Below are 115,343 nucleotides of genomic sequence, written 5' to 3'. Positions count from 1 at the left end.
CCATTAATACCACTTACAGTCGTATATTTTAGAACATACTTCTTACCAGGATTTAGTCTTTTATAAGCAGACTGACACATTAAGGTTGCTTCATGAAAACCGCAAAGAATCAACTTTAATTTCCCTTCATAGGTATTCACATCTCCAATGGCATAAATACCAGGAATATTTGTTTGATAATCTACAGTATCTACTTTTATCGCATTTTTTTCTATCTCAAGTCCCCAATCTCCAATAGGTCCTAATTTTGGCGATAAACCAAAAAGAGGAATAAAAGCATCTGCTTCTATGGTTTTGGTTTCACCATCTTTGGTGACTGATACTCCTTCTATTTTAGTCTCACCATGTAAGGCTGTAATTTCTGCAGGAGTTATGATGTTTATTTTATTAATCAATTTTAATTCTTGTACGCGTTCTACGGAATCTAATGCTCCTCTAAATTCATTACGTCTGTGTATTAAAGTAACTTCAGATGCGACATCTGCTAGGTAAATACTCCAATCTAAAGCAGAGTCTCCTCCTCCTGAAATGACTACTTTTTTATCGCGATAAACTTCTGGATCTTTGATAAAGTAAGCTAAACCATTATCTTCATACATATCGATATTTTCCAATTGTGGTTTTCTTGGTTCAAAACTTCCTAAACCACCAGCTATAGCTATTATAGGAGCATGATGTTGTGTGCCTTTATTTGTGGTCACAATAAAACTACCATCTTCTAATTTCTCAATTGTTTCAGCACGTTCCCCTAAGGTAAAACCAGGTTGAAATTGTTTGCCTTGCTCTAATAAATTTGAAGTTAAATCACCTGCTAAAATCTCAGGAAACCCAGGAATATCATAAATTGGTTTTTTAGGATATAATTCGGAGCATTGACCACCAGGTTGTGGCAATGCGTCAATTAAATGGCACTTTAATTTTAACAAACCGGCTTCAAATACTGTAAATAAACCCGTTGGTCCTGCTCCTATTATTAGTATATCTGTTTTAATCATAATCTATATTTTTTCGACTAAACCTTTAGTGAATTCGTTTAACTTTTCGACTTTCTGCTCAAAGTCTCCTTTTATTGTTTTTCTGTATATATTGAGATTCTTTACTAAATCATCTATATTTTCTGGTATGACATCTTCAAAAAACTGACGTAAGCGTTTTGCTGTTGTTGGCGATTTTCCGTTGGTAGAAATTGCCACTTTTACATTGCCTTTGGTGACGATGCCTCCCATATAAAAATCGCAATATGGTGGATTATCAGCGACGTTAACTAATTTGTCTTGTGCTCGGCAATCTTCGTATATTTTTACATTGATTTTAGGACAATCTGTTGTTGCAATAACAATATGATGTCCTTTTAAGTAATGGACGTTATAATTATCCGTAATTCTATTTACGTTTCCAGTATTCGCAATGTCTATAGTGCCTTCTCTATACATTGGAGCTACCATAGTCACGTTTGCATCTGGACTAGACTTTAATAGAAAGGTTAATTTTTCTTCTGCAACATGACCACCACCAACAATTAACACATTTAGATTTTTAGCTTTTAGAAAGATTGGGTATAGATTATTCCGTTCCATTATTAAGCTATTTTTTTCTGAATGTCATACTGAGCCAAATCTGCTTTGGTGTAAATATCTGTTAGATCTACACGCTGATTAACAACTTCACCAATGATTATAATTGCTGGATTTGAAAGTTGCTTTTCTTTAACAATCGATTCTATATTAGATATTTTACCAATACCTACATTTTCATTTGGTCTGGTTCCATTTTGAATGATGGCAATGGCTGTTTCAGACTTTCCTTCCTTAGAAAAAATTTGAACAATTTCTGAAAGTTTACTCATTCCCATTAATATTACTACAGTGGCTGTAGACTTTGCAGCTAATGCAATATCACCAGAAATTTGATGTGATTTTGTCGTTCCTGTAATCACCCAAAAACTTTCTGAAGCATTTCGTTTTGTCAATGGAATACCTTGGTATGCTGGCACTGCAGCCGATGACGAAATACCAGGTACAACAGCCACTTCAATGGCGTATTCCTTAGCATACTCTAATTCTTCTGCTCCACGACCAAAAATAAATGGATCACCACCTTTTAAACGCACCACATGACCAAATCTTAACGCACGTTCTACAATTAATTCATTAATTTGATTTTGTTGATACGCATAACACCCTTTTCGTTTACCAACAAAAATCAATTCTGTATTTGGAGCTGCGTATTCTAATAATTCTGCATTTACAAGAGCATCATACATTATGACATTTGCAGATTTTATGGCTTTAATTGCCTTTACAGTAATTAAATCTGCATCTCCTGGTCCTGCTCCTACTATGGTTAATCTTGGTGTCATACTATTCGTTTTATGCAACAATTTGCTCTTCTCTAAAAGCTCTAACGCTTTTTAGAAACTGTTGTGCTGCGTTTATATAATTATTTGCAAAATCTTCTGTTGGTGGGAATACTTTTATCTGATAAATAAGATCTGAAAAGGAGGTTCCTAATTCAATTTTCTTGCTTTCTACAAAAAGTTCATCAAATTGTGAAATGATGCCAGCTTGTGTGTTTGTGCTAATATTCTCTGAAAGTAAGATGGCTTTTGCAGAATTTACCATAGAACGATACGCTTCATAAATAGCACTTGAATACACTTTATTAGTGAAAGCCTGATTGGCTTCTTCAATTTTCTCATCGCTTTCTAAGAAAAGTGTAGCAATTAAATCGATAACAACTCCTGCACATTCTCCAATTCCGATGGCTTTTACATATTGCTCCTCCGTACCCCAATCAATGAAATCTTCTTGGGTTAAATTTTCAATGTCTGATAAATCAGTTAGTAAGTGATAGAAATATTTTTCACCTTGTTCTTTGTAATAATCTACAAACTGTTTGCCTTTTGCATTCGCTTCAAAATCGTTAAGAATTCTACGTAAAGCTTCTGGTCCTCTTCTACTAGGAATTTTAACTACTTTATCTGCGAAATACGCGTTACCATTTCCTAAGTTTCCACCACCTAAAAGCACTTGCAGTGCTGGCGCAACTAATTTATCTTTTGTCCGAATTGACATCCCTTGAAAACCAATATTTGCCATATTGTGTTGCCCACAAGCATTCATACAACCACTGATTTTAATAATTAAATCAGAATTTTCGAGATATTGAGGATACTCAGTTTTAATAACACGTTCTAATTCTTCGGCTATCCCAGTACTACTTGCAATCCCTAAGTTGCAAGTATCCGTACCAGGACATGCTGTGATATCTACAGCTTTATTATAACCTGCTTCAACGAAGCCTAACTTTTCTAATTCAACATAAAAAAATGGTAATAAATCTTCTTTTACAAAAGGGATTAATATGTTCTGACGTAAGCTTAATCTAACTTCACCTGCTGCATATTGCTCAACCAAATCGGCCAATAAACGGGCTTTATCTGTGTAGAAATCTCCTAATAAAACTTTAATACCTATAGCAACAAAACCGTCCTGCTTTTGAGGAATGACATTCGTAGATTTCCATAAGTTATACGCTTCTGTATTTTTAATCGCTACTGTTGGTGCTGTTATAGAAACTGGTTTTGAAACCGTATAATTAGCAGTGTCAATTGCAACTGTTTTGAATTCTATAGCGTTTTGTTCCTCCTCTACCAATTGCTTAAATGCCTCTAAACCGATATCTTTTATTAAGAATTTCAGTCGTGCTTTGGCTCTACTTTTACGTTCACCATAACGATCAAAAACTCTTAAAACACCTTCCATTAAAGGAATAATTTTGTCTGATGGTAAAAACTCGTAAAATAAATCGGCATGTCTAGGTTGCGATCCTAAACCACCACCAAGCATCACTTTAAAGCCTTTAATTCCATTTTCAATTTTGGAGATAAAACCTAAATCGTGCATGTACGATAAACCGGTATCTTCATCCGATGCCGAAAAAGACACTTTAAATTTTCGTCCCATTTCTTGACACACAGAATTCCTTAAAAAGAATTTGAATATACCATCGGCATACGGAGACACATCAAAGGGTTCGTTAATATCAATGCCTGCCGTTTCACTTGCTGTAACGTTTCTGACAGTGTTGCCACAAGCTTCTCTAATAGTCACATCATCACGTTCTAATTCTGCCCATAATTCTGGAGTTCTATTTATATCTACATAGTGAATTTGAATATCTTGACGTGTTGTGATATGCAATCGACTTCTAGAATATTCATCAGAAACTTCAGAAATACGACGTAATTGATGGCTCAACACTTTACCATAAGGCAACTTGATTCTAATCATTTGTACACCTTCTTGGCGCTGACCATATATACCTCTAGCTAAACGTAGACTTCTGAATTTTTCTTCGTCAATTTTTCCATTTTGAAAAAGTTCAATCTTATTGGCTAAATCTAGGATATCCTTTTGTACTACTGGATTTTCTAATTCTGTTCTAAAACTTTGCATAATACTAATTATATTAACCCTATAGATTTACTAGGATAATTAAACGCGTTTTTTAGGTATTAATAACCTTTATTTTTTACTGTAAGTGTATACCACACTCTCTATTGAGAAGTGCTTTTATAGGATCGAAGTAATCACTATTTTTTTCTAGTTGGTGCTCTTCTATATAGGCATCTAAATCAGTGTCGCTCCAATAGTAAAATGGACTCACCTTTAGAATACCGTCTTTACTAAAGCTTAGAATATCTTTCTTGTCTCTATATTCAGTTTGTCTTACTCTAATGTTGGTAAACCATATATCTGGATTCTGTTCATTTAAAGCACGTCTAAAAGGCTCTAGTTTTACAGCTTCCGAAAAAATCCCATGATTGTCGTCTTCTAAATTTGGTAAGCCAATGGTGGAATCAATTTCTTCTTTGGTATATAAACTCTGATATTTCAAAATATTAAGCTTGTACTTATCAATGAGACGAGAGGCATGCTCGTAGGTGCTTGGTTGGTTGTATAAAGTATCACACCAAACGACTCTAATGTCTTTATCTATTTTAGACATTGTGCTTAATAAAACCGAAGAATATATTCCAAAACTCGTTGTTACAATTCTATTCTCAGACAGTGCCAATGCCCATTCTGCAATTTCAATTGGAGTCTTATCTTTTAATCTTTTATTCCATAGATCTATATCAATATTTATCATCTTCCCCATTTTATGCTATTCATAATTTGCTATTAATCACCCAATCTTTAAACCCTATAGATTTACTAGAGTAATGCAAACATATAAATTTATTCCTAGTAATGCGGTAATTATTTCGAAAAAAATATTTAAAAAAAATGGAAATCTGCTAATTACACAAATCAGCTAATGTGGTATTTCGGAATATCTCTAATGTATTATCTCGGACTTTGAGCATTAATTTATTGACCGCACAAGCCTCTTCATCTATACAGTCCGCACATTTTTCGTAGAAATTTAAACTCACACACGGCACCATAGCAATGGGACCTTCTAATAATCGCATTACGGTTGTCATTTGAATTTCTTTAGGATCCTTTAATAAATAATAGCCTCCTCCTTTGCCTTTTTTTGAACCTAACAGACCATTTTTTCTTAAAGTCAATAATATACTTTCTAGAAACTTTTGAGAAATATTCTCGGATTTAGAAATCGTAGAAATTTGAACAGGAACTCTATCCTTCTCTCGTGCCAGGTACACCAAAGCTTTAATTCCGTATTTTGTTTTCTTTGAAAGCATTGTGCTATTATAAGTATTTAAAAAAGGATATACTAATTTGTAGTGTGTGATTTTTCTAAAGCATAAAAAGTTGCCTGTGCGTAATCATCATCATCTCCAGAATTATTCGCTTGATAAACGCCAGCTTTAAAATACATGTATTGTCCTCCAACATTAAAACCACTGTTTACCATATTTACGGTATGAACAACATCAGGTTTACCATCTCTAATTATCGTAACCGTTAAATCATCACCAACCACTTTTATCCTGTAACTAAATTTTTCGTTTAGCGCTATACCGTCTTCAGGATTAGATGCACTGTTACCTCTAGACCCTATCATTTCGTGCCATTGTTCCGCACCATTTCCATCTGTAGGTTCATGGGCAAAATAAATAGACCCTAAAGTGTTATTTGGTAATTTTCTGTAATATAAACGGATCGGTTCATCATCATTAGCATGTATTTGTCCGATAATAAATCTCCCTAAATGGCTATTATCACCAGTTGTTGTCACGTGGTTTACGGCAAGCGTTGCATTCATTTCTCCATCATAACCTGCCGCAGCATTTATGTCTGCAACGGGAGCAGTACCAAAAACCCAGTTATTTTCATTAACTCCTTGTGTACTTATACTCGTGTCTGTTCCTCTAAGCATTTCGCGTAACTCTACTCTTGTATAGCTTGTGTTTTCAGAAGTTCTAAAACCATCGACCGGACATTTAAAGACCATTCCGCCATCATCAGCTGTATAAAAATAATCGTTATTTTCATAACCATTGTTAATTTGACTCACAGTAATCGTTCTTGCAGTACCATTTCCTTGATTTTCAGGAATACTTAAATTCCAAGTAGATAAATCAAAATTTTCTGAAGGAGCCTTATTTGGGTCTAAATTTCCTGAGGTATCCTCTGATCCTACTTGCGTAACTATTAAAACTCTCGTAATATCACCAGCCTCAACAGTTACCAATCCAGAGCGATTATTAAATGTTGGATTGGCCTCTACAGAAATATCTATTACGGCATTATTAGTCCCAATTGATGGTGTTGTTGAAATCCAACTAGAATCATCAACTATACTCCAGTTTATATTGGATGTTACAGTAAATGATTGTGTTTCTTCGTTAGCAGAAAATACTGAAACCATAGATATTGCCAAACTATCTGCAACCACGTCGTCTTGCTCATCGGAATCGTTAGAACTGCAACTGAATAGAAATATGAAAATAATGAGCTTAAAAACAATGTGTAATACTTTCATAATTTGTTATTTTTTACAAAAATAACATCTAAACATCATAGAAACCTAAAAAACATCGATTTAGAAAGTGAAAATATAAAGAATTAAGTACCATTTAAACAAAAGCAAAAGGTTTTAAGATTTAAAAGGCGCTAACACTCTCATTTTTAGTGGTCACTTTTCAAGTTATACTTGACGTTCTAATGTAAAAAATACTTTCAAAATAATTCACGTACCATAATTAAATCATAAAAAAACTGAAATAAAATGACTTTCCATATAATTTTTCTACTTTTGCATCATCAAAATTGAGAGGAAAAATTTGATCTGATTGCAACCTCTGACGCCGAATTTAATTCAGCCGAAACAAAAAATGCTAAAGCAGTAAGTTTACAACTTCTCTAGCGACCAAGCAATCTGAAATTTTTCCGTAGATTTAATATAACCTAAACATAGGACTTATGCCATATTTATTTACTTCAGAGAGTGTATCTGAAGGACATCCAGACAAAGTAGCAGATCAAATTAGTGATGCTCTAATCGATAACTTTTTAGCTTTTGATCCAGAATCGAAAGTCGCATGCGAAACTTTAGTAACAACAGGACAAGTTATTCTAGCAGGTGAGGTAAACTCAAACACCTATTTAGACGTTCAAAAAATTGCAAGAGACACCATAAACAAAATAGGCTACACAAAAAGTGCGTATATGTTTGATGGTAATTCTTGTGGAGTTTTATCTGCCATACACGAGCAATCTGAAGAAATTAATCGTGGTGTAGATAGAGCTACTAAGGAAGAGCAAGGTGCAGGTGACCAAGGTATGATGTTTGGTTACGCTACCAACGAAACTGAAAATTATATGCCTTTAGCTTTAGATTTATCGCATAGAATTTTAAAAGAATTAGCAGAATTACGTCGTGAAAATAAGGATATAACGTATTTGAGACCAGATTCTAAAAGTCAGGTTACCATTGAGTATAGTGATGATAACACACCTCAACGTATCGATGCTATCGTAGTTTCCACTCAGCATGATGATTTCGTATTACCTAAATCGAATTCCAAAGCTGATGTTGCAGCTGCAGATGATGAAATGCTAGCTAAAATCAGAAAAGAGATTGTTGAAATTTTAATACCTAGAGTTATTGCTAAGTTGCCAGAACATATTCAGCAATTATTTAATGACGATATTACCTACCATATTAATCCAACCGGAAAATTTGTTATCGGTGGACCACATGGAGATACAGGTTTAACAGGTCGTAAGATTATTGTTGATACTTATGGAGGAAAAGGAGCACACGGAGGTGGAGCGTTTTCAGGAAAAGATCCAAGTAAAGTAGACCGTAGTGCGGCTTATGCAACAAGACATATTGCTAAGAATTTAGTGGCTGCAGGTTTATGTGACCAAATTTTAGTACAAGTTTCTTATGCTATTGGTGTTGCAAAACCAATGGGAATTTTTATTGATACTTATGGAACTTGTCATTTTAACTTAACTGATGGTGAAATTGCAAAAACAGTTGAAAAACTATTTGATATGCGACCAGCTTTTATTGAAGAACGCTTAAAACTGCGTCAACCAATGTATAGCGAAACAGCTGCATATGGACACATGGGAAGACAACACGAAACGGTTACCAAAACGTTCCAACAACCAAATGGAGACCCTATCACTTTAGATGTAGAGTTATTTACTTGGGAAAAGTTAGATTATGTTGATAAGGTAAAAGCTGCTTTTGAAATTTAGTAAGCGTCATCATAATAGATCATAAAAACACCCTAACTATATTTTAGTTAGGGTGTTTTATTTTGCATTAATTTTAGAAAAATGCAGTATATAAACGTTAAAATTTTCTACTTCTTAACATACGTAATAAAAGAAAACGAAAAGGCATGTTTCTCATCAGCATCATGAGTTGTTTTACTCACCTCTTGCCATTTCGTTTCATCTATTTCCGGAAAGAACGTATCAGCATTTTCGAAGTCAGCATGCACGCGAGTAATTTCAAGTTTATCTACAAAAGACATCGACTGCTTATAGATTTCACCACCACCAATAATAAAAGGTTGTTTATCTAACCTAGCAGCATCCAACGCATCATCTAGCGAGTTAACGACGATTACACCACTTGGAACTTTATAATCTTTTTGTCTCGTAATGACAATATGAGTTCTATTAGGTAAGGGTTTAGGAAAGCTCTCAAACGTTTTACGACCCATAATAATATGATGACCGTTTGTTAAAGATTTAAAACGTTTGAGGTCATCACTTAAATGCCAAATTAAATCATTGTCTTTACCAATAGCATTGTTTTCTCCTGCGGCAACAATAATTGTTAACTCAGAAGTCTTTTTTTTTTGTCCAATAATTGAAGTATCTTTTGCTTCAGAATAAACTTCTGTCTTCGCAATTTTAGTTTCCTCTTTTACAAAGTTCTGCTTTAACTTATCGATGCGTATTTCTTGTTGATTTACTAGTTTTTCAAGCTGCTGCTTTTCCCAGTCTTTACCCATAAATTTATTGGTAATAAAAACACTCACAAAGTGATAAATAAAAAGAAAAAACCATGCTAAAATCGCATATACAAACCAATCTACACCTGCAATTTTAAAATCCTTTCCAATTCCTAAAACGGTATTTGCTAAAATTAAAAATACTGCACCAATTAAAAAGATAACGAAATGAACATACAAACGCTTCTTTTGCCTAATGCGCTTTTGAGCATTTTCAATGAGCTCTAACTGGTCTTTATCTATAGTTGTAACTTGTTTTTTTTTGCTGAACATGATCGTAATTTAATAATATAAAGATACTTGTTTTTTTAGAAAATTGTTATTGTGATTTCAAGAGATTAACATATCGTAACAATCGAAAACGATATAGCTGATTATCAGCACCAAAGCAAATCGAAATTCTGTTATTAATCCTATAATATAAGGTGGTAAATATTACATTCTTAAATAAAAAATAATTCGTATTATACGAAATTGATAATTCTTTAGTTATAAGGCATTTAATCGATATTTTTTGTGCATTTCTTTTATATTTTTGTAAGCATAAATAAATTTATATTTTATATTATTATGGCAATCAAAAAACAGTATTTAAAAAGTAAGCCAGTTTGTAAGGTAACATTTTCTGTGCCTGCAGAAGAGGCAAAAAGTGTAGCAGTTGTTGGAAGCTTTAACGAGTGGAATACTGAAGCTACTGAACTAAAGAAATTAAAAAACGGAACCTTTAAAGGTACTGTTGATTTAGCAAGTGATAATTCTTACGAATTTAGATACCTTGTAGATGGTACTTACATCAATGATGATCAAGCAGATTCTTATGCATTCAACGAGTTTGCTGGTGAAGAAAATTGTGTAATCAATTTATAGACTACTTCTATAAAAACAAGACATTAAAAAGCATCTCAGTTTAGTTTGAGGTGCTTTTTCATTTACCCTAACAACCTAATCGTCATTAAAGCACTATAGCGTACCTCTATAGGTTCTCCATTACTTGTGCCTGGTGCTTTAAATTTTGGCATTCGTTTTATAAGCTGAATTACATCTACAGCAATCGCTTTATGATGCGCTTTAACATTAATTTGCTCTGTTCTACCTTTTTTATTGATGGTAAATTCTACATGAAATTGAGTGGTTAATTCCGTTGGAAAAACTTTATCTGCTAATTCATAATTAAAACTCACTTTGAGATAATCTATAATTTTATCTGAAGTACATTGCTTAGTGTCTTCAAAACTTAATTCTTGATTACACCCTCTATACACAGGATATGTTGCATCTTCCTTTTCTTGTGCACTCAAAAACAAGCCACAAAAAAATATAATAACGAAATTTCTCATCAAATAAATTTAAACGGCAACTTTACCTTTAATATGTGGATGTGGATTGTAGTCAACCAATGTAAAATCTTCAAATTTAAAGTCGAAAATATCTTTTACCTCAGGATTTAAAATCATTTTAGGTAAGGGTCTAATCTCTCTAGATAATTGCAACTCTAGTTGCTCCTTATGGTTGTTGTAAATATGAGCATCACCAAACGTATGGATAAAATCACCTGCTTCATAACCGCAAACTTGAGCCATCATCATTGTAAACAACGCATAAGATCCAATATTAAAAGGAACTCCTAAAAAAATGTCTGCACTACGTTGGTAGAGTTGGCAAGATAATTTTCCATCCGCAACATAAAACTGAAAAAACGCATGACAAGGAGGCAAAGCCGCTTTTCCATTCGCTACATTCTCAGAAAATGACTTTGAGGTGTCTGGTAAAACCGAAGGATTCCAAGCAGAAACCAACATTCTACGGCTGTTAGGATTATTTTTTAAGGTTTGAATGACTTCTTTGATCTGATCAATATCTTCGCTTGCCCAATTTCTCCATTGATGTCCATAAACGGGTCCAAGGTCTCCATTTTCATCAGCCCATTCGTTCCAAATTCTTACTCCATTCTCAGTAAGGTACTTGGTATTTGTATCACCTTTTAAAAACCAAAGTAATTCGTAAATAATAGATTTTAAATGTAACTTTTTAGTGGTTACCATAGGAAAACCTTCACTTAAATCGAAACGCATCTGATAGCCAAAAACACTTGTTGTGCCTGTACCTGTTCTATCTCCTTTGTCGTTTCCTTCTGCTAAAACATGCTTTACTAGGTCGTGATATTGTTTCATACTTATTTCCCACCAAAGTGGAAATGTCTTTAAATTAAACTGAAATCTTGAGGAATGAAATGCTAAAATAAGAATAGCAGAACTTATAGCGAAAATAAAAAAAAGCTTCAAATCATTAGACTTGAAGCTTTGTATAATATTAAAAGTTATTAACTAACTCTAACCAATTATCATTCCTGCAATAGTTGCAGAAACTAATGAAGCAAGTGTTCCTCCAATTAAAGCTTTGATACCAAATTTAGACAATTGTGTACGTTGGCCAGGTGCTAAAGATCCAATACCTCCAATTTGAATTCCTATAGACGCAAAGTTGGCAAAACCACATAACATATACGTGGCCATTATAATAGACTTTTCATAAGTTAAATGCGTTGCATTAGCTGCATTTTTTAAATCTGCTAATTGAATATAACCAATAAATTCACTTGCTGCTAATTTAATCCCAAGCAACTGCCCCATCAAAGCCATATCTTCTGCAGCAACACCAATTAACCACATTAACGGTGCAAAGAGATACCCTAAAAGAAATTCTAATGATAGACTGTCGTATGGAGTATTAGATGCTATGGTTTCATTAATTGACGTAAAATGCCAATCTATATTTAAGGCTGCAATAGTCATTCCATCAAATCCGGCAATACTCCCAAGTATTCCGTTAATCATTGCGATAAAAGCAACAAATACTAAAAGCATCGCACCAACATTTACAGCTAATTTCAAACCTTCTGTTGTTCCATTTGCTATGGCTTCTAAAATATTAGATCCAATTCTTTCTTGAGATACAGTAACATCTGTGTTTACTTTTTCTGTTTGCGGAAATAATATTTTAGAAATTACAATTGCTCCTGGTGCTGCCATGACAGAAGCGGCTAATAAATGTTTAGCATAAAACAATTGTAAAGCTTCATCTTCTCCACCTAAAAAGCCTATGTATGCTGCTAAAACTGCACCTGCAACGGTTGCCATTCCACCAATCATAACGAGGAGAATTTCAGACTTATTCATTTTTTCCAAATAAGCCTTTATCAATAAAGGTGCTTCAGTCTGACCTAAGAAAATATTCCCTGCAACGCTTAAACTTTCTGGTCCAGAAATCCCTAGTACTTTAGATAACAACCATCCCATTCCTTTTACAACTTTTTGAATCAATCCTAAATAAAACAGAACTGAAGTTAAGGCAGAGAAGAAGATAATGGTCGGTAATACTTGAAACGCAAATATGAAACCGAATGAGTTAATGTCTAACACTCCTCCAAATAGAAATTCGCTACCAGCTTGTGTAAAACCAAGAATTGCAATAAATCCTTGACCTATAAATTCGAAAAGGGTTTTAACAAAATCTACTTTTAAAACACCGATGGCAATTATCAACTGAAAAAGCAATCCGATTCCAACTGTTTTCCAGTTAATAGCTTTTCGGTTGCTACTAAACAAAAAGGCAATAAAAATTAATGTTACCATTCCTAAAACACCACGCCATAAACTGTTAAAAGTAAAACCTTCACTTCCAATTATAATATCATTAGTAGCTTCTTGTAGGAGGTAATCAGGATGCTCTTCTGATACATAAATTAGGACTTCATTATTTTTTCTTAATTTTAACGTAGTTCTATCTTGTACTAATACTTCATAATAAATATCTACAGTCGTTGGTACCTTTTGTTTAAAGACTAATAGGTTGTTATTCTGCAGCCAAATACCTTCATTAGAACTGCTATTAAGCACTGAAATATATTCACCATTTTTGTTAAGGGTCAAAAAATCTTTACCCTTAACAAATTCATTTTTGGCTAGAATACTATCCGGATAACTCTCGTATATGAGATATTCTGTTAATTGCCAATTATTAAGTTTTAAGTCTTCAATTTCAGATATTTGAATAGAAGCATCCTTAACATCTTCGACGTAAGTGGAATCAATTACAGGTTTTTGAAGTTCTTGTGCTGTAATTGTTGAAAGTCCAATGAAGATAGCAAGAAAAGCCTTGAAAAACTGATTCATAAAATAATAAGGATTGGTTAACGTTTAGAAATTTCGTCTCTTAATTTAGCAGCCGTTTCATAATCTTCATTATTCACGGCTTCATCTAAGAGTTTATTTAGTTCTTCAAGCGAAGTATTTTTATAACCTTCTTGTTCAGCAGATGCTGCTTCAATTTCTTCAACAATAAGGTCGTCTACAAGTATACTATCTTGTTCTTCTTCATCTTCCTTTTTAGGGTTGACTTTGAGATAGATCCCTGCTTTATCTAGAATATTTTTGTAAGTAAATATTGGTGCTTGAAAACGTAAAGCTAACGCAATAGCATCGCTAGTTCTGGCATCTATAATCTCTTCAATTTTATCGCGTTCGCAAATTAAACTTGAATAGAAAACACCATCAACTAACTTATGAATAATAACTTGTTTAACAACAATATCGAATCTATCGGAGAAATTTTTGAATAAATCGTGAGTTAGAGGACGTGGAGGGCGAATTTCCTTCTCCAAAGCAATAGCAATAGATTGGGCCTCGAAAGCACCAATAACTATTGGCAATTTTCGGTCACCATCAACTTCATTAAGTATTAAAGCGTAGGCACCATTTTGGGTTTGACTGTAAGAAATGCCTTTTATATTTAAACGAACTAAACTCATAATTTATAAAACACAAAGAACTGTTTAAATTTGGACTTTACCAACTGCATTGTGCAGATTTGGTTAATTTTCCTGATACTTTCGATAAAACGTAAGTGAACAGAGAGCTTTAAAATTTAATCAGGCTTTATTGATACCTCATCGATTGGATTGGAATTAGGATTTTAAAGGTAATAAAAAAAAACCTCTGAGCAAGCTTAGAGGTTTTTAAACTAAGATTCATTAGCTCTACTAATTTAAATACGTCACGCTATAACGGTTTAAATCAGCGATTCACTAAATTATGCGTTTGCAGCTTTAAACGCTTTTAACTTTTCAATTAATTTTGGTACAACTTCAAAAGCATCACCTACCACTCCATAATCTGCAGCCTTAAAGAAAGGTGCCTCTGGATCTGTGTTAATTACAACTTTTACTTTAGATGAATTGATACCTGCTAAATGCTGAATCGCTCCAGAAATACCAATGGCTATATATAAATTAGAGGCTACAGGTTTCCCTGTTTGTCCAACGTGTTCACCGTGTGGTCTCCATCCTAAATCAGAAACTGGCTTAGAGCAAGCTGTTGCTGCTCCTAAAACTTCTGCAAGTTCTTCTATCATTCCCCAGTTTTCAGGTCCTTTTAATCCTCTTCCCCCAGAAACAACGATCTCTGCATCAGCAATACTTACTTTATCGGTTGCTTTATCTACAGACTCAACAGTAACTCCAGACTCTGGAATTGAAGGAGAAAAGTCTTCAACTGAAGCACTACCTCCAGATTCTACCAACCCAAACGAATTATTAGATAAACCAACAATTTTTACATCCGTAGTTATTTCTGTATTAGCAAATGCTTTATTTGTAAATGCTGAATGTTTTACTGTAAATGGTGACACGTTTGATGGTGCAGCAACAACATTAGACACATATCCTGCATCTAAACCTACAGCTAATAAAGGCGCTAAATATTTACTATCTGCACTTGCGCTTACGACCACTACTTTTGAGCCTTCATTTTTTGCTGCATTTTCAACAATAGCTGCATATTTTTTAGCATTAAACGCTTTTAAAGACTCGTCTTTTACTAAAAGTACTTTTGACGCTCCGTAGTTTCCAAGTGTTTCTGCATTATCTGCATTAACAGCAACTGCAGTTACTGAAGTCCCCATTTGGTCTGCAACAGCCTTAGCGTAAGACACCACTTCTAAAGCTGCCTTTTTAAATTTTCCGTTTTCGGACTCTGTATATACTAGAATTGACATAATGTTTGTTTTTGTCATTCCTGCGAAAGCAGGAATCTATGTTGTTATAATTTATTTTATGGATCAGCATGCGCTGAATCTTCGATTTCCTGCCGACGCAGGAATGACAGATTAAATCACTTTAGCTTCATTATGAAGTAAGTTTACTAACTCATCTATATTATCGGCATCAACCAATTTAACAGCACCTTTAGGAGCTGGTTTTTCAAAGCTTACAGCATTCGTTTCTGTAGTAGCATCTATGGGTTCTACAACTGTTAAAGGTTTTTTACGAGCCATCATAATACCTCTCATATTTGGGATACGAAGATCACTTTCTTCAACCAATCCTTTTTGTCCCCCAATTACTAATGGTAAAGATGTACTCACAGTTTCTTTTCCTCCATCGATTTCTCTAACCGCTTTTGCGCTAGTACCATCCACTTCTAAACTTATACAATTAGTTACAAAATTAGCACCAATCATTGCTGCCAACATTCCTGGAACCATCGTTCCATTATAGTCAATAGACTCTCTACCAGCAATAACTAAATCGTAACCACCGTCATTAACAACTTTAGCTAATTGTTTAGCAACGGCATAACCATCTGTAGCAGGCGTATTTACTCTTATTGCAGAATCTGCACCAATGGCTAAGGCCTTTCTTAGAGTAGGTTCTGTTTCTGATCCACCAACATTAACCACATCAACACTTGCTCCTTGTTTTTCTTTAAACCACATGGCACGTGTTAGACCAAATTCATCATTAGGATTAATCACATATTGCACACCATTGGTGTCAAATTTTGTATCACCATCCGTAAAATTAATTTTTGAGGTTGTATCAGGAACATGACTAATACATACTAATATTTTCATATATAAATGATTTATTTTAAACGTCTTTTTTCTTGAGTACGAAGATAAAAATAATAATTTGAATTTTACTATGCGTGCATAATAAAATTTTCATAAAACTTAATTTAAAGCACTTTTAGTATTAATATTTCAAAAAATTAAAGATTTTCTGATGATAATACGACATTTTCACCTTCCTAAAACAAAAACGCAATTGTAGATAATCATAGAAATCATAAAAAAAATGAATCTTCGTGAATTTTTATTTTTTCACCCTACTTTTAATGTCATTATATAGTCAATAATTATTATTTTTGCTACTCGACAAAAAATAAGAACATGAAGACAATTCAATTTAGAGAAGCTATTTGTGAAGCCATGAGCGAAGAAATGCGCAGAGATGAGAGTGTTTATCTTATGGGTGAAGAAGTAGCAGAATACAATGGTGCATATAAAGCATCAAAAGGTATGTTGGACGAATTTGGCGCAAAACGCGTTATAGATACTCCTATTGCAGAACTTGGTTTTGCAGGTATTGCTATCGGGTCTACAATGACCGGAAATAGACCGATTGTAGAATATATGACGTTTAACTTCTCTTTAGTTGGTATTGACCAAATTATAAATAATGCGGCTAAAATTAGACAAATGTCTGGTGGCCAATTTAAATGTCCTATTGTATTTAGAGGCCCAACAGCTTCTGCAGGGCAATTAGGCGCAACTCACTCGCAAGCTTTTGAAAATTGGTTTGCTAACACTCCAGGTTTAAAAGTGGTTGTCCCTTCAAATCCTTATGATGCAAAAGGGTTGTTAAAAGCTGCCATTAGAGATGATGATCCGGTTATTTTTATGGAGAGTGAGCAAATGTATGGTGATAAAGGTGAAGTTCCAGAAGGAGAATATGTCTTACCAATTGGAGTTGCTGAAATTAAACGTGAAGGTACAGATGTTACTATCGTATCTTTTGGTAAAATCATAAAAGAAGCCTATAAAGCTGCAGACGAATTAGAAAAAGAAGGTATTTCTTGCGAGATCATAGATTTACGTACTGTTCGTCCTATGGATAGAGCTGCGATTTTAAAATCTGTTAAGAAAACAAACCGTTTGGTTGTTTTAGAAGAAGCATGGCCTTTTGGAAATGTGGCTACTGAAATCACATACTTGGTACAATCTGAAGCGTTTGACTACTTAGATGCTCCAATTATTAAAATAAACACAGCAGACACACCTGCTCCTTATTCACCTGTATTATTAGCAGAATGGTTGCCTAACAGCGATGATGTTGTTAAAGCAGTAAAAAAAGTAATGTACAAATAAATAAATTGCAGATATCTGCGTTTAATAAACTTCATTAGTAACCCTCTAACTTATGTTTAGCACGGTTGTTGATGAAGTTTGTTATTTAATATGAAACTAAAACTACTTATCCCATTTCTTATACTTGGCTTTTTTTCTGCCGTAGCGCAGACTAAAGTTAGTGGACACGTTATTGACGAAAATAACGTACCTATTCCATTTGTCAATGTCTTATTCAAAGGCTCTACCGAAGGTACTATTACCAATGAAGACGGTAAGTTTTACTTAGAATCTGAAGAGAATTGGAGCGATTTAATTATTTCATTTATAGGGTTTCAAACCTTAGACATACCATTAACAAAACGGGTAAACTACGAATTAAAATTCACGCTTAAAGAGGAAGCATCATCGCTAGATGAAGTGCTTATTGTTACAGGAAAACAATCTAAAAAAGCCTCAGAAAATCCAGCTATAAGAATTCTTAAAAAGATTTGGGAACGTAAACGCCATAATGGCTTAAGTCAGTTTAAGCAATACGAGTACGATCAGTACGAAAAAGTAGAATTTGACCTCAACACTATTGACAGTGCCTTAATAAAGAGTAAGCTTTTTAAAGGTATGGAATTCGTTTTTAACGAAGTTGACACCTCTAAAGTTACGGGGAAAACGTATTTACCAATTTTCTTAAATGAATCCGTAAAGAAAATCTCTGGAGATAACATCCTTAACAAGGAACACGAAGATTTAAAAGGAAATAAAAACTCAGGATTCAGCAATAACCAAACTATTATAGATTTTATTGACGACCTCTATTCTGAATATAATGTTTATGATAATTACTTAAAGTTCTTCGATAAAAGTTTTGTGAGTCCGTTGAGTAGAACGGGAGTTCAAACCTATAACTACGTTTTATCGGATAGCGCTTTTATAGATAACAAATGGTGTTACAATATTATTTATTACCCTAGGAGAAAAAACGAATTGACTTTTAAAGGTGATTTCTGGGTAAATGATTCAACTTACGCTATTAAAGAAATTAACCTTCAAGCATCAAAAAGTGCGAATATCAACTGGGTGAAGGAAATTTATATCGAACAAGAGTTTGAAGTATTGAATGATTCCGTATTTCTGATTAAACGCGATTATTTCCTTTCAGACTTTGCCATGAATAAAAAGGAAATGTCACGAGGTGTTTATGGTAAACGTACGACCATCTATGATAATTACGAATTTGATCAACCTAAAGATCCTAAGTCTTATGATAAGGTTGTTTATAATTATGATGAAGATGTCTATAACCGAGAGGATGATTTTTGGCAAACCAACAGACTTGAAGTCTTAAGTAAAGATGAAAAAGGCGTTTACAAAATGTTGGATACCCTTAAAACGGTTAAAAAATTTAAACGCATTTATAATTTAGCAAGCATTCTTGGATCGGGTTATATAGAATTTCCTAGTTTGAATCTCGATTACGGTCCTATTTTCTCAACCTTTGGCTATAATGAAGTTGAAGGTGTGAGACTACGAACAGGAGGAAGAACATACTTTGGTCCTAACGATTTATGGAGAATTGAAGGCTTCTTAGCTTATGGACTTAAAGACGATAAATTTAAATATGGTATTTCAGGGAAGTGGTTAGTAGATAAGCGAACTCGACTTACCCTTTTTGGTGGCAACAGACGCGATGTAGAACAAATTGGAGCTAGTTTAACAAGTTCTTCTGATGTCTTAGGTCGTAGCTTAGCCTCATCAGCTGTTATTGGTACAGGAACAAATGACAAACTTTCAAACATCAACTTAACAAATTTTGGAGCTTCAATTGAGCCGTCTCGGAATTTTGAAGTGCGTATTGATGGAAGTTTCCGCACCATAAGTTCGGCATCACCAACATTTAGCTTAGATTATAATGATCCAGAAGCACTATCTGGAGTGTCATCTGAAATTAAACAATTTGAATCGAGACTGTCATTAGGCTATTTCCCAAAACGTCAAATGACAGGTTTTGGAGTCGAACGAAAACATAAGAATGATAATTTTGCCAGACTTTTTGCACAAGTAAGCCGTGGAGATCGCGATTGGTTTGATAGTGATTTTGACTATACCAAAGTTCAGTTTTCATATATTCAACCATGGCAAGTTGGAGGTTTCGGTAGATTAGTTACTTCTGTAGAATTAGGTAAAACATTTGGAGAAGTACCGTTAGGATTGTTGAGTGTTGTTCCTGGTAACCAATCCTATTTCTCAATTTATAATACGTTTACGCAATTGGATTATTACGAGTTTGTTACTGACACCTATAGCTCTGTGCATTTAGAACACAATTTTAATGGTCGTATTTTTTCTCGCATTCCCTTCTTAAAAAAATATAACTTAAGAGCTATTTTAGGGTTAAGAGGTGTTTGGGGAGAACTCTCTGATGAAAACATGGCTTTAAACAGTACAGGTAATCCAATGGAAATTCCTTTAGTAGCGCCAGACACACGCATGTATTACGAATACAGTTTTGGTGTGGCTAACATTTTTAAAGTATTGCGCTTAGACTTTAACTTTAGAGGTAATTACTTAGACCGACCAAATGCAAGACCTTTTGGAGTTACTGGTAGTTTTGGATTCTATTTCTAACAAAAGGTAATTCTCTTATTTGAAGATTGATTTAATGAGTTAATAAGGCAGTTGATTTACTCAAATAAATCAGACGACAAATAGCGATCACCTCGATCGCAAATAATACAAACTACAATTCCACTTTCTAAGGTTTTAGCTAATTTTAAAGCTGCTGCTGTAGCACCTCCACTACTCATTCCTGCTAAGATGCCTTCTTCTTTTGCTAATCGTCGTGTCATTTCTATGGCTTCATCTTTACTGACTTCTATTGTTTGGTCCACTTTAGAAGCATCAAATATTTTAGGCAAATATTCTAAAGGCCATTTTCGTATACCAGGTATTTTAGAACCGTCTGTTGGTTGTACACCTACAATTTTTACCTCAGCATTTTGTTCTTTCAAAAACGTAGAGGTTCCCATTATAGTGCCTGTTGTTCCCATTGAAGACACAAAATGTGTAATAGCACCTTCGGTATCTCTCCAAATTTCAGGCCCAGTAGTTTTATAATGAGCTTTCCAATTATCCTCATTAGCAAATTGATTAAATGAAAAATAACCTTCATTTTCAACTTTGTTCGTGGCATAATCTCTAGCTCCTTCAATTCCTTCTGGATGTAAGGTAACTTTTGCCCCATAAGCACGCATGGTTTGCACACGTTCTTTGGTTGCTGTATCTGGCATTACAAGTTCAATATTTAGTTTAAAAACACTACAAATCATTGCTAAAGCAATTCCTGTATTTCCACTAGTCGCTTCAATCAATTTAGACGATGCATTAATGCGATTAGAATCTAAAGCACTTTTAATCATATTGTAAGCGGCTCTATCTTTTACACTACCACCTGGATTATTGCCTTCTAATTTAAAATACAAACTTACATTTGGATTCTTATTTAATGCTATTGACTTTACAAGAGGTGTATTGCCTATTTGCTCTATTAATGTATTGTTCATATTACTTTTTTAATTTTGCAAAAATTTCAACCTGATGATTGTGTGTCACGATAGAGTTTTCTGGAATAGACTCCGTTAACCATGTGTTACCACCAATCACAGAATTTTCACCAATAATCGTATTCCCTCCCAAAATTGTTGCGTTAGCATAAATGGTAACATTCGCTTCAATTGTAGGATGGCGCTTTGTATTTTGATGTTGTTTTTTAACCGTTAGCGCACCTAAAGTTACACCTTGATAAACTTTAACGTTATTATGTATCTCTGTAGTTTCACCAATCACAACACCTGTACCATGATCAATAAAGAATGAAGCACCAATTGTAGCACCAGGATGTATATCTATACCTGTAATACTATGAGCATATTCCGTCATTAATCTTGGTATTAACGGCAACTTCAATTTATAAAAAACTCTTGCCATCCTATAAATAGAAATTGCAAAAAAACCAGGATAGGCTATATATATTTCCTCTATAGATTGCGATGCAGGATCATTATTATAAATAGCATCAGCATCTTTTTTTAAACTAGAATACAAATCTGGAATATTAGCTTTAAAATCATCCCAACGCTTGCAAGGCATATCTTTGATTTGTGGACAAGCCCTATTTCTTATCGAAATAAAAAGTATTTCGAGTTCTTCTAAAGCGTGCTCAGCATTTGTATCACAATCATAAAAAGCTTTAAACAGAAGTTTTGTAAAGCGTTCTGAATCCTCCTTTAAAGTCATAGACACTTTAATGGTTTCCTTATGTTGATTTATAACTTTGATTACATTCGAATTCATACTTAAATAACTATTTTAAATGTCGCATCATTACAATAAACATTACAGATGAAACGAAATTAGTAAAACAATTTGAATAAGAAATTTAGTTTTTAGAAAAAAGACAAGTTATACGTATACATAAACTGAAAACATAATTAATTGCCTAACTCACACAATATACTATCTTTGCAGTACTTAACGGTTTTATAGAAATTATAATAACGGTTCTAATTAAAAAAAGAACACCCAAATACAATTTAAAATATGTCAGAATCAGAAGATTTAACTTTCGATGTACTCATTGAAATACCTAAAGGAAGTCGTAATAAATATGAATACGATTTTACATTACATAAAATACGTTTCGATCGTATGCTTTTTTCATCTATGATGTATCCTGGTGATTATGGCTTTATTCCAGAAACATTAGCTTTAGATAGTGACCCTTTAGACGTTTTAGTTTTAGGACATCAACCAACTTATCCAATGGTAGTAATGGAAGTAAGACCAATTGGTGTTTTCCATATGACAGATGAAAAAGGACCTGATGAAAAAATTATTTGTGTACCAGTTTCAGATCCAATTTGGAGTAACAATAAAGATATAAGCGATTTAAACCCACATAGATTAAAAGAAATCGAGCACTTTTTCCGTGTATATAAAGACTTAGAGAAAAAGAAAGTTGATGTTGGTGGATGGGGAGATGCAGCAGAAGCTGTAAAGATTTATCATGAATGTGTACAACGTTACGATGACAGCGAACATAAAAAGAAACGCACCTTTACGATTTAAGATTCTGATTTAGAAATCCTAAATTTTTCAACTCTAAACTAATAAAAAAGCAATATCAAGTAATTGATATTGCTTTTTTCGTAAAATATAATTCATTTTACTACTTTTGCCCAGCTAAAAACTAATCAAATAAAAAATATATAATATGGAGTCAATGATGATTTACATGCCAATAGCATTGGCACTTTTAGGCTTAATCTATATGCTTATTAAGAAGTCTTGGGTTATGAAACAAGATGCTGGAGATGGTAAGATGAAAGAAATTTCAGATCATATTTATGAAGGTGCATTAGCCTTCTTAAATGCTGAATATAAGTTACTAGCTATTTTCGTAGTCATAGTAAGTATATTATTGGCCGTTGTTTCATTCATAGTACCCACAACGCATTGGTTAATCGTAATTGCTTTTATTTTCGGAGCTGTATTTTCTGCATTCGCAGGAAACATTGGAATGAAAATAGCAACCAAAACAAACGTAAGAACAACACAAGCTGCACGTACAAGTTTACCAAATGCACTAAAAGTATCTTTTGGTGGTGGAACTGTAATGGGATTAGGTGTTGCTGGTCTTGCCGTTTTAGGATTAACAGCATTTTTCATATTCTTCTTTTGGTTCTTTATGGGAAGTGAATGGACCAACACAATGGATATGACCATCGTATTAGAAACACTTGCTGGTTTCTCTCTTGGTGCTGAATCTATCGCATTATTCGCAAGAGTTGGTGGAGGGATATACACTAAAGCTGCCGATGTAGGTGCCGATTTAGTTGGTAAGGTTGAAGCTGGTATTCCAGAAGATGACCCTCGTAATCCTGCTACTATCGCAGACAACGTTGGTGATAATGTAGGTGATGTTGCAGGTATGGGAGCCGATTTATTTGGTTCTTATGTAGCGACTGTATTAGCAGCCATGGTTCTCGGTAATTATGTCATTAAAGATATGGGAGGATCAATCTCCGATGCTTTTGGAGGTATTGGACCAATCTTATTACCAATGTCAATTGCTGGTGTAGGAATTATTATTTCTATCATCGGAACCATGTTAGTAAAAATAAAAAGTAATGACGCCAAAGAAGCTCAGGTTATGGGAGCTTTAAATATTGGTAACTGGACATCTATTATTTTAGTAGCTGTAGCATGTTTCGGATTAGTAACATGGATGTTACCTGAGACCATGCAAATGAATTTCTTTGGAGAAGGTTTACAAGAGATTTCTTCAATGCGTGTGTTCTATGCGACCTTAGTAGGTTTAGTCGTAGGAGCGGTTATTTCTTCAGTTACGGAATATTACACTGGTCTAGGTAAAAAACCAATTTTAAATATCGTACAACAGTCAAGTACTGGAGCAGGAACCAACATCATCGCAGGTTTAGCAACAGGTATGATTTCTACATTCCCATCCGTATTATTATTTGCTGGAGCTATTTGGGCATCTTATGCATTTGCTGGTTTCTACGGAGTAGCTTTAGCGGCTTCTGCAATGATGGCAACAACCGCTATGCAATTAGCGATTGATGCTTTTGGACCAATTTCTGACAATGCAGGTGGTATTGCTGAAATGAGTGAGCAAGAACCTATCGTTAGAGAACGTACAGACATATTAGATTCTGTTGGTAACACAACAGCTGCAACAGGAAAAGGTTTTGCTATCGCTTCTGCGGCATTAACATCATTAGCTTTATTTGCTGCGTACGTTACTTTTACAGGAATTGATGGTATTAACATCTTTAAGGCACCTGTTTTAGCGATGCTATTTGTTGGTGGTATGGTACCAGTAGTATTCTCGGCTTTGGCAATGAATGCTGTAGGAAAAGCCGCTATGGAAATGGTTGAGGAAGTACGTCGTCAGTTTAGAGACATTCCAGGTATTATGGAAGGTACAGGAAAACCAGAATACGATAAGTGTGTGGCAATTTCTACAGAAGCCTCTTTAAAAGAAATGATGTTACCGGGTTTATTAACTATTGGTTTCCCATTAGCAATTGCATTTATTCCAATGATTTTCGGCATGAACCCTTTAGCTATCGCAGAAATGTTAGGTGGCTATATGGCTGGTGTTACCGTTTCTGGTGTGCTATGGGCAATCTTCCAAAATAATGCTGGTGGAGCTTGGGATAATGCTAAAAAATCTTTTGAAGCTGGAGTTGAAATTAATGGTGAAATGACATTTAAAGGTTCTGAAGCTCACAAAGCTGCTGTAACTGGTGATACCGTTGGTGACCCGTTTAAAGATACATCTGGTCCTTCAATGAACATCTTAATTAAGTTAACCTGTTTAATTGGTTTAGTCATTGCTCCTATTTTAGGTGGACATGCTGATGAAACCGGTTTCGCAAATGATGACACAGAAGTATCTATTGAAATGACAGTGGACTCTCAAGATTTAGCTAAAGCCACCGTTAATTATTCCACTATAAAAGAAGGAAAGAAAACCTCTGAAGTTATTATTTTCGAAGGTACACAGGTTGAAGTTAAAAAAGAATTAAATGCTTTTGAAGCATCACTTAGAAACGAAGCTGATGACGTTATAAAAGTTATTGAAAAAGTAGATATTTCTAAAAGTTAAATCTTAGAAATACACTAATTTAAAAACCCTCAACATTTTGCATAATGTTGAGGGTTTTTCGTTTTATAAAATTGAAAAAAGTAGGAATTTAATCCATTGAATTGTTTTATAAGTGAGACGTTAAACAACAATCAAAATCAATTCAACATGAAACGTATTAGCAAATTCCCCAAATTTAGTGTTCTAATTCTATTTTCTATACTCACATTCTCATCTTGCCTAAAAGACAATGATGATAACTATTCTGGAGGCGGACAACAAGAAATCATTCCTGATGAGTTTTCAGAATATTTTGGTAATGAAATTTCAAGAGATTTTTTAGGAACCATTATAGATAAAAATCATCATCCAATTGAAGGAGTTTTAATTACGATTGGTGACGATACCGCACTAACCGATAGCAATGGAGTTTTCATTATCAAAGATGCTACCGTTAACGAACGCTTCGGTTATATAAAGGCTTCAAAAGCAGGCTACATTCATGGCTCTCGCAATGTGGTGCCTTCTGATGGCACCAATAAAGTTACCATCATGTTGCTCGATGCTACAGTTATAGGTACTGTAAATAGTGGTGCAGCAGGAAGTGTCTCTCTTGCAAACGGAAGTTCCGTAAACTTTGATGGCAACTTCATTAAAGAAGATGGTTCTGACTATTCTGGTGCTGTAAATGTAATTGTTCATCATTTAGATCCTGCTGACGACGATATGGCATTACAACGACCAGGCATGTTATATGCTCAAAATACCGATGGTGCCGAACGTATGTTGCAAACTTTAGGTATGCTCGCTGTAGAATTACGAGGAAGCTCTGGAGAAGAACTCAACTTAGCAGAAGGTTCTACATCTGAAATTAAAATGTACGTCGATCCAAGTTTAATGCCTATTGCGCCTGCTACTATTCCTCTTTGGTATTTTGATGAAACTAAAGGCTATTGGATTGAGGAAGGCGAAGCAACCTTACAAGGTAATATGTATGTTGGAACCGTAGCTCATTTCTCATTTTGGAATTGTGACATACCTGCCAACGCAATCACACTTTGCGTTACTGCTTTTGACGGTGATAACAACACCTTAAGCAATCTTTATGTAAGTATTACAAGTGCGACATTTGGAGCTCGTAATGGCTATATTAACGATAGTGGAGAAGTTTGTGGTTTTGTTCCTAGTGGTGAAACTTTAGAGTTAGCTATTTATAATTATGATTATTGTGGAAACGAATCCTTACACTCAGAAATTATTGGCCCTTTTACATCAGATTCTAATATCTCTGTCATAGTCCCTGATAATCCTGATATTATAGCTGAAACCGTTGTTGGAAACTTCAATACTTGCGATGATAATGCTGTAACAGATGGCTATGTACAACTGAAGTATGGTAGCCAAACGTTTACCGATATCGTTAATGACGGTACATTTGAAATCAACCTATTACGTTGTGAAGACGACAATACTTTTAAAATAAAAGCGAGTGACTATGTCAATCTTCAAACTACAGATAGTATTAGTTATACGTTTACCACTCCATTAACAAATATTGGAACTATAAGTGCTTGTAATACCGTTACTGAATTTATTCAATATAGCATTGATGATGGTGACTTAATCTATATTTTAGACAATATAAGTAGTCAATTTGATCCAAACTCGCCAAACTACAATGCACCAATTATAACGCTTAGCGGCTCTAGCAACGATGGAAATTGTTTTTACATGTTTGGAAAATTAAATGAGACCTCTTACGAAGGCACTTATAATAATTATGATTGGAACGACATTGACGATAGCGATACGGGCTTCAATATTCAAGAGTGTTTAGAGCTATCTAATACTAATAACAATGTTATTTACAATCTAACATCACTTGGAGCCGTAGGTGAATATATTGATATAAATTTCAGCGGAACTTATGAAGATTATGATGGCATTCCACATTCAGTAACAGGAGTTGTACACGTCCTGCGAGATAATTAATAACTTAAACTGTAAACAAAAAAAAGCCTCACATTCTTAATATTGAATGTGAGGCTTTTAAAATTCTAAATGCTTCTTAAAGCGTATATGTCAATCTAAAAGTAATAAACCTTGGTAAAATAAACGTTTCTGAACTATACACCGAAATATTACTAGACCCATTATTAACTTCAGAATCTATATTCAATAAGTTGGTTGCTTTTAGTTGGTATTCCCATTTAGCATCCTCATCTTTTCTGTACGACAAACTCCCATTCCATGTTTGATACGATTGTGTATCACTCACATTACTACTTTGACTTGTGTACGAATAGTCTGTTCTAAATGTTAAAGCCTTCCAAATATAAGCATCAAATTCTACTGAAGGAGCATTTGTGATAAACTGTGTGTCATTGTCTCCTTGCTTTGTATCCGAAACACTATATCTATATTTTAAAGTTACGTTTGGCGCCTCTCTAAAGTTAGTACTTAATTCTGGCGAATATGTTTGAGAAAACGTCTCATTGACCGATCTCACATCCTGAACAAATTGATTACTCTTACTGTAATTAAGACCAACGCGCATGCTCGCTCTTAACTTACCATAAGTACGTTGAATACGACCACTGGCAGAAACACTCTCGTCTGCAAAGTTTGAATTAAAATACGTATTAGTTCTAATAACATTATCAAAATTAGTAAATGATCTTACTTGATCAATATTCTTGTTATAATTAAGAAACGCAAAAATATTGGTATAATTAAACAGGTTGAAACTAAAATAACGCAAGCTTAAGTTGTGCGATAAAGCATTTTGTAATTGTGACTCACCGTATTGAATACTGTTGTAGTTATTTAAAACTAACCCTTCTGCTAAACTCGTAACATCTGTAAATGAGTTTTGCATATTATAACGGAACGTTAAACTTTCACTCTTTTTAAATTGGATTTGTGTTTCAAAATCTGGTAATACTCTAAAGAAATTATCTTCATAAGTGTCTCCAAATTGTGTGTTTTTGTTTCCGTAGGCATGTACTGAGAATCCAGGTGTTATTGTAAATTTCCCTGTCTTTAACCTGTAATGGAATCCTAAATAAACATCACTAAAGTTATATTCTGTATCGTTTTCATTTCGTAGTAGATTACCTTCTGTATCTGTTAAACTAGCCGTAGGATCATAAAAGGAACCATCATCTAAAAACTGAAAAATATTAGAATTGAATTTCTGGTTACTCAAAATAGTACCTAAAGTAAAATTGATGTTACTTTTTGAATTCAAAATATTATAGTAATCTAATTTAGCATCTAGCTGATTCGATTTTATACGACGTTCTTGATTTAAATCATAATTAATTTGATTGGTATCTAAACCTAAACTAATTGCTGTACTTTCAAAAGTATCCTCATCTTTTAAACCAATAACATTGTAAAAAGGATCTTCATCTTTAATTAAATGTTGTGCTTCGAAAGCAAAAATATTATTCTCGTTTAAGGTGTAGTAATAGTTAACGTTTTGATTAATACTAAACGGTTTTGCTTCATCAATCTGATTGGTTGCACCTATTACAGAAGAAAATTCATTTTGAACTTCTGAATCACTAGAAATACGCCCTAAAACATCATAGTTTAATTGATTATTCGCGTTTGGCTTATAACTTGCGCTCAACTTAGCTAAACCTTGATTTGTTGCTTCTCTACCAGTCTGTACGGTTTCTTCATCAGGAATTCCTAACTCTGGATTTGTATAACGCACAAAACTTTCTTGTCTCGTTTTTAAACGATTGGCATTATAAATTAAAAAACCACTAAGGTCTAAGGCTTCATTAGGAGAATAACTGAAGTTCATGGCACCTAATTTAGATTCTATAGTTTGGGCATCTCCAACATTTGTTAATCCACCCAATCCATTATCTCCAAGGTTAATACTTGTACCACTACTGGCACTTGGACTTCTAAATCCTCCGCCAAAATTTCGAATATCACGACCTGTTAATGCAACCTCACCGATATTGTTAATATCACCAATAACATTAATACTGTATTTAGGACTGTAATAAAACAGTTTGGGTTGTACTAAGTATAAATTATCATTTGGTGACGGAGCCACACCACCACCAGCAGTAACATCACCAAACCAAAAGTTCTCTTTTCCCTCTTTTAATTTGATGTTAATAGCAACATTGTCTTGGTTATTTTGAACACCACTTAATTGTCCAACCTCAGCATAATTACGTAAGACCTGAATTTTATCAACAGCATTTGAAGGAATATTTTTAGTCGCCAGTTTTGAATCACCATCAAAGAAATCTTTACCATTAACCATAAGTTTTGTGACTTCCTTACCTTCTACTTCAATCTTTCCTTCTGCCGTAATTTCTACACCTGGTAGTTTTTTCAAGACATCTTCTAGCTTTCGTTCTGTACCATTTTTAAAAGAATCTGCATTATAAATTAATGTATCTCCTTTTATCGTCACTGGCATGTCATAAGTCAACTCTACAGCATCTAACATATTATCAGAAAGCATATTAAAGTCTTTTGCTATATCAACCTCCTTAGTCTCAACAGTTTCATCAACTGATTTTAATCCTATATAACTTACCTGAATACTATAAGTTCCGTTTTTACCCAATGAAATCACATATTTTCCACTAGCGTCTGTAATGGCGTAAGATTCTAATGTATTAGACTCTTTATTAATTGCAATAATATTGGCTAATTCTAAAGGGGAGCCAATGCTATCCTTTACAATACCTGTCATTTTAATTTGAGCAAAAGAACTCATAACTACTAAAGTAAATAGCAGTGCTAAAATATTTTTCATATAAATAATTTCTTTGGTTGGTGATTGAGAGCGTGGTTTAAACTCTGCTCATCCTAGAGTTAGTGATAATTTTAATTTCTACCGCGTCCTCCACCTCGTCCGCCTCGTCCACCTCGCCCACCATACAATTCGCGCATCTCTTCCATCTTCTTGGTAGTGATTTCGGTGTATTCTGCTTGTGTTACCACTTGACCCTTTTTAGGTTTATCAATGGTTTCCTTATCTTTTGGATTTAATACAATCTGAGTACAAAGTATCGTTGTACGATCTGCATTAACTTCTAATATTAATCCTGGTAAACCCCAATAATCATCTGGCCCTTGGTTAACAGGAATTTGAGGAGTGTACCATGCCACCACCTCTATTGTTTTTGGTGCTTTAGCCTCATTAGAATCTGTAGTATCCTTTTCAGTTTCGTTTCGATCTCTTCCTCTTGGACCTCTAAAGCTGCTAATATCTAATCCACTAGGAACTATTGTTGCCGTAGCTTTAAAACAAGTATATTGACCAATTACTTTGGTTTCAGTACCCATTTTCCATTCTAAATCTTTTAATTCGTCTTTAACCAAAAACTGCTTTCCAAAGAACTCTTGATCTTGAATCATTTCTTTCGTTTGAATATTCTTATATTTTGGTCCACCAGTTAATGATGCTCCAAAACCTCTTCCGCCACCACCACTTCCTGGTGCTGCTAACTTTTCCTCTTCTTTATAAATTGACTCGGATTTAGAGAACGTTAATGTATATTCCTTTTCTAAAAAGCTCTTCATTCGTTCTTGAATTTGCTTTTTACGTTCTGGAGTCATGTCTTGTCCTCCAAATTGGTCCATATCCATAGTAGTCTTAGAGATATAAACGGCTTTGCCTTGAAAATCTTGAGCAAATAAATTAGTACTAGTAAAAAACACAGTTAATACTATTGCAATCTTAAGCGGTAATCTGTTCATCTTTAGCGTTATAATTAAATTCAATATCGAATTTGGTTCATCTTACGTCCATAAGACTCTACAAATGATGAAAAGTTAAGTCTCAACTTGTTAAACTTATGTTAAGAAAATTAACCGCCAATTGATATATGGATTGCTCCATCTTTAGATCCTCTACTTGGAGCATAACGCTCCATCATTTCTTTAGTTTTCTTCTCCATGATATCATCATACTCCATTTGCGAAACCTCTTTACCTTTGGTAGGTTCTTCAATCTCTATTTTTTCTTCTGGATTAATTACAATTTTACTACAGATAACGGTTAGTTTTCCATCATGAATTTCTAAAATCAATCCTGGCAATCCTTGGTATTTTGCAGGACCATTACTCACTGGAATTTGAGGTGTGTACCAAGCTGTAATAATACGTTCTTCCATTTCTGGTTCTTTTTCCTCTTCATTGTCATCATCTTTACTTAATATGCTACTAAAATTCATATTAACTTTAGGCACTTGTTTTGTATATGTTGCTTTAAAACACATGTATTCACCTATATGCTTTGTATCGGATTCCAATTGCCATTCTATTGCAGAAATAGAATCTTTTATCAGAAAATTTTTACCCATAGTTTCCTTTTGATCAACATAAATTTTGTGTTTTACGTTTTTATAAAATACATCTGAACCACTACTACCAAAAGACATCTGAAAACCTCCACCAACTTGTGGCTTATCTAATTCTGCTTCTTGTTTATATAAAGATGACGATTTATCAAAAGTTAAGGTATACGTTTTCTGAAACTGCTTTTTCATCATTTCCATCATTCGTTTTTGCATCGCATCATTCATTTTGGTACTATCCATTTTAATATCAAAATCGCGATGGGTTTTGTAAGTTGCTACACCTTGAAAATCTTGTGCGTTAACAGAAGAAACGACTCCTATTAATATCAAAATTAGAATTCTAGTAATTGTTGTCATTATGTTCTGTTTTTTAAATTATAAAATTTCAATGCTGTAGCTTTCATTTTTTCAATATTCTTTAGAAATTTCGTTTTTTCATCTGCCCTTCCCATAACTGTATAAGTCATGCTACCTTTTAAATTATCCTTAACCTCTGAAAAGCTACAGTTTAAGGTAAAACTTAATTCTTCATTGCTATCCATCATTTTAAATAATTCATCTAAATCTTCCACTTTAAAAGTGGATTCTAGTTCTTCAGGAGAATCAATTGTAACCTCAATACTAAACGCATCAACTTTTACTGATTCTTCCTCAACTTTAGACTGACTAAATCCAACAACAGAAATTAACATCACTAAACAAGTCAACACTTTTTTTAGACTAAAACAGTCACGCATCTTTGATTTCATTTTTTATGGTTTTATGATTAATACCTTACAAATATCTCAACACAAATTCGATTTTTAGGTTAACTAGTGTTAACGTGTGTTAACCGATAACCTATACTTGATAATAACTTTATACATTTGAAACATGAATGATAAACGGTATCGCCTAATTTTATACACCATCATTGCCGTAATCACGGCTACGATTAGCATACAAGTCTATTGGAACTATAAAAACTATCAAACCAATAAACAGCAGCTGATTAACGATGTGCAAGTTAGTTTAGATAAAGCGGTAGATGATTATTATACAGCTTTAGCAGAGCGCACCACTTTTGGTTTTATTCTTGAAGGCGACCAGCAAAAAAAAGCTTTTGAAGACGGTGGTGAGCTGGAAAAATTTTTTAAAAACATTGATGAATCTAATAAAGAGTTTACAAACCTTGATTCTTTAGATACAAATACTATTGAAGGTATAACCGTCTTTAGAGGATTTAAGGCAGATTCAATGTCAGAGGCTCATGATAAAACACACAACCCCTTATCAAGAGATCAATTTAAATTAAAAATAGATAGTCTTAAAAGCAACAATAAAGATGTTAATTTAAAAAATGCCGAATTTCTGACCTCTAAAGTGATGATTTCAATAAAAAATGACACACTTGATGTAAAGGCTGTTGAAGAATTAATAGCGATAGAACTAGAACGCAAAAGCATTAATGTCGATTTTTATTTAGACTACAAAGACTCCGAACGTGACATAGACTATTTTATGGTAAACGCATCCTTACCTGAATTAGATCCTAATCACATGTCTGACGATTACCTTCAAACGGATACAAAATCTAGATTCCTACCAAAAGGTACGTTTTTAACCATTTTATTTACCAACACCACCAAAGCTATTTTATATCGTATTCTTGGAGGCATATTAATTTCAACCCTCTTAGTTTTAGCCGTAATTAGCTGTCTATTCTATCTATTAAAAATCATTAAACAACAAAAGCAACTCGCCGAAGTTAAAAATGACCTTATCAGCAATATTACGCACGAGTTTAAAACACCAATAGCTACTATAAGTGCAGCACTAGAAAGCATTAGTAATTTTAATGCTATTGACGATAAAGCCAAAACTAAAAAATACCTCAACATGTCTTCCGAGCAATTAGGAAAGTTGAATGTTATGGTCGAAAAACTATTAGAAACCGCTACTTTAGATAGTGGTAATTTAGAATTGAATAAAGAAAATTTCGATATCATTGGTTTACTTGATGCTTTGGTTAGTAAGTATAAGATTCAATTTCCTGATAAGACATTTAACACCAATATTCAGCTCGAAAGTTTAATTATTAATGCTGATATCTTTCATATTGAAAATGCCTTAAATAACATTTTAGACAATGCTGTAAAGTATGGAGGAGATCTAATTTCTATTGAATTAAAGACTAAAAAAACTAATTTTGAAGTTTTAATTTCAGATAATAGCAACAGCTTAACTCATGAAAATAAAACTCAAATTTTCGATAAATTCTATCGTGTTCCAAAAGGTAACACGCATGATGTAAAAGGGTTTGGTATTGGTCTCTATTACACCAAAACCATTATTGACAAGCACCATGGTTCAATCACCTTAGAACTCAATAAAAATTTAACCACATTTAAAATCACACTTCCAAATGGCTAATAAAATCAAATTGTTATTGGCTGAAGATGAAGCTTCTTTAGGACAAATAATAAAAGAAAGTTTAGAAACACGAGATTTTGAAGTCATTCTTTGCGAAAACGGAGACAAAGCTTTTGATAAGTATAAATCTGAAGCTCCAGAAATTTTAGTCTTAGATGTGATGATGCCCAAAAAAGATGGTTTCACTTTAGCTAAAGAGATTAGAGCTATTGACGACACTATTCCTATTATATTTTTAACAGCAAAGTCGCAAACCGCAGATGTGGTAGAAGGCTTTTCTATTGGTGGCAATGATTACCTCAAAAAACCATTTAGTATGGAGGAACTCATTGTTAGAGTCCATAATCTGGTTGGCAGAACCAAGACACAGAAAGCAACAGAAACAATTATGATAGGTGCGTTTACTTTCGATTTTCCAAAGCAACAATTAAGGTATAAAGAAGAGGACATCGTTCAACTCACACATAGAGAAGCACACTTGTTGTTTCATTTAATAAAAAATAAAAACCAAGTATTAGATCGCTCTTTAATTCTGAATAAACTCTGGGGAACGGACGACTTTTTCACCGCTAGAAGCATGGATGTGTTTATAAGTAAATTACGAAAGCAATTGAGTAAAGACAAGAACATTCAGATTATTAATGTGCGTGGTTTTGGGTATAAGTTGACGGATTAATTTATAAGCACCAATCCTTATTCTTAAAAATCTATTCACAAGTTCTTTCTAATTAGTATAACCTCAAAGCTCTGTAAAGAGAAATTGGAGTAATTGTTGTATTTTTCAAGCTTATTCTCCCACAATCATGCAAAAGTTAGTCATTTTATTTCTTTTCTTTAGTTTGTTCAGTTTTTCTCAAGATAAAACGCAACGGCAAATTACAGCGACTTTAAAAGATTCGACACAGCTTAAAGCTAAAGCCATTTTTGGAATTGATAATTTCGGTACGCTTTACTATGCCACTGATAACAATTCATTTCATAAAAAAACAAAGGATACCACTATTACATACGCCAACTTTCAGCTTGGTGACATTACTTCTGCAAACACGTTTAATCCTTTAAAAATAAATTTATTTTATAAAGACTTTAATACGGTTGTAGTTTTAGATAATCGTTTAGCTGAAATTAAAAAAGTAGATTTCAATACAATTCAACCCTACAAAAATGTGTCTTTTGTGTCTTCTGGCTTTGATAATTCGTTATGGTTATTCAATCAAGATTATCAATATTTAGAATTGTATGATTTTAAAGCCAATAAAATTAAACTCAAAACGGTACCTGTTCAATCTGAAGTTTTAGATTTGAAAAGCGATTATAACTATTGCTATTTATTGACTAAAAACTACCTCTACGTCTATAGTTACTTTGGTAGTTTAATCCGAAAAATAGAAAATTCAGGTTATGAAAGTATAGCATTTAACGAAGCGCATTTGGTATTAAAAAAGGGGGAATCTTTATTTATACTAGAAAAAAACGAATCTATAATTACACCCATACAACATCCAAAAATGTTAATAAAACAGTTTTTGGTAACCAATGAAACGGTGTATATTTACGGCTTCAATTTACTACATCTTTACCAATTAAAAATAGAATAGATTATGCATTTTGCTGTTGCAGGAAATATAGGAGCCGGAAAAACAACACTTACAAAATTACTCGCTAAACATTTTAAATGGGAGGCGCAATTGGAAGACGTTGTGGACAACCCTTATTTAGATGATTTTTATAATCAGATGGAACGTTGGAGCTTCAATTTACAAGTCTATTTCTTAAACAGCAGGTTTCGTCAGGTCAATCAAATCCATGATAGCGGTAAAGACATCATTCAAGATAGAACGATCTATGAAGATGCCCATATTTTTGCACCCAACTTACATGCTATGGGTTTAATGACGAATCGTGATTTTGAAAATTACTCATCATTGTTTCAATTAATGGAATCGTTTGTAAAAGGACCAGATTTATTAATTTATCTACGTAGTTCTATTCCTAACTTAGTCGCTCAAATTCATAAAAGAGGACGCGATTATGAAAACACTATTAGTATCGATTATTTAAGTCGTTTAAATGAACGCTACGAAGCCTGGATTTCAACTTATGATAAAGGTAACTTACTTATAATTGATGTGGATAATTTAGATTTTGTTGACAATCCTGAAGATTTAGGTGACATTATAAATAGAATTGATGCTCAGATCAATGGATTGTTCTAAACAATAAATCCACTTTTCCTTGCATGCGCAATGGCTTGTTGGCTATTTTCAACTAACAATATTGGTGTAATTTTGTAACTATCTACCATACTCTTAACACGTAACATTTTCTTGGTGTGCTTAACGCCACGCAAGTAAATTGCTAAGATTCGATTTGGAAATTCATTTGCAATTTCAATATAGATATCTGGATCATGCTCACCACTATCTCCTATTAATATAAAAGGTAAATCTGGATAAGTTTTAAGCAGATTCAATATTTCCTTTTGTTTCTGAGGTTTTTCACCGTGTTCTTTTTTCTTCAACGCTTCACTTACACTTCGTAATAAAATTGGCCCTTTAGGAAAATCGTTCTGCTTTAAAAAGAGTTCTAAATAGCGATATAAATTCCATGGACTATGGCTGACGTAAAAAATAGGATTTGCATTCTCACCAGAGGCTCCGCGATGTAGCTTATGAAAGAAATCCACAGAACCTTCAAGCGGAATTCTACTTTTAGCGCTCTTAAAAAGAGAATTGTAAATTAATCTCCATTTTAACAAAGAGACGACTCCTGTATGTAAAATAGTGTCGTCAATATCGCTTGCCACTCCAAATTGTGCTTTACTTGAAGGAATTAATAATTCACCTGGAAACCGATTTTGATTCTGAATATGCCGCTTTATATTTACGTCGTTATAGGATAACTCAAAAGACAACCAACCTTCATCATTAGTTAATAATTTTAAATCTTCAAGACTGGCTTCTATTCTAAAATAGCCTTTATGATCTGTGGTCGCTTTTAAAACTTTGTTATTGGATAGTTTTAAATTTAAGCCTACATTTTTGATTTCATCAGTTCCAAAACGTTTCCATGAGTTAACGATGAGTTGCCAAGTATTTTTGGCTTCTAAATCAATAGATTCATCTTCTAAAGCTCTACCTCTAGCATAAAAATGGGAATTTGTCCCATAGCTCTGAAATGCAATAATTTGTAACGGATCTTTTTTGAACCAGCTCAATACTTTAATTTTTTATAAGTTTCAAGATACTAAAATGATGTCATAAGAAAAACACTCACTCAATTAATTAGTTAGCCTAATGTTAAATATTTACCAATTGTATAATATTCCAAGTATTTTAGTCAAATCGATAAACAAACTTATCTTAAACCAACCACAAAGCATGCAAAAATTAATACTTCTACTATTTTTAAGCTTGTCCTTTAGTTTACTTAATGCACAAAACAACGAAAAGGAAAGCAATACTCCTACACCAAATTACAGAGCCGCAGCTAAATATTCTCCAACCAATTTAGGAAAATTAGTGCATTCTACTTCTGTAAGACCAAATTGGCTAAAAACTGGTAATCGTTTTTGGTACCAATACAAGACCACTGAAGGGTCTAACTATTATATTGTTGACGCAGATCAAAAAACTAAAAAAGCACTTTTTGACAATGAAAAAATGGCAAAATGGCTCACCGAGATTACTAAAGACCCTTATGATGCACAGCACTTACCAAGGTTTAATTTCGAATTTGTAAAAAACGACACCGCCATACGTTTCTATGTCACATCTACAGAAAAAGTTGATGAAGAGAAAAAAGACGATGACTTAGAAGACGAAAAAGAAAACCTAAAAGAAACAGATTCTACAAAAACGGATAAAAAGAAAAAAGGTAAAGCAAAAAAACCTAAAAAAGTTAATAAGGTGTATCACTTTGAGTATCGTCTCGGAGGTAATGGCTTAACCGTTATTAGCAACAAAAAGAAAGAAAAAGAAGACTGGAAAAAATGGGCAAACATTTCGCCGGATAGCTCAGTGGTGTTATTTTCGAAACATTACAATTTGTATTGGATGGACAAAGAAAACTTCTTAAAAGCTGTAAAAAACGAGAAAGATTCAACTATTGTAGAAAACCAATGGACCACTGATGGAGAGGAAAATTATGATTTTGGAGGCAGCAGTCGAGGAGAAAATAATGAGGACAAATTAAAGAATAAAGATAAACGTAAATCGGTTAGAGGTATTTGGTCTCACGATTCTAAAAAGTTTGTTTTCCAAAGAACAGATTCTAGACATATTAATGACCTTTGGGTAATCAATACGACTTCAGGAAAACGTCCAACGTTAGAGACATACAAATATCATATGCCAGGTGAAGATGAATATTATAAAACAGAATTGCATGTTTTTGACATCCCTTCAAAAAGTAATATCCAAATACAATTAGACACTGTAAAACAACAAAGTATTCAAGTGTATCGAGAACCAAGAAAACAATCGACTTACGATAATGACTTTACGCCTTCACTCTTATTATCTAAAAAAGGTAAAATCTATTACAACACTATTAGTAGAGATCGCAAAAAATTAGATATCTGTGTGGCAGACATCAATACTGGAGAAACGAAAGTATTAATTGAAGAACGTTTTAACACCTATATAGAAACGCGTCCATTAGTATTGTTTAACAACGAAACTGAAATGCTACATTGGGCAGAACGATCAGGTTGGGCACACTATTATTTGTACGACACTGAAGGGAATTTAAAAAATGAAATAACTTCGGGATCATACCATGTGGAACGTGCTATTGGCGTTGATGAAAAAAGTAGAACACTTTACTTTACAGCGCATGGAATTGCTAAAGATCAAGATCCGTATTATGAACATATGTATAGTATTAACTTCAATGGTTCTGGCTTAAAAGCCTTAAATCCGGGTGACTATAACTCAAGTACAGACATGTCAGATTCTAACTCCTATTTTGTGAGTAATTATTCTAGAGTGAATACCGTCCCAAAATCAGAATTAAGATCGAGTACCGGAAAACTTATAATGGCATTAGAGGAAGCCGACCTGTCACAATTAATGGCCACAGGTTATCAATTTCCTGAAACTTTTAAAATGAAAGCAGATGATGGTATTACAGACATTTATGGAGTTATGTACAAACCTTATGATTTTGATGACACTAAAAAATATCCGTTATTAGAATATGTTTATCCTGGTCCGCAGACCGAAGCCGTAAACAAATCGTTTTCTGTGCGCATGGACAGATTAGACCGAATGGCCCAAGTTGGATTTATTGTTGTGACTATGGGTAATCGTGGTGGGCATCCAGACCGTTCTAAATGGTATCATAATTACGGTTATGGTAATCTTAGAGATTATGGTTTAGCAGACAAAAGACACGTCGCAGAACAATTGGCAGACCAACATGATTTTATAGACATTGAAAAAGTAGGGATCTACGGTCATTCAGGAGGTGGATTTATGTCTACTGCTGCGATGTTGGTATATCCAGATTTCTTTAAAGCTGCCGTGTCTTCAGCAGGAAACCATGACAATAGCATTTATAATAGCTGGTGGAGCGAAACACATCATGGTGTACAAGAAGAAATGGATGACGATGGTAATATAAAGTACAAATACCTTATTGACAACAATCAATCTTTAGCACAAAATCTAAAAGGAAATTTAATGCTGATTACTGGAGATGTGGATAACAATGTACATCCTGGAGGAACGATTAGAATGGCAAACGAATTAATAAAAGCAAATAAACGCTTCGATTTTATGCTTATGCCAGGACAACGCCATGGTTTTGGTAGTATGACGGAATACTCGTTTTGGTTACGAGCAGATCACTTTAGTAAACACTTACTTGGAGTTGAAGCGACAGATATTGATATTTCAGAAATCAATAGAGACCAGCCTAAAACGAAGTCTTAATACCTTAAAGGATAATAAAAAAACCACGTTTATAAGCGTGGTTTTTTTATGTTTATAATTTAATCCGATCGTTACAACTTATTACGATTTAAAAAGTTTTGATGATATTTCTTTTCTTTAATTTTGCAACATGATAAGATCTTTACAATTACGCATCAATTTACACGAAGAAAAACTACCAGATGGTTTGCTTAGAAAAGCAGCTTATGATTTAGGTATGAAACCTTCTGAAATATCTGGAATCAAAGTTCTAAGAAAATCGATTGATGCACGTAAGCGCAACATAATGTTCAATTATAAAGTTGAGGTTTACATCAACGAACCAATGCCTGAAACTTCAGAATATCACTTCGATTATAAAGATGTTTCAAACGCAAAGCCGGTTCATATTATAGGTTTTGGTCCTGCAGGTATGTATGCAGCTTTACGTTGTATAGAACTCGGTTTTAAACCTATTGTTTTAGAACGCGGAAAAAATGTAAAAGATCGTCGACGAGATTTAAAAGCCATCAATCAAGATCATTTTGTAAACGAAGATTCTAATTACTGTTTTGGTGAAGGTGGAGCTGGCACCTATAGTGATGGTAAATTATATACACGAAGCTTAAAGCGTGGTGATGTTCGTCGCATTTTTGAAAACTTAGTATATCATGGAGCAACGGATCAGATTTTAGTAGATGCGCACCCACATATAGGAACTAATAAATTACCAAAAGTCGTTCAGAATATTAGAGAGAATATTATCAAATTCGGTGGAGAAGTTCATTTTGAAACGCGTGTTACCGACTTCACCATTAAGAATGGTAAGATTGTAGCTATTCAACTTTTAGACGGAAAAGAATTAGATGTTGAAAAAGTGATTTTAGCAACAGGCCATTCTGCACGAGATATTTTCTATTTATTAAACGATAAAAAGATTAAGCTTGAAGCCAAATCGTTCGCGATGGGAGTCAGAGTAGAACATCCACAAGAGATTATTGATGGCATTCAATACCATTGTAAAGGTGAACAACGCGATGAGTTACTGCCTGCAGCGTCTTATAGTTTAGTGCAGCAAGTAAATGATAGAGGCGTGTATTCCTTTTGTATGTGCCCTGGTGGATTTATAGTACCTGCAGCAACCGCAAATGGAGAAGTAGTCGTTAACGGTATGTCTCCTTCAAAACGAAATAATAAATTCGCTAATTCTGGTATTGTCACAGAAATTAATGCGGACAAAGACCTTTACAAATACGAACATTTTGGAGCTTTAAAAGCACTCGAATATCAAAAAGATTTAGAACGTTTAGCCTTCACTGCTGGAGGACGTAGACAATCTGCTCCTGCTCAAAGACTGACGGATTTTGTAGAAGGTAAATTATCTTCAAGTTTAAATGAAACCTCTTATCAACCTGGCTTAAAATCCGCACCATTACATTCTTTATTACCAAAAATAATTGGAGGATCGTTACGAAAAGGATTTAAAGCCTTTGGCGAAAAAATGAAAGGGTATTACACTGAAGAAGCTAATATTATTGGAGTGGAATCTAGAACATCGTCGCCTGTAAACATTCCAAGAACAGAATCTTTAGAACATCCCGAAATCACTAATTTATTCCCATGCGGAGAAGGTGGTGGCTATGCTGGTGGTATTATTTCTGCTGCTATGGATGGAGAACGTTGTGCTGAAGCTGCAACTATAAATTTTTAAAGCTATGTATTGCACATCCCAATGTAATAAAGCACGGCTATAAAATGAAATATACCTATTTATTAATAGTGCTGTTTATTACAGGTAAGGGGCTTGCTCAGGCTGAAGTACAGAAGCAAAAAGCCCTAGATTCAGCTTACCACATTGCCACTAATATCACAAAGTCAATTGAAGAAAGACTAAATGCCTTTAGTTATTGTTGTTGGAAATCGGTTTATTCAGATTTTAATCAAGGGCTACAATATAGCGCTGAGTATCTAGAACTAGCAAAGACTAGTAAAAATCATAAACGAACATCTCAAGCTTATCATTTCCTAGGACATACTTATATGATGTTAGGTGAGATTGATAATGCAAAAAATACGTTAATAGAAGGTTTAAATTTCTCAATACAACACAAAACTTATCTAGGAATTGCCAAAATTTACGGCGATCTCGGCAACTTAAATAACAGTATAGGCAATGCTTCACTCGCTTTAGACTACCATTTTAAAAGTCTCGAAATTGCGAATAAACACGAAATCAATGTGGAATACGCAAGATCTAAAATAAACATAGGAGAAATCTATGAGGCTCAAGGCCAATACAAACTAAGTTTAGAAACTTTTGAAGAGGCCTTAAATTTCTGTATTGACCATAATTATGTTGGGTACATGGCTTCCATTTATGAAAGTCTTGGAGATATAAATGTTACAATTAAAGAATATGAGACTGCCGAAAAAAACTATACAACCGCCATATCATACGCTAAAAAGCTATCTAATAATCACAGACTTATTAATGCTTTAAATAAAATAGGAGAATTACATTTAGAACTAAACAACTTAGCAAAAGCTAAAACAAATTATAATGCAGCTTTAGAAATTGCTGCAACCAGTAAAGCTGTAGTGCTAGAGGCAAACGTAAGAACGAATTTAGCGCATTTACATTTTCAGCAAAATGAAACTAAAGCAGCCAAAGAGAACATTACATGGGTAATTCAACACTTAGAGCGTTTAAATATTAAGGATAATTTAGATAAAGCTTATGTTGTTGCAGCAAAAACCTACCAAGCTTTAAATCAAAAGAAAGAAAGTAACACCTATTATAATAAGGCGTACGAAATTGCAAAAACCACTAATAATATTAACACCCTAAAATTAGCGAGCTATGGTCTCGCTGAAGCCTACGAAAAAGATGGAGACCTATCTAATGCCCTCATGTATTATAAGGAATTTAATGACTATAATAATCAGATAAGAAATAAGGAAGGTATACAAGATATTATTCGCATTGAACTTCAAGATGTTTACCATCAAAAATCATTAACAGACAGTATTACTAAAGCCAATAAATTTAAGCTACTTCAATATGAATATGAAAAAAAAGAAGAACGCAATAAATTAAGAAATTATATTGCGGTATTAAGTATCATGGCTCTTATTTTAATTGTCTTATGTGTTACTTATTATTATTTTCAAAACAAGAAAATTGCGCTAGTACTCGCAAAAAAAAACAAACTCATTAACGCTGCTTTAAGTGATAAAGAAATCCTGCTAAAAGAAGTACACCATCGTGTAAAAAACAACATGCAGGTCGTGTCTTCTTTATTATATTTAAAATCCAAGAATATAGAAGATCAAAAAACTAAAGACGCTTTAATCGATAGTAAAAAAAGAATAGACGCTATGCAATTGGTGCATCAAAAAATGTATCAAAAAGGGAACTATCAACAAATTGATGTTTTAGAATATTTTAATGATATTGTAGACCTTCTATTAAAACCTATTAAATTACCAGAAGACAGTTTTACTGTTCATGGTAAAGAACTATGGTTAGATGTAGAACAAGCACAAGCCTTAGGTTTTATTTTACATGAATTGATTGCTAATAGCCTAAAATATGCTTGGAACAAAACAGCAATTAGAACTGTAGACATCAGTATTATAAAAACCAAAAACAATATTCAATTTAGTTACTCCGATAACGGCAAAGGCTTACCTGAAAACTTTGATATTGCAACTACTAAATCTTTTGGCATGAAGCTAATTTATTCGCTTTCAACAAGACAATTACTTGGTAAAACCCGAGTTAATAATACCAAAGGATTAGCTATAAACATTACATTCAATGCCAGATAAAACAAAATCAAAAGTCCTAATTGTTGACGATGATGTATTCATCTCAGAACAACTCAATAGCATTTTAGAAGATTTGGGCTATCAGGTTACAGAAATAGCGTTCAATACTGAAAGTGCGCTACAGGCTTTAAAGACAAATACGCCGGACATTGCTATATTAGATATCAATATGCACGGCAGAAATCAAGGGTTTGAAATCGCAAAATACATCAGAGAAAATTTAAATATTCCTTTTATATTCTTAACCTCTTTTGCTGATGAATCAACCGTTAATGAGGCGTCAAAATTAACGCCAGACGGTTACTTATTAAAACCATTTAATGAAGCGACTATATTTTCTACTTTAAACATTGTACTCAAAAGGCATCATAAAACTAATAGCCATTTTAACATTAAAATAGGTCATGAAATACATAAAGTCAAAGATGATGAGTTACTTTTTATAATGTCTGCAGATAAGTATATAGAGATACATACGAAATCTAAAAAATACTTAAAGAGAGACACTATAGATCATTTTATTCAAGAAAATGAGCTTAAAGGAATGAAGCGTGTACATCGATCTTATGCAGTTAAAATAGATAATATTGATAGTGTAAAAGGATCAACTATTTATATCAACAACCAAGAAATCCCAATATCAAACACCTACAAAGAGGCTTTTAAGAAAGCCTACAGCTCTTTTTTGTAAACACATTCTTACAGATAAATTCAATTCAACGCTATTCTAAAATTAAGTAGCGTTTAGGCGAGTGCCATCTCAACTTTCCACGTACAAAACCCATCACTTCGCGACATTTTTTTTCACGACTTCCATTATTGCTCTAATTTTGTTTAGAACGCTCTACCTACTTATTTATGAAAAAAAAATCATTTTTGGTTTTTGTATTAATGCTATTTGCATTAGCACTTGTCATAGCACAAAGTTTAATATTATTAGGCCTCAATTAACACAGATGAATTGATACAGTCGTAGACCTAATTTCCAAAAAAATTAAACCCTGAAAATCAAACTGCAGGTATTTATTAAGGAAACAATCTTGACAAACATAAAAGAATAAAAAAAATAGAGCACTTCTTGTTGTAGGGAATAAGAAGTCAGCTTAAAAGGATGCTTTTGAAAAGCATCCTTTTTTTATGGAACAAAACAGTTATAAATTCTTAATCTAAAAAAGCGAACCAAAGAGTGGAATACATACCATACAAAGGTCTCTTTAATAAATTATTACTATTTTCGCGTCTTAAATTGAAACACAAATGAACGCATATATATTTCCAGGTCAAGGTGCACAATTCTCAGGAATGGGATTAGATCTTTATGAGAATTCCCCTTTAGCACAAGAATTATTCGAAAAAGCTAATAACATCTTAGGTTTTCATATTACAGACATTATGTTTGAGGGCTCTAAGGAAGATTTAATGCAAACAAAAGTAACTCAACCTGCCATCTTTTTGCATTCTGTTATTTTAGCAAAAATACTTGGAGATAATTTTAAACCAGATATGGTTGCTGGTCATTCTCTTGGAGAATTCTCCGCGTTGGTTGCTGCTGGCGCCTTAACGTTTGAAGACGGACTTAAATTAGTCTCTCAACGTGCACAAGCCATGCAAAAAGCTTGCGAGTTGCAACCAAGTACTATGGCTGCAGTTTTAGGCTTAGAGGATAACGTTGTTGAAGACATCTGCAAAACTATAGATGGAGTTGTTGTCCCTGCGAATTATAATTGCCCTGGTCAATTAGTAATTTCTGGTGAAGTTGATGCTATTACTAGAGCATGTGAAGCTTTAAAGGATGCTGGTGCAAGACGCGCTTTAGTATTACCGGTTGGAGGAGCATTTCACTCTCCTTTAATGGAACCTGCTCGCGAAGAATTAGCAGCTGCCATTGAAAATACCACATTTAGTAAACCAAACTGTCCGATATATCAAAACGTGACTGCTTCTGCTATTACAGATGAAAATGAGATTAAAGCCAATTTAATTTCGCAATTAACGGCACCGGTGCGTTGGACACAATCCGTTCAGCAAATGGTTGCTGATGGTGCTACAAACTTTACAGAAGTTGGTCCAGGAAAAGTATTACAAGGTTTAGTAAAGAAAATACATCGCGAAGCACAAACCACTTCAGCTACTTTTGAAACTAACGCCTAAAACCAACTGCTTTGAACAGAAATTTATTTATTACACTTCTCATAATATTTAATATTGCCATTGATCAAATTTCGAAAGTAATTGTTAGGACCACAATGATTAAAGGTGGAAAGGGGCAAATCAATGTTATACAAGACTATTTCCAACTTATTTGGGTTGAAAACAAAGGAGCTTTTTTAGGCATGGGAAGTGACATGAATCCAACATTAAGATTAATCTTCTTATTGATTCTGCCTACCATGGTTTTAGGTTATGTAATCTATTACATTCTAAAAACCAAAGAATTAGACCGCATGAGCTTAATTGCTTTTTGTTGTATTGTAGGAGGAGGTGTAGCCAATGTCTTTGACCGAATTGTATTTGGCCAAGTCACTGACTTCTTCTATATTAATTTAGGAGGTGTCTTTAGAACAGGTATCTTTAATGTTGCTGACATGTCTGTTACCACAGGTATGATAATGTTACTATTCAGTGGAATATTTAACAGCAAGAAGAAAGAAAATGTTTCTGTTTAGTGTTTTAAAACTAACGTGCTAATTTACAGTCTTCGCAATCTTTAACTTCACCATAATACGTTTCGCGATACTTGTGAAGTGTTTTGTAAGGAATGCTTAAAAATTGCTTTTTGATGTAGGTGACATTAGTTAACATTACACCCATTTTTTTCGTGAAGCGACCTTCGGTTTTGGTCTCTCTTTTAATACTAATCAATTTCATGTTGTTCAATTATCATTCACTACAAAGCAACGACGTTTGATAACCAATCCCAAGGAATAAGTGTTAAAACCGAGCTAAGGGCTTTTGGTATTATCATATTGAAAATCAGATACTATAACAATTAACACATTCGCAACGCTATAGCTTATCATTTACATATTCAATAACACTAAAAATGTTGAAAAAAGGCTAATTTTTATAAATAACACCATTTTTCATAACAAAAATGACGTTTTCCATTGTAGAAATCGTTATTGTTGGATCTTCATTTACTGCAATAATATCGGCAATATAATTAGGTTGTATTTGCCCAATTTGGTCTTCCATTTTTAATAACATGGCATTGGTAATTGTAGCAGATTGAAGCGCTTCTATTTCAGGCATTCCGGCTTCAACCATATAACCAAATTCCTTAGCATTATCACCATGATAAAACACTGCCGCATCTGTTCCGAAGGCAATATTAACTCCTGCTTTGTATGCTCTTCCAAACATATCTTGAATCTTAGGACCAATATTTAAAGCTTTAGGCACAATGATTTCTGGATAATACCCAGATATCTTTGCTTTGTCCGAAACAAATTTTCCAGCAGATATCGTTGGTACTAAATATACATCGTGCTTTTTCATGAGTTCCATGGTCTCAGCACTCATTAAAGTGCCATGCTCAATAGTTTTGACTCCACCTAAAATGGCACGTTGCATGCCTTCATCTCCATGTGCATGTGCCGCCACATGAAACCCATAATCTTTAGCAGTTTCACAAATAGCTTTTATTTCTTCGACAGAAAATTGCGGATTCTGACCGCTTTTAGCCACACTTAACACTCCACCTGTTGCTGTAATTTTAATTAAATCGGCTCCATTCTTATAACGTTGTCTTACGGCTTTTTTTGCATCCTCTACTCCATTCACAACACCTTCCTTTGGACCAGGATCACCCATAATATTTTTATTAGAACCATTTGTTGGATCCGCATGACCTCCTGTAGTTGCTAATGATTTACCCGCAGTAAAGATTCGTGGGCCATCAATTTTCCCAGCGTTTATAGCATTCCTCAAGGGGATGTTAACACCAGAGCCACCTAAATCTCTAACTGTTGTAAAACCACTCATTAAAGTAGCTTTTGCAAATTTCACTGAGTTGAAAGCCACATCTGCTTCATTCAGCGTGTATTTTTCTAGATAAGATTTTGGATTGGTTTCTCCTTCAAGATGCACATGCATATCTATTAAACCTGGCATTATGGTTTTCGATTTTAAATCAATTGTTACATCTTCAGAATTTGTAGGGTTGATATAACCATCTTCAATTGAAATAATTTTATCACCTGAAACGACAATGGTTTTCTCCTTGAGTACTTTACCAGATTTTGTATCCACTAATTTTCCACAATGCAAATATGTGTTTTGTGCAGTAAGTGACAGTGCACACAGTAATACTAAAATTCTGAGTAAAGTTTTCATATGATTGATATTTAGATTATTTCTTTCTAATCTTTTGTTCCCATTTCCAAGCAGAATCCATGGCATCATCTAAGGTTAATTTTGTTTTCCAACCTAAAACATTGTTTGCTTTAGACGTTTCGGCATAAGCAGCAATGACATCACCTTCTCTTCTATCTACGATTTTATAATTTAAAGATGTTCCTGAAACACGTTCAAATGATTGAACGGCTTCTAAAACAGTACTTCCTGTTCCTGTTCCAAGATTAAAAAACTCGAAATTAGAATCATTTTTGCCATTTAATAGACGTTGTAAAGCCACGACATGCGCTTTTGCTAAATCCACGACATGAATATAATCTCTTACACACGTACCATCAGAGGTCGGATAATCGCCGCCAAACACAGACAATTGCTCACGCATACCTATAGCCGTTTGTGTAATATAAGGTACTAAATTTTGTGGCACTCCAATTGGTAATTCACCTATTTCAGTGGAGTCATGCGCACCAATCGGATTAAAATAACGTAGTGCAATCGCTCTAATATCTTCATTTACACGACAGGTATCTCTAATAATTTCTTCACCAATCTGCTTCGTATTTCCATAAGGAGACTCTGCAGGTTTCACAGGTGCATTTTCCGTAATTGGTAATTCATCGGCTTGTCCATAAACCGTACAAGAGGAACTAAAGATAAAATTCTTCTTACTCAAACCACTCAATTCTTGAAGCATATAAATTAACGTGGTGATATTGTTTTCATAGTACATTAAAGGTTCTGCAACACTTTCGCCAACGGCTTTATTTGCTGCAAAATGAATGACACCAACAATATCGTTATGACGCTTAAAAAAATCTTGAACGTCTGGTTTTACTTTTAAATCGAGCTTTTCAAAAAGTGGTTTTTTGTTTGTGATTGCCGTAATACCATCTAAAACTTCAATAGAAGAATTAGATAAATTGTCTATAATTACAACATCATAGCCTTCGTTCTGTAATTCTACAACTGTATGTGACCCAATAAAACCTAAACCACCTGTTACTAAAATTTTCATGTGTTTTCTATATATTTTTTTTTCAAAATGTCACATGCTGTTCGCTATTAATCAACCCATTGGTAGACAAAGCTATTAACATGCTCGTTTCATATTATTTATTTGAATCGATAAAATTTAAAACTGTGCTAGTAATACATTCAATCTGTTCATCATCGAGCTCTGTATGCATTGGAAGCGAAATCACAGATTTAATTAACGCATTAGTAATCAGAAAATCTGATTCATTATAGCGATCATCCATATATGCTTTTTGTCTGTGCAACGGAATTGGATAATACACTCCACATGGAATATTGTTAGACTGTAAGTGCGCCACAAGAGCATCTCTATCCACTCCTTTTAAATTAAGTGTATATTGATGAAACACATGACAATCGCATGTGTCACAAATCCCTTCACACTCCGTTAAACCAGATGGAACGGTAATATTTGGATGATTTTCAAAAGCTTTATTATATTTTCTTGCTGTGTCTCGTCTTGCACTGTTGTAAGCATCTAAATGCGGTAACTTAGCATCCAGAACAGCAGCTTGAATAGAATCTAATCGTGAATTAACACCAACCACATCATGATGATAACGCTCGTACATTCCATGGTTTACAATGCCTCTAATGGCATGTGCTAAGTCATCATCATTGGTAAAAATAGCTCCACCATCTCCGTAACAACCTAAGTTTTTTGATGGAAAAAATGATGTTGAAGCCACATGGCCAATAGCGCCTGTTTTGGTTTTAGAACCGTCACTATGTGTATAATCAGCTCCAATACCTTGTGCATTATCTTCAATGACGTAAAGGTTATGCGCTTTTGCCAAAGCCATTATAGCATCCATTTCTGCTGGAAGTCCAAATAAATGAACTGGTACAATAGCCTTAGTTTTTGGCGTAATTGCTTTTTTAATCGCATTGACATCGATATTAAACGTTACGGGATCGACATCCACTAAAACCGGAGTTAATTGCAATAATGCAATAACCTCAACAGTGGCTGCGAACGTAAAATCGGCTGTGATTACCTCATCACCTGGTTGCAATCCTAAGCCCATCATGGCGATTTGCAATGCATCTGTTCCGTTAGCACATGGAATGACGTGTTTTACTCCTAAATAATTCTCAAGATTTTTTTGAAACTCATGCACCTTAGGACCATTAATAAAACTGGCACTGTCCATTACTTCTTGAATCGAAGGATCTACTATATCTTTAATTTTGGCATATTGACTTTGGAGGTCAACCATTTGTATTTTTTTCATTGTGAAGACTACATTTTAGTGTAAATATAAAAAAGCGTAAAGCTATTAGCGAAAATACGAAATTGTAAGCGCTATGGCAACGCAATTAAATGAAAGAAATGTATTTTAGCATAAATATTTGTTTTTGAAAGGACTCTATTCCATAGGAATTTATTTAGCAAGTTTTGTTGTTAAAATTGCAGCGTTATTCAATTCTAAATTGAAACAAGGTGTTATTGGCAGAAAAAACACCTTTTTAAAGCTTAAAAACTCCATTAAACCACAAGACAAAACGTTTTGGTTTCATTGTGCATCTTTGGGAGAATACGAACAGGGACTACCTGTTTTTGAAGCCTTAAAATCCAAACACCCTAATTATAAAGTCGTGTTGTCCTTTTTCTCTCCGTCTGGTTTTGAGGTTAGAAAGAATACTAAAATCGCCGATGTTGTAGTTTACCTTCCACTTGATACGACAACTAATGCACAACGCTTTTTAGATTTGGTGAATCCGGATTATATTCTATTTGTGAAGTATGAAATTTGGCCAAATTTTTTACATGAAATAAAAAAACGCGATATAAATGCCATTCTAATTTCTGCAGCTTTTAGGAAAGATCAAGGTTTTTTTAAATGGTATGGCAGTTTTATGAGATCTTCTTTATTTGGGTTCAAGCATATTTTCACACAGAATGAAAATTCTAAATCGCTCCTTGAAGGTATTGATTATAATTCCGTTTCGGTATCTGGAGACACCCGATTTGATCGTGTTTCGAATCAACTAAAAATTGATAATACCGTTACATTTATCGAAGACTTTAAAGACGACAAATTGTGTATTGTCTTTGGAAGTTCTTGGCCAGATGATGATAAATTATATATGGATTTTATAAATTCTAATGAAAATTTAAATGTCAAATTTGTGATTGCCCCACATAATCTAAAACCGAGTTATGTGGCTTCTTTAAAATCACAATTGAATGTAAAAACCATTAGTTATTCAGAATTAACTCAAAATGAAAATTTAGCTGATTACAAGGTGTTCATTTTGGATACCATTGGTTATTTAAGCAAAGTTTATAGCTATGCCAATATAGCTTATGTTGGTGGAGGAGCTGGTTCAACTGGATTACATAATATATTAGAACCTGCCGTATTTGGAATTCCGATTCTTATTGGAAAAAACTATGATAAGTTTCCTGAAGCTAAGACGCTTATTAATTTAGGAGGCGTAACTAGTTTGGCGAATTCCTCAGCTTTCAATTCTACTTTAAATGCTTTGATTACAGATGAAGGATTAAGAAAAAATCAAGGAGATATTACTAAATCTTATATTGATTCTAATACTGGTGCTGTTGTAAAAATCATGGAGTATTTAAAATTTTAATTAAGATTCTATAGTCCGAAACGTTAAATTTATTCTTGGCGTTTTTACTTTTTTAGTTGGTGGTAAGCGATGTAACCAATGGGTTTGTGTTGTGCCTTTCATTACCAATAAACTTCCTTTTTCTAGTTGAACGGAAACATTTTGTTTAGTCGCTTTATGTTTAAATAGAAATTTACGTTCTGCTCCAAAACTTAAAGACCCTATAGCTCCATTCTTTTTCAAATCCTTCTCTCCATCGCTATGCCAAGCCATACCTTCTTCTCCGTTGTGATATAAATTGAGTAAACATGAATTAAAAGTCTCACCTGTTTTAGATTCTACCATTGCCTTCAGTTCTAAGAGTTCTTTAGTCCAAGGCAATGCAGATTTTGTAGTTTTAGAATAGGTATAATCGAAGGGTTGATCTCCATACCACGCTACTTTTCGTTTCGTAATAATTAGTTTCCCAAATATGATGGCCTTATCGTTCTCCCAATTGATATTTTGAAGTAGTTTTTCGTAATAATCTTGTGCTTTTTTAATAGACATTATGGAACCGAAATAATTTACTTCTCCATCAAATGGTAAAAGATTAGAATCTATTTCTGAATTAAATAAGTCCATTTTCTTATATTTAAGACACGAATTTCAAAATTAACACTACTATATTACTTAGAAAACAATAACACAAATGAAAAACCTTAAGCGCTTTTCAGTATTGGTATCTGTAGAAAGGTTATTTTTTTATAGCATTATTTCTTTTATAGTTTTGAATTCACCAATCTATACATCAAAACAGCAGTAATTTTTGCTTGGGTTGCCACTGTATTTAAATTCCCTGTTTCGTTTATAGTGTGATCGTCACCACCACCAGTTAGCCCTAATCCATCAATTGCCATATCCACATATTCAGAAGTAAACGAAATATCTGCAGCTCCGGCATTTCTTGGATTTACTGCGTTTACTGAACCGAAGCCTAAATCTTCACTTACAGTATTATAATACCCTAATAATTTCACATTTCCATCGGTTTTTGTTAATGGCGGATACGCTCCTGCTGAAAACGTTAATTCAGCATTCGTTTTTGGATAGCTTTCTGAAACTATCTTAGCCATGGTTTCTTTAGCTTTAATTAATTGATTCAAAGACACGGCTCTTAAATCTCCTCTAACTATTGTTTCTTGCGACACCACATTCGATTTCCCAAAGGCATGTCCACCAGTGCCATCATCGTCTGGCTGTAAGGTTGTACCTCCAATAATGAACCCTGGATTAAATGTTAAATCCTTTTCTTTAGCGAGTTGGACGTAGAATTCATTTAAGATTCTAGACGTTTCATAGATGGCTCCTGCTCCAATTTGTTCTGTGAAGATTTGAGAAGAATGTGCAGGATTCCCTGTAACTTTAAGTTGCCAATCTGTAGAACCTCTGCGAGATACCACAATTGTTTTGGGGTTATTATCTCCATTTTCAAATCCTAAAGCAATATCTGCGCGTTTTGCTGCATCGATTAAACCTGCCTTAGACAATTCTATTGGAGATCCACTTTTTTCTTCGTCACCCGTCATAACGATTTCTATAGACATATCATCTAACAATCCGGCTTCATGTAACGCTTGCATTGCTAATATGATGATAACATCACCACCTTTCATATCGGCTACTCCAGGCCCTTTCATTATAGAATCATTGAGCATGGTATATTCTTGAAACGGACTATCTAATTCAAAAACGGTATCTAAATGACCAATCATTAAAAATTTTGGTCCTTTTTTTCCTTTTCTCGATGCTATTAGGTGTCCAGCTCTACCATAAGCATCACCATTTGTTAATTCTGTTTTGAAACCTAGTTTATCTAGTTCTTTTTGATATAGTTTACCGACATCCTTTACACCTTCAAAATTCATGGTGCCACTATTCATATTGACTGTTTCCTTAATCAGCTCAATAGCGTTTTCCGTATGACTATCTACAGCCTTTATAATACTTTTTTCTTTTCTGTTGCTCTGGGAAAAACTTAAAATTGAAAAGCAAACAACAGCAATGAATAGGGAATATTTATAATTGAATTTTAAAATCATCTTGTTAATTTATTTGTTTGTTTCTTTATTTTGGCGATCATTTTAATCCGTTTTAAATGAATTCTGATCCATAATGATGTCGAGTAATATGAATGAGTTTCTTATAAAAGTAATTAAAAACAAAAAAACACCAACAAATAACATCCAAATCTAGTTTTATGGACGTATATAATAATGATGTACGTTGAATAAACTAATAAAAGATGTTAAAAATTAACTAAAATCACTATTTTCGTACATTAACATAAATTAACACTAAAACCAATAAAATGAAAAAAGTTGTATTAAGTTTAGCACTAGTTGCTGTATTAGGATTATCATTTACATCTTGTAGAGAAACAGCTGACAAAGCTGGTGATGCAATGGAAGACGCTACTGACGCTACAGGAGATGCTTTAGAAGACGCTGGGGATGCAATTGAAGACACTGTTGACGACGCTGGTGAGGCAATAGAAGATACTATTGATGACGCAGGTGATGCCATGGAAGATACTATGGACGATGCAGGTGAAGCAATGGATGATGCAAAAACTGCTACTGGTGATGCCGTTGATAGCGCTAAAGAAGGAGCTAACGACATGGCTAATGATGTAAAAGATGCTGCTAATAATGCAGTTGAAGGCGCAAAAAAAGCTGGTACTGACGCAGTAGATTCAGCTAAAAAAGCGGGTAACGATGCTGCAACTAAAGCGGCCGATAAAGTTAAAGGTTTGTAATAACTTTCTCTTAAAAATAAAAAAAGCTTGATTTACATCAAGCTTTTTTTATGCCTTATTGTTAAAATTAAGTGTTAGATGATTCACTTAATTTTAATTCGCTAGGCACAATAATAGTTTGCGATTTTAACGTGTCGTCTTTAATATTATCAATTAATAATTTTGTTGACATTTCACCTATGGTATGTGCTTTCTGGTGGATAATTGAGATTTTTGGACTCGATAATATTTGAGTATGCTCGTAACCAAAACCGACTACAGATAAATCTTTAGGAATTTCTTTACCTAATCTTTTAGCCATATTAATCGCTACAATTCCTGTAACATGGTCTATAGAAAGTATAGCATCAATGGATTTATTAGCTTTTAAATAATCATATATTTTCTTTTCAACATCGCGATCAACAGCATTATCTAGCTTTAAAATATTCGGTTTTAATTTATGATCTTCTAATGCTTTCGTAAAGCCACTAATTCTAAGTTGACCAACACTAAGCTCTTCAATATTACTTACCAAAAGAATATTTTTACGTTTCTCAGCTACTATTAAATGTTCGGTAGCCTCATAAACAGATTGAAAATCATCTACAATCACTTTATTACATTCAATATCATCAACTACTCTATCGAACATTAAAACAGGTAATTTACTTTTAATGGCTGACTTTATATGATCCGTTTGTTCCTTAACTTGGCTCTCTCTTGCTACTGCAATAATAAACCCATCAACGCTGCCATTAGCCAAAAGATCTAAACTGCGTTTTTCTTTATGCAACGTTTCATTTGACAAGCACACAATAATGTCATAATCATTGTTAGTTGCTGTTTTTTCAATGCCGTGTAGTACTTCTGCAAAAAACGGATTGGTTACTGTTGGTAGAATAACACCAATAATCTTAGTTTTATTGGTTTTTAGTTGTTGCGCAATTCTATTGGGTTTATAATTTAGCTTCGTAGCCAACTCCTTTACCCTTACCCTAGTATTTTCACTAATTTCATGACTATCATTTAAAGCTTTTGAAACCGTTGAAACTGAAATATTTAAAAGTGCAGCTAATTCTTTGAGTGTCGTCATTTTATTTTATTTATTCAAAAGTGAAAGAAACGATAGCCCCTTCACAAGCCGATTATTGTGTTAATTAATTACCGCAATTGTATTACAATATTTAACGTGTGTATTTTAATACGGATTAATGTACTACTAAATTAAAACATCATAAAGTTATTTTATAGAAAAAGCGTGTTTAAATATTATAAACACGCTTTTTACTAAAATTGATCTATTGCTATTAATCTCATTCTTTAATAAGCTTCACGCTTTTAGAACCTTTAAGACCTTCAACTCTTGCGAAATAAACGCCAGATTTTAATGAAGAGGAATCAATTCTTGCTTCAGTCGCATTAGGTTTTAAAACGCTAACTCGTTTTCCTAAAATATCATATACTGTAATTGAACTTATTGTAGTATTACTCTCAATATTCCAATTATTATTAGTTGGGTTAGGGAAAACCTTAAACGTAGGTGTTTCGAAATTTTCTGTACCTAATGTACAATCATCTCCAACTTCATAAGTGAAATACTTAGTTACTGCTTGGCCACCTGCGAAGGCAAATTTACATGCATAGCTAACTTCCTCACCAATAGTTAAATCACTTATCGTTACTGCAAAAGTTTTATCACCAAGACTAGTCATAGGAAATTCAGTGAAAGGAGATTGTCTCCATAAGTAAGCAACTACACCTGCTTTATTATCAAGCAATTGGAATGTAAATTCTACATCAGTACCTGTAGTAACAAAAGAATAGTTATAACCTTCTGTAAATTCACCTTGTTGCGCCTCATCAGTTTGACCTGCACAATCTGTATTAATAATTGGTTCTGGCTCTGGCTCTTCTGCATCCGCACCAGGTGCCAAAATATCATCAAATAAATATGTTCCAACAACATCTGCAGAATTTCCTAAACCTGAATCTACAAATAGCACTAATTTACTATAAGAAGATAATCCTGAACCAAAATCTAACTCAATATCATGCCAATCCGTTCCTGTTGTAGAAAATTGTAATTCTTGAGTTCCACCTGAAGTTGGTAGCTCAAGCTTAAAAAGATGATCATTTACTTCACCTGGAGCTGCAGTAGTAGATCTTACTCTAAATCTCATTGTATTATTATCGTCATCAGAAAGATCAATAGGAGTAACTAAAGTTGCTTGTGCATGATCCCAATCTCCACCAGAACCAATAACCTGTAAAACACTATTAGTAGCATCATCTGGATCTTCAACAATACTTACTGTAGTATCACCACCAATCATCATATCATTGAAATCATCACTAAAATCTACTGGTAAACTAAATTCAGGAAGTATAGTTGTATGAGATGCACCTGCGATGTCATCAATTAAATATGTTCCTACTGCCACATTACCAGCCCCAAAATCAGTGAAAATAACCATCTTTGGATAACTTCCAAGACCAGCAGGGAAATCTAACGAAATGTCTTTCCACTGATCATCTTCTGTTGTAAATACTAATTCGGTATTTGGTCCTGTTCCATTTTCAAACTTCAATGCATGTGTATGGACACCATCATTAGCTGTATTCTTAATTCTAAATGTAATTGTGTTGTTACTGTCATCAGATAAATCTAGATTATTAGCAAAAATAACCTGTGCATTATCCCAATCGTTACCACTCCCTGTTATTGAAAGCACATCATTAGTTACATCGTCCGGGTCAACAGCGTTAGCAATAATAACCTCAGGGACATCACCTATAATTCCATGTAGAGTTGGAACACCACCATCGGTAAAGGTAAACGGTAATTCTTGAGCGAATCCTAAGGAGACGGTCAATAACATAAACAAAAAAGTAATTTTTTTCATAATAAATTATATTAGTTAATTAATTAGTTTAGACAATATTCAAGAGTCCTTAGTAGCCTTTTTCTCAAAAGAAACCAAAACACCTAAATACTGATTGCATCAAATCTAAATTGAATTATTATAGATTCCTAAAAAATACACAGTACAAAAAGCATACATCGTAATAAAAACACACTTATACTGAGAGTTTCATAATTAACACAAGGGTTTACAAGCCTTATTTAAACAACCTACAAACCAATGTGTTATGTAAAAATCTAGTCTTGTATAGGTAATGTTGTGGTGCTTAAAATGCTTGTTGTGTCTATTACAATCAGTATTAAGCATATTGGCTTAATTCTATAATGTTTATAGTAATAAAAATTGAATAAATTTTGATCTAAAAATGGTAATAGACCAAAGTAGATCATCATAAAAACCTATTTACCACTTTGGAAAAACTCATTAGACATATAAGAGAAAAACTATCTAAGGGTTTGTTTATAATTTAAAAAGCCACATTGAAAGATACAACATGACTTTATCCGCGATAAATTATAACTTATGCCAAGAGGCATTATTTTATCTAAAATTTTAGTTTTTCGTTTTTATCCCAAATACCCCAAAAAGATCCTACATCTCCTTCAGCACCAACTTTCCATGTTTCATCAAAAGAAGAAAAATAGAACATCTCAATATCTTCTTCTTTTGACCATTGTTGTGAATTGATAAAATACTTAATCGCATTTTCATCAGAAGGGAAAGCTCCTTCTAGATGAGTACCTTTGTTTGGCCAACCTGTTTCTGTAATAATTACTTTTTTTCCGTTAGCCGCTTTCAATGCTCTATTGTACATGTCTTTCATGTATAATAATGAATAGTCTTGATCACAACCTTCCCAAAACGGATAACAATTCGCCAAAATAACATCACAAGCCTCTGTAATATTAGGACGATCTGCAAACTCGTAGTAAGCATCTACATATCCAACTGGCACGTCGTTTGTAATAGATTTCTTAACATTGTTGAGATGCTCTAACAAATCATCTTCAGTTAAATCTCCACGATACATAACTTCATTACCAACAGCTGCAATATCAACATAACCTTGATTTGCCAATTCTAGAAGTCCTGCAATTTCCTTTTCATTAATATCTTTGTCGGCACCCAACCATGCCCCAACAAGTGTTTTAAGCCCGTATTCTTTAGCAATTTTAGGTATTAACTCATTACCTTCAGTACAAGAAAATGAACGGATCCACTTGGTATAAGGTTTTATAATTTCAATACGCCTTCTAATTTGAGATTCAGATAATTGATCACCTGGTTCTTGCCCATCCATATAAGGACTAAAACAAAGACCATGTAAGCCTTTAGACAACACGTCTCTATAGATAAATCTTAATCCTTCTAAATCTTTATCAGCATAATCAATAGATGCTAATGCTAAAAACTTCTCTCCTCTTAAAGACATAATTAATACTGAGTTACTTAATTATTTCAGTTTTGCGTTTATCTAATTCGGCTCTAATTTCATTAGCTCGATCTTCTGTCAAATCATAATTACGCATGATATACATAGCTAAAAGCGTTCCGGCTATTGGCAGTCCAGAAAAGAATAACCGTAATCCTGTAATGGCTCCTTCTGGTTGCACTTCGAGAACAGAATCGAATCCAATGATTGTTAAAATTGCACCGCTTAATCCACCTGCAATTCCGAAACCGAATTTTACCATCCACCAATAAATGGCTCCAAAAACACCCTCTCTACGTTTACCAGTATGTAACTCATCAAGATCAATAACATCTGCAGTCATAGACATCATTAATGTAAACAAACCACCAATTCCAAAAGAGAAAAAAGGCAAAGCAAACAAAAACATATAAGGTTTTCCTGGTATAAATAAGAACCATAACATAATATAGCCAACCACAGAAATCCCTTGTGAAACCATAAATGCCCGTTTCTTCCCTAAGATTTTTGACATTTTAGCAACAATTGGAATCACTAAAAACGTGGTAACAAGAGCACCAATACTTCCAAATAGTGTTGGCCAAATACCAGCAGCAGCAGCATCTCCATTAAACAAATAATAAACGATTATAAAAAATGTAAAACTGGCCACTGTATTAAACGCATTAAAGACGAAAAATGTAGCAAAGCATAGCTTTTTAAAAGGTACGGATTTGAAGGCCTCAACGAAATTATTTCCAATTTCTTTTAAACTACCTCCAATATTCTTTAGTGTCAGCGGTGAATAATCTTCATTAACTGTGGAACGACTTTTAATAAAAATAGCTGGAACCATAGCACAAATTGCAAATATAATTCCGACCCAAATAGCCAATTCTCTTACCGCCACATCTGCAGATGGATACCATTCTGGATCATACATAATCACCCAAAACCAAGGTGCTATAACCCAAGCCCACTGCCCAATCCATTGAGAAACTGCCATAATACTTGTACGCTCATGAAAATCATCACTCATTTCATAACCCATAGCCACATAAGGCACACTAAAAATGGTTAAGCCTAAATAAAACACAAACGACGTTAGTAAAAAATACCAAAAGTTATAATCAAGTGAATTCTCTCGGAATAATTGCCACATAATAACAAAAGCGACACCCATAATTACAGCTCCGATAAAAACATATTGTTTTCGTCTTCCCCAGCGCGATTTTGTATTATCTGAAATATACCCCATAATAGGGTCTGTAATGGCATCAAAAATACGTGGAGCCAATGATACTACTCCCCACATCCAACCTGGAAAACCTAAATCTTTAACTAAAACCACAATGAATATACCAATAACAGCGGGAAACATCTGATTCGCTAGCATACCTAATCCAAAAGCGATTTTCTGGCCTAATGGAACTTTATTGGCTGTGGTAGACATAATTATTTAGTTTTAGTTGGGATTATTATCGTTTGAATAGCTTGTGGATTAATTTTTACTTTTACCGTTTCTTCACCTAGCATTAAACTAAAATCCTTTGCGGTTTTACCCTCATTAAATATCACAACAGCAATAGTTCCGTCAGGGTTTTTAGCTGCAGCAACCATTAAGTCTTTATCTGCATTATCAACTCCAATAACCTCAGCTCCTGGTCTAATGTATTTACTAAAATGTGCCATGGTGTAATACAATGGTGTAAAGTAAACTTCGTCAGCATCTGGATCTACAATAACTGGTGCCACACACCAATTCTCAAACCAGTTTGGACCACCTTGTCGGTCCAAAACCATGTTCCAATCTACCCAACCATCGACCCAATTGTTTAGACAACCAATGATATCTCTTGCGTAACGGTTTACTGGTGCGTATTTTGGGTGTAAATGTTTATCTTCTGGAGATGCCCAATCCCAACCCCAATCTGTTGCTTCTTTTTTCCAATACCAAGCATCGTCTTGCCACATCGGAATTTCAGAATCTACACAACCTTCAGTTTCAATAAGATATTTATCTGGGGCTTTGTTATGCGCGTATTGCAATTCTTCTGGCAAATAGTCATATGTACTCTCGTACCAATGCACAGCTAAGCCTGCAAAATATTTTGAAGAGGCTTCGTCTTTATACATTTCATCTACCCATTCTTTAATCCCTTCTCTATTTTGATCATATCCTAAAATATTTACATTACCAAAGCCATCAGCTTCTAACTTTGGACCTAAATGGTTTTGAACGAAGTCGGTTTCTTCTTCTGGAGAAAAGTGCATACTTTCCCAATTATTCCCATTTCCATGTGGCTCATTAACGGGTGTTAAACCCCAAACATCTATACCTTCAGCTTTATAAGCTTCTAAGTATTTAGAAAAGTAGAGTGCAAACGCATCGTAATATTTTGGTAATAACTTTCCACCAACATACTCCTTGTTATCTTTCATCCACGGTGGAGAGGTCCAAGGTGACGCTATAATATTAAAGCCATCCGTTGAAACAGCCTGAGCTTCTTTAATCATTGGAATTAAATCATCACGATCTTCTTCTATGTTGAAACTTTTCATTTCCATATCATCTACAACAGGTGCATAGGTATAATTGTTTAATGAAAAATCACATGATGCAATATGTGTTCTTGTTAATGAGTAACGTGCCCCTTCATCAGCAAAATAAGCTTGAAGAATAGTATCGCGATTCTTTTTACTCAACTTGTTTAATAAGTAAGCCGAAGATTCTGTAAACGAACCACCAAATCCTGTTATGGTTTGAAACTTTTGTTCTGGTAATAATTTTATCACTGCAGACGAATCTACTTTAGAAAACTCCGTTATTCTAGTCAGTTTATGTCCACTTTCTGAAGTTTCATAAATCTCAACCTCTAAACTTTTACTTTCTTTTTTTTCGGAAGTACAACTCATTACAGTAAGAATTAAGAGCGGCAATATGCTATATCTTGATTTTTTCATATCTTGATTTTGCTTTAGTTAATTGTTTTTTTTAAAATTTTAGAGCGTTCTTAAATAACACCCCTAAAGTCCCCTCGAGGAGACAATGTTCATGAATAAACAAATTTTATGGATTGAGTGATAATATTCAAACAATCTACTTTTCCGTTTTATTTACATTAATATAAATGTCTTTTACAACATCAAATACTTTTTTCTTGTTCCTATCAATATCAACGATACCCCAAAATTCTTCATTTGGACTACCATCAAAAGGAACACCTGTGCTATTTGGTGCTGTTCCACCTGTGTCTTGCACTTCGTTATTCCCTGCTTTCCACCAACCATCTGTAAATTGAAATAAGGTAACACCAGAACAAATATCTTGGCCATTAAAGGTCGCTTTCAAAATAATAGCTGTAGCATCTGCTTGTGCTAATTCATTAATTCCTTGCTTATAACCATCCTTGGCAATTTGCATATAACTATCGGCTCCTGTTTCTGCTAAATACATCGGTTTTGTACTGACTTCTTTCCATTCTTTAAAAATGGTCTCTGGTCTTACAGAACGGTACACATTCATTCCCCAAACATCAATATTTGGACTCATAGATAATGCTAGTTCTTTTGGTAAATCACCATGTGCTGTGGCTACAGGATGCGATGGGTCATTTTGATGAATTAAACCAGCTGCGTCATTCATGGCTTTGTACCAATTCTTAATATCTCCACCAAACCATTCGGGATGGTAATTGTATTCATTACCTAATTCCCACATTAAAATGGCGTTGTGGTTTTTGAATTTATTGACATACTCTATAAATGAACCTGAGAAAATATCATTTTTACCTCCTTGCTTGTAACCAAATCCGATAATTACTTTTAGTCCTGCTTCGTTGATTTCATCAAGCACACTTTGGTCTTCTATTGGTGCATAAACTCTAATGGTATTAATGCCTGCTTCCACCATTAATTCTAAATCCTGAGCTAAGGTTCCGAAATCTCTTTTAGTTGATTTTCCTTTTGGAACTGGATGATAACAGATGCCTTTTATAAGATAAGACTCATCATTAACCAATAATTGTCGTCCAGAAACTGAGACGATATCACTAGTAGAAACGACTTCAGAAACTGATACGTCTTCTTTTTTTGTTTCATTTTTACATGATACAAGAGCAATTAAAACAACGATTAAGAATAAAATGTTTTTCATTATCTAATCTTTTGGATACTCTGTATTTGGCACTAAAACATCCTCCATTAATTCTTCAAGGTTGCCATTGTAAGTTTTCGTTAATGGATTTCCGTCTCTCGTTAAATCTTCAAAAACACCTTCATCGACCATATTCCATAATGGGTATTTTGCTTCTCCTTTTAGATTTATTAATCCGAAGTGATTTTCTGATCCCAAAGGATTTTGTCCATCTTTCCATTGTTCATCAAAAGCTTCAAAATAGAAACATGAAATTTTTTCCTTGTTGGTCCATTCTCGTAGGTGCTTGTAATACAATCCTTGCTTGTATTCATCTGTGGCTCTAGAACCTTTTTTTCCGTAATGACCGTTAGATACTGATGCCCAGCCGGTTTCTCCAATATGAATTGGTTTGTTGACTCCAATACTCGACATATAACTTGACACACTATCGTACTGTCTTTTAGCAAAATCTAAAGCACGTAACATAGCTGCGTCAACCTTTTCCTTATCCGATAAATGTTCTTCGTTTTCTGGAACTTTCCAAAAGTCAGAATTGTAATGTGATTGGTGATATGGATAAGTATGCATCGAAATATAATCTACGGCATGCGCTATTTTTTCCAAATCCTCAGTATGGTAACTTGGATCGCCTCCTCCCCAAGAAGAGAAATCATCTGAACTTGTAATCCATAAATCTTCTGATAGTTCACCAGCCTTCTTTAAATCTTGAAGATGATTTACCCATTTTAAAATAATCCAAGGTTCTACATAATAACTTGTAGCCCATTTTACCATAGCCTCATTTCCAACAGCTAGAATTTTTACAATATCTGGGTATTGTTTTGCTAATTCAACAGCTGTATTTACTTCAACAGGATTTCTTTCGCTTTCTGCATTATGATTTGGTTCGCCATGCTCCCAAGTGAAAGCATTTTGACAATCGATCCAAATTCCTAACATCATATACATTTCGAAATCTGTATCTTCTTTTTTTAATTCTGTTATGGCTTTAAGCACGTTTTCAGCATGAGCAAAATGAACATTATATGTTCTTATAACTTTCACTCCCATAGCACTTAGGATTTTCATATCCTCTTTTAGCTCCGGAATTGTAGGTTGAACTTCTCTCTGCTTTTCTCTGTAGCCTCCGTAAGAAATTGCCAAATACTCTGGATCCCCTAAAATGTCTTTTGCGCTCAAAATTGCTTTTTCTTTTACGGGTTTTACGTTACTTTCTTCCTTTTTAGCATCCTTACATGAAATAACAAGTAACATTGCAAAAACATATACCCCTAATTTTAAAATATCTTTCATGTTGCCTTGTTATATTACTTCTTTACAGACACTATAATTTGATTGACTTCGCCTGTACGATTGAAAATTTTATTACTTGTATATGTATCAAGTTTTAAATCCTCAAATGTTACGGTAGAGCCATCATTGAATATAACTTCAACCTTATTATCGTCTTTCAGTTTATAAATAATTGGCACTTGACAATAGGTAAAACAAAGTGATCCTTTATCAAGTGCTATCGTATTTTGTTCTTTATTGATGTTTGTATAATGGAAATCTTTTGAATCACTTAAAAACTCTTCAGTTCTTAATAATCTTGGATTAAAAAAGAGTTTCCCTTCGTCTACAAAAACACCCAACTCCCCAAAACGACATAACACATCTTCTTTAACCTGACCTGTCATACCTGGTTGTTGCGCTCCTTTTCCACCTGGTGTGTGCGAATAGGGATCCGTTGGGAAAGCACCATATAATTCTGGTGATTTATGAGCTCCAATCCCTTCATTAATTTCGTAATAATGCTCTAATAATCTACCGATAGTTTCTTCACTCTCATTGTTATTTACAGCGACTAAACAGTTTTCTTGAACTGCTAATAACAATTTAGAAACCATGTGCCAATAAATAGACCCTAAACCTTCGTAACCATAGAAGGTACCTGAACGACCAGTAAATGATTTGTGATCGAACATTTCTTCAAAAATGTTTAATAAGAGTGGTTTTTCAGCTTTAATTAAGGCATCATATTTTCCTTCTGGTAATTCTTGTAATGCCGCTTTTAAACTCTTTGCATTATTAAAATTACCATTAAAATGATATTGTCCTGTACCATCTTTTTCAATAATCTGTGTATTCTTATCAGCAATCAACTGCTTCAATAATTGAGACTTCTCCACGGACTGCGCAGGAATATTGTTCTTATCTACAAAACGCGATAACTGCTTATTCGGATATAAAATATAACTGTATTGATCTGCTCTAAACAGCGCACTTGCTTTTAACGCATCCAATAAGGTTAAAGCTTCTTTTGGCTCTAAATAACCAGAACTTAAAACAGCTACCTGACCTTCTAACATTTCTGGTAAGTACGAAATTGAAACTTCAGTATCATTTTTAACCGTCATTAAGTTGTAAGCGTGATATAAATTATCTGCACGCTTATTAGCTTTAATGGTATGGTCTAGATACTGTTTTAATACTTTGAAAAATTCTAATAAATCAGATTTTGAAATTGCTGCTTTATCACTTGTAAATCCTGATTCATAGATTTTTAATCTGTAATCACTTCCTGCAGAACCTAAGCCATCTAAAATGGTTTTCCGCTCTTTATCAGTAACTTTTCCAGATAATACTTTTGCATTATCGTTTAATGTTGAAACTACATCTTCGAAGAAGGTTTTCAATTCTACTGATAAATTGTATTCTGTTTCTGAACTATTTTTTACAATACCTTCAAAGAAATTGATGAATCGACTTAAGTAATACAAGGTAACCATCGATACTCCGTTACCCACTAAGGCATTGTTGGCATCGTTCCACTCTGGTCGTTGTGTGTTTAACCAAATACCACCTTCTGGAATAAAATTAGATACTTTAGCTAAAACGGTTGCTAATAATTTTTCGATTAAATTGACTTTATGGATGAAGTAATTTTCATCTCGTAATAAAGCACCATCCGCACCTAATCTTTCTTTAACGAGGTTAATTTTGTCGTGTAACTCGTGATCAAAATCGATAGTATCTTTAGGGTTATTTAAGGTGTCTTGATAACTCTTAATCTTGTATGGTACGTTGGCATATACAAACACATCTTGTGTAAAACTGTCCGCTAATTTATTAGGATAATGTTTCTCTATAAACTCTAAAAACTTAAGCAAGTAAATAATTTGATGGTCTCCCCAATACCCGATGTAAGACCAAGGATCATCAGGCTCAATAGCTTCCCAATCAAATCCGTCTTTTGTAACACGGTAAGGGTTGTAACCTTCAAAAGTGGTCGCGTTAAAGAACTTATGAATCATCCCTTCCATAAAGGCAGGATAGGAATGTGCAAGCGTTTCCCAGTTTTGAAAAATATCTCGCCAGTTCCCTTCGTAATCTAATATTTTAGAGCCATCAACTTCACTACGTGTGTTAATAGAAAACTTGTTCCAAGGCCTACTTGGATCTCCATGTCTTCTACTAAATTTTAACGGTAAATATTCGTAACACAATCTTTTAAAATTGCTGTCATCATCTTTATCGGCAATGTCTTTAATATAATCAACCTTGAAAAGGTCTGGTAAATTATTTAAAATATCTCCTTTACTTTTTGAAACCTTTACATTGGCCTTAGCCATATATTTAAGAAAATCGTCTTTTTCTATTTGATAATCATCATCAAAAATTCCACCTCTCATAATATTGAAAAGCGTATTGGCAAAATGCCTCGTATTTCTTAATTGGTCATCTCCTAATTGAATGCCATCTGAAGCACCAACAAGTTGTAAAAGGTTTTTTGTACCAGCATCTATATCCTCTTGAATAAGTGCTTCAAGATTACTATTGCTTTTTATTTTTTCTGAAATAGTGTTAATCGCACTAATTGTTTGGTTAACTTCTGCAACAAACATCCAGCTGCTTTCTGCATTTGGTTCTAAGCTTAAATCCTTCGAAATAAAATAGGCTCCTTTTTCTGCTCTAATATCTTTTTCTTGAGAAATAGCTTTGCCTTCTCTAAAATTATTTAATTGTAAAGAGGATATTAAATGTGTTGGCTTATCTAATCCTGAAAACCAAACCGTATTCGCTTTTAAAGCCTCACTTGGTTCTGCTTTATCTACAATAATGGCGCTTAAAGCAAAAATACCAATACCTGAATCTGTTTCTAGTTCACATTTTTTATAAGCATCAATTAAATTACTCGTCGCATTTTGAAAAACGGATGTTAAACCATAAGGCAAAATATTTTGAATTCCATCTAGAATGGTTACGGCAACATTTTCGTTTGAATTATTTATAATATTCGCTTTTCTAACAAACCCAAATTGGTCACTAGTATTCCATTCGTATCTAAACGTTAATTGTAAATCTTTGTTTGTTTCTTCAAAAAGCAACTTATTACCATAACTATTTTTATATAAATTTCTCTTGGTATCGTAAACACCTTGGTATCGGTTTGAAAACGGTTCCCATAAAAAGGTCTTTCCCTCTTTATGAACTTGAATTATCGTTTTACTACCCGTGGTCTCTAGAGATTCCGTTATTTTATCATCTGTATAATACGGAAACAAGGCATTGTTGGCATCTTTTCTACCTGCTGTTAAGGCTCCATTACTGGAAATAAACATCCAGTGATTAGAATTACTAACAAGACTCATAAAAAACGGTCTCATTTTATCACTGTTAGAGATTTTGTAATAATCTTCATTATGAAGTGATACAAGTTCTCCTTTTACTTCAAAATGATCATTCGAAGCAATATTATTTCCTATGTAAATGGGGTTCTTTGTCATGGGTAATTTTATAAACTAATCGTATATTTTTTTAATCAAATACGAAACACTAATACTAACTAAAATTAATTCTAATACACTTGTAAAAATGGTTTGCTAATAAATTTTTAAAAGGCCGAACTATTAGCTCGACCTTAAAAAAACAACTAATTCAAACAAATATTTATTCTTTATTATTGGTAGACTCTTATATAATCTACTTCCATTGTATCTTCTGCAAATGCAGGATCAATATCTCCTCCTAAAGTTCCACCCATTGCGACATTCATTATAAAAAAGAAGTCTGCATTAAACGGGAAATCAGGATTATTAGTTAAAGTCACTACAGGCGTATCGTCTACAGTAATTTTTATAGAAGCTTCACTCCATTCTATACCGTAAATATGGAATTCAGTTGCTGTATCGGCAACATCTAAAGATTCACCATAGCTAGCATTTGCATTGGTTCCGTTATCAAACCAATGGAACGTTCCTAACGTTCTGCTTTTATCCCAGCCAACTTGCTCCATAATATCCATTTCTCCACATGCAGGCCATCCAACAGTAGCGTTATTAGCACCTAACATCCATAATGCAGGCCAAGTCCCTTCAGAAGCAGGTAGCTTAGCTCTAATCTCTACTTTACCATAGGTAAATTCCTGAAGTCCTTCAGATTTAATTCGTGCAGATGTATAGCCACCATTTCCCGTAGCTTTTGCTGTAATTTTAAGAAAACCATCTTCTATAATTACATTTTCAGCATTATCTGTATAGTTTTGAAGCTCTTGATTTCCCCAACCACTAGTACCAGTACCTAAATCGTAAGTCCAATTTGCTGGATCAGGTGCTCCGTTTGTATCAAATTCGTCAGCCCAAACTAATGAATAATCATCACCAGCTTCTTCTTCAGAAGTTAATATCACAAACCATGCATTAGTATCAGTTCCAATAATTTTCAGCATCATTTCTGTAGCTGATCTTTCTAAAATTTGGTAACTGTGATCTCCACCAACATAGAATCCTAAATAACCCTTATCGGCAAAATTTAAAGTTTCTTGTCCACCTGGCGCTGTTAAAGTATAAGTATCATCAAAATTAGCTAGCGGATAACTTTCATACTCTCCACCCGGATTTGCTGTCCAAGGTGTACCAAAATCTTGATCCATAGGACCACTTTGACCAAAAGCAGTATCATTTGTAATATAGTTAACGGTTCCGTCTGAGTTAAATACTATTCTATCATCATAGACTCCCAAACCTACTTTATCAAAAGGAGGAGCAGCCCACCAAACTGGTGTAACTTCATCCGCTGGGCCAACACCCAAGTGACCAGCAGTTTCTGCTTTAACTCTCCATGTTTTTGAACCATCTCCATATAACATCTCCGTTAAATCTGCAGGAGGTGCGTAATCTGCGAATACTTCTACATCAATAGTTTTTGACGTTGAATTACCAGCTGTACCAATTGCTATAACCGTTACGGTATAGGTATGAATACCTTGTGTACTAAAACTAATGGATGTTGTTCCAAAAGGTGCAAGTTTTTCACTTCCATCATTAGAATACTTAAAGGTAATTGCATTATCTGCCGTTGCTGTAAAATTAACAACACCTGTACCATCTCCATAAGGGTTTGTTGCATCCATACCGACTATTTCTGCAGAAACTTGTAAATTGGTAGGAGTTGTTATATCTCCAAATTCGTAGTCTTCTTCATCACAACTTACCATCAACGTAAGTGATAGGAAAAAAAGCATTACATATTTTAAATTTTTCATGTTCTTCATGTTTTTCTTTTATTAAATTCTCACAAGTTTATATTGCCATAATACACTATCACCTACGTCAACCATTACGCTAATTGTATTACTATCAATAATAGTGATATCATAAACTATAGACTCTGGTGCGTCGAGTGGATCCGTTAGCTCTGTACCATTTACAGCTTTTGCTAAACCAATATATGCACCAACACCATTTAATGTAAGCGTTCCTGCGCCCAAATCGAGATCATAGCTTGCAGTTCCTGAACCGTCGTGTGGTGCTACTGGAGTACCACATGCATCACCACCACCTTGCCAAGGCTCTATCCATGATTCAGATCCTAATACATTAGAAAAAGAACCGTCTGTTCCAAAAACATATTGGTCATCGTAATAACAAGCTCTATCACCTACACAAGCAGCATCGCAATTCCACCACGAATTATCTCCTGCTGCTGGCCCGACACCAAGTGAACCTGCATCCGTTGACATTTGCCATGTTCCTGCAAGCGGTGAAGCAACTGCCGCGCCATCTTTTACGAAATAGTATTGCCAGAATACACCGTCTCCTACATCAATAGACACATACATTTCAGTATCAAAGTTTGATAATGTTACGTTGTATGTAACAGATGTTGGTGTATCTGCAATATCTGTAAGTTCATCATTATTAATTGCTTTTGGGACCGCTAAAAAGGCTCCAAGACCATTTAAAGTCACTGTTCCAGCACCTTCATCATAGACATATGTTGCTGGGTTAGAACCATCATGTGGTGCTGCAGGAGTACCGCATCCGTTTCCACCACCTTGCCATGCTTCAACCCAAGTTTCAGATCCTAAGACATTGCTAAAAGAGCCATCTGCATTAAAGATATATTCATCATCGTAGAAACAAGCTCTATCAGAAATACAACCAGAATCACAATTCCACCAAGAATTATCACCATCTGATGGCCCTACACCTAATGATCCTGCGACTTGAGATAATTTCCATGTTCCAACGATTCCTGTTGGTGCGTCAGAAGAAGCTTTCCAGAAATATAAATTATCTACAAAAATGGTTCCTTCTGCAGGATCGCCATCAAATTTGAACTGAATAATATTACTAAAATCAACTAATGGATTTTGGTCTGTGAAATATGATAAAGGAATATCGAAAGACGTCCATTGTTGTGCTGTTAAATCTAAATCGTAAGCTGCTTCATTAGGTCCAGAACTTATAGGCGATAATTTCGCATCGTTCTCATCTGCTGTCCATACGTCAACGTGAATATATTCCATTTGAGACACATCAATCGGCGTTCCTGAGAAATCTATACCTTGATAATTTAAATTTGCATATTGCAGCATCTCATCACCACCTAAATCAAACAGGTTATAGGTTGTTGCTTGTTCCCAATTTGGATAGAAATCAACTCCAGAAATATCTGTATAAGTTCCACTAAAAATGGATACCACATCACCTTCAGCTCTGTAGGGCTGATCTGGTGCTGATACTAATGGCTGTACTATCTCAGTAACTTCAAAGTCTGCAATTACAACCTCTGCAGTTTCTATAGCTGCACCCATGGCAACAACGGTAATAGTGTACATTCCAGCATTTTCGTAAACATGGGAAACAGACTCTCCAATATTTCCAACGACTAATTCACTTCCATCTCCGTAATCTACTGAAAAACTTATAGCGTTATCTGCAGATGCGGTAACGTTTACTTGTCTAGAAATTGCTGCATCATTTTCTGCAGTGGCTACCATATTTTCAGGTGGATTAAACGACACTACTAAATCTTGAGACATTTCAGTTTCTAAACCCGTTGGTCCTACTGCCACAACAACTACAGTATAAGTCCCTTCTGCATACGTATGGGATGTGTTTTCACCCTGATCTAAATTAGCAGGTTCTGCTGTACCATCACCATAGAAGATATTAAATCCTATAGCTCCTTCTGCGGTTGGTGTAATAGTTACCAAACCTGTATTATCTTGTGTGACTTCAAATAAAGCTAAGACATTAGTAGGAGCGACTGCTGAATCTACAAAATCCGTATTGCTATCATCTTTAACACAACTATGAATTAGAAGAGCTATAAGACATAAACTAAATATATATTTTACTGTTTTCATATTATTATTTTTTTAATATCCATCGTTTTGAGACAAACCAGAAATTTCTATTTCTCTCTGTGGAATTGGAAAAAGTCCATTTGTTGCCGAATTATATCCTCTACTGCTTAAAACACTAGTTGCTTGACCTGTTCTTACTAAATCGAAAAAACGATCGCCTTCCATACCAAGTTCTAAACGTCTTTCATCCCATATGGCTTGAACCGTCGCTGTAACTCTATGGTCTTGATCACCAAAAGCTCTATCACGTACTCTATCTAAATAAGACTGTGCCAATGATTGGTTCACTGAAGACGCTCTTAAATTTGCTTCTGCTGCCATTAACAATACTTCCGAATAACGGATAGTACGTTGATTGTTTTCGTAATTCAATTCAACTTGTCCACTTGTTTCTCCTTTTCTTGGTAAATATTTCTTGTTGTATAAACCTGTATTTTTGAAAGGTGCAACTTGATAAGTTACGTTGAAGCTAGGATTATTGTTAGCATAAGCTTCTACATCAAACGTTGTAGCGTCTTTTCTTTGATCGCCGTCTTCGTATGCTGCTGCTAAATCTTGAGTTGGTAAATTGGTACTCCAACCTGAGTTATAAGGCATATCTGCCGTACCATTAAATCCTCTAACTCCGCCTTGTTGCACAGCATAGTTTCCTTGACCTCTAGTTTGACCTCCCCAATTATAGTAAGGTTGACCATTAGAATATTGAACTTCGTAAACCGATTCTGGACCATTTTCGCCTTCCAATAAAAAGATATCATCAAAATTTTCTACCAAACTAAAAGGACCATCTACTACACTTTGCAGAACAGGAACAGCTTCGTCAAATTTTTCTTGATACAAATACACTTTTCCTAATAATGCCTGAGCAGCATATTTTGTAATTCTACCTTGTTGTGATTGTGCTGTTGGTAAATCACTAATAGCCTGAAGTAAGTCTATTTCAATTTGAGCATAAACCTCAGCTTTAGGTGAACGTTGTAACGTTCCAAAATCTGAAAGCCCTAATTTATGATCTGTAAACAATACCACATCACCGAACATTTTAACTAAATTGAAATAATAGAAAGCTCTTAAAAAGTGCACCTCACCGTAAAGTGCATCTTTACCGGCAAAGTCTACTGTATTACCCAAAAGGTTAACATCTTTATAGTCTATTAAGTAGTTTGTTCTATTAACTCCTTCATAAGCCGATAGCCATAAATCTTGAAGCGTACTGTTATTAGGTAATATGTTGTAATCATCTACTTGTTGAAACGCTACAACATCAGAAGCATTTTCACCACCTGCTACAGAATTATCTGAAGCAACATCGCCAAGAACAATCACTTGGTTTAACCATTGTGTAGGTGAATAACAACTTACTACCATAGTTTGATAATCAGATTCCGTTTGCAAGTAATCGATTTCTGTTACTTGATACTCGTCATGCGGATCAAAATCAACCACATCTGAACAACCCATAAAGATTGAAAGTATGATGACTAACCCAATACTATTTTTTATATTTTTCATACTAATTTATTTTGGATGTTAAAATTTAAGGTCTAAACCGACTAAAAATGTTCTCGCTTGTGGATAAGCACCTCTATCGATACCTGTATCTAAAATTCCCCCAGCAATTTCTGGATCATAACCTGTATATTCAGTAAGCGTTAATAAGTTTTTAGCTTGTGCATATACTCGTACTTTACTAAAGAATGCACTTAGATTTTCTGGTAATGTATAACCTAAAATCAAACTTTTAATTTTTATAAAACTTCCATCTTCCACATATCTATCTGATGGTCTAATGTTACTATTAGTATCAGCAAAGGTGTAACGTGGACTATTGGCATCATTAGTTGATCCTTCACCTGTCCATCTATTTAAAATACTTCTGTCTTTATTAGTGAATTGCGCATTACGCTCATAAGCTCTGTATATATCATTACCTACAGATGCATAAGTAAACATACTTAGATCGAAATTTTTGTATTCAAGACCTAAATTCCAACCAATAGTAAATGTTGGGAATGGATCCCCAATATCCGTTTTATCGTCATCATCAATTACTCCATCGCCGTTAGTATCTACATAACGAATATCTCCTGGTAACGCGCCAACCTGTGTGGCATGTGCGTTAATTTCATCTTGATTTTGAAATAAGCCATCTGTTTCATAACCGTAAAAATAACCTGGTGTAAAGCCTTTTTCAAAACGAGTTGCATTTTGAGCTTGACCGTTAAAATAACTACCTCCTGCAACAAACGCAGTACCATCACTATTTGTAGCTGTAACTTCGTTTTTAGATGTTGTAAACGTAAATGACGTATTAAATTTAAAATCTTCAGTAATATTTTTACCATAACCCAACGTTAAGTCAATACCTTTACTTTCAGTACTACCAATATTTGATGTTACAGGTTCTGATGTACCAGCATAAAGTGGTGGTGCATCTGTAAATAATAAGCCTTCAACAGATTTATTAAAATAATCAAATGTAAGCGACAACGTACTATCAAAAAGGTTGGTATCAAATCCAATATTATATTGTGTTTGCTCCTCCCAACTTAAAGTTGAATTACTAAATGAATTCACAGTCGCACCTGAAACGAATTCATTTCCAAATGTATATCCATTACTATTAGCGGTAGAATTATAACTTGGACCACCAACCGTTATACTTACGTATTGAGGATCTACATTTTCATTACCAACAGTACCGTAACTTCCTCTAAACTTTAAAAAGTTTATAGCTTCAACATCGAAAAAATCTTCATTACTTACAACCCAACCTAAAGAACCTGCATAAAAGTTTGCAAACTTATTATCGTCACCAAAAGCTATTGAACCATCTCGTCTTGCAGAGAATGATGCTAAATACTTACCTTCATAATCGTAGTTAACTCTACTAAAGTAAGATACATTTCTACGTTCTAAGTTTTGATAACTATAACCTGTATAGGCATTTAAATTTGTTTCAGTATTTATACCTGTAGCAGCACTAACATCTGCCCATGCCCAAGAATTATCTCTTACATCTTGTCTTGAAGCACCAAAACCATAACCTGTAGATTTACTTGTAGATATACCTAAAACGATATCAAAATTATGTTTATCATTTAAATTAAAACCATAACTCGCAAATGTTTCAAAGGTGTAATTAAAGTTAGATACTGTACTTTCAGAAACACTATTATGAAATGAAGGAATCGTACTTGTTGTACCATCACCATTATCTATTTCTTGAGTTTTAACAGTGCCATCAGCATTATAATCACTAGATACATTATTTGGACCGTAATAAGCCAAAGGAGTAAAGCTTTTACTTACTTGATCCCATTTGGTATAACCAAAACGCGACGTTACTTTAAGATTATCTAAAACATCATATTGTAACTCAAATTTACCGTACAACTTATTTCCGTTGTTTTCATTATAAGTATTCTCTAATCTCTGAACAGGATTAAATATTTCTGACAATAGTAAATTACTATATCCATAAGTTGCAAAATCATTTGCGTCATTATTATATGGAGATACTGTTGGATCAAAATTTATAGCATTACCAAGAATTGAGTTAAATGAATTCTCAGCAATGGTTTTGCCTTTAATATTAGCATAACTTGTATTAAGAATAAATTTCAACTTAGACGTTAATTGAAAATCTACGTTAGCAGTGAAATTTAATCTGTTAAAATTAGATTTATCATCACCACCTACAATACCACCTTGACTTAAATAACCCGTAGATAAAAAGTAACCAATTTTTTCTGTACCACCTCTAGCTGAAAGTGTATAAGACGTTACTTTAGCATCCTTAAAGATTTCATCTTGCCAATCTGTTCCTTCACCTAAAGTTGAGAGATTTGGAAAAATGATACCTCCACCAGATGTTGTGCTACCTTCATTAATGATTGCAGCATATTCCGAAGCATTTAACAGTCCTATTTTTCTATCAACTGACTGAAAACCGGTGTACGTATTAAATGAAAATTCGGCTTTTTCATTATTTCTACCACTTTTAGTAGTTACTACAATTACACCATTACCCCCTTTTACACCGTAAATAGCGGTTGAAGCAGCATCCTTTAATATACTTAGTGACTGTATATCAGCTGAATTGATTGAATTTAAATCATCTAAACTCTGCGGTACACCATCAATAATAACGACAGGATCTGTTCCTGTAAACGAAGGAATACCACGTACTAAAACCGTTGGCTTACTACCTGGAGAACCACTTTGAATAACTGAAACACCAGAAGCACTACCTTGAAGCGCTTCTTCCACCCTCGTAGGCTTCAAGTTTTCAATAGATTCAGATTTTACGGTAGAGATTGCACCAGAAACATTGGTAACCTTTTGCGTACCATAACCAATTACAACAACCTCACTTAATGATTCTGCATCATCAACTAGCGCTATAATTAGAGGATCATTATTAACTATTGTAATCTCTTGTGTTACAAAACCTATATAAGAGACAACAACTACAGAGTTTAATGGCACGTCTAATAACGTAAACTCGCCATCAAAATTTGTTGATGCTCCTTTAGATGTGTTTTTAAGGATTACATTAACACCTGGTAAGGGTTGTCCTGAAGAAGCTTCAGTAACCGTTCCAGTAACATCTACATTTTGCCCAAACACTGCCATTGTAAATATGAAGGAAATGAGCGTTAAAAATTTTATTTTCATAATTTATTTATTAGATATGTAATATTATAAAATAAAAATTATGAAATCTTCAAAACAGGCTATACAAAAAACATACAATACAATATTAAACGCCTAAAATTATCAAAACATCATTGAACACCCCTTTAATTTATGGAATTCTTGGAATTAACTTTAGCTTAACAAATTCCTCATGAATAGTTAATAATGCCTTAAAAACACACTTTGTATGGGTAATGTATTGGTAAAAAAACGAGATGTATAGGTGCTACAGCTCGATTATATAGTTGGATAGACTCTGCTCATGTTCTAAGCCCATTTTTTTACGCAAACGATAGCGCCTTACCTCTACACTTTTATGCGAAATATTGAGAAGAGGTGCTATTTCTTTAGAAGAGAGATTTAATCGTAAATACGCACACAGCCTTAAATCGTTTGGTGTTATAGATGGATGAATTGATTTAATCTTCTTCATAAAATCTTTATCGACATTATTAAACGCTTCTTCAAATAACTCCCAATCATTAGTATCGTTTATACTTGAATTGATAAGCTTAACAACTTTACCAACCTCCGTTAGTGACTTACTCTTTGATAACTCACCTTTAATATTACTCAACAGCTCATTTCGTTTAACCAAGTTCATAGTCGCCATACCGAGCTCTCTATTTTTGTTTTCAATATTTTGTTGTAAATTCTTATTCTTAACCTGAATTAACTGACGTTGGTTTTCTAATTGCTCTAACTTTAATTGTCTCTCTTTTTTTTCAATAAGCTTTAGCTGCTGTTTTTTGTAATATTTTTTATTAAAATAATACAGAACATATATAAAAAGCATGCCAACAACAACATATGATACTATAGCCAATGGTTTAAGATACCATGGTTTTTCAATCGTAAAACTATAAGACAGTACATTATTCGAAACAATACCATCCGTCATTGCTCTAGCCTCAAATGTATAATCACCATGTGGCAAATTTTTAAAAAACACATCAGGACTCATTGACCAATTGCTCCAATTATCATAAATACCAATTAACTTATATTGATAGTTAGATGCTGAAAGCTTACTAAAATTAGTGACACTATAATTAAACTTAATATTATTGCTCTTATTTTTAAAAATGCTAGGATTAACTAAATCTAAAGGCATCAGCTCATCAGGATGTCTACCATAGTCTACACTATTTAAATTAATATCTAAAGCTTTATGCTCTATTTTATTTAAATCTATAATTAAATATCCTTCCGTTGTCCCTATTAAATAGTTGCTATTAGATAATTCATTTATGTTTTCAAATCCTAATTTACTTTTACGTACTTCACTTGAAATGGCTATCGTATTAACCTTTGGCACAGTGGATAATTTACCCGGTTCAATATAAATAATAGCATCTTTAGAAAAACCCCAAAGCTTATTTCCATTACTATCTCCAATAAGCTTACCAGAAACGTATTTTTCGTCACTAAGTAATTCACTTAAAACTGTATCCTTTTGAAATACATGATTATCTGAATCATAAGCAAAAACCCCTTCTTTATAACTATATAATATTTTATTATTATAGGTTGTTATGCTTGACTTTTCACCTTTGCTAATTGGCAATTTTTTATAATCTATAATCTTCATAAAATCAGCATCGATCTTAATTTTATAAACTCCTTTATGTTCATGATCTATTAACAATTCGTGTGAGTTAATAAATTCAAAATGTCTAGAAGAAATATTAAAACCCTCAATTTTATTTCTGTATCTCCATGTATTTCCTGAACGTTCTAAAACATTTAAACCTCTGTAGTTACCTTGAATCAAAAGATTAGGATAACCATCAATTTCTTTAACTCCCCAAGTTCCTATTTCGCTCGAAATTTCTTCTGCATTAGTGCCTTTAATTATAAACGTACCTTTATCATGACCACAAAACAAATCTCCTTGTACCACAGCTAAACTCCACACTTGTCCTTTTGTTCCTTCAATAAAACTAAATTTTTCAGTAGTATTTAAAAGCTTATAGAACAACCCTTGGTTAGTCCCTAAATACAGGTAATTTTCTGTTTTTGCTGAAGCATATACAGTCCCTAAAACTCCTTGCTTATCCGTGTAAACTTTATAAGGTGAATTTAAGTTAATAACGTTTATGCCATTATCTAAACCTAACCAAATATTCCCAAAACTATCATCCATTATAGACAATACGGTGTTATTACTTAATCCATAAGACTGATTAACTTTTAATAACAATTTACCATTTTCATCTACATGTATCATTCCATTAGCAATTGTCCCTAAGACAAAACTCCCATCATTTAATCTAGTACTACTGTATATACTTAACCCCGACAATAATCGATTTAAATCTTGATTCCAAAGTATTACTTCATCATCAATTAGACTATAAAAACCACCTTCCTTTGTCAATAATAATAGTTCAGAATCGGACTCAAAAATATTCACTAATTCTTTATTTCTAATTACCTCAATTGAAGTAACCAATGTTTCCCCTCCATTTTCAATTTTAAAAATACCTACACCTGTTTTTTGAAAATAAATAGTTTCATTAACGTTAAACATTTTATTAATTCTAGAATCAGAGTTTATAATATCAAAACTATCTTCTACTATATTATATATGTAAATTCTTTCGAAAGACTGAAACAGCACATAACCCTCAATAGCAATAATCCCCCAAAAATCTTCATCTTCTTTTACTGAGAGTTTTTGATTACTAACTAAAGAAGAATATACCAATCTACCTTCTCTGTTTTTAATCCAATAACCAAAATCCATGTAGCTACCCGTATATATCCTATCTTCTACAACTCTTACTGATCTTAGAATACCCGTATTAGGTGAATTATAATGAGCCCAAGTCGCTCCATTATATTCCAACAAGCCTCTATTATTAGCAACATATATATAATCGTCATCAGATTGATCTATTGACCAATTTTGGTCTTCAGCACCATAATCTTGCGGTGTAAATATTTGAATAGGCGGAATCTCTTGAGCATCAGTTGGAAGTATAAAAACAACTAATAAAACGCAAAAAATACTTTTGATTAAATTCATTTTAGTTACTATCTACAGAAGTTAACCTTGTTCCATAAAAAAGAACAAAGTTCACGTGTGTTAAGGCTCTAATATAATTAAATAAATGGATGAAGCAATACATGTAGTGGTTAATATGAAACCCGTATAGTTACATTTAAACCAACAACACATGATTACAGCTTATGTCTAAAGCAAATAATTATAGTTTGATTTTTTATAGGTGTACTATAAAATAGTAGTTCTTATTTTTTTCCAAGTTTGTTTCAGAAAAAGTCCCGAAACAACAGCGACTACAGTTAAGGTAATAGCATAATTATAATCACCATATATCCAATAACCTGTTGCAAACATGCAACTATAGATTAGTACACAACCTAGAAACATTGCTAAAATCCCTGATGGCACACTCCACTTTTCATTAGTTGTTTTAATCTGGATGTTTTCTGCTTCTGCATCACGGACAACTTTTTCCCATCCTGGTCCTCCTGGCTGTATTTTTTTATAGAAACCCTGTAACACCTCTTTACTTTCGGGCTGTGTAATGTAGGTTGCTACTAACCACATTATCGTCGTTACTAATACCACAAAAGGGTATTGCCAGTAATCTTCAAAAACTCCTGTTTCAGCATCAAACAAATAACTACCTAAAGGTGTTAGTTTTAATAGAATTGAAATAATACCCGATGCAAACATAGCTGTAATCTCACTCCAAGCATTGATTCTCCACCAAAACCAACGCAGAATAAAAATGAGTCCTGTACCAGCACCAAAAACCAATAACAAGTCAAATAACTGAAGTGCATTTTGCAGCAACAATGCCAATATTGCACTAAAAATCATTAAAACTACTGTAGATAATCTTCCAACGGCTACTAATTTCTTTTCTGACGCATTAGGATTTATTTGCTGCTTATAAAAGTCGTAAACAATATAAGATGAACCCCAATTAAGTTGCGTTGAAATAGTACTCATATAAGCTGCTATTAATGACGCTAATACCAAACCAAGTAAACCACTTGGTAATTTTGTTAACATTGCCGAATATGCTAAATCATGACCCAATTTATCATCTGTTATATTTGGAAAAGCCTCTTGTATACTTGCCAAATCTGGAAACACAACCAGAGAAGCCAATGCGACTAAAATCCATGGCCAAGGACGTAAGGCGTAATGCATTATATTAAAGAAAAAGGTTGCTCCTATGGCATGATTCTCATCTTTGGCTGCTAGCATCCGTTGTGCGATATAACCGCCACCACCTGGTTCTGATCCTGGATACCAAGAACTCCACCATTGTACAGCCAAAGGAATAACGAATAGAGTTATTAATGCATTAGTATTGCTAAAATCAGGTAAAATAGATAGCTTATCCGATACATTTTCATTTGCCATTATGGCTTCTATACCACCAACTTCAGGAAGGTTTACTAAATAATAAGCAGCACCAATAGCTCCTCCCATTGCCACAAAAAACAATATAAAATCGGTATAAACCACTCCTTTAAAACCTCCAAGCGCACTAAATATCACGGTTATAAGCCCTGCACTAATTACCGTTTGCCAGGGTTCTAATCCCAACATAATACCACCAATTTTTATAGCGGCCAATGTAACGGCAGACATAGTTATAATATTAAAAATAACTCCTAAATAAATTGCTCTAAACTTTCTTAAAAACCGAGCTGGTTTACCTCCATATCTAAATTCATAAAACTCAATATCGGTGTTTACATTAGATTTCCTCCACAATTTGGCATACACAAAAACGGTAAGTAAACCCGTAATTAAAAATGCCCACCATACCCAATTTCCAGATACACCATTAGTTCTTACAATATCCGTCACTAAATTTGGGGTATCGGTAGAAAATGTAGTTGCCACCATCGACACGCCTAATAACCACCAAGGCATTGTTTTACCAGATAAAAAAAACTCTGAAGAACTCTTGCCGGCTTTCTTTGAGACGTAGATACCAATGGATAAGGTTATTGTAAAAAAAGATATTATCAATATATAATCTAATGTACTTAAAGATACCATTGCTTGCGCTTTATTTATTAGGATTGAAAATAATGGGAGAAATTAATTAAAAAAAACCTTTCAAATGCTATTCGTCAATATATTTTTAAATAAAACATAAATTAATTAAAAAGTCTGCGTTAAAAATCAATCTATAATTCCAAAACCGTCATAACTCACCTTATTAATTCCATATTGATATTTCAATAAATTAGAATGTAATTTTAAACATACTACTAAATAGCATTTAAAATTTAACATGGGATTTCAAAATAAAAATCCGATATTTAAGACATTACATATCAATTAAATAAGAATTTTATGGAAGGATTTGACATTTTAAACTTATTCATTGTACTGCTCGCTGCTTGGGGTGCTGGCGCGTTAATTAAACGTATAGGTTATCCTGCAATTTTAGGAGAGTTATTAATAGGCGTGGTAATAGGTCCATCATTATTAGGCCTTGTTGAAACTTCAAGCACTTTAGTTATTATTTCTGAAGCTGGTGTGATTCTACTTATGGCCTACATTGGCATGGAAATAAACTTTAAAGATCTTGGAAAAGCGTCTTGGGCAGGACTTCTTGCTGCCATCGGAGGTTTTGTTGTGCCGTTTGCCTTGGGTTATTACGTAGTAACGTTATCGGGCGGCACAAGCATGGCAGGATTATTTGTAGGTATTGCGGTTGGTGTAACCTCCTTAGCAACCAAAAGCCGTATACTTGTTGACTTAGATTTACTAGACACGCGTATCGCTTATGTGTTAATGGCAGGCGCTTTAATTTCCGACACCTTAGCATTAATCATTTTTGCGGGCCTCTCTAGTTTTATTGATGCTGGTGCAGTAAACATGTCCGAGATTTTACTAATTGCCGGTAAAATTATAGTGTTCTTTTCATTTGCTACGGCTTTCGGACTTTATGCACTTCCTAGAATAGGAAAATGGATGGCAAGCAGAAACATAGAAAACCGAACAACTTATTTCACGTTATTGCTTCTTATTGTTTTTGGTCTTTCTGAATTAGCAGAACTTGTTGGTCTTCATGGTATTTTAGGAGCATTTATTGCTGGCGTATTTATAAAAGACGGTGTTTTTCATGAAAAAATAACCAAAGACATAACACGTGTTTTTCATGACGTTTCCATAGGCTTTATGGCACCTATATTTTTTGTTACTGCAGGATTTCATGTCACCCTAGATGTTTTTAAAACAGATTTAGGACTTTTATTATTAATTGTTGGTGTTGCCTTTGTTGGAAAAATATTGGGCACAGTTCTATTTTATCTGCCAAGTAGAAATGGCTGGAGAGAAGGCTTAGCAGTTGGAACAGGAATGAATGGTCGTGGAGCTGTAGAAATTGTTATTGCAGGTATTGGTTTACAAAAAGGTATTATCACTCAAGAAATATTTTCCATACTTGTCTTTATGGCAATTATAACTACTCTTTCAGTTCCTATACTATTAACTTGGACAACAAATTGGTTAAAAAAAAGAGGTGAATTGGTAAAACAATTCTCAAGGAAAGGGTATTTATTTTTGGGAGCAAACCCTCTAGCTTTATTATTAGGTAAGCATTTGGCTGAAACCGATAAAGTGGTTTTTATAGATGCAAACAAAGCTAATTGTGAAAATGCTAAAAGTAAAGGGTTTGAATATGTTCATGGCAATGTTTTAGAAGAATCCACTTTAAAGGAAGCCGCCGCAAAAGACTTTAGAACTTTTATAGCTCTTACAGTTAACAATGAAATTAACCTATTGTCTTCACAACTTATTAATGACACTGTTTTTATCCCAGAAAAACTTATAGCTATATCACCAAGCGATAGCGAAGGAGGAAGTATAAATATCATCAACTCTATTTCGGCTTCAACTTTGTTTTCTAGCAAAGCTGATATACAGCCATGGATGCAAAAAATACAAGATTCAAACTACAAAGAAGTTGAAATTACAATTACAGAAAAAATAGGAACACGAGATTGGCTTAAATCTCAACTTAGTAATCATAAGATTTCACTTCCATTAGTTATTATAGATAGTGCAGGCACTAAACGCCCTTTTAGATATAATGATTATATAGATGAGGATGAGAAGGTAATCTATATTGAGTAATTTATACTTTCTAAAATGAATTGAAAAGCGAAAAAAACCCATAAGAATAAAGGGACTTGGCTTTGCCGAGTTCCAGTTTCAACATATTGACAAAAGCCGATTCATGTTTATAAATCGGCTTTTATGGTTTAAAATATACTTGAAAGCAAACTTTCCGTATAGTTTTAAACCAAAAAAGCCGAAAACTTTCGTTTTCGGCTTTTCATCTGTACTGAAGACGGGACTTGAACCCGTACGTCCTAATGGACATTGGATTTTAAGTCCAACGTGTCTACCAATTCCACCACTTCAGCATCTTAGTTACAGACTGTAACTAAATTGGTATATTATATCGAGCGAAAGATGGGATTTGAACCCACGACCTCCACCTTGGCAAGGTGATGCTCTACCCCTGAGCTACTTTCGCAGTTTTTAAAGAACTTTTCGCTTCAAAAGCGGATGCAAATTTAAAATTTAAATCTTAAAAGCAAAGCCTTTTTTGAAAATAAATTTATTTTTTTTTAAGCTTGCTTTTTCTTCATCAACATTCGCTTAATTTCATTGAGTTTCATCAAGGCTTCAACTGGCGTAAGTGTATCAATATCAGTATGTAAAATTTCGTCTTTTATTTCTATCAACAAAGGGTCATCTAAATTGAAGAAACTTAATTGTAAATCATCTTTCAAACTTTTTACCTTATCTGTTAGTTCTTCACTAGAATGTGACTTCTCTAATTTGGATAAAATCTTATTTGCACGTCTAATAACTTGCTGTGGCATTCCGGCCATTTTAGCCACGTGGATTCCAAAACTGTGTTCACTTCCTCCTTCAACTAGCTTTCTTACGAAAAGCACATTGTCTTTCAATTCTTTTACAGCCACGTTGAAATTTTTGATACGACCAAATGTTTCCGTCATTTCATTTAACTCGTGGTAATGCGTCGCAAAAAGTGTTTTAGGCTTAGAAGGATGCTCGTGTAAGTATTCGCTAATGGCCCAAGCAATAGAAATTCCATCATACGTGCTTGTTCCTCTTCCTATTTCATCTAACAACACCAAACTTCGGTCTGAAATATTATTAAGAATAGAAGCCGTTTCATTCATTTCTACCATAAATGTAGATTCTCCCATTGAAATATTATCACTCGCTCCAACTCTAGTAAAAATCTTATCTACCAAGCCGATTCTCGCTTCGCCTGCCGGTACAAAACTTCCAATCTGCGCTAGTAGCACAATTAAAGCTGTTTGCCTTAAGATTGCCGATTTACCAGACATGTTCGGACCAGTAATCATTATAATTTGCTGTGATTCTCTATCTAAATATAAATCATTAGCAATATAAGGCTCTCCAATTGGCAATTGCTTTTCAATTACAGGATGACGACCATCTTTTATTTCTAAATCATAACTATCATCAATTTGCGGATAAGTGTACTTATTTGCTTTTGCTAAACTTGAAAAACCACATAAACAATCTAATTGCCCAATTAACTGTGCATTCTGCTGCACCGATATTATAAACTGATGCATCCACTGGACTAATTCAGCAAATAATTGTTGTTCAATCGTAGAAATCCGATCTTCTGCTCCTAAAATTTTTGCTTCGTACTCTTTAAGCTCTTCGGTAATGTAACGTTCAGCATTCACTAAAGTTTGCTTACGAATCCATTCCTCTGGAACTTTATCTTTATGAGAATTTCTAACTTCAATATAATAGCCAAATACATTATTTGATGCAATCTTTAAAGATGTAATGCCAGTGCGCTCACTTTCACGCTTCAACATATTATCTAAATAAGTTTTTCCAGACTGTGACAAACCTCTAAGTTCATCCAACTCTTCTGAAAACCCATCAGCAATCGATTTTCCTTTTAAGATATTTACAGGTGCTTCTTCGTTTAAAGTTTCCTTTATTTTATCCCGTAGTATATCACAGCGATGTAAATTATCACCTAATACTTTTAATGCCTCATTCTCGCAAGTTTCAGCAATCGATTTTATAGGAACAATGGCTTCTAAAGAGTTTTTAAGTTGAATCACTTCACGTGGACTTACCTTAGTCGTCGCTATTTTTGAAATGAGACGTTCAATATCTCCAATATGTTTTATTTGTCCTTGAATCTTTTGTAATACAGATTCATTTTCTAACAAATATTTTACAACTTCATGACGTTGTTTTATTTTTTCAGCATGTTTAAGAGGCAATGCTAACCAACGTTTTAAAGTTCGGCCACCCATGGCCGAAATGGTCTTATCAATCACATTAATCAACGTCACTGCATTGGCATTCGTAGAATTATACAATTCTAGATTTCGAATCGTGAATTTATCCATCCACACATAGTCATCGGTTGCAATTCTAGAAACTGTTGCAATATGCTCTAACTTGTTATGACGTGTTTCTCCTAAATAATGAAGTACAACACCAGAAGCGATAATACCCTCATACAAATCTTCAATTCCGAATCCCTTTAATGTTTTTGTATTAAAATGTTTGGTTAAAGTTTCATGAGCATAATCGGCTTGAAACACCCAATCTTCCAGATAAAAGGTATGAAAATCATTTCCGAAAGTTTCAGAAAACACTTTTCGGCTTTGTTTTGAAATTAAAACTTCACTTGGATTAAAATTCTGAAGCAACTTATCAATATACTCAGCGTTCCCTTGAGAGGTTAAAAACTCACCTGTTGAAATATCTAAAAACGACACTCCAATACGTTGCTTTTCAAAATAAACAGCGGCTAAAAAATTATTAGATTTAGAATGTAAAATATCATCATTAAACGCTACTCCTGGTGTTACTAATTCCGTAACTCCACGTTTTACAATGGTTTTGGTTTGTTTAGGATCTTCTAATTGATCGCAAATAGCCACACGCTCACCTGCTCTTACCAATTTAGGTAAATACGTGTTTAATGAATGGTGCGGAAAACCAGCCAATTCAATTTCACTTTCGCTTCCTGCACCGCGTTTCGTTAAAATGATATCTAAAATCTTAGACGCTTTTACAGCATCGCTACCAAAAGTTTCGTAAAAATCGCCAACTCTAAACAGTAATAAGGCATCAGGATATTTTACCTTGATAGCATTATACTGTTTCATTAATGGTGTTACTTTTTTTGCTGCTTTAGCCAATGGTAATCTGGTTTTAAGTTATATTTTTGCTTAGACTATTTTCAGAATTGCAATTTTGCTAAATTACTTATATTTTGAGGTTTATTGAAGCAGAAGAACTAGAAGTTATTTACAGATGTTGATAACGGCGTGCCAACTGACCTAGCTGGTTTTAAAAACTTTATTGGTCTCGTAGAATAAAAAAACAACCCTAAAGTCCCCTCAAGGGGACAATTGTTAAAAATATCTTTCAGATTTTTTTAACCGCAACAGTGAGACTGTCCCCTTGAGGGGACTTTATGGGTGTTTCAAAATTTAATTAAAAAAATTAAGTACAGTTGAAAAGAAAACTAAAAAACGAAGAATTAAATAGATTAGAAGTTTCAGAATTTAAAAATGCTCAAAAGACTCCTATTATTATAATTCTAGATAATATTAGAAGCTTAAATAACATCGGATCTGTTTTTAGAACCAGTGATGCGTTTTTAATTGAAAAAATATATCTCTGCGGAATCACAGCTCAACCACCTCATAACGACATTAGAAAAACAGCCTTAGGAAGTACTGAAACTGTAAATTGGGAATATGCAGATAACACATTAGATGTTATTCGTAAACTTAAAGCAGAACGTGTAAAAATCTGCTCTATTGAACAAGCCGAAAATGCAACGATGCTCAACAATTTCAAACCTCAACCTAACCAAAAATATGCCTTTGTATTTGGTAACGAAGTAAAAGGTGTTGCTCAAAATGTAGTTGATGCCAGTGATATTGTGATTGAAATTCCGCAATACGGAACTAAACACTCTTTAAATATCTCTGTGAGTTGTGGTGTTGTGATTTGGGATGTGTTTAGTAAGATGCAAAAGTAAAAGCCCATTTAAATCTATCTAAAAGGAAGATTTTCACCTAAAACTGTCATTCCTGAGCAAGCAGGAATCCATATCATATAAAGTAAATAGATTCCTGCCTTCGCAGGAATGATAAAAAATGACGAAAAAAACAAAACAACCTTGGCCAACAAAAGATGCCATGCATCAAATTTATGACCTACATCTTTGGGGTGGACAAGATTTTGATTTTTATTCGGGTTCTGGTTCTCACGATTTAAAAATTATTGAACCCTATATTAATAGTGTCATTACATTTTTAAAATCTCATAATAAAAAATTAAATGTTTGTGATTTAGGCTGTGGCGATTTTAATATAGGAAAACAACTCCTCAAATACACTGAAAAATATATAGCTGTTGATATAGTTGAAAATCTCATTACAAGAAACAAAGCCTTATTTAAAGAAGACAATTTAGAGTTTCATTGCTTAGATATCGTAGAAGATGATTTGCCAAAAGCAGATTGTATTATTCTAAGACAGGTATTACAACATTTATCTAATGCTGAAATTGAGACTATTATTAAAAAGCTCTCGAATTATAAATATGTAATTCTTACGGAACATATTCTTACAGGAAACTTTACACCTAATAAAGATATTATATCTGGCCAAGGCATCAGAATCAAAAAAAATAGTGGTGTTGATTTACTGAAAGCACCTTTTAATTTTAAAATTGAAGATCAGAAATTTTTGAACGAAACTATTCTAGAAGACGATAAAGGTATAATCGTAACAACTATTTATACTTTATAAAAATTCGCATTAAGAATAGATTCTGAAACGATTTCAGAATAACAAAACTTAATGCTTTATGCTTACTGAAGCTTCATTAATCTCAGCTAACAACCACAAATAGTCCTCACGAGACTTCACAAAATCTTTATCAGAAATATCAATAATCTTCACATTCATCTCTTGCTGACTTTTTAGAAAATCGAGATAACCAGCGTTTATTTTTTCGAGATAATCGTCTTTTATATTCTTTTCGTAGTTACGACCTCGTTTTTTAATATTAGCCTGTAAACGCTCTGTGTTTTGGTATAAGTAGATGTATAATTCTGGCTTAGCAATATCTTTATAGACTTGGTAGAATAATTTTCTATACAATCTAAACTCATCTTCAGGTAAAGTAATCTTAGAGAAGATTAACGACTTATAAACATCGTAATCGCTTACCATAAAATCTTTAAACAAATCCAATTGCGATAAATCGTCTGAAATTTGTTGATAACGGTCTGCTAAAAATGACATTTCTAAAGTAAAGGCGTAACGTTCTGGTTCTTTATAGAATTTTGGTAAAAAGGCATTATCAGCAAAACGTTCTAATATTAACTTCGCATTAAAATCTCTAGCTATTTTATTAGCCAAACTTGTTTTTCCTGCGCCAATATTACCTTCAATAGCGATGTAATTAAAATTATTAAATGTGTAGGATTTTTTCGGATTTTTCAACCAAATATTTACAGGTTCTATTTCAGAATCGTCCTTACAATCCATTAACAAAGTTTCAATAGACTTCATTAAAATAGGATGTTCAACAGATTTCGCAATATCAACCAAAGGTTGTAATACAAATTTTCGGTTATGAATTTCGGGATGTGGAATTATTAAGTTTTTTTCCTCAACAATTTCATCTTCAAAAAATAGAATATCTAAATCAATTTCGCGAGACTCATAGCCTTGGCTTGTTTTAGATTTCCTCCCTAATTCTATTTCAATATCCTGAAGCAACTTAAGGATCCTTTTAGGTTTCAACTCTGTTTGAACAGCGATACATGCATTATAAAAATCGTCACCTTCAAAACCAAAAGCAGGTGTTTTGTAGACTTTAGAAATCTTTTTAATTGAACCAATACGTTCAAAAATAGTATCAATAGCAGATTGCAAATATTGCAATTTGTTGCCTTTGTTACTCCCTAATGCTATGTGAATGATTTTAGTTGGCTTCATCGAAGCAACAAAATAACTAAAACAAATTTTATTACTTTAGCTTTACCGAAACTATTTATTAACCATTTTTAATGTCATTAAAAGACAAGCTTTTAGCACAACGCATTTACCTATTACTTGGTGGACTTTTTATAACCTCACTTGTAGTTTCTAATTTAATATTTCAAAAATTCTTCTATTGGCATCCTTTTGATATTGAAATATTTGGGTCAAAATTATTCGAAATCTCTGTTGGCATTTTACCATACCCGATTACATTTCTTATTACAGATTTAATTAGTGAGATCTATGGTAAAAAGCGCGCAAATGACATTGTGATTGTTGGGATTTTTGCTTCACTATTTTCTCTTTTAATTATTTATACGGCTTCAAATGTACCTGCTACAACATGGTCTTACGTAGATAACAACATCTTTAATCAAGTTTTTGGAAATACGTCGCTTGCCGTTTTTGCGAGTATGGTTACGTACTTATTTGCCCAATTTGTAGATATCCAAATTTATCATTTCTGGAAACGAGTAACCAAAGGCAAACATCTTTGGTTACGTAATAACTTTTCAACTTGGTTTTCACAATTTATAGATACCTTAACCATAGTATCGTTACTGTGTTCATTCGGTATTATAAAATGGGAGAATTTTGCAGGCTTACTCATTAGCGGTTTTATTTTCAAAGTTTTAGTCGCTGTTTTAGACACTCCTTTTCTATACCTTGGTGTCTATTTATTCCGCAAGCGTTTCAAACTAAAACTAAATGAGGAAATAAATTTACTATAACGACTAAACAAAACATTAAAATCTTCTTAAACTTACCGATATTCGCAACTATTATGCGGAATTTTGCGTATATAATAAAGAAGCTATTTAACAACCACAAATACGAATTATGAAAAAAGTCCTCAAAATTGTTGGAATCATTTTACTCTTTTTTATTGCGATTCTTATTGCAATTCCCTTTTTTTTAGAATCTAAAATTGATACTATTGTTCAAAACTATGCCGATGAGAACTTAAATGCTGAATTATCCTTTGACGATATCAGCCTAAGTCTTATTAGCAGTTTCCCTAAAGCTGAAGTTAGCGTAGAGAATTTAAAAATCACCAATCGTGCTCCTTTTGCAGGCGAAACTTTAGCCACTGCAAAATCACTCTCTTTTGAAATGGGAATGATGCAATTATTAAAAGGCACCGATTCTCCTTTAGAAATCAATGAAATTATTGCCAATGAATTGCTTTTGGTTATAAAAACCAACAAAACTGGCACTACAAATTATGATATAGTAAAGGAAAGCACAACGACAATTGAGACACCTACAGAAACCGAAACATCATCGGGTTTTAGTTTTGATATTGACAACTACGAGCTTAACAATAGTGCATTTACATATATAGACGACACGTCTAACATGGCATTTTATCTTACCGAAATTAATCATAGAGGTACTGGCATTTTCTCTGGTGGAAAATCAGAATTAGACACTAACACAGAAGCCAATGTCACTTTTGCAATGGACAGTACTGAATATTTAAGCAACAATCATATTAAATTGGATGCGCTTATAGATTTAGATTTAGAACAACAGAAATTCACATTTAAAGAAAACAAGGCTTACATCAATGCTTTACCGTTAGAATTTGATGGTTTTGTACAATTGGTGGAAGCTGGACAACAAATAGATATTACGTTTAAAAATCCTGGAGCAACCTTCAAAGATTTCTTAGCAATTATTCCAGAGGCTTATGCTAAAGACATTGCAGATGTTAGCACAACAGGGAACTTTACATTTTCTGGAATAGTAAAAGGGTTAGTTTCTGAAGAAACGATTCCGACCTTAGATATTAATTTACTCTCAGAAAATGCCTCTTTCAAATTTCCTCAGCTTCCAAAAAGCGTAAAAAATATAGGTATAGATGTTTCAGTAAAAAACACAACAGGTAATGTAGATGACACGTTTGTAAACATCAATAAACTAAACTTTCAAATAGATGAAGATGTTTTTAAATCTGAAGCATCAATTAAAAATCTAACTAAAAACATGTTGGTGGCTGCCAAATTAGATGGTGTTTTAAATTTAGCCAATATTACTAAAGCATATCCTGTTGAGTTAGATAATGAACTTAGTGGAATTTTAAGAGCTAATGTCAGCACTTCTTTTGATATGGATGCTATTGAAACTAATGCATATCAACGTATTAAAAACGTTGGAAGTGTTTCGTTAACAGACTTTGTATTTTCTTCTGAAGACCTATTAAATCCACTTCAAATTAATAAAGCCGATTTAACATTTAAACCAGGAACAGTAAGCCTTAATAGTTTTGATGCTCAAACAGGCAAGAGTGATTTTACGGCTACAGGAACCATAAATAACTTACTTGGCTTTATGTTAAGTGATAAAAATCTACAAGGTAATTTCAATTTGAATTCAAACACTTTTGCCCTTTCAGATTTTATGTCTGAGGATGCCACAACCACAGAATCATCTAATGAGGACTCAGGTAAAACAACTACAGAAGTAGAAGCGCTTAAAATTCCCGCTTTTTTAGATTGTACAATAACAGCCAATGCAAAAACAGTAATTTATGATAACCTTAATTTAAAGAATGTAAAAGGGCAACTTATTATAAAAGACCAAAATGCAAGCCTTCAAAATATGACCACAGATATATTTAATGGTCAATTAGGCATTTCTGGAAATGTATCTACTAAATCAGCCAAACCAACATTTGATATGAAATTAGCAATGCAAAACTTCGATATTTCACAATCTTTTCAAGATTTAGACATGTTGAAAGCTTTAGCACCAATTGCCAAAGTGTTGCAAGGGAAGTTAAACTCTACAATTGATATCAGCGGATTCTTAGACGAAAGTTTTTCACCAGATTTAAGTACTATTTCTGGTAGTGCGATCGCAAAAATATTAACAGATAAAGTTAATACAGCCAACAGTCCATTACTAACAAGCTTAGACAGTAAATTAGATTTCGTTGATTTCGACAAATTAGACATTAAAGATATTGTTACTAATTTAAGTTTTGAAAATGGTAATGTTTCTGTTAAACCATTTACAATTAATTACAATGACATTCCAATTGAAGTTTCTGGTTCGCACAGTTTTACAAATACCATGAATTACAATGCCGTTTTGCAGGTGCCAGCGAAATACTTAGGAAGCGAAGTGAATCGTTTGATTGGAAAGATTAACGATAGCGAAGTCAATAATCTAACGGTTCCTATTACCGCTAACATTGGTGGTACGTTTGCTAGTCCTAATATTAAAACTGATTTAACGTCTGGTGTTTCCAATCTAACCAAACAATTGATAGAAATTGAAAAGCAGAAATTAATTGGACAAGGAAAAGATAAAGTCAGTGATTTGCTTAGTGGACTGTTGGGAGGAGAAAAAACTAGTACCACAACAGATTCAACTACCACAAAAGAAGAAACTACGAAACAAACAACTGAAGATAAAGTTAAGGAAGGAGTCGGTAATATTTTAGGAGGACTCTTAAGTGGAAAGAAAAAAACGGAAACTAAAAAAGAGAGCGATTCAACCGATAATTAACCTACGAACTGAAAAAGTAATCATTTTTTGCCAATTATTGTTAATAATTACGATTTTATTTGCTTTTGTTAATAATTAGGTTACATTGAAGGTTCACTAAATTTTAAAAGGATACATGAGGCAATTAAAAATCACCAAGCAGGTTACTAACAGAGAAGATAAATCGTTAGACAAATATTTACAGGATATTAGTAAGATTCCGTTAATTACTGCAGATGAAGAGGTCGAATTAGCACAGCTAATTAGAAAAGGTGATCAAGCAGCATTAGACAAACTAACAACATCCAATTTAAGATTTGTTGTTTCGGTTGCTAAACAATATCAAAATCAAGGTTTAAAATTACCAGATTTAATTAATGAAGGTAATGCCGGTTTAGTAAAAGCTGCAAAACGTTTTGATGAAACAAGAGGTTTTAAGTTTATTTCTTACGCCGTATGGTGGATTAGACAAGCTATTTTACAAGCTTTAGCAGAACAGTCGCGTATTGTTCGTTTACCACTAAATAAAATTGGTACTATTAACAAGATTAATAAAGCCTTTTCTCATTTAGAGCAAATAAATCAAAGACCACCAAACGCAGATGAGATTGCTCGCGAATTAGATATTAGCGTTCGAGAAGTAAAACAATCTATGAAAAACTCTGGCCGTCACCTTTCTATGGATGCACCATTAAAAGATGGGGAAACTTTTAGTTTATATGACGTTGTAAGTTCTGGTGAATCACCGAGACCAGATAAAGCATTAATGAAAGAGTCTTTAAACACAGAAGTAGAACGCGCTTTAGAAACACTAACTCAAAAGGAAAGTGATGTTATTCGTTTAAACTTCGGAATTGGAGATCAACCACCAATGACGCTTGAAGAAATCGGAAGTATTTACGATTTAACTCGCGAACGTGTAAGACAAATTAGAGAAAAAGGCATCAGAAGATTAAGACACGCAAGTAAAAGTAAGATTTTAAAGACTTATTTAGGATAGAAATAGACGTTTAGGCGACTTAGCTTTTAGAGCTAAGAATCGAGACGCTTTCAGTAATTATTCAGATTTATCGTATTGATTTTACAGTCTAAATAGTATTGAAAATTTTATTCATAAAAATAAATGTTTAAAACTTACGTATAATTTTTTATTTTCAAATAGTTAGCATATATTTGCCGACCATTTGCAAGAAATAGTTAACAAAAATATATCGATATAATGATTAAAATCGAAATCAAAGAAGGAGAAAATATAGAACGTGCACTTAAGCGTTACAAGCGTAAACACAGAAATGTGCAAATTATGCAGAACTTAAGAGAAAAGCGTTATTTCGCAAAGCCTTCTGTTAAAAGAAGAAGAGAAATTCAGAAAGCTGAATACATTCAAGGTTTAAGAGACGCTGAAGATATATAGATATTATTTATATAACAGAATACTAAAGAGTAGCACTTGTGCTGCTCTTTTTTTATGCCATAAACTCTGATTAATACGAATTTTCATTTTATCTTTAGAGTACAAATAAGATTTAAACTCATTAAGAAATAAGTTATGCCAATAATTAAATCAGTTAGAGGAAAAGAGCCTCAGATTCCAGCAGATTGCTTCATAGCAGAAAATGCAACTATTGTAGGAGACGTTACCATAGGAAAACAATGTAGTGTATGGTTTAATGCTGTAATTCGAGGAGATGTACATTATATAAAAATGGGTAACAAGGTGAATATTCAAGATGGAGCCGTTATACATGCTACGTATCTAAAATCACCTACAACCATTGGTAATAATGTATCTATTGGCCACAATGCCCTCGTTCATGGCTGTACTATAAAAGACAATGTACTTATAGGCATGGGAAGTATTATAATGGACGATTGCGTGATTGAGAGCAATAGCATCGTTGCTGCTGGTGCTGTAGTCACTAAAAATACGATTGTAGAATCGGGCAGTATTTATGCTGGAGTACCTGCAAAAAAAGTTAAAGATATTAGCCAGGAGTTAATCTCTGGCGAAATTGATAGGATTGCAAACAACTATGTTGAATATTCTAGTTGGTTTAAGGAATAACTACTAAATGGTATCCTTTTTAAAATTGAAGTTTCAAGCGTGCTATTAAATCATCAACATTTGAAATTTCATTTAAAATATCTGCATTTAAAACAGTTGACATCTGATGTGCTTCGTGTTTTAAAATAGCAGGAAATACCATGTTAATATTAGGGAATTTTGTTTCAAACTCATCCTTGTGATAAAATTCCATATCAATATTACTTTTTGCTCTAAAATCCTTCCAAATGCGATTTTCAGAAAACGTATCAAATGTTAACGCACATAAAGAACACTTATAGGTTGAAGGACTCATAAATTTATGTCCCGCGTCAAACAAGGCATTCATTTTTCCTGAGTTGGCATTATAAACAAAGAGTAATTTCATGTTTACATTAGTAGGGTTTACAAATAGAACCTTACTAAAAATCTAGATAAGACACATTAAATTTATAATCTAAAATGGAATTTAAAACTGTAATATCTCCATTTGAAAATAATTGAATATTTGGATTTTCAATTGAATCATTAAGAACATCTAGTGCTGTCAACACAGCCTGTGTCTGTTTTGCCACTGCTCTACCCGAATCAATAATTCTTACATGTTCTGGAAGCATTTTAGTTAGCATAGGAATAAGGTAAGGATAATGTGTACAACCTAGGACCAAATAATCTATATCCTGCTTTAGCATAGGCTCTAAATAGGTTTTTAAATACAATTGCATGACTTCTGAATCTAATTGACCTGTTTCAATTAAAGGCACAATACCTTCACCTACTTGTTCAATAATTTTAATGTCTTTAGAATATAAATCTATAGTGTTATGAAAAAGCTGACTACTTAAGGTGCCTTTAGTAGCTAGAATTCCAACGACTTTAGTTTTTGTATTTAAGGCGGCTGGTTTGATAGCAGGTTCTATACCAATAAACGGGATATCATAGTTTTTTCTTAAGTAAACTATGGCATTTGTTGTTGCTGTATTACAAGCCACAACAATAATTTTGCATCCTTGTTTTATAAGAAATTCGGTATTCTTAATACTTAATTGGACAATTTCATCTTCAGACCTATTACCGTAAGGAGCATTTTTACTGTCTGCAAGATAAATGCAATTTTCGTTTGGCAATAACTCATGAATCTCCTTGAAGATAGACGTACCTCCAATACCAGAATCAAATATGCCAATAGGACTGTTACGCATTACTACAAAAATAAAAAAGTCGCTTAACAATAAGCGACTTTTTGAATAACTATTTATTATTAGGATTATTACATTCCTAATTGTTTTTTAACGTCTGCCATAAGATCTTTACCGTCTGCTACAATAAGCATTGCTGAATCTACAACATATTGAATTCCTTGAGCTTTAGCCACTGCTTTAATAGCGTTATCTGCTTTTTCTACAATAGGCTTTAAAAGATTAAATTCTTTCTCTTGTAAATCTTTTTGTGCTTGTTGTTGGTACTCACTTAAACTTTGTTTAATACCTTCAACTTCAGTCATACGATCCATATTAGTTTGCTCAGTCTGTGTCTCAGCTTCAGAATTGTATTGCTTTAGTTTAACGTCTAATTCTTTAAGTGACTCTTGAATTGTTGCTTGATACGTTTTACTCAACTTTTCAATTTCAGCTTGAGCTGTAGCATAAGCTGGCATGCCTTTAATTAATTCTTGTTTATTAATATGAGCAACGTTGCTTTGGGCAGATGTAAAACTTGTAGCTCCGATAAAAAGTACTGCTGCAAATAATAAAGTTTTTAAATGTTTCATTTGTTTTTAATTGTATTACGTGTTATAAATTGTTAATTATTGTCTTCGTTTTTCTTTGCTTTCGCTATAGAATCGTTTCTTTGAACTTGTCTTTCACGCTCTTCACGAGCTTTTTTACGTTGATCTATTATTTTCTGTTTTCTAGCTTCTAATTCCTTTTGACGTGCTTCTCTATCTTTTAACTTTTGAGCACGTAGTTCTGCTGCTATTTCCGCAGCCGTTTTAGGCGTTTCAGAATTAATTGAATCCTTTTTAACAATGCCTTCAACTTTTATACTATCCGTTTTTACTATTGAGATCTCTTTTACTGTCGCTTTTGACGTACTATCAGTTTCAACAGATTTAGATTCAATAGTTTTTGATTCTTCAGAATTAGATCCAGATCTTTCATTTCTTTCGTCAATCACTTTTTGACGACGTTCTTCTGCTTCCTTTTTCTTAGCATCTCGTAAATCTTGTTGAGCCTGTCTTCTATCTTCAGCTGCCTTTTCACGCTCTGCACGTTTTGCGGCTAATTGTTCTTCACGACTTGCTTTACGATCTTCTAATGCTTGTTGACGTGCATCTTTATCTGCACTTACTTCTGGTACAACTTCCTCGTCTTCTAATTCCTGACGTTCTTTCTTGCTTTTTGCTTGCGATCGTTTAGAAGTTCTTGTTATAGTTCTTAAAACTTGCTCGCTCATATCATAGCGCTCCGCTGAATATAACATAACTACATCTGCTGATTTATCAAAAACAAAATCGTAACTTTTAGTCTCTGCAATTTCTTGTACAGCTGCAAAAATCTGATCTTGAATTGGCTCTATTAATTGACGTTTTTGAATCATTAAATCTCCTTCAGGTCCAAAACGCTTTTGTTGATAATCTAAGACCTCAGCTTCTTCAAAAGTGATATCCTCATAACGCTCGTCGTATAATTCCTTTGTTAAAAGAACGCTTTCATTATCGAGCTCTTTCTTTTTCTGTTCAACGGCATTTAACTTCGTTTCAATTTCAGTCTTCCATTGTTGCACTTTCTTGTCTAACTGAGAAGAAGCCTCTCTATACTCTGGTACATTCTCTAAAATATACTCCGTATCGATGTAACCTATTCTTACACCACGTTGGGCATTTACACTACATGTTGCAAGACCAATTATTGTTAATAAAAAAAGAACTTTAAATTTCATCATTTTTGTTTTCATGTTTTGAGACATTTTAGGTGTAAAACTCAATGTGTTATCATTTTAGTGTTACTAAGCTTCAAATTTAACGAAATATATTCTTAAAAATTTTAACAATATGATGAAATCCTTATTAAGCTATTAGAAAATATCGTGCCAAACTTAAAATTGTTGACCAATTATGAAGTGTGTTTCCCAATTTTTAACTGTTGTTCCGTATGGAGATTCATCGAAGGCATGACCAAAATCTATACCAAGTAAACCAAAGGCTGGCATAAAGATTCTAAGTCCAAAACCAGCTGATCTCTGAAGTTTAAATGGATCAAAATCTTTAAAGTCATTTACAGATGTACCTGCTTCTAAAAATGAAAGTGCATAAATTTTAGCCTGTGCTCCTAATGTTATAGGGTAACGTAGTTCTAATGAAAATTTACTGTAAATAGACCCACCATCATCCGAAGATAAGGATTGGTTAGGATACCCTCTTAATTGAACCACTTCTCTACCATCTAAAGAATAATTAGCAAGACCATCACCACCTAAGAAAAAGCGTTCAAAAGGAATCACACCTCGATCATTATTATAGGCTCCCAGAAAACCAAATTCCATACTAGGACGCAGTACTAATTTTTTAGTTAATGATTGGTACCAATCTGCCTTAAATTTAATTTTATAAAACTCTAACCAATTAAAACGCTCTTGATCAATCTCTGATACTCTTTCCGTCGCATCATCGAAAATTGCTGTTTCTTGTAATGATGGATTAGAATTAGCGTAGTAATCACTTATAATCTCATTTTGTTCTTCTCTTTCGTCTTTTAGTGCTGTATAATCCACTCCATTCACCAATGAATATGGGAATGAAAACTTAGCAGAAACGGAAAAACTAGATCCTCCTGTTGGAAAAATTGGATCATTATAAAGATCACTTCTACTTAACCCTATCGTATAGGATAAGTTATTTGAGGTACCATCACCAAAGGTAAATAGACCTGTGTTATAATTTTGAAGATCGTAATGTTGGTAGCTTATAGCTTGTGACAATAAAAAATAATCATCTGGCTCAGCCAACCTTGTTGACACACCCAACGTTAAACCTGTAATATTAAAGCTTTTCTTTTTATTAGCACTTCCTGTTGAAGAATCATACAAAAACTGTCTTGAGTAAGAAAGTGAAGATGATAATTGAAATGGTTTTTTACCACCAAGCCAAGGTTCGCTAAAAGAAAAACTATAGGTTTGAAAATATTGGCTTGCTTGAAGTCTTAAGGCTAAACTTTGACCATCTCCTCTAGGTACAGGTTTATAGGCATCCTTCTTAAAAATATCTTTTATAGAAAAGTTATTAAAAGATAATCCTAAAGTACCAATAAAACCACCACCACCATAACCACCTTGCAGTTGTATTTGGCTAGAACCTTGTTCTACTAAAGAATATTCTACATCTAATGTTCCATCAACAGGATTAGGATTTTTAATATCCGGCACTATTTGCTGTGCATCAAAATAACCTAATTGCCCCAATTCTCTAATCGTTCTAATAATATCCGATTTTCTGTATAATTCTCCTGGACGTGTTCTAATCTCTCTATATATAACATGGTCATTAGTAACATCATTACCTACAACCGTTACATTATTAAAGTAAGCAGGCTTACCTTCTGAGATACGGATTTCCATATCTATGACGTTACCCTCAGCACTTACTTCTACAGGATTAATCGTAGAGAACATATAACCAAAATTTTGATAGGCATTGGTAATATCGTTAGCATCAGGGTTTGTATCATCTGCAATACGTTCTCGTAACTCTACACCATTATAAGTATCACCTTCTTTTAATCCAAGTAGGTTAGACAATTGTTGGTCTGAATAAACGGTATTACCAACAAAAGTGATCTTCCCAAAGGTGTATTTTTCACCTTCTTCAACCTTTATATTTAGACTTATCGTTTTATCGTTTAAATACGTAATAGAATCCGAAATAATTCTGGCATCTCTGTAACCGTTCTCTTTATAGTAATCTACAACACTCACTAAATCTTCTCTAAAATCATCTTCAATATATTTAGAGCGTTTTAGAATTCTGATAAATTTCTTTTGCTTCGTGCTCTTCATAGCCTTACGAAGCTTTTTGTCCGTTATTTTTTCATTACCATCAAAACTAATCGTTTTAATTTTAACTTTTTCGCCTTTATCTATAACAACACGCATGTCTACACGCTCCTTCTCCACAGAGTCAATAACTTCTGAAGTACTAATTCTTACATCCGTGTTTAAAAATCCTTTTTTTCTATACTTATTAGTAAGGTAATTTTTAGTTGTAGCAATAAGGTTTTCTGTTACTTTCTGACCTGGCTTTAACTTGTTTTCGTTAATAATCTCGTCCTTTTTCCCTTTTTTAACCCCTTCTATTGTAAGGTCTTTAAGCTCTGGTAAATCACTAAGATTAATCTCTAAATTTGCAGTATTTCCATCAATGTTAACCACATAAATATCAATACTACTAAATAAATTGGATTTCCATAAGGTCTTTACTGCATTGGCTATTTTTTCTCCACCAACTTGAATCTCTTCGTCCTTTCTTAGTTTAGAATAGGCAATAATAGTTTGTGCACTAAAATTAGTGTTTCCGGTTACCGTAATCTCTTTAATTAAATAGGTTTCTCCGTCCTCTACTTGAGCAAAACTGTTTAATGAAATTGTAAAGAGGCATGCAACACAAAAAAGTTTAATATATGACTTCAATATTGCAGTATTAGGTAAGTTGTTCGCTTGTTTTTCCAAATCTTCGTTCTCTGTTTTGATAGTTTATGAGTGCCTCATATAGATTTTCTTTCGTAAAATCCGGCCATAAAACATCTGTAAAATATAGTTCAGCATAGGCTATTTGCCATAGTAAAAAGTTACTAATACGTTGCTCTCCGCTTGTGCGTATAAGTAAGTCTACATCTGGTAAATTGTGCGTGTAAAGATGCTTATTAATAATTGATTCGTCAATACTTTCAGAAGAAATTATATTATTTTTAACTTTAACTGACAATTCTTTAATAACATTAACAATTTCTTCACGAGAACCGTAGCTCAAGGCTAACGTTAATGTCATGTTTGTATTATTTTTTGTTTTTTCAATAACATCTAATAGTTCTTTGTGTGCCTTCTTTGGTAAATCGTTTAAATTTCCAATAGCACACAATTTGATATTGTTGTCTTCAAATGTTTTCATTTCCTTTTTTAAGGACTTTACCAAAAGTTTCATTAAGGTTTGAACCTCTAATTTTGGTCTATTCCAGTTTTCAGTAGAAAATGCATAAAGCGTTAAGTTCTTAATACCCAATTCTGCACAAGCCTCAACGGTTTGCCTTACTGATTTGGTTCCGTTTTCATGACCGACAACTCGCAACAAGCCTTGTTGTTTTGCCCAACGACCGTTGCCATCCATAATAACTGCAAGATGGGCAGGAAGTTTCTTAGTATTTATTTGTTCTCTTAAACTCATTTAAAAATTGCAATAGCAAGGTCTTCTACCAAAAGTGTAAGTTAATGTAATTCCGGTAAACATATACCAATCGTTATTATTAGTATTACCGAAACTTAACGCATCTCTGTCTTCAGAATCTGGCACACTTCCGTCTAATTCATCAGAAAACGTATAACGTGCTCCAATTTCTGCAGCTAAAACCATCTGGTTAGTTATGTTTGTTTTATAGCCTAATACCATAGGAATACCGAATGCCCAACTATTTGTGTTTTCTGATGTATACTCACCAATAGTTGAATAATAATAATTATCGTGATTGGTAAGTGTGATACCAGAATATAAATAAGGTGTTCCTTTTGTACCTATAGTATGAAGGTCGAATTCTAAAAACGTAAATTCCATACCTAATGAAATCTCAATTATACTAGTATTAAACTCGTAACCACGCTCTTTTCTTCTTGGGTCATCTGATTTTGCATCGATCCCTTCTAAATCTGAAAAAATTACCGAAGCTCTAAATGAGTGCCTTTCACTTCTGTTCCATTTTGCTAAAACACCAAATGCTAATTGATTTGGCGAAATGTAATCTGTAGCACCAACATCTCCAATAAAGTTACTTCCACCTGCATATACGCCAACTTCATAAATTTGAGCATCAACGTTATTGGTGATAAAAACGCATAAAAAAATTAGAAAAAAATATCTCATATAGTTTTCAAAGTTTGCAAATATAACAATTCTGATTTGTGCGCAATAATTTGACACAAATAGTCTTACAGAAAACAGTATTAGAGCGTAATTATTGTATAAAAAAGCATTAGTTACGACGATCTTCTCCCCAAAGTAATTTTTTACGAAGGGTTGCTAAGAAGGATTCGTCTAAAAGCTCTACCATCTTTATTACAAAATCAGCTTTCTTTACAGTAACTGTTGTTGTATTTGAAAGCGTCACTATTCGCGAATCTAAAGACATTAAAAATTGATCCTCTCTACCATTAACTCTAAGTGTAACCGTTTTGCTATCGGGCAACACTAAAGGTCTAGCACTTAAATTATGAGGTGCTATGGTAGTTAACACAAAGTTTTTTGCGTTTGGAGCGATAACAGGTCCACCGCAACTTAATGAATACCCTGTAGAACCTGTTGGAGTAGACAAAATAAGTCCATCAGCCCAATACGTGGTTAAAAACTCATCATCGAGGTGGGTTTCAATCGTAATCATGGACGTGGTGTTTTTTCTACTGATAGCAATTTCATTCAGCGCAAAATGTGTATTTACAACATCCTGATGTTCTGGATCTGTTGAAACGCTAAGTAACGTACGTTCAGAAATTTTGTATTCTCCATTAAAAATCTCGGTTAGTGCCGACTGAATATCATCAATTTGAATGGTTGCTAAAAAGCCTAATCTCCCTGTATTTATTCCCACAACAGGAATATTTAAATCTCTAACATAAGTAATGGCTCTTAAAATAGTACCATCACCTCCAACACTGATCAATAAATTAAAACTATCGTCTAACGTATGAAACGTATTAATATGAGGACTGTCTTTTACATTTTGAAACTGTGTGACTAAAAAATCTTCTTCAACATAAATTTCGGCCTCCTTCTCTAATAAAACATCAATTAATTTCTCAACGGCCTGCTGAGTAATTTCTTTTAAGTAATTCTGACCGTAAATGGCAACTTTCATGCGTTTCTATTTATTATTTTTCAATGGTCACATGTTGTTCGCTATTAATCATTCTATATGCTGATAAATCTTAAACATGCTTGTTTCATCTTTACATGTTTAGATATTTATCGAGGTACTGTGAACGCTCCTTTAAAGTTTCAAGATAAGAATCATCTTCATGACCAGACACAATATTATAACTATAGCGTCTAAATGATTGAATAATATCATTAAGACTTGTATTACTTATTTTTAGTGTGATTCTTGCTAAATCACCTTCCATTTTAGAAATAAATGCGCCTAAAAGCTTCGAATCATTAGATTCAACAATCTGACTAATCTCACTAAAGGAATAATCATTGACACCTTTTTCAACAATTAAAATACCTCCTGGCTCAGAAAAGAAAGGGGTTTCATTAAAGAGGTGTATAATATCATTTAACTCGTAATAACCCAAATATTTATTATTAGGATCCAAAACCGGCATTATGTTAGAATCGTTTTGCGCAAATGCTTCTAAAACATCTAACCAATTAGTAGTTAGTCTAACAAAAAAACCTTCAATAGCATAATTACAATCGCTTATGGTTATTGCGCCATCAAAACAATGTGCATCCGTTTCAGAAATACAACCCATATAAACTCCGTCCCTTTCAATAGGAATATGAGAATAGGTTAACTGATTAAACAGTAATTTTAAATCACTAATTTTATCCGTTATACTTATAGGTTTTATGTCGTTTATTATATAGTCTTGAAGCTCCATTTAACTGTATTAAATATGTTGCAAATTAATCAAAAATAACCATAAAATACACCTCCTACTTTGTATTTTTGTGATTCAAAACCTATTACAATGACAAAGTTAAGTGTTAATATAAATAAGATTGCAACGTTAAGAAATAGTCGCGGAGGCGACACACCTAATGTAGTGCAGTTTGCAAAAGATGTTCAGCGTTTTGGAGCGGAAGGAGTCACAATTCACCCAAGGCCAGACGAAAGACACATTCGCTACCAAGATGCCTACGATTTAAAATCTGAAGTATATACGGAGTATAATATAGAAGGTAATCCCATTCCTAAGTTTGTAGATATGGTTTTAAATATTAAACCGACTCAAGTGACTTTAGTACCCGATTCTGTTGATGCCATTACATCTAATGCTGGATGGGACACTATAAAACATAAAGATTTTTTAATTGAAGTAATTAAAGAATTTAAAGCTAATGGTATTAGAACTTCCATATTTGTAGATCCAGATTTGCATCAAATTGAAGGTGCAAAAGCCACAGGAACTGACCGCATAGAATTGTATACAGAAGCCTTTGCTCATCAATATAGTTTAGGAAATGAAAATGCCATAAAACCTTATATGGAATGTGCAGGCTTAGCCAATACTTTACAATTAGGCATTAATGCCGGTCATGATTTATCCTTAGACAACATCGCTTTCTTTAAAGAAAATATTACGGGCTTATTAGAAGTATCTATAGGACACGCACTAATTGCTGAAAGCCTATATATGGGAGTTGAGAATGTGATTGGAAAGTATTTAGAAAAGCTTAAATAAGAATTAAAAAGGTATTTCACGCAAAGCCGCATAGGCGAAAGGCGCAAAGAAAAACACATTTATTTAAAAATGTATTACAATATCAGATTCAATAAGCTCTATAATTAATAAAGAAATCACATCCACATAACCACACACAGCTTTGCGCCTTTGTGCCTCTGCGTGAAAAAAAAAAGTTTAAATGCAACTACACTCAAACATTATAGGAGAAGGCAAACCATTCATCATCTTACACGGATTTCTTGGTATGGGAGATAATTGGAAAACCTTAGCCAAACAATTTTCTGAATCTAATTTTGAAGTTCATCTCGTAGACCAACGAAATCATGGTCGTAGTTTTCATTCGGAAGAATTTGACTATGAAGTCATGGCTGAAGACTTAAAACACTATTGTGATGATCATAATTTAAGAGATATTGTTTTATTAGGTCATTCCATGGGAGGAAAAACAGCGATGTTATTTGCTGCAAAATATCCAGAATTGGTAAGAAAACTTATCGTTGCAGATATTTCTCCGCGTTACTACCCTGTGCATCATGATGCTATTTTAGAAGGTTTAAGTAGTTTGGATTTTTCAGAATTAAAAACTAGAGGGGAAGCAGACAAAGCGTTGAGTCATTATATTAATGAAGCCGGAATTAGAATGTTTTTACTCAAAAATTTATATTGGGTAAACAAAGGACAACTAGGATTAAGAATAAACCTCGAGGTTTTAAAAGAAAATATTTCAGAAGTTGGAGAAGCACTTCCCATACATGCCACCTTTGAAAAAGACACTTTGTTTTTACGTGGAGACCGTTCAGAGTATATTGGCGAAGCTGATGAAGCTATTATTCATAGACATTTTCCAAATTCTGAAATTATCACTATTTCAAATGCAGGCCATTGGTTACATGCCGAAAACCCTAAGGATTTTTATGATTCTGTAATGAATTTTATTTAAATTTAACATCTACCTTATCACTATGAAATATCTAATTGTAATTACGCTTTGCTTATTTAGCTTTCAATTTTCAATGGCTCAAGACACACCAGATGGACCATATCAAGACTATTACGATTCCGGAGAACTTAAAGAAGAAGGGCAATACAAAAATAATAAACGTATTGGTCAGTGGAAAATGTATTACAGAAACGGACAAGTTTCAAAAGTATTCAGCTATAATGACGGCAAATATAACAATACATCAATTACATACTACGACAATGGCACCATAAGCAATAAGACGGAATTAGAGGATGGTGTTTATGTTACATTCGGGTATTATAAAAACGGTAACTTAGATTATAAAAGACAAGATGAATCGGGCTATTTTAAAAGTTATTATGAAAGCGGCGCCAAAGAAATAGAAGCTAATTATTTTGAATTTGATTTAGTTGGGGAATGGAAAAAATACTACGAAAACGGTAAACTTGAATGGCTCGTCACTTATAAAGAAGGCTATAGACATGGTTCTTATAAAAAATATGACGAAAATGGCAACTTAATACTTGAAGGCACTAACCTTAAAGATAAGGTAAGTGGTGAGGAGAAAAGATATTTACCAAGCAACATATTAGAATGGAAAGGGAATTATTCTAAAGGTGTTCTAGATGGCACATGGATTAAATACAATCAAAAAGGGAAGAAAATTGAAAAGATTAAATTTAAACAAGGCATCTCCTCAAAACCTGAATATAACAATATTTTTAAACCAACTATCGTCGCAGATGGTGTCATAGAACGCGTACCTATTTATCCAGGCTGTGAAGAAATGCTGACCAATAAAACAAGAAAACAATGCATGAATATCAATGTAAATCAGTTTATTGGTAAAAATTTTAATACGGACTTAGCATTAAATTTAAATTTAATAGGAAGACAGAGAATTACACTTCAATTTAAAATAGATAAAACAGGACAAGTAATAGAAGCCAAAGCAAAAGCACCACATCCTGGTTTGGCTAAAGAAGCTGTAAGAGTAATTAACCTATTACCAACCGTGGAGCCTGCATACCAAAGAGACAAACCCGTTATCATCCCGTACTCAATACCAATTGTTTTTCAAGTTCAGAAATAATAATGTAGATAATATTTAGTATCTTAGATATCATCCTAAAAAATTAAAATTATGAATATCATCCTAAGACTATTACTAAACGCATTAGCCGTTTTTATTTTAGCAAACATACTTAGTGGAGTTACTGTTGACGGCTATGTTGGAGCCATTATAGTTGCTGTAGTTTTAGCAATTCTAAATTTGTTAGTAAAACCAATACTAGTAATTCTAACCATACCAGTGACCATTGTAACATTAGGACTTTTTCTATTAGTCATCAATGCGCTAATTATATTATTAGCAAGTAATCTTATCGATGGATTTAGCGTCTCTGGCTTTTGGACCGCATTGCTTTTTAGTATTCTTTTATCCATTTTACAATCGTTATTACAATCGTTCTTAAAAGAGGATAAAAAGTAGCTTAAGGTCAAACCTTTAAAACTGTTGTTGGGTTGCAAAAAATATTGTATTTTTGCAGCCCAATTTTAGTTTCAAAAAAATGAATATTACAAGAGAAAATATCGATGCATTAAATGCAATTGTAAAAGTGGACATCGCTAAAGAGGATTACAGCGATAAAGTAGAGAAAATCTTGGTAGATTACCGTAAGTCTGCTAACATTCCTGGTTTTAGAAAAGGTCATGTACCAATGGGAATGGTAAAGAAGCAATATGGTAAAGCCGTATTGGTAGATGAAGTAAACAAATTACTACAAGATGCTCTTGGAAAGTATTTAGTTGAAGAAAAATTAGATGTTTTAGGTAATCCATTACCAAAAGCACAAGATGATTTAAACTGGGATGCAGAAGCATTTACGTTTGAATTCGAATTAGGTTTAGCACCAAAATTTGATGTAGACTTAAAAAGCAAAAAAGCAATAACACATTATAATATTGTGGCTGATGACAAAATGATTGATGATCAGATTGTTCATATCCAAAAACAATATGGTAAAATCGTTTCTCAAAAGGAAGTAACAAAAGATTCTGAAATCACAGGAACTTTTACTAACGAGGAAAAAGAAATCGATAATTCTACAATGTTAACTTTAGATAAATTAAAAGGAAAAACAAATCCTAAGAAATTTATTGGAGCTAAAGTTGGTGATGTAATTACATTGAAAACTAAAGGCTTATTTAACGACGATCACGATTTAATGACGTTTTTAAAAGTATCTCATGATGATGCTCATGGTTTAGATATTGAAGTGAATTTTACAATTACTGAAATTAACGAACGTGAATTAGCCGATTTAGATCAAGAGTTATTCGATAAGCTATTCGGAAAAGGTATTGTTACTTCTGTAACAGAATTGAAAGATAAAATCAAAGAAGATTCAGAAAAGCAATTTTCACAACAAGGTGACCAGAAGTTATTAAATGATGTTACTGAGAGTTTAGTTGAGAATACTAAATTCGATTTACCAGCAAGTTTCTTACAGAAATGGATGCAAAATGCAGGTGAAGAGCAAATGACAGAAGAGCAAGCTAAAGAAGAATACGAAAAGTCTGAAAAAAGCATGCGTTACCAACTTATTGAAGGTAAATTAATGACAGATCATAAACTTCAAGTTCAGTTTGAAGAATTGAAATCTTACGCTATGGAAATGATTAAGGGTCAGATGGCACAGTTTGGTCAAATGAATCCTTCAGACAAGGAATTAGAAGACATTGCAGCACGTATCTTAGGAAACCAAGACGAAGTTAAACGTATGTCTGAACAATTAATGAGTCAGAAATTATTAAACTTATATAAGACTGAAGCCAATATTAAAACAAAAGACATCACTTATGATGATTTTGTAAAAGAATTCTATAGTTAATTCTAAAAGTATTAAGGCTTTAGCTTAAAACCTTAAAATGTAGTTACGGGAAAACCGTAACCTAAAAATTATTAGTATCTTTAAGGCGTAAAATGTAAAAGTTTTACGCTTTTTTATTGGAATACATTTTTCACAAAAAGCAAACACCATACTAAGCATATTACTAGTGTTTTATGGCAATCAAACATTAATTAAAAGAATTAAAACTCATATGGATTACGGAAAAGAATTTGAAAAATTTGCAATAAAAGATCAAGGTATCAATAGTAATTACTATTCTAAGATCATAGAAAGTATGTATCCTTCAAATATGACACCGAATATTATTGAAGAACGTCAGATGAATATCGCCGTTTTTGATGTATTCTCTCGTCTAATGATGGATCGTATTATATTTTTAGGCACAGGTGTTAATGACCAAGTGGCCAATATTATACAAGCACAATTACTATTTTTACAAAGTACAGATGCTTCAAAAGACATTCAAATTTACATTAACTCTCCAGGAGGTTCAGTATACGCTGGCTTAGGTATTTATGATACGATGCAATTCGTTAAGCCAGATGTCGCTACAATTTGTACAGGTATTGCTGCTTCAATGGCAGCAGTATTATTATGTGCAGGTGCAGAAGGAAAACGCTCTGCCTTAACACATTCTCGTGTTATGATTCACCAAGTAAGTAGTGGAACTCAAGGGCAGTTAAGCGATATGCAAATTGCATTAAAGGAAACTATTAGAGTTAAAGAAGAATTATATGCCGTTATTGCTAAACATACTGGCAAAACAGTAGAGCAAGTTGAAAAAGATTCTGATAGAGATTATTGGATGCGTTCTCAAGAAGCTTTAGACTACGGAATGATTGACGAAGTATTAAAGAGAAAGTAATTAAGATTATTTTCGACTTATAATTAAAACGTAAAAAGGGATTTCTGCATTAGCAGGAATTAAAAAAAGAGAAGATGGCAAAGGAAGAATTAGAATGTTCATTTTGTGGTAGGAAAAAGCCAGAAACTAGCTTGCTTATTGCAGGTTTAGATGCACATATTTGTGACCGTTGTATTGAGCAAGCACACGGTATTGTTATAGAAGAGTCTAAACAATCTGGTAATTCAGATTTAAGTGCAGAATTAATACTTAAAAAGCCTAAGGAGATTAAAGGCTTTTTAGATGAATATATAATAGGACAAGAAAACACAAAACGTGTGATGTCTGTTGCAGTATATAATCATTATAAGCGTTTATTACAAGCACCAACTGATGATGATATCGAAATACAGAAGAGTAATATCATTATGGTTGGGCAAACTGGTACAGGAAAAACATTAATGGCAAAGACCATTGCTAGAATGTTAAACGTGCCTTTAGCAATAGTAGATGCAACGGTATTAACAGAAGCAGGTTATGTCGGAGAAGATGTAGAAAGTATTTTAACGCGTTTATTACAAGCAGCAGACTACAATCTTGAAAAAGCACAACGTGGTATTGTGTTTATAGATGAAATTGATAAGATTGCACGTAAAAGCGATAATCCATCTATAACCAGAGATGTTTCTGGTGAAGGTGTACAACAAGCTTTATTAAAACTTCTAGAAGGCACCGTGGTTAATGTACCACCAAAAGGAGGACGTAAGCATCCCGATCAAAAATTTATTGAAGTAGATACCGAAAATATCTTATTCATTGCAGGTGGAGCGTTTGATGGTATTGAGCGTCATATTACTAAACGCTTAAATATGCAAGCCATTGGTTACAGCTCAATTAATAAAGAAAGTATTGATAAGGACAATATTTTGAAATATATTATCCCTAAGGATTTAAAGGATTTTGGTTTAATACCTGAAATTATTGGTCGTTTACCTGTATTAACTTACATGGATCCTTTAGATGCTAAAACATTAAGAGCTATTTTAACGGAACCTAAAAATGCCATTATTAAACAATACAAAAAGTTGTTTGAAATGGACGATGTGGAATTCTCTATTACAGATGGTGCTTTAGATTATATTGTAGAAAAAGCTATTGAGTACAAACTTGGCGCTCGTGGTTTAAGGTCACTTTGCGAAGAAATCTTAACTGAAGCCATGTTTGAATTACCTGGTTCTGATGAAACAAAATTAAATATTACAAAAACATATGCTGAAGATCGATTGAATAAATCGACAATTAAAAAATTGAAGGCCGTTTCATAACCTTAGTTTTACATCATTAAAAAACCACAATTTCAATATTAGAAATTGTGGTTTTTAGTTTTAGTTAGGGATTGATTAATTAAATATTGCACGCAATACTTTATATATAGTTGAGGGAATTTAAATAATGATAGCACATTTATTTACTGCTAATATATAGGCATAAATTAAAGCAAGTCCAATTTGATTTTTTTATTGGTTAAAATCTATGGGATTGACGATATAGTGTCCGTAAATGTTATTATTAGCGATAAAGTGTATGGCGTTTAAATGGAAACTAAATCTGAACCAAATAGCGTTTGCAACTGTCTAATCGCAATCGTTTAGACAAAAAAACAAAACACTTTTATAACTGATTAAGTTGCAATAACGCGTCCAGATAAGTCCGACTATTAGATAAGCGTGGTACTTTATGTTGTCCTCCAAGTTTATCATTCTCTTTTAACCAATCGTAAAACAAGTTAGGCCTTGCGCTGTGAATCTTTGGTTTATTAAGCGTCATATTATTCAAACGCTTGGCTTCATAATCGGAATTTAAAGACTTTAAGGAATCATCAAACAGCTCTTCAAAATGAGACATATTAACTGGTGGTGTTTTAAATTCAATAATCCACTCATGAGCTCCTTTTTCTTTACCTTCCATAAAAATAGGAGCTGCTGTATAATCAACAATCTCAGAAGCTGTACGTTTGCATACATTTTTAAAAGCCTCTTCAGCATTTTCTATAATTAATTCTTCACCAAAAGCATTTATATGATGCTTGGTTCTACCGGTCACCTTAACTCTATGTGGACTTAAACTTACAAAACGGATTGTATCTCCAATTTTATAGCGCCACAAACCAGCATTGGTTGTAATAATTACCGCGTAGTTAGTATTCAATTTAACGTCACCTAACGGAATCACTTTTTGCTCTTCAGTGCCATAGGAAGTCATAGGAATGAATTCATAAAAAATCCCGTAATCTAACATCAACAATAAATCACTAGAATTATTTTGATCTTGAATAGCAAAAAAGCCTTCAGATGCATTATAAATCTCGTAATATCTAAACTTATCCGATGGTAAAATAGCTTTATACTGTTCTACATACGGATTGAAATTTACTCCACCATGAAAATAAACTTCTAGGTTTGGCCAAATATCAAAAAGACTGTCTTTATCCGTTTTTTCTAAAACATTATTGAGTAACACTAACATCCAAGAAGGAACACCTGCAAGACTTGTTACATTCTCCTCTATAGTCTCTTCTACTATAGCCTGCATCTTCGTCTCCCAATCGCTCATCAGAGACACACGATTACTAGGTGTACTACTAAATTCTGCCCAAAATGGCATATTATCGATTAAAATAGCACTTAAATCACCAAATACAGTTCCATTTTCTTTGTACAGTTCTTTACTACCACCTAATCGTAAACTTTTACCTGTAAACAATTGTGCGTCTTCATTATTGTTTAAATACATACACAACAAATCCTTACTCGCCGCATAATGGCAATCTTCTAAAGATTCAAAACTAACAGGAATAAACTTACTTTTCGCATTAGTAGTTCCGCTAGATTTAGCAAACCATTTTATAGGTCGAGGCCAAAAAATATTCTGTTCACCATTACGAGAACGTTCAATTAATGGTTGAAATTCCTCATAATTTACCACAGGAATTCGCTCATTAAACTCTCTATAAGACTTAATAGAATCAAAGTCATATTGTTTACCAATCTCAGTGTCTTTAGCAAGTTTTAATAAACTAAATAGTAATTCGTTCTGGACTTCGTTTGGGTATTTTAAAAACAACTCTATTTGATGGAATCGTTTTTTCAAAAACCAAGACGCAATGGAATTTACAATAGGAATTGGCATGGATTGGCTATCTTTACGCTATTAATTAATGCTAAAAATACTAAATTTCTTTCATGGTTTATACAGGAGTCCTCACTAAAATGCAAACCGAATTTTTAGAACCTATTCAATACTATTTAGTCTTTGAAAATGACTTCATTCATGTCAATCAGTTATTAAATAAAACTATTGATATAAAATTGGTTGGACACCAATGTCTAAGCTGCGGATTAGATCGTCCGATTTACAGACAAGGCTTTTGTAAAACGTGTTTTTTTGACAAACCTTTTGCTGGTGATTGGATAATGCGACCAGAATTGAGCACAGCACATTTAGGGAAAGAAGATAGAGATTTAGATTATGAAACAAAAGTGCAACTACAACCGCATATTGTGTATCTAGCCAATTCTAGTAATGTAAAAGTTGGTGTGACTAGAAAGAGTCAAGTACCAACGCGTTGGATAGACCAAGGTGCTCATGAAGCGGTTGAAATTGTTGAAGTTCCTAACCGTTATTTAGCAGGCATTACTGAGGTCGCTTTAAAAGATCATGTTGCCGACAAAACCAATTGGCGAACGATGTTGAAGAATGATATAAAAGATGAAGATTTATTAGAATGGAAACAAAAATTAAAAGCCTACATTCCTGAGGAAGCCTTACCATATTTTATTGAAGACAACACAGAAACACATATTAAGTTCCCTGTAGAGCATTATCCTGAAAAGCTAAAAAGTCTAAATTTAAGTAAAACACCTCATTATTCAGGAAAACTAGTTGGCATTAAAGGACAGTATTTAATTTTTGAAGATGACACCGTTTTTAATGTAAGATCTAACGAAGGGTTGGTTGTAGAATTGAGTATTTAAATTTCTTGGTTAATTTTCTAAACACAGCGTCATGGAATCATCTTTAATTATCGGCTTTATAATTGTTGCTATTGTATTATGGTTTTGGGCAATTTTTGATATCACCCGATCTCGATTTAAAACCCCTTATATGAGTACCGTATGGTTTCTGGCTATTTTATTCTTTCCAGTAATCGGTTGTCTCTTTTATTTTCTATTTAGAAAAAAGCTTGTTACTGAAAGCCCTAGAAAATTTCAGCCTAAATTTAACCGAAGAGATTAAATTTAATTAGATTACTTGAAATATGACAATAAATCAGATTTTTTAGAAGCCGAAACCAGAATCTCTTTTCCGTTACTTAAAATCACACTACCTCCTTTACCTTTTACGTATTTTACGATTTCATTCACATTAACTAAATAGCTCTTGTGAACTCTAGCAAAATTGGCATCTTTTAGGCTTTCTTCTATATATTTTAAAGTTTTACTAACGAGTTTCTTTTTATTGTTATGCAGATATATTTCGGTGTAGTTGTCATCAGCCTTACAATACATAATGTCTGCTGTTTCTATAACTTCAAAACCATCTTGTTGTGGAAGTGTTATTTTACCATTCACCGAATTGGTCTTTGGTACTAAAATTTGATTTTGAAGCGCATCTTCTTTGGTTCTAATTTCAGTAACATAATCAACAGCCTTAATCAATTCATCAATAGAAATTGGTTTCATTAAATAATAAGAGGCATGTGCATTTAGTGCGTCAATCGCATAGTGATTGTATGCCGTCACAAATATGGTTTCAAAATTAATATCACCAACCTTATCTAATAAATCGAAGGCATTACCATAAGGCATTTCTACATCTAAAAAAACCACGTCTAAATCATTGTTTCTAATTAAAACTAAGGCTTCTTCAACATTAGCAGCTTCTCCTAAAATTGAAATATTTGGACAATATTTAGTCAGATAATTTCTTAGAATTAGTCTGCTGTTTTCTTCGTCTTCTACTATTATGGCGTTTAGTTTCATAGTCTATAGTTTGAAGTGAGAAGCTCGAAGCTCGAAGTTACTTTCAACTTCCAACTTCAGGCCTCAAACTTTATTTAGTCTTTTTTAAGTGTGACGACTACTTTTGTTCCTGCATCTTCCAAGTCCTGAAAATCATTAATCGTAACATCAACTTTATCTTTATACATCTCATTCAAAATGGCAACCCGTTTTTTAATGTTGTTCATGCCTTTTGAATTTTGTTTTTTCTGATGATCCGTTTTTAATGCTTTAGAGCGACTTCTACCAATGCCATCATCAGAAATTGTAATTGTTATTTCATCTTTAGATTTGGGTTGAATTGTAATATTTAAATGCCCTTTATCTCTTTTGTAACGCAAGCCATGCCATACTGCATTTTCGATATACGGCTGTAATAACATTGGAGGAATCTGGAATTCTTCAACATCTACAGCCTCATCCACATCTATAGTATAATCAAACTTATCTTGAAATCTAAAATGTTCGAGCTTGGTATACAAATTCAATAATTCAATTTCCTTTTTTAGTGGAATGAAATCTTCCTCACTATTTTCTAATACAGCACGCATCAATTGTGAAAAATCTGACAAATATTTGTTAGCAGTTCGCTCATCGTTTGTCGCGATAAATGTGTTCACAGAATTCAACGCGTTAAAAATAAAATGCGGATTCATTTGGCTTCGCAACGATTTTAAGGCTAATAAATTATTCGCCAATCGTTGTTGTTTGATGTATTTAAACATTAAAAAACCCGTAATTAGCAATAGGATTAAACCACCTATTAAAGAATAAATAATAAGTTGTTGACTTTTATTACGTTCTTGGGTTAATTCATAAGTACTTTTAGATAAAGCGCGATCACTCT

At 33.5% G+C, this 115,343-nt stretch carries 91 protein-coding genes and 2 tRNA genes (2 of these 93 cut by a window edge); 36 read left to right on the top strand and 57 right to left on the bottom strand.

The genetic code is table 11. The features are described 5' to 3' along the window. From HM992_RS06340 to HM992_RS06310, 7 genes are all read right to left on the bottom strand, one after another. Positions 1–995, bottom strand: the 5' portion of a protein-coding gene (locus HM992_RS06340) for an NAD(P)/FAD-dependent oxidoreductase (protein ID WP_179319095.1). It extends 55 nt beyond the left edge of the window; the window shows 995 of its 1,050 coding nt (coding positions 1–995); the start codon lies at positions 993–995; the stop codon falls past the left edge of the window. 3 nt (positions 996–998) lie between these two features. Continuing rightward, a complete protein-coding gene (locus tag HM992_RS06335; protein WP_179319094.1) occupies positions 999–1,577 on the bottom strand; it encodes a precorrin-2 dehydrogenase/sirohydrochlorin ferrochelatase family protein in 579 nt (192 codons plus the stop codon). 2 nt (positions 1,578–1,579) lie between these two features. Next, positions 1,580–2,359 (bottom strand): uroporphyrinogen-III C-methyltransferase, encoded by a 780-nt coding sequence (cobA, locus tag HM992_RS06330; protein ID WP_179319093.1) that lies wholly within the window; start codon positions 2,357–2,359, stop codon positions 1,580–1,582. Positions 2,360–2,369: 10 nt separating this feature from the next. Then, on the bottom strand, positions 2,370–4,457 hold the full coding sequence (locus HM992_RS06325) for a HEPN domain-containing protein (RefSeq protein WP_179319092.1): 2,088 nt from the start codon (positions 4,455–4,457) through the stop codon (positions 2,370–2,372). A 76-nt stretch (positions 4,458–4,533) separates the two neighbouring features. Next, the gene (locus tag HM992_RS06320) at positions 4,534–5,154 is read right to left on the bottom strand and encodes a phosphoadenosine phosphosulfate reductase domain-containing protein (RefSeq protein WP_179319091.1); all 621 of its coding nucleotides are present in this window, start codon (positions 5,152–5,154) and stop codon (positions 4,534–4,536) included. A 148-nt stretch (positions 5,155–5,302) separates the two neighbouring features. Beyond that, on the bottom strand, positions 5,303–5,713 hold the full coding sequence (locus tag HM992_RS06315) for an RrF2 family transcriptional regulator (RefSeq protein ID WP_178985860.1): 411 nt from the start codon (positions 5,711–5,713) through the stop codon (positions 5,303–5,305). A gap of 32 nt (positions 5,714–5,745) precedes the next feature. After that, positions 5,746–6,957 (bottom strand): polysaccharide lyase family 7 protein, encoded by a 1,212-nt coding sequence (locus HM992_RS06310; RefSeq protein WP_179319090.1) that lies wholly within the window; start codon positions 6,955–6,957, stop codon positions 5,746–5,748. 440 nt (positions 6,958–7,397) lie between these two features. On the opposite strand from HM992_RS06310, the gene metK reads away from it, so the two are divergent. After that, positions 7,398–8,687 (top strand): methionine adenosyltransferase, encoded by a 1,290-nt coding sequence (gene metK, locus HM992_RS06305; RefSeq protein WP_178985862.1) that lies wholly within the window; start codon positions 7,398–7,400, stop codon positions 8,685–8,687. A gap of 107 nt (positions 8,688–8,794) precedes the next feature. Here the strand turns inward: metK and HM992_RS06300 are convergent, their stop codons facing one another. Beyond that, on the bottom strand, positions 8,795–9,727 hold the full coding sequence (locus HM992_RS06300) for a dihydrofolate reductase (protein ID WP_179319089.1): 933 nt from the start codon (positions 9,725–9,727) through the stop codon (positions 8,795–8,797). Between the two features lie 297 nt (positions 9,728–10,024). On the opposite strand from HM992_RS06300, the gene HM992_RS06295 reads away from it, so the two are divergent. Continuing rightward, positions 10,025–10,321, top strand: a complete 297-nt coding sequence (locus tag HM992_RS06295) for an isoamylase early set domain-containing protein (RefSeq protein ID WP_178985864.1) — start codon at positions 10,025–10,027, stop codon at positions 10,319–10,321. A gap of 62 nt (positions 10,322–10,383) precedes the next feature. Here HM992_RS06295 and HM992_RS06290 read toward each other — a convergent pair whose 3' ends face one another. From HM992_RS06290 to HM992_RS06265, 6 genes are all read right to left on the bottom strand, one after another. Continuing rightward, positions 10,384–10,791: an energy transducer TonB gene (locus HM992_RS06290; protein ID WP_179319088.1), complete on the bottom strand. Its 408-nt coding sequence runs from the start codon at positions 10,789–10,791 to the stop codon at positions 10,384–10,386. A 9-nt stretch (positions 10,792–10,800) separates the two neighbouring features. Continuing rightward, positions 10,801–11,625 carry a thymidylate synthase gene (locus HM992_RS06285; protein ID WP_179319087.1) on the bottom strand — a complete coding sequence of 275 codons (825 nt, stop codon included), beginning with the start codon at positions 11,623–11,625 and terminating at the stop codon, positions 10,801–10,803. Positions 11,626–11,784: 159 nt separating this feature from the next. Continuing rightward, positions 11,785–13,626: a NupC/NupG family nucleoside CNT transporter gene (locus HM992_RS06280; RefSeq protein ID WP_229720456.1), complete on the bottom strand. Its 1,842-nt coding sequence runs from the start codon at positions 13,624–13,626 to the stop codon at positions 11,785–11,787. 17 nt (positions 13,627–13,643) lie between these two features. Beyond that, positions 13,644–14,261 (bottom strand): bifunctional nuclease family protein, encoded by a 618-nt coding sequence (locus HM992_RS06275; protein WP_178985867.1) that lies wholly within the window; start codon positions 14,259–14,261, stop codon positions 13,644–13,646. A 281-nt stretch (positions 14,262–14,542) separates the two neighbouring features. Next, positions 14,543–15,505: an electron transfer flavoprotein subunit alpha/FixB family protein gene (locus HM992_RS06270; RefSeq protein WP_179319086.1), complete on the bottom strand. Its 963-nt coding sequence runs from the start codon at positions 15,503–15,505 to the stop codon at positions 14,543–14,545. 111 nt (positions 15,506–15,616) lie between these two features. After that, a complete protein-coding gene (locus HM992_RS06265) occupies positions 15,617–16,363 on the bottom strand; it encodes an electron transfer flavoprotein subunit beta/FixA family protein (RefSeq protein WP_178985869.1) in 747 nt (248 codons plus the stop codon). 318 nt (positions 16,364–16,681) lie between these two features. Between HM992_RS06265 and HM992_RS06260 the strand changes: the two genes are divergently transcribed. Beyond that, positions 16,682–17,659 carry a pyruvate dehydrogenase complex E1 component subunit beta gene (locus HM992_RS06260; RefSeq protein WP_178985870.1) on the top strand — a complete coding sequence of 326 codons (978 nt, stop codon included), beginning with the start codon at positions 16,682–16,684 and terminating at the stop codon, positions 17,657–17,659. Positions 17,660–17,749: 90 nt separating this feature from the next. After that, positions 17,750–20,260 carry a DUF5686 family protein gene (locus tag HM992_RS06255; protein ID WP_179319085.1) on the top strand — a complete coding sequence of 837 codons (2,511 nt, stop codon included), beginning with the start codon at positions 17,750–17,752 and terminating at the stop codon, positions 20,258–20,260. 56 nt (positions 20,261–20,316) lie between these two features. Here the strand turns inward: HM992_RS06255 and cysM are convergent, their stop codons facing one another. Both cysM and epsC read right to left on the bottom strand, forming a co-directional pair. Further along, positions 20,317–21,195 carry a cysteine synthase CysM gene (gene cysM / locus HM992_RS06250; protein WP_179319084.1) on the bottom strand — a complete coding sequence of 293 codons (879 nt, stop codon included), beginning with the start codon at positions 21,193–21,195 and terminating at the stop codon, positions 20,317–20,319. A 1-nt stretch (position 21,196) separates the two neighbouring features. Continuing rightward, positions 21,197–21,985, bottom strand: a complete 789-nt coding sequence (epsC, locus tag HM992_RS06245; protein WP_179319083.1) for a serine O-acetyltransferase EpsC — start codon at positions 21,983–21,985, stop codon at positions 21,197–21,199. Between the two features lie 246 nt (positions 21,986–22,231). On the opposite strand from epsC, the gene HM992_RS06240 reads away from it, so the two are divergent. From HM992_RS06240 to HM992_RS06230, 3 genes are all read left to right on the top strand, one after another. Continuing rightward, positions 22,232–22,759 (top strand): inorganic diphosphatase, encoded by a 528-nt coding sequence (locus tag HM992_RS06240; protein WP_178985874.1) that lies wholly within the window; start codon positions 22,232–22,234, stop codon positions 22,757–22,759. A 145-nt stretch (positions 22,760–22,904) separates the two neighbouring features. Then, entirely contained in the window at positions 22,905–25,325 is a 2,421-nt protein-coding gene (locus HM992_RS06235; protein WP_179319082.1) for a sodium-translocating pyrophosphatase, read from the top strand. A 147-nt stretch (positions 25,326–25,472) separates the two neighbouring features. Then, entirely contained in the window at positions 25,473–27,296 is a 1,824-nt protein-coding gene (locus HM992_RS06230) for a hypothetical protein (RefSeq protein ID WP_179319081.1), read from the top strand. A 76-nt stretch (positions 27,297–27,372) separates the two neighbouring features. On the opposite strand, the gene HM992_RS06225 is transcribed toward HM992_RS06230, so the two are convergent. From HM992_RS06225 to HM992_RS06210, 4 genes are all read right to left on the bottom strand, one after another. Then, positions 27,373–30,099 carry a TonB-dependent receptor gene (locus tag HM992_RS06225; protein WP_179319080.1) on the bottom strand — a complete coding sequence of 909 codons (2,727 nt, stop codon included), beginning with the start codon at positions 30,097–30,099 and terminating at the stop codon, positions 27,373–27,375. A 71-nt stretch (positions 30,100–30,170) separates the two neighbouring features. Beyond that, on the bottom strand, positions 30,171–31,046 hold the full coding sequence (locus HM992_RS06220; RefSeq protein ID WP_178985878.1) for a GLPGLI family protein: 876 nt from the start codon (positions 31,044–31,046) through the stop codon (positions 30,171–30,173). Between the two features lie 110 nt (positions 31,047–31,156). Further along, positions 31,157–32,005 carry a GLPGLI family protein gene (locus HM992_RS06215; protein ID WP_179319079.1) on the bottom strand — a complete coding sequence of 283 codons (849 nt, stop codon included), beginning with the start codon at positions 32,003–32,005 and terminating at the stop codon, positions 31,157–31,159. After that, positions 32,005–32,397, bottom strand: coding sequence for a hypothetical protein (locus HM992_RS06210; protein WP_179319078.1), 393 nt, complete (start codon positions 32,395–32,397; stop codon positions 32,005–32,007). Before HM992_RS06210 ends, HM992_RS06215 begins: the two co-directional genes overlap by 1 nt. Positions 32,398–32,521: 124 nt before the next feature. On the opposite strand from HM992_RS06210, the gene HM992_RS06205 reads away from it, so the two are divergent. The 4 genes from HM992_RS06205 to HM992_RS06190 all read left to right on the top strand — a co-directional run bounded on the left by HM992_RS06205 (position 32,522) and on the right by HM992_RS06190 (position 36,276). Continuing rightward, the gene (locus tag HM992_RS06205) at positions 32,522–34,060 is read left to right on the top strand and encodes a sensor histidine kinase (protein WP_179319077.1); all 1,539 of its coding nucleotides are present in this window, start codon (positions 32,522–32,524) and stop codon (positions 34,058–34,060) included. Continuing rightward, the gene (locus HM992_RS06200; protein WP_179319076.1) at positions 34,053–34,736 is read left to right on the top strand and encodes a response regulator transcription factor; all 684 of its coding nucleotides are present in this window, start codon (positions 34,053–34,055) and stop codon (positions 34,734–34,736) included. The genes HM992_RS06205 and HM992_RS06200 overlap by 8 nt, the downstream gene beginning before the upstream one ends. Positions 34,737–34,863: 127 nt before the next feature. Beyond that, on the top strand, positions 34,864–35,658 hold the full coding sequence (locus tag HM992_RS06195; RefSeq protein ID WP_179319075.1) for a hypothetical protein: 795 nt from the start codon (positions 34,864–34,866) through the stop codon (positions 35,656–35,658). 3 nt (positions 35,659–35,661) lie between these two features. After that, on the top strand, positions 35,662–36,276 hold the full coding sequence (locus HM992_RS06190; protein ID WP_178985884.1) for a deoxynucleoside kinase: 615 nt from the start codon (positions 35,662–35,664) through the stop codon (positions 36,274–36,276). Here HM992_RS06190 and HM992_RS06185 read toward each other — a convergent pair. Next, the gene (locus tag HM992_RS06185; protein ID WP_179319074.1) at positions 36,273–37,277 is read right to left on the bottom strand and encodes an App1 family protein; all 1,005 of its coding nucleotides are present in this window, start codon (positions 37,275–37,277) and stop codon (positions 36,273–36,275) included. The genes HM992_RS06190 and HM992_RS06185 overlap by 4 nt on opposite strands. A 163-nt stretch (positions 37,278–37,440) precedes the next feature. Here HM992_RS06185 and HM992_RS06180 point away from each other — a divergent pair, with 163 nt between their 5' ends. The 6 genes from HM992_RS06180 (at position 37,441) to lspA (ending at position 46,472) form a co-directional block, all read left to right on the top strand. Then, the gene (locus HM992_RS06180; protein ID WP_179319073.1) at positions 37,441–39,996 is read left to right on the top strand and encodes a S9 family peptidase; all 2,556 of its coding nucleotides are present in this window, start codon (positions 37,441–37,443) and stop codon (positions 39,994–39,996) included. A gap of 130 nt (positions 39,997–40,126) precedes the next feature. Continuing rightward, positions 40,127–41,686 (top strand): NAD(P)/FAD-dependent oxidoreductase, encoded by a 1,560-nt coding sequence (locus HM992_RS06175; RefSeq protein WP_179319072.1) that lies wholly within the window; start codon positions 40,127–40,129, stop codon positions 41,684–41,686. A gap of 44 nt (positions 41,687–41,730) precedes the next feature. After that, entirely contained in the window at positions 41,731–43,806 is a 2,076-nt protein-coding gene (locus HM992_RS06170) for a tetratricopeptide repeat protein (RefSeq protein ID WP_179319071.1), read from the top strand. After that, positions 43,796–44,497 (top strand): LytR/AlgR family response regulator transcription factor, encoded by a 702-nt coding sequence (locus tag HM992_RS06165; RefSeq protein WP_179319070.1) that lies wholly within the window; start codon positions 43,796–43,798, stop codon positions 44,495–44,497. Before HM992_RS06170 ends, HM992_RS06165 begins: the two co-directional genes overlap by 11 nt. Positions 44,498–45,063: 566 nt before the next feature. Next, positions 45,064–45,957: an ACP S-malonyltransferase gene (gene fabD, locus HM992_RS06160; protein ID WP_178985890.1), complete on the top strand. Its 894-nt coding sequence runs from the start codon at positions 45,064–45,066 to the stop codon at positions 45,955–45,957. 11 nt (positions 45,958–45,968) lie between these two features. Then, positions 45,969–46,472 (top strand): signal peptidase II, encoded by a 504-nt coding sequence (lspA, locus tag HM992_RS06155; protein ID WP_178985891.1) that lies wholly within the window; start codon positions 45,969–45,971, stop codon positions 46,470–46,472. A 10-nt stretch (positions 46,473–46,482) separates the two neighbouring features. Here the strand turns inward: lspA and HM992_RS06150 are convergent, their stop codons facing one another. The 4 genes from HM992_RS06150 to HM992_RS06135 all read right to left on the bottom strand — a co-directional run bounded on the left by HM992_RS06150 (position 46,483) and on the right by HM992_RS06135 (position 50,432). After that, positions 46,483–46,674, bottom strand: a complete 192-nt coding sequence (locus HM992_RS06150) for a hypothetical protein (RefSeq protein WP_020895523.1) — start codon at positions 46,672–46,674, stop codon at positions 46,483–46,485. Positions 46,675–46,863: 189 nt separating this feature from the next. After that, positions 46,864–48,141, bottom strand: a complete 1,278-nt coding sequence (locus tag HM992_RS06145) for a metal-dependent hydrolase family protein (protein WP_179319069.1) — start codon at positions 48,139–48,141, stop codon at positions 46,864–46,866. Positions 48,142–48,157: 16 nt separating this feature from the next. Continuing rightward, positions 48,158–49,177, bottom strand: coding sequence for a UDP-glucose 4-epimerase GalE (galE, locus tag HM992_RS06140; protein WP_179319068.1), 1,020 nt, complete (start codon positions 49,175–49,177; stop codon positions 48,158–48,160). 94 nt (positions 49,178–49,271) lie between these two features. Continuing rightward, on the bottom strand, positions 49,272–50,432 hold the full coding sequence (locus HM992_RS06135; protein WP_179319067.1) for a DegT/DnrJ/EryC1/StrS family aminotransferase: 1,161 nt from the start codon (positions 50,430–50,432) through the stop codon (positions 49,272–49,274). 124 nt (positions 50,433–50,556) lie between these two features. On the opposite strand from HM992_RS06135, the gene HM992_RS06130 reads away from it, so the two are divergent. Further along, positions 50,557–51,795, top strand: coding sequence for a 3-deoxy-D-manno-octulosonic acid transferase (locus tag HM992_RS06130; protein ID WP_179319066.1), 1,239 nt, complete (start codon positions 50,557–50,559; stop codon positions 51,793–51,795). Here the strand turns inward: HM992_RS06130 and HM992_RS06125 are convergent, their stop codons facing one another. Together HM992_RS06125 and HM992_RS06120 are read right to left on the bottom strand one after the other, a co-directional pair. Next, positions 51,796–52,398, bottom strand: coding sequence for an alpha-ketoglutarate-dependent dioxygenase AlkB family protein (locus HM992_RS06125; protein ID WP_179319065.1), 603 nt, complete (start codon positions 52,396–52,398; stop codon positions 51,796–51,798). A 137-nt stretch (positions 52,399–52,535) separates the two neighbouring features. Continuing rightward, positions 52,536–53,855, bottom strand: a complete 1,320-nt coding sequence (locus tag HM992_RS06120; protein ID WP_179319064.1) for a M20/M25/M40 family metallo-hydrolase — start codon at positions 53,853–53,855, stop codon at positions 52,536–52,538. Between the two features lie 269 nt (positions 53,856–54,124). On the opposite strand from HM992_RS06120, the gene HM992_RS06115 reads away from it, so the two are divergent. After that, complete coding sequence (locus HM992_RS06115) at positions 54,125–54,571, top strand: hypothetical protein (RefSeq protein ID WP_179319063.1); 447 nt, start codon at positions 54,125–54,127, stop codon at positions 54,569–54,571. Positions 54,572–54,638: 67 nt separating this feature from the next. Here HM992_RS06115 and HM992_RS06110 read toward each other — a convergent pair whose 3' ends face one another. The 14 genes from HM992_RS06110 to HM992_RS06045 all read right to left on the bottom strand — a co-directional run bounded on the left by HM992_RS06110 (position 54,639) and on the right by HM992_RS06045 (position 81,436). Beyond that, positions 54,639–55,646 carry a LacI family DNA-binding transcriptional regulator gene (locus tag HM992_RS06110; RefSeq protein WP_178985899.1) on the bottom strand — a complete coding sequence of 336 codons (1,008 nt, stop codon included), beginning with the start codon at positions 55,644–55,646 and terminating at the stop codon, positions 54,639–54,641. A 220-nt stretch (positions 55,647–55,866) separates the two neighbouring features. Then, positions 55,867–57,456, bottom strand: coding sequence for a T9SS type A sorting domain-containing protein (locus HM992_RS06105; RefSeq protein ID WP_178985900.1), 1,590 nt, complete (start codon positions 57,454–57,456; stop codon positions 55,867–55,869). A 565-nt stretch (positions 57,457–58,021) separates the two neighbouring features. After that, positions 58,022–58,909, bottom strand: coding sequence for a glycoside hydrolase family 17 protein (locus HM992_RS06100; RefSeq protein WP_179319062.1), 888 nt, complete (start codon positions 58,907–58,909; stop codon positions 58,022–58,024). A gap of 13 nt (positions 58,910–58,922) precedes the next feature. Next, positions 58,923–60,341 carry an MFS transporter gene (locus HM992_RS06095; RefSeq protein ID WP_178985902.1) on the bottom strand — a complete coding sequence of 473 codons (1,419 nt, stop codon included), beginning with the start codon at positions 60,339–60,341 and terminating at the stop codon, positions 58,923–58,925. 2 nt (positions 60,342–60,343) lie between these two features. Beyond that, positions 60,344–61,852: a glycoside hydrolase family 30 protein gene (locus tag HM992_RS06090; RefSeq protein WP_179319061.1), complete on the bottom strand. Its 1,509-nt coding sequence runs from the start codon at positions 61,850–61,852 to the stop codon at positions 60,344–60,346. Positions 61,853–61,988: 136 nt separating this feature from the next. Continuing rightward, positions 61,989–63,044, bottom strand: a complete 1,056-nt coding sequence (locus HM992_RS06085; RefSeq protein ID WP_179319060.1) for a glycoside hydrolase family 2 TIM barrel-domain containing protein — start codon at positions 63,042–63,044, stop codon at positions 61,989–61,991. Between the two features lie 3 nt (positions 63,045–63,047). After that, positions 63,048–64,340 carry a glycosyl hydrolase family 17 protein gene (locus tag HM992_RS06080; protein ID WP_179319059.1) on the bottom strand — a complete coding sequence of 431 codons (1,293 nt, stop codon included), beginning with the start codon at positions 64,338–64,340 and terminating at the stop codon, positions 63,048–63,050. Positions 64,341–64,354: 14 nt separating this feature from the next. Then, on the bottom strand, positions 64,355–67,816 hold the full coding sequence (locus tag HM992_RS06075; RefSeq protein WP_179319058.1) for a hypothetical protein: 3,462 nt from the start codon (positions 67,814–67,816) through the stop codon (positions 64,355–64,357). Between the two features lie 173 nt (positions 67,817–67,989). Next, a complete protein-coding gene (locus HM992_RS06070) occupies positions 67,990–69,573 on the bottom strand; it encodes a family 16 glycosylhydrolase (RefSeq protein ID WP_179319057.1) in 1,584 nt (527 codons plus the stop codon). 21 nt (positions 69,574–69,594) lie between these two features. After that, positions 69,595–71,682 carry a PKD domain-containing protein gene (locus tag HM992_RS06065; protein WP_178985908.1) on the bottom strand — a complete coding sequence of 696 codons (2,088 nt, stop codon included), beginning with the start codon at positions 71,680–71,682 and terminating at the stop codon, positions 69,595–69,597. Between the two features lie 12 nt (positions 71,683–71,694). After that, a complete protein-coding gene (locus tag HM992_RS06060; protein ID WP_179319056.1) occupies positions 71,695–73,194 on the bottom strand; it encodes a RagB/SusD family nutrient uptake outer membrane protein in 1,500 nt (499 codons plus the stop codon). Positions 73,195–73,212: 18 nt separating this feature from the next. Beyond that, a complete protein-coding gene (locus HM992_RS06055; protein WP_179319055.1) occupies positions 73,213–76,362 on the bottom strand; it encodes a SusC/RagA family TonB-linked outer membrane protein in 3,150 nt (1,049 codons plus the stop codon). A gap of 247 nt (positions 76,363–76,609) precedes the next feature. Next, positions 76,610–79,414 carry a helix-turn-helix and ligand-binding sensor domain-containing protein gene (locus HM992_RS06050; RefSeq protein ID WP_179319054.1) on the bottom strand — a complete coding sequence of 935 codons (2,805 nt, stop codon included), beginning with the start codon at positions 79,412–79,414 and terminating at the stop codon, positions 76,610–76,612. A gap of 207 nt (positions 79,415–79,621) precedes the next feature. Further along, on the bottom strand, positions 79,622–81,436 hold the full coding sequence (locus HM992_RS06045; RefSeq protein ID WP_179319053.1) for a sodium:solute symporter family protein: 1,815 nt from the start codon (positions 81,434–81,436) through the stop codon (positions 79,622–79,624). Positions 81,437–81,736: 300 nt separating this feature from the next. Between HM992_RS06045 and HM992_RS06040 the strand changes: the two genes are divergently transcribed. After that, a complete protein-coding gene (locus HM992_RS06040; protein ID WP_178985913.1) occupies positions 81,737–83,524 on the top strand; it encodes a cation:proton antiporter in 1,788 nt (595 codons plus the stop codon). Between the two features lie 209 nt (positions 83,525–83,733). On the opposite strand, the gene HM992_RS06035 is transcribed toward HM992_RS06040, so the two are convergent. From HM992_RS06035 to mutS, 3 genes are all read right to left on the bottom strand, one after another. Next, positions 83,734–83,817 (bottom strand) — tRNA-Leu (locus HM992_RS06035). Between the two features lie 41 nt (positions 83,818–83,858). Then, a tRNA-Gly gene (locus HM992_RS06030) sits at positions 83,859–83,930 on the bottom strand. 94 nt (positions 83,931–84,024) lie between these two features. Beyond that, positions 84,025–86,637 carry a DNA mismatch repair protein MutS gene (gene mutS / locus HM992_RS06025; RefSeq protein WP_179319052.1) on the bottom strand — a complete coding sequence of 871 codons (2,613 nt, stop codon included), beginning with the start codon at positions 86,635–86,637 and terminating at the stop codon, positions 84,025–84,027. A gap of 317 nt (positions 86,638–86,954) precedes the next feature. Between mutS and HM992_RS06020 the strand changes: the two genes are divergently transcribed. Beyond that, positions 86,955–87,488: an RNA methyltransferase gene (locus HM992_RS06020; protein ID WP_179319051.1), complete on the top strand. Its 534-nt coding sequence runs from the start codon at positions 86,955–86,957 to the stop codon at positions 87,486–87,488. Between the two features lie 118 nt (positions 87,489–87,606). After that, a complete protein-coding gene (locus HM992_RS06015; protein ID WP_179319050.1) occupies positions 87,607–88,263 on the top strand; it encodes a class I SAM-dependent methyltransferase in 657 nt (218 codons plus the stop codon). A gap of 48 nt (positions 88,264–88,311) precedes the next feature. Here HM992_RS06015 and folK read toward each other — a convergent pair whose 3' ends face one another. Next, the gene (folK, locus tag HM992_RS06010; protein ID WP_179319049.1) at positions 88,312–89,460 is read right to left on the bottom strand and encodes a 2-amino-4-hydroxy-6-hydroxymethyldihydropteridine diphosphokinase; all 1,149 of its coding nucleotides are present in this window, start codon (positions 89,458–89,460) and stop codon (positions 88,312–88,314) included. Positions 89,461–89,531: 71 nt separating this feature from the next. Here folK and HM992_RS06005 point away from each other — a divergent pair, with 71 nt between their 5' ends. From HM992_RS06005 to HM992_RS05985, 5 genes are all read left to right on the top strand, one after another. After that, entirely contained in the window at positions 89,532–90,236 is a 705-nt protein-coding gene (locus HM992_RS06005) for a queuosine precursor transporter (protein ID WP_178985918.1), read from the top strand. Positions 90,237–90,345: 109 nt separating this feature from the next. Continuing rightward, complete coding sequence (locus HM992_RS06000; RefSeq protein WP_179319048.1) at positions 90,346–93,021, top strand: AsmA-like C-terminal region-containing protein; 2,676 nt, start codon at positions 90,346–90,348, stop codon at positions 93,019–93,021. A gap of 115 nt (positions 93,022–93,136) precedes the next feature. Next, positions 93,137–94,000, top strand: a complete 864-nt coding sequence (locus HM992_RS05995; RefSeq protein ID WP_178985920.1) for a sigma-70 family RNA polymerase sigma factor — start codon at positions 93,137–93,139, stop codon at positions 93,998–94,000. 219 nt (positions 94,001–94,219) lie between these two features. Next, positions 94,220–94,414, top strand: a complete 195-nt coding sequence (gene rpsU, locus HM992_RS05990) for a 30S ribosomal protein S21 (RefSeq protein ID WP_092471038.1) — start codon at positions 94,220–94,222, stop codon at positions 94,412–94,414. A 135-nt stretch (positions 94,415–94,549) separates the two neighbouring features. Beyond that, positions 94,550–95,065, top strand: a complete 516-nt coding sequence (locus tag HM992_RS05985; RefSeq protein ID WP_178985921.1) for a gamma carbonic anhydrase family protein — start codon at positions 94,550–94,552, stop codon at positions 95,063–95,065. A 19-nt stretch (positions 95,066–95,084) separates the two neighbouring features. Here the strand turns inward: HM992_RS05985 and HM992_RS05980 are convergent, their stop codons facing one another. The 9 genes from HM992_RS05980 to HM992_RS05940 all read right to left on the bottom strand — a co-directional run bounded on the left by HM992_RS05980 (position 95,085) and on the right by HM992_RS05940 (position 103,906). Further along, positions 95,085–95,432, bottom strand: a complete 348-nt coding sequence (locus tag HM992_RS05980; RefSeq protein WP_179319047.1) for a GTPase — start codon at positions 95,430–95,432, stop codon at positions 95,085–95,087. Between the two features lie 34 nt (positions 95,433–95,466). Next, the gene (gene murI, locus HM992_RS05975) at positions 95,467–96,246 is read right to left on the bottom strand and encodes a glutamate racemase (RefSeq protein ID WP_178985923.1); all 780 of its coding nucleotides are present in this window, start codon (positions 96,244–96,246) and stop codon (positions 95,467–95,469) included. Between the two features lie 68 nt (positions 96,247–96,314). After that, complete coding sequence (locus tag HM992_RS05970) at positions 96,315–96,815, bottom strand: OmpH family outer membrane protein (RefSeq protein WP_178985924.1); 501 nt, start codon at positions 96,813–96,815, stop codon at positions 96,315–96,317. 32 nt (positions 96,816–96,847) lie between these two features. Beyond that, the gene (locus HM992_RS05965; RefSeq protein WP_229720455.1) at positions 96,848–98,002 is read right to left on the bottom strand and encodes an OmpH family outer membrane protein; all 1,155 of its coding nucleotides are present in this window, start codon (positions 98,000–98,002) and stop codon (positions 96,848–96,850) included. A gap of 141 nt (positions 98,003–98,143) precedes the next feature. Further along, the gene (bamA, locus tag HM992_RS05960) at positions 98,144–100,768 is read right to left on the bottom strand and encodes an outer membrane protein assembly factor BamA (RefSeq protein WP_179319046.1); all 2,625 of its coding nucleotides are present in this window, start codon (positions 100,766–100,768) and stop codon (positions 98,144–98,146) included. Continuing rightward, on the bottom strand, positions 100,740–101,480 hold the full coding sequence (locus tag HM992_RS05955) for an isoprenyl transferase (RefSeq protein ID WP_178985926.1): 741 nt from the start codon (positions 101,478–101,480) through the stop codon (positions 100,740–100,742). The genes bamA and HM992_RS05955 overlap by 29 nt, the downstream gene beginning before the upstream one ends. After that, positions 101,481–102,170 (bottom strand): type IX secretion system protein PorG, encoded by a 690-nt coding sequence (gene porG / locus HM992_RS05950; RefSeq protein ID WP_178985927.1) that lies wholly within the window; start codon positions 102,168–102,170, stop codon positions 101,481–101,483. A 109-nt stretch (positions 102,171–102,279) separates the two neighbouring features. Continuing rightward, the gene (locus HM992_RS05945; RefSeq protein ID WP_178985928.1) at positions 102,280–103,158 is read right to left on the bottom strand and encodes an NAD kinase; all 879 of its coding nucleotides are present in this window, start codon (positions 103,156–103,158) and stop codon (positions 102,280–102,282) included. A gap of 91 nt (positions 103,159–103,249) precedes the next feature. After that, positions 103,250–103,906, bottom strand: a complete 657-nt coding sequence (locus HM992_RS05940; RefSeq protein ID WP_178985929.1) for a CBS domain-containing protein — start codon at positions 103,904–103,906, stop codon at positions 103,250–103,252. Between the two features lie 90 nt (positions 103,907–103,996). On the opposite strand from HM992_RS05940, the gene HM992_RS05935 reads away from it, so the two are divergent. From HM992_RS05935 to clpX, 7 genes are all read left to right on the top strand, one after another. Further along, a complete protein-coding gene (locus tag HM992_RS05935; RefSeq protein WP_178985930.1) occupies positions 103,997–104,710 on the top strand; it encodes a pyridoxine 5'-phosphate synthase in 714 nt (237 codons plus the stop codon). A gap of 181 nt (positions 104,711–104,891) precedes the next feature. Further along, the gene (locus HM992_RS05930; protein ID WP_179319045.1) at positions 104,892–105,653 is read left to right on the top strand and encodes an alpha/beta fold hydrolase; all 762 of its coding nucleotides are present in this window, start codon (positions 104,892–104,894) and stop codon (positions 105,651–105,653) included. Positions 105,654–105,675: 22 nt separating this feature from the next. Next, entirely contained in the window at positions 105,676–106,770 is a 1,095-nt protein-coding gene (locus HM992_RS05925; RefSeq protein ID WP_179319044.1) for an energy transducer TonB, read from the top strand. A 51-nt stretch (positions 106,771–106,821) separates the two neighbouring features. Beyond that, the gene (locus tag HM992_RS05920; RefSeq protein ID WP_178985933.1) at positions 106,822–107,169 is read left to right on the top strand and encodes a phage holin family protein; all 348 of its coding nucleotides are present in this window, start codon (positions 106,822–106,824) and stop codon (positions 107,167–107,169) included. Positions 107,170–107,248: 79 nt separating this feature from the next. Further along, a complete protein-coding gene (gene tig / locus HM992_RS05915) occupies positions 107,249–108,571 on the top strand; it encodes a trigger factor (RefSeq protein WP_178985934.1) in 1,323 nt (440 codons plus the stop codon). 211 nt (positions 108,572–108,782) lie between these two features. Beyond that, the gene (locus HM992_RS05910; RefSeq protein WP_178985935.1) at positions 108,783–109,457 is read left to right on the top strand and encodes a ClpP family protease; all 675 of its coding nucleotides are present in this window, start codon (positions 108,783–108,785) and stop codon (positions 109,455–109,457) included. 74 nt (positions 109,458–109,531) lie between these two features. Next, a complete protein-coding gene (gene clpX, locus HM992_RS05905; RefSeq protein WP_179319043.1) occupies positions 109,532–110,761 on the top strand; it encodes an ATP-dependent Clp protease ATP-binding subunit ClpX in 1,230 nt (409 codons plus the stop codon). Between the two features lie 346 nt (positions 110,762–111,107). On the opposite strand, the gene HM992_RS05900 is transcribed toward clpX, so the two are convergent. Next, positions 111,108–112,625, bottom strand: coding sequence for a GH3 auxin-responsive promoter family protein (locus HM992_RS05900; protein ID WP_179319042.1), 1,518 nt, complete (start codon positions 112,623–112,625; stop codon positions 111,108–111,110). 53 nt (positions 112,626–112,678) lie between these two features. Between HM992_RS05900 and HM992_RS05895 the strand changes: the two genes are divergently transcribed. Together HM992_RS05895 and HM992_RS05890 are read left to right on the top strand one after the other, a co-directional pair. Next, a complete protein-coding gene (locus tag HM992_RS05895) occupies positions 112,679–113,470 on the top strand; it encodes a DUF2797 domain-containing protein (RefSeq protein ID WP_179319041.1) in 792 nt (263 codons plus the stop codon). A gap of 31 nt (positions 113,471–113,501) precedes the next feature. Beyond that, positions 113,502–113,732 carry a PLDc N-terminal domain-containing protein gene (locus HM992_RS05890; protein ID WP_178985939.1) on the top strand — a complete coding sequence of 77 codons (231 nt, stop codon included), beginning with the start codon at positions 113,502–113,504 and terminating at the stop codon, positions 113,730–113,732. Positions 113,733–113,743: 11 nt separating this feature from the next. Here HM992_RS05890 and HM992_RS05885 read toward each other — a convergent pair whose 3' ends face one another. After that, on the bottom strand, positions 113,744–114,478 hold the full coding sequence (locus tag HM992_RS05885; protein ID WP_179319040.1) for a LytR/AlgR family response regulator transcription factor: 735 nt from the start codon (positions 114,476–114,478) through the stop codon (positions 113,744–113,746). A 74-nt stretch (positions 114,479–114,552) separates the two neighbouring features. Then, positions 114,553–115,343: the 3' end of a tetratricopeptide repeat-containing sensor histidine kinase gene (locus HM992_RS05880; RefSeq protein WP_195806603.1), read on the bottom strand. It continues 1,426 nt past the right edge of the window; the window shows 791 of its 2,217 coding nt (coding positions 1,427–2,217); its start codon lies off the right edge, out of view; the stop codon is at positions 114,553–114,555.

It is taken from the genome of Winogradskyella helgolandensis, from assembly GCF_013404085.1.
Classification (GTDB): Bacteria; Bacteroidota; Bacteroidia; order Flavobacteriales; family Flavobacteriaceae; genus Winogradskyella; species Winogradskyella helgolandensis.
The sequence above is the reverse complement of the archived record's forward strand: the minus strand, read 5'-3'. Positions and strand labels throughout refer to the sequence as shown.

Coding starts and splice junctions, on each gene's coding strand:
- HM992_RS06335 (WP_179319094.1), bottom strand. CDS start 1,577: ATGGAACGGAATAATCTATACCCAATCTTTCTAAAAGCTAAAAATCTA.
- cobA (WP_179319093.1), bottom strand. CDS start 2,359: ATGACACCAAGATTAACCATAGTAGGAGCAGGACCAGGAGATGCAGAT.
- HM992_RS06325 (WP_179319092.1), bottom strand. CDS start 4,457: ATGCAAAGTTTTAGAACAGAATTAGAAAATCCAGTAGTACAAAAGGAT.
- HM992_RS06320 (WP_179319091.1), bottom strand. CDS start 5,154: ATGATAAATATTGATATAGATCTATGGAATAAAAGATTAAAAGATAAG.
- HM992_RS06315 (WP_178985860.1), bottom strand. CDS start 5,713: ATGCTTTCAAAGAAAACAAAATACGGAATTAAAGCTTTGGTGTACCTG.
- HM992_RS06310 (WP_179319090.1), bottom strand. CDS start 6,957: ATGAAAGTATTACACATTGTTTTTAAGCTCATTATTTTCATATTTCTA.
- metK (WP_178985862.1), top strand. CDS start 7,398: ATGCCATATTTATTTACTTCAGAGAGTGTATCTGAAGGACATCCAGAC.
- HM992_RS06300 (WP_179319089.1), bottom strand. CDS start 9,727: ATGTTCAGCAAAAAAAAACAAGTTACAACTATAGATAAAGACCAGTTA.
- HM992_RS06295 (WP_178985864.1), top strand. CDS start 10,025: ATGGCAATCAAAAAACAGTATTTAAAAAGTAAGCCAGTTTGTAAGGTA.
- HM992_RS06290 (WP_179319088.1), bottom strand. CDS start 10,791: ATGAGAAATTTCGTTATTATATTTTTTTGTGGCTTGTTTTTGAGTGCA.
- HM992_RS06285 (WP_179319087.1), bottom strand. CDS start 11,625: ATGAAACAATATCACGACCTAGTAAAGCATGTTTTAGCAGAAGGAAAC.
- HM992_RS06280 (WP_229720456.1), bottom strand. CDS start 13,626: ATGAATCAGTTTTTCAAGGCTTTTCTTGCTATCTTCATTGGACTTTCA.
- HM992_RS06275 (WP_178985867.1), bottom strand. CDS start 14,261: ATGAGTTTAGTTCGTTTAAATATAAAAGGCATTTCTTACAGTCAAACC.
- HM992_RS06270 (WP_179319086.1), bottom strand. CDS start 15,505: ATGTCAATTCTAGTATATACAGAGTCCGAAAACGGAAAATTTAAAAAG.
- HM992_RS06265 (WP_178985869.1), bottom strand. CDS start 16,363: ATGAAAATATTAGTATGTATTAGTCATGTTCCTGATACAACCTCAAAA.
- HM992_RS06260 (WP_178985870.1), top strand. CDS start 16,682: ATGAAGACAATTCAATTTAGAGAAGCTATTTGTGAAGCCATGAGCGAA.
- HM992_RS06255 (WP_179319085.1), top strand. CDS start 17,750: ATGAAACTAAAACTACTTATCCCATTTCTTATACTTGGCTTTTTTTCT.
- cysM (WP_179319084.1), bottom strand. CDS start 21,195: ATGAACAATACATTAATAGAGCAAATAGGCAATACACCTCTTGTAAAG.
- epsC (WP_179319083.1), bottom strand. CDS start 21,985: ATGAATTCGAATGTAATCAAAGTTATAAATCAACATAAGGAAACCATT.
- HM992_RS06240 (WP_178985874.1), top strand. CDS start 22,232: ATGTCAGAATCAGAAGATTTAACTTTCGATGTACTCATTGAAATACCT.
- HM992_RS06235 (WP_179319082.1), top strand. CDS start 22,905: ATGGAGTCAATGATGATTTACATGCCAATAGCATTGGCACTTTTAGGC.
- HM992_RS06230 (WP_179319081.1), top strand. CDS start 25,473: ATGAAACGTATTAGCAAATTCCCCAAATTTAGTGTTCTAATTCTATTT.
- HM992_RS06225 (WP_179319080.1), bottom strand. CDS start 30,099: ATGAAAAATATTTTAGCACTGCTATTTACTTTAGTAGTTATGAGTTCT.
- HM992_RS06220 (WP_178985878.1), bottom strand. CDS start 31,046: ATGAACAGATTACCGCTTAAGATTGCAATAGTATTAACTGTGTTTTTT.
- HM992_RS06215 (WP_179319079.1), bottom strand. CDS start 32,005: ATGACAACAATTACTAGAATTCTAATTTTGATATTAATAGGAGTCGTT.
- HM992_RS06210 (WP_179319078.1), bottom strand. CDS start 32,397: ATGAAATCAAAGATGCGTGACTGTTTTAGTCTAAAAAAAGTGTTGACT.
- HM992_RS06205 (WP_179319077.1), top strand. CDS start 32,522: ATGAATGATAAACGGTATCGCCTAATTTTATACACCATCATTGCCGTA.
- HM992_RS06200 (WP_179319076.1), top strand. CDS start 34,053: ATGGCTAATAAAATCAAATTGTTATTGGCTGAAGATGAAGCTTCTTTA.
- HM992_RS06195 (WP_179319075.1), top strand. CDS start 34,864: ATGCAAAAGTTAGTCATTTTATTTCTTTTCTTTAGTTTGTTCAGTTTT.
- HM992_RS06190 (WP_178985884.1), top strand. CDS start 35,662: ATGCATTTTGCTGTTGCAGGAAATATAGGAGCCGGAAAAACAACACTT.
- HM992_RS06180 (WP_179319073.1), top strand. CDS start 37,441: ATGCAAAAATTAATACTTCTACTATTTTTAAGCTTGTCCTTTAGTTTA.
- HM992_RS06175 (WP_179319072.1), top strand. CDS start 40,127: ATGATAAGATCTTTACAATTACGCATCAATTTACACGAAGAAAAACTA.
- HM992_RS06170 (WP_179319071.1), top strand. CDS start 41,731: ATGAAATATACCTATTTATTAATAGTGCTGTTTATTACAGGTAAGGGG.
- HM992_RS06165 (WP_179319070.1), top strand. CDS start 43,796: ATGCCAGATAAAACAAAATCAAAAGTCCTAATTGTTGACGATGATGTA.
- fabD (WP_178985890.1), top strand. CDS start 45,064: ATGAACGCATATATATTTCCAGGTCAAGGTGCACAATTCTCAGGAATG.
- HM992_RS06150 (WP_020895523.1), bottom strand. CDS start 46,674: ATGAAATTGATTAGTATTAAAAGAGAGACCAAAACCGAAGGTCGCTTC.
- HM992_RS06145 (WP_179319069.1), bottom strand. CDS start 48,141: ATGAAAACTTTACTCAGAATTTTAGTATTACTGTGTGCACTGTCACTT.
- galE (WP_179319068.1), bottom strand. CDS start 49,177: ATGAAAATTTTAGTAACAGGTGGTTTAGGTTTTATTGGGTCACATACA.
- HM992_RS06135 (WP_179319067.1), bottom strand. CDS start 50,432: ATGAAAAAAATACAAATGGTTGACCTCCAAAGTCAATATGCCAAAATT.
- HM992_RS06125 (WP_179319065.1), bottom strand. CDS start 52,398: ATGGACTTATTTAATTCAGAAATAGATTCTAATCTTTTACCATTTGAT.
- HM992_RS06120 (WP_179319064.1), bottom strand. CDS start 53,855: ATGATTTTAAAATTCAATTATAAATATTCCCTATTCATTGCTGTTGTT.
- HM992_RS06115 (WP_179319063.1), top strand. CDS start 54,125: ATGAAAAAAGTTGTATTAAGTTTAGCACTAGTTGCTGTATTAGGATTA.
- HM992_RS06110 (WP_178985899.1), bottom strand. CDS start 55,646: ATGACGACACTCAAAGAATTAGCTGCACTTTTAAATATTTCAGTTTCA.
- HM992_RS06105 (WP_178985900.1), bottom strand. CDS start 57,456: ATGAAAAAAATTACTTTTTTGTTTATGTTATTGACCGTCTCCTTAGGA.
- HM992_RS06100 (WP_179319062.1), bottom strand. CDS start 58,909: ATGTCTTTAAGAGGAGAGAAGTTTTTAGCATTAGCATCTATTGATTAT.
- HM992_RS06095 (WP_178985902.1), bottom strand. CDS start 60,341: ATGTCTACCACAGCCAATAAAGTTCCATTAGGCCAGAAAATCGCTTTT.
- HM992_RS06090 (WP_179319061.1), bottom strand. CDS start 61,852: ATGAAAAAATCAAGATATAGCATATTGCCGCTCTTAATTCTTACTGTA.
- HM992_RS06085 (WP_179319060.1), bottom strand. CDS start 63,044: ATGAAAAACATTTTATTCTTAATCGTTGTTTTAATTGCTCTTGTATCA.
- HM992_RS06080 (WP_179319059.1), bottom strand. CDS start 64,340: ATGAAAGATATTTTAAAATTAGGGGTATATGTTTTTGCAATGTTACTT.
- HM992_RS06075 (WP_179319058.1), bottom strand. CDS start 67,816: ATGACAAAGAACCCCATTTACATAGGAAATAATATTGCTTCGAATGAT.
- HM992_RS06070 (WP_179319057.1), bottom strand. CDS start 69,573: ATGAAAAATTTAAAATATGTAATGCTTTTTTTCCTATCACTTACGTTG.
- HM992_RS06065 (WP_178985908.1), bottom strand. CDS start 71,682: ATGAAAACAGTAAAATATATATTTAGTTTATGTCTTATAGCTCTTCTA.
- HM992_RS06060 (WP_179319056.1), bottom strand. CDS start 73,194: ATGAAAAATATAAAAAATAGTATTGGGTTAGTCATCATACTTTCAATC.
- HM992_RS06055 (WP_179319055.1), bottom strand. CDS start 76,362: ATGAAAATAAAATTTTTAACGCTCATTTCCTTCATATTTACAATGGCA.
- HM992_RS06050 (WP_179319054.1), bottom strand. CDS start 79,414: ATGAATTTAATCAAAAGTATTTTTTGCGTTTTATTAGTTGTTTTTATA.
- HM992_RS06045 (WP_179319053.1), bottom strand. CDS start 81,436: ATGGTATCTTTAAGTACATTAGATTATATATTGATAATATCTTTTTTT.
- HM992_RS06040 (WP_178985913.1), top strand. CDS start 81,737: ATGGAAGGATTTGACATTTTAAACTTATTCATTGTACTGCTCGCTGCT.
- HM992_RS06015 (WP_179319050.1), top strand. CDS start 87,607: ATGACGAAAAAAACAAAACAACCTTGGCCAACAAAAGATGCCATGCAT.
- folK (WP_179319049.1), bottom strand. CDS start 89,460: ATGAAGCCAACTAAAATCATTCACATAGCATTAGGGAGTAACAAAGGC.
- HM992_RS06005 (WP_178985918.1), top strand. CDS start 89,532: ATGTCATTAAAAGACAAGCTTTTAGCACAACGCATTTACCTATTACTT.
- HM992_RS06000 (WP_179319048.1), top strand. CDS start 90,346: ATGAAAAAAGTCCTCAAAATTGTTGGAATCATTTTACTCTTTTTTATT.
- HM992_RS05995 (WP_178985920.1), top strand. CDS start 93,137: ATGAGGCAATTAAAAATCACCAAGCAGGTTACTAACAGAGAAGATAAA.
- rpsU (WP_092471038.1), top strand. CDS start 94,220: ATGATTAAAATCGAAATCAAAGAAGGAGAAAATATAGAACGTGCACTT.
- HM992_RS05985 (WP_178985921.1), top strand. CDS start 94,550: ATGCCAATAATTAAATCAGTTAGAGGAAAAGAGCCTCAGATTCCAGCA.
- HM992_RS05980 (WP_179319047.1), bottom strand. CDS start 95,432: ATGAAATTACTCTTTGTTTATAATGCCAACTCAGGAAAAATGAATGCC.
- murI (WP_178985923.1), bottom strand. CDS start 96,246: ATGCGTAACAGTCCTATTGGCATATTTGATTCTGGTATTGGAGGTACG.
- HM992_RS05970 (WP_178985924.1), bottom strand. CDS start 96,815: ATGAAACATTTAAAAACTTTATTATTTGCAGCAGTACTTTTTATCGGA.
- HM992_RS05965 (WP_229720455.1), bottom strand. CDS start 98,002: ATGAAAACAAAAATGATGAAATTTAAAGTTCTTTTTTTATTAACAATA.
- HM992_RS05955 (WP_178985926.1), bottom strand. CDS start 101,480: ATGAGTTTAAGAGAACAAATAAATACTAAGAAACTTCCTGCCCATCTT.
- porG (WP_178985927.1), bottom strand. CDS start 102,170: ATGAGATATTTTTTTCTAATTTTTTTATGCGTTTTTATCACCAATAAC.
- HM992_RS05945 (WP_178985928.1), bottom strand. CDS start 103,158: ATGAAAGTTGCCATTTACGGTCAGAATTACTTAAAAGAAATTACTCAG.
- HM992_RS05940 (WP_178985929.1), bottom strand. CDS start 103,906: ATGGAGCTTCAAGACTATATAATAAACGACATAAAACCTATAAGTATA.
- HM992_RS05935 (WP_178985930.1), top strand. CDS start 103,997: ATGACAAAGTTAAGTGTTAATATAAATAAGATTGCAACGTTAAGAAAT.
- HM992_RS05930 (WP_179319045.1), top strand. CDS start 104,892: ATGCAACTACACTCAAACATTATAGGAGAAGGCAAACCATTCATCATC.
- HM992_RS05925 (WP_179319044.1), top strand. CDS start 105,676: ATGAAATATCTAATTGTAATTACGCTTTGCTTATTTAGCTTTCAATTT.
- HM992_RS05920 (WP_178985933.1), top strand. CDS start 106,822: ATGAATATCATCCTAAGACTATTACTAAACGCATTAGCCGTTTTTATT.
- tig (WP_178985934.1), top strand. CDS start 107,249: ATGAATATTACAAGAGAAAATATCGATGCATTAAATGCAATTGTAAAA.
- HM992_RS05910 (WP_178985935.1), top strand. CDS start 108,783: ATGGATTACGGAAAAGAATTTGAAAAATTTGCAATAAAAGATCAAGGT.
- clpX (WP_179319043.1), top strand. CDS start 109,532: ATGGCAAAGGAAGAATTAGAATGTTCATTTTGTGGTAGGAAAAAGCCA.
- HM992_RS05900 (WP_179319042.1), bottom strand. CDS start 112,625: ATGCCAATTCCTATTGTAAATTCCATTGCGTCTTGGTTTTTGAAAAAA.
- HM992_RS05895 (WP_179319041.1), top strand. CDS start 112,679: ATGGTTTATACAGGAGTCCTCACTAAAATGCAAACCGAATTTTTAGAA.
- HM992_RS05890 (WP_178985939.1), top strand. CDS start 113,502: ATGGAATCATCTTTAATTATCGGCTTTATAATTGTTGCTATTGTATTA.
- HM992_RS05885 (WP_179319040.1), bottom strand. CDS start 114,478: ATGAAACTAAACGCCATAATAGTAGAAGACGAAGAAAACAGCAGACTA.